Origin of the sequence: Fulvivirga sediminis (assembly GCF_016757215.1) — a bacterium.
In the GTDB taxonomy this organism is placed as follows: Bacteria; Bacteroidota; Bacteroidia; order Cytophagales; family Cyclobacteriaceae; genus Fulvivirga; species Fulvivirga sediminis.
On the sequence record NZ_JAESIY010000012.1, the window covers coordinates 1 to 115343 of the forward strand.

Sequence of the window (115343 nt, forward strand, 5' to 3'; positions counted from 1 at the left end):
GAACAGACAATTGCCCTGATAGGATTTTCACCTATTGGATTTGTACCACTTCGTGGCACACCAACGACCAGCTATGATGAGTGGGGATTAGATAACACTAACCTCTCGTCTCGCGCATAGCCACGCCTACGCGGCCCGGCCTTGATTTAAATTTAAAACTTGTGGCGGACTTTCCAAGTGCCGCCAAACTTTCCTGACCGATAAAAACCCATTCATTCATAGCGCATGTTGTGCATAGTGTTACTTTTTTAATAGGGGTACGACTGCTTTCAATATCTTTTCAAAACCGCCAATTGAAACCTCTTCCTCTTTGCTTTCAGACACACCGTCTGAATGATTATTGCCAAAATATTTTTCAACAAGTTTTTCTTTAATATTCTGTTTTTTATCCTCATCCAGGATTTCTATAAATGGATTTATTGAGGCAAGCTCTAATTCAGATCTTCTGTTAATCGTTTCAAGTTTTCTGTGTTTACTTGATTCTTTAGCTGCATATGTGGCAGGATAAGATAATGCTGCCGCAGCAATTAGTCGAATCAGGGATTTAGTCCAATCAAAACCACTACTACTAAGGTCAATAATAGTCCATACTAAAAGCCCCGAGAACACAGCCATAAAAAAAATAGCAACCCACCTCCAAAAATTTGCTGAATCTTTATGTTCATTAGCGATTATTTGGTAATTGCCCGTCACACCCACATTGCCTATAACATTGACGATACTTTTTGCTTCAGCTAATTTCGTTTCTAGTTTCTCAATTAGTTCAGTTGTGTCTGTATCAATCTCTTTTTTTATTGATTCAATCTCCTTTTTAAACGTCTGTTTGTCTGTGTCTATCTCAGTTCTAAATGTTTTTCTATCGGTTTCGTATTCTTGAGTTGCTTTTGTCTTAATATTTGTGAACTCCGTTTGAAAGTTTGAGTTCAAGTTTTGAATTTCTGATTCTTTTGCTTCAACTAGCTTAAAAAGCCTTTCAATTTCCTTGTCCTTACTTTCCAGATCAGTTTTAAACTCTTGGAGCGTATTCGAAAGTTCTTCATTCTCACTTTCAAGATGTTCATATTTATCAGAAACAGATTTCTGAAAATCTGCAATGACTTTTGAGAAATTAAAATCATTTTTTGAAAATGGTAAAGGAAAATTTCTCGTTTTATTTAAAGCCGAATTGAAATTGTTTGTCGCGTTGTTAAGATGCCCAACATTACTGTTGCCTAAAAATGCATTTATTTGTTGGAGACCTGCTTCAATTTCGCTACTCAGTGAGTTCATTTCAGCCTCTTGAACGAGAATAGGTATGGTTAACTTGATTCTATCACTTATATATTGATGTACAGACTCGAAAAAGGATAACTTGTCGAGTTCAATTTTCTCCTTAATCTCATCTTCGCTTAGCCTTTGCGATAACTGTTCGATTTTCTCAAACAGTTGATGACTTTTGAAATTTTCTGGTGTCATATTTTTGTTCTGGCATTATGCACAACATCCGTATAAGGGAGACAAACACCCCCTATCACAGTGATCATGAAATTAAGTTAAGGAAAAATATTATTTAACAAATGCCATTTTCCGAAAATCGATTTGATTACCTACAATTTATCTCTTCAGTATGCCTTAACTAGCCGAATAGTATACACTTAATATTCTTTTCAGGCAAGTGAAATATGGTCAGTACCAGCTATAAGAACCACCACAACCTAAGCAGTGGTAATCATATTAATGCTAACCACCTATTCCTCCTCAATATATTCAAAATTCCCTTTTTCAGGTGCCTCTAACATTTTCCTCTCACCCATTACATCTGTAGCCTTGGTATAAATAAAATGATAACACCAAATAAAGAACTCTTCAAATGTAATTTCTTCTTGATATCCCGTTTTCTCATATCTCTTTAATATAATCTGTGTTTTCCGTAATACATCTATATGCTTAGGCTTGATCGTAGAAAGAAAATAGTGATTTTTATAAAACATCACAGCTAGAGATGGAGCCATATTTTTGGAGGCATGATGAACTGAAATAAAAAAGATCTATATAAACGAAGTCTTCCTTAATAACAACAACCTTTGCTATGATTATTAACCAGCATAGCGATCAGCTTAAATTTATCAAACATAAAAAATTCACCTTTTTGTTGGCTATAAAAAAAATCTTCCTACATTTACATACCAAACGTTCGGTTTTATGAAAGACTCTAAAGAACAGATACTAAAAACCTCACTGCTTCTTTTTTTGCAAAAAGGCTTTAAAGAGGTCACGATGAAAGAAATTGTAAAAAACTCAGGCTTTTCAAAAGGCGCTTTTTATCATTATTTCAGCAGTAAAGAAGAGGTTTTTAAAGAAGTAATAGAAGTTTATTTCAGCAAAATGCTTCATTTGGATTATGAAACCCTACCCTCCGATTCATTAAAGTCTTTTTATGAAGCTAATTTGGATATTCAACATAAGCGTGACAGCATACTTCGGAGCTGGTATCAGGAAACTTTTGAGGGTGATTTTCCTAATAATCTATATTATATATTATTTGATGCCCTTCGACTGTTGCCGGAAATTAGAGAACAACAACATAGAAGAATTCATGAAGAATTGAAGGCTTGGGAAAAAGTAATTAAAAAAGCAATGGCTAACGAGGAAATTAAAACTACACTTTCTTCAGAAAATTTAGCTAAGCAATTTGTATACAGCAGTGACGGCATTGCAATGCATATGGTAATAAGCAGTAGTTCTGATGAACTTTTTAAAGAAGTTAAAAACATATGGGATAGCCTTTATCAAAGTTTAAAACCATAAAACTTTTGGTGTCATTAACATACCGGACGGTCGGTATTAGCTATCTACCAAACTAAAATTGCAAATATTAACATATTTTTTTAATCATAAACATACCGAACAGTCGGTTTTATAAATGAAGCAATATAAACAATTATTTCTCCTACTAGGGATACTTCTCAATACCTTTCTGCTGGCAAGCGCTCAGGAATCAAAGGAGTTATCTTTGAAAGAAGCGCTGAACTATGCTCTCAGCCATAAGGCAGAAGCCAAAAAAGCACAGTTAGATATTTCTAAAAGCGAATATCAAATTCAGGAAAAAAAGGCTGAGATATTGCCTACCGTCGCATTGGATGGCAACCTGATTAATAATCCGATTCTTCAGGAAACTGCCTTACCGGGTGAAATTCTTGGAGAACCCGGCACCGTAGTAATGGCACCGTTAGGACAAAAATGGAATGCCGATGGGGGAATTAATTTAACTCAGAAATTATTTGATCAATCGGTTTTTATCGGATTGAAAGCGGCAAAATCCAGCCGGGGGTTTTACCAGATCAATCAGCAACTTACCGAAGAAAATGTAATCGAAAAAGTAGCTTCACACTATTACCACACCCTCATTTTACAAGCCAACCTGACTGCGGTAGATACCACCTATCAAAATACCGTAAAGATTCAGCAAATCATTACAAGTCAATTTGAAAACGGACTGGCGAAAGGAATAGATGTCAAGCGTATTCAGGTAAAAGTAGCTAACCTTCAGGCGCAGCAACAAGAACTTCAGAATTCTATTCAAATCAGTAAAAACACACTCAAGTTTTTAACTGGCTTACCTATGGAGATGATGATTACTTTAACAGAAGAGTCCTCTCCCCTCCTACCTCAAATTGAAAAAGAAACTTTTGATGTCAGTTCACTCAACGCCTATCAATCGCTGACGAAAGAGAAAGAGTTACGCAACTATGCGGTACAGGAAAGCAAGGCGGCCAATTATCCTACGCTTGGTCTTAGTGCTCAATATCATTACCAGGGTTTAGGCGATACCTTTCCCATTGGAAAGGATGAAACCCAGCAGGTGTACTGGACGGATTATTCCAGCATTACCCTTAACCTGCATATCCCCATTTTTTCGGGATTGAAAACACGCACCAAGGTAAGACAGGCACAACTAGATGTGGAAGCCCTTCAACTGGACATAGAAGATAAAGAACTATCGCTTCGGGCCGATTTCGAAAACGCAAAAAATCAAATCAGAAGTAGTGAGATTACCATAGAAAATCAACAGCAAAATGTAGTGCTGGCAAAAGAAGTGGTCGAAGATATTCAGAATAACTACACGAACGGGCTCGCTCCGTTGACCGATGTCCTGGATGCGGAAACTTCCCTGATTGAAGCTCAAAATACTTATAACAAGGCGGTACTCGATTATCGCCTGGCGCAACTAGACTATTTAAAATCAAAAGGCGAATTACGAACCCTCTTAAAATAAGCAGAAAATGAAAAAAATAATATACAGCATACTCATTGGTGCCATAGTCCTTGGTGGGGCGATATACCTCCTTCTTTCCAACAAAGCACAAAACCAGCAGGAAACCGCTTTGATTACTCAAAAGAACGATGCCATTAGCGTTAAAGTCGATACGGTAAAACGCGTCAACCCACAACTCACCTACAGGAGTAACGGAACGTTTAAACCGGAACAGGAACTGATAGTCACCCCCGAAACTTCAGGCACTATTTTAAAAATTATGGTCAAAGAAGGCGACCAGGTGCGCAAAGGACAAACCCTCGCTTATCTCAAAAAAGATCAGGCCAAGGTATCCTATCAGAATGCCAATGCCAACTACCAGAATGCCTTAGAGAATTATGAACGTTACCAACGGGCATACAAGACAGGCGGAGTAACCCAAGAGCAATTAGAACAAATGCAATTGCAGTTGGACAACGCGAAATCAAGCTTAGAAAATGCCAATTTGGATATGGAGGATACCCGCATTAAGGCTTCGATAAACGGTGTAATCAATAAAAAATTCATAGAAACGGGAGCTGTTGTAAATACAGGTACTTCTCTTTTTGAAATTGTAGATATCACTACTTTAAAACTTCTAGTAAGCGTCCCGGAACTACAGGTTTCTAATATTCAGTCAGGGCAGCAAGCGCAGATTCAATTAAACGTTTACCCCGATACCACATTTACCGGCCGCGTATCTTTTGTGGCCGCAAAAGCAGATGGTTCCCTTAATTTTCCGGTAGAAATCACCTTACAAAACAGCCAAAATTATCCTTTAAAAGCCGGAATGTACGCCACGGCCATTTTTAATTTCTCTTCCGAAGAATTACAACCGATCAGCGCTATTTCCCGCAATGCCTTTACGGAAGGTTTGGGCGAAAGTGAGGTTTTTGTAGTAAAGGATAACAAAGTTCAATTACAAAAAGTACGAACAGGAAAAAACTTCAATAATCAGGTAGAAATTCTTGACGGTTTACGGCTTGGGGATGTGGTCGTGACCAGCGGACAGATCAATTTAGAAGATCAATCTGCTATACAAATTATTCAATAAAAAAGATATGAAATTAGCAGCAATACCTATCAAACGTCCCACAATTGTAGTGGTTCTTTTCACCATTCTTATTTTAGGCGGACTTTATAGCTACAGTAGGTTAGGCTATGAATTGTTACCAAAATTCAGCCTCAATTTAATTACTATTTCCACTCCATATCCCGGAGCTTCTTCCAGTGAAGTGGAAAATTCGGTGACCAAGAAAATCGAAGATGCTATTTCCTCGGTGGAAAATGTAAAAAAAATAGAATCGAAATCTTTTGAAGGGCTTTCCACCGTAAGTTTAACCCTGACTTCGGATGCCGATGAGAATGAATCTTTGAATGATGCGCAGCGTAAAATAAATGCGATTGAAAAAGACTTACCAGAAGATGTAGATCCGCCTTCGCTTAGTAAATTTTCGCTTAGCGATTTGCCCATTATCACAATTGGTGCTACTGCCAATATGGAAGAAACAGCATTCTACGATTTACTGGATAAAAAAATAAAACCGGTGCTTTCCAGCACCAAAGGCGTAGGCCAGGTCACTGTGATTGGTGGTTCTGAAAGGGAAATACAGGTGAATATTGATCCTGAAAAAGTAAAAGGTTTCAATCTGACCTTGCCCCAGGTGGTCAGCATTATTTTGAGCTCCAATATTGATTATCCTACCGGAAATTTAAAGACCCGACATAATCGAGTGCTCATCCGTTTATCGGGTAAGTATGAAAATGTGGAGGAGCTACGCAATTTGGTGGTGAGTTCCACCGATGGAATTCAGGTACGGGTACGCGACATCGCTGAAGTAAGGGATACCCAAAAAGAGGTAAATAAAATTGCCCGGGTAAATGGCAAAGATGCCATTATAATGCAGGTAATGAAGCAATCGGACGCCAATGCTGTAGAAGTGAGCGAAGCCATTCACCGCAGTTTACAAGAAATGGAGACGCAGTATGCCGGCAATCAGGTGAAATTGCCCGTTGTAGATGATAGCAGTGAATTTACCTTGCAAGCCTCCGATGCGGTAATGCACGATTTGATATTAGCGGTGGTATTGGTCGCCGTGGTAATGCTGTTTTTCCTGCATACCATACGTAATGCTTTTATTGTAATGGTTTCTATTCCCGCATCGCTTATCGCTACGTTTATCGGGATGTACCTCTTGGGATATACGCTCAACCTAATGAGTTTATTAGGCCTTTCGCTGGTGGTGGGTATTTTGGTAGATGATGCCATTGTAGTATTAGAAAACATTTACCGCCATATGGAAATGGGGAAAAACCGCGTGCAGGCCGCTTATGACGGGATGATAGAAATCGGGTTTACCGTTTCAGCAATTACGCTGGTTATTGTGGTGGTATTTCTCCCTATCGCGATGAGTACGGGGTTGGTTTCCGATTTAATTGCCCAATTTTGTGTTACTGTTATCCTGGCGACCTTATTTTCTTTGCTTTCTTCCTTCACCATTGTTCCCTGGCTTTCTTCCCGATTCGGCAAACTAGGAAAAATCACAGGTAAAAATTTCTTTGAAAGAATCATTTTAGGCTTTGAAAAAGGACTGGATAAATTCACCCATTTGGTAAGTGGTTTATTAAAATGGTCGCTGATTCACAAAGGAAAAACCACCCTGATTGTGATGGTATTATTTATAGGTTCGTGTTCGCTTTTGGTAACGGGCTTTATTGGTGGTGAATTTCTTCCTCCGGTAGATCGCGGACAGTTTGTGGTACAACTGGAACTCAACAAAGATGCTTCTTTGGAAACTACGAATCTGGCCACTCAAAAAGCGGAAAAAATACTGAGTCAACATCCTGAAGTTAACCGCTTAGTCACTACTGTGGGGCAAAGTAGTGACGGCACTGTCGGCACTCAGGAAACTCCTTTTAAATCTGAAATTACGGTAGCCTTAGTCGATAAAGCTGAGCGGAATGATAAAACCACCGTATTTGCCGCCCAAGTGAAACGGGAATTACAACAAGCCCTGGTTGGGGTGAAAATTAAAACCGCTACGGTAAGTATTGTAGGAGGCGCTGATGACGCCCCGATATCCTTGACCATTACTGCTCCCAATTATGCAGATGCCCTGGAATTTTCTAAAAAAGCCCTGGATTCTTTAGCCAAAGTTCCGGGAGCTACCCAAATAAAAAGCAGTGCAGAAAAAGGGAATCCTGAAGTGCAGGTTTCCATAGACCGGGACAAAATGGCGGCTTTAGGGATTGGATTGCAGGATGTGGGAATGGCTATGCAAACCGCTTTTAACGGCAACACCGATGGGAAATTCCGCGCCGGGGCTTATGAGTATGACATCAACATTAAATATAATGCAGGGCATCGGTTGTCTATTCAGGATGTGCGCGATATTTCTTTTGTGAATGCTGAAGGCAAACGGGTACAACTCTCCCAATTTTCGACTATTACTGAAGGTACCGGACCTAGTTTTCTGGAACGTCGGGACAAAAGTGCCGCAGTGACTATTTCTGCACAAGCGGCAGGAAGACCTTCCGGCGATATTGCTGCCGATTGGGAAGAAGCTTTTGCCAAGATTCCGCGAGACAATGGCGTCAGTTATATCTGGGGTGGCGATATGGAAAACCAGTCGGATAGCTTCGGAACTTTACTCATTGCATTATTAGCCGCTATTATACTGGTCTATCTTATTCTGGTGGTTCTATATGACAGTTATCTCTACCCATTGGTAGTGCTATTTTCCATTCCGCTTTCTTTTATTGGCGCACTTTGGGCCTTGGCACTGACCAACAATGCACTGAACATATTTACCATTTTGGGAATTATTATGCTTATTGGATTAGTGGCAAAAAATGCCATTCTTCTAGTCGATTTCACCAATCATCAGAAGGCAGAAGGGCAAGATACTTTTACGGCCCTGGTGAATGCCTATCACGCCCGCTTACGCCCTATTCTAATGACGACCATCGCAATGGTGATTGGGATGATCCCTATTGCACTGGCTAGTGGTGCTGGTGCAGAACTCAACAATGGATTGGCCTGGGTAATCATTGGCGGACTTATCAGTTCACTGCTGCTCACCCTCATTGTGGTACCGGTAGTTTATGCCGCTTTCGATAAGCTGGCTCTAAAATTAAAAGGAAAAAACCGCCAAACAGCAGCCATCAACAATTTAGTAACCTCAAAAAATTAAAGCGATGCCAACAGCACCAAAATGGGTAAACGATGCCTTTGAAACACTGGCTTCTTCTATGATGAGAACGGTAGAAGTAGTAGGCACAACCACTATTACCCCACAACTTAAAAAAATACGTTTTCAGGGAGATTTTAAAACACTCCGTTTTGAAATCGGATACTCTATTTCATTTCGTATAAATGCAAAAGATACAAGACACTATACGGTTTCTTATGGAAATTGTGAAGAAGGCATCTTAGAAGTAATAGCTCATATACACGGCAATGCCCCCGGCAGTAATTTTATGAAACAGCTTAAACCTGGAGATGTCGTTAAAATGGCCATTCCGTTCGGTCCAAAACAATATGATCCTGAAATAAAGAAGCAACTAATTTTTGGGGATGAAACCTCATTAAGCTTAATGTTAGCCTTTTTACCAGTATTACAGCAAAACAAACATCAATATCAATTTTACATCGAACTGAACGAAGAAAACATATCTGTTCCGAAGATCCTTGGGCTGGACAATTACACGGTGTTTTCAAAGCATGAGGTATTCCGAAACAAAGAAAAAATCAGGGAGTTACCCATATTCAAAAATGGTGATTGGAAAAATGCCAATATAGTACTTACAGGAAATATAAACTCCCTACAAAACTTCAGAAAAGTATTCAAAGAACATAACCACAAAGGAAAGCCCTTTGTGAAAGGTTTTTGGCTAGAAGGTAAAAAAGGGTTATAAAATGGAAAAGACAGAACAAAAAGGAGTGATTCTAATTCCGGATTTTAGTGGATTTACAGATTTTGTATTGAGTCACAGCTTACATGTAGGAGGTTATATCACCGAGCAACTATTAAACACTATTATTGACAACAATATAATGGCATTTGAAATCTCGGAAATAGAGGGAGATGCTGTCTTATTTTATAAGTACGGTAATCCATCAGATATCTCGAGCATCATACAACAGGCTATTAAGATGAAAGAGGCGTTTAGTAAATGTCTGGAAGACCTACATCAGCAATTAAAAACGAAGATCGCTCTTTCTTTAAAATTTATTGTGCACTATGGTACCTTTTCTGAATACGTGATAGGGAAATTTAAAAAACTATATGGAGCTACAGTGGTAGAATCTCATAGATTGTTGAAGTACCACTACGTGAAGAATCAATCTTATATACTTTTTTCAAAAGAGTATTTAAGAGCTGTAGAAAATGAAAGTAGCAAGATAATTCGATTCAATAGAAAAACAAGAATAGATAGTGGCGATGCTTGTGTTTATAACTCTCCTGTGGGCCTAATAAAATACATTTGAATATGAATTGGAAAAATAGTTTAGCAATAGCAAGTGGATTTTTTACAATTGTTTTCCTTTCCATTGCCTTCGCATTGCTAGAAAGTCAAATATATCCGGAATCCACTGAATTATTTGGCAGAACCGATCTGAACATTCACGAGTGGTATTTACTTCTTTTAAAATTAAGTGCTAACCTTTTTAGTTGTTTTTTAGGCGGGTTGGTCATCGCTTTTATAAGTAAGAACATCCAGAATATAATTTGGGGCTGTGCCTTTATCACCCTAATCATTATTTGGCTATGGTATAGTACAAAGAGTCCAACGCTATTTTGGATTCTTTCAATCATTGGAATTTTTCCCAATATGTATCTGGGGCACCGTTTGGGAGGAAAAAATTGAGACTCAAAAGTTTTCTAATATGGCTATTGGCATTTAAAACTTATAAATCAATTCTTCAAAAGTAAAATGTCTATATTCATTAGATAGCAGAATCAAAAAAGCCTTCAAAATCAATGACTTTGAAGGCTTTGCTATTTTGTGATCCCGCAGGGACTCGAACCCCGAACCTACTGCTTAGAAGGCAGTTGCTCTATCCAGTTGAGCTACGGAACCATTATCTTAAAAAGGGCGTTTTTAAAGCATCTAGGCTACTTTTAACCTTTTTGCCTGCCCCTATTGTTTAAGGTGGTGCAAATATAAAACTCAGAATTAAAAACACAAACTATCTCTCAATAATTTTTAATTTTATTTAACATTTTCTTATTTGATGATCCTAACAGTGATATCATGAGGGGCCGTCTCATCACCTCCAAAATATGGAAAAAGAAGATAATTAGACGATTCAGTGCAGTTTCCTCCCCTTTCCATTTCCACTTCATGTTTTCCATTTACAGTGAAAAAATATTTATCATTAGCAGCGGTGATTTTGTATTCATTCGTTTCATTCAATTCCACCGAGGTAATAAACTCATAGCTTCTCACACCACCCGCATAACAGTAAGCAAAAACTTGCAGTTCATCATCAAACCATCGCCACCCAAACCTGGCACTATTCTCATGATGGTGAGCTCCACAATCAGAGAATCCCATCAACTTATTGATATCTGCCTGATTGGCTTCGTCTACACTACTATATACTGCAGAACTGTCAAAGAGAGCAGTAAAACTCAATTCATTATCTTCAAATTTTTCAGGAATAGGGTTTGAACTATGGCTTCCTTCTTTTATCGTATGATATTCTCCTGAAACAATCTCTAAAGGGTTGTCAATCTGCACTTCGCAAGCCGTAAAAAAACACAGGCACAATACTCCACATAAAGCTATTTTCATCATTTCTATCTTAGGTATCTAAAATTTGTTTTTTTCAATCCAAAGCGTACTCCCAGATTAAAGGAATAAAGGTGGCCTGTTTTAGTTCCGATAAATGCTTTACCATCTACCGATGACATAAAACTCAAATCACCCGCTGCCTCGGCAAAAAAATGTATGAACTCCAGCTCTGATTGCAGCTGATATTCTACACCAAGGCCAAGAGATAAGCTCGTGCTCTGCATGCCCCCCAAGTAAGACTCAGGGCCTCTTTGTTGCCCTTTATCTCCCCTATCATCTTCATCAACATATGCACCATAAAATTTGTATCTCTGCCTTCTCACACCAGAGATTACATATGGAGCAATGCCTTGCGGCTTTATCCCAAACGCTCTTAAAAAATAAAGGTGATTTGTAATTCCAAATTCAAATAAGTCTATAGTTTTTTGACTAGAAGAATAATACCAGCCGGCCACGTTAAAACTTATTTGATCAAAATCATTACCAATAACCAATGAGCCCTTTCCACCTTCCTGCATGGTCTGGTAACTATGCAACTGGTCGATTTTACTATCAAAAGTGATACTTTTAACACCAAACGAAACTCCTATTCCACGGTATTTTAAAAATGACCTATCAGCAGGATTGAATTTCTTCTCCCAATAGATATCCTGCTGACCATAACCCTGAGAGCAACACAATAGGTTGAGCCCCATGAAAAAAATGATGCATAGAATAGGAAATCGAGTGTTTTTAGCCATAATTAGTAATAATATCTAGTACAAAGATGATCATCTGAGTGCCGCTTTCTTTAAGGGTTTGCCCTGATAAATGAAAATCAGAAATTCAACCAGAAGAACGACTAATTAAAGCCAATAGAGAGTATTTAGATGATAGAACGACAAGAATTTGAAATTCGTTTGGTAAGGTACTCTAATCTCCCTACCTCTTAGGGGAAAATATTTATAGTACAGTCACTTAGTACTAAAAAAAAGCTCTAAGTGTTGACACTTAGAGCTTTTGAATATTATTGATTTTAGATCAATCTATTCATCTTTAAGACTATTAACAGGATTAACCACTGCCGCTTTAAATGATTTATAACCTACAGTAATTACCGCAATAAAAAGGGTCACTAAAAAAGCACCAATAAAAAATAATGGACCTATTTCCACTCTGTAATTAAAATTTTCCAGCCAGGAATCCATCACATACCAAGCTACAGGAGCCGAGAGCAAAAAAGATATAGCTATCAGTTTGAAAAATGACCAGGAAAAGATACCCACAATATTAGCCACTGAAGCACCTAATACTTTACGAACACCAATCTCTTTGACCTTTTGGTTAATCATAAAAGAAGCTAAAGCAAACAGCCCTAAGCAACCTATAAATATGGCTACCCCTGAGAAGAAACTAAAGATCTTAGCCATTTTCTGCTCCTCTTCGTAGAAGCCTGCAATGTAATCATCAACAAATTTATAATTATAATCAAACTCAGGATATAGCTTTTGCCATATGGCTTTTACCTGCTCATTGGTGCTACTAAAACTAGAAAGGTTCACCTTAACCGTAAGCTGCCTGTAACTATTAATTGAACTCATAAATATGACGGGAGTAACTTTATCATGTAGGGACTGAGAATTAAAATCATCAATCACCCCCACAATAGGCACGTGTATACCATGCACTTTAATCATAGTTCCTAAAACCTCCTCCTCTTTACCTTTGTAACCTATATATTCGAGCAGATTTTTAGTGATTAACACTTCATTTAAGGTATCAGATGGGTGCACATTTCTACCCGATAAGAGATTGATTTTGTAAATATCAAGATAATCATCATCTCCATATTTAATAGATGAATAATAATCCTCGGCATTATCAGCTATATGAAAGTCACTTACTGACACTGAAGAAGAACTTGGATTAGTATAGACCAAGCTCGCTTGCTCTATGTTGGCTAATCTCTCCAACTCAGCCTTCAATACTTTTTTCTTATCAGGGTCTCTTTCAGGTATTCTGATATTTACCAGAGCTTCTGTAGTAAAGCCAAGATCCACGCTATTGAGCAAGTTCATTTGGCTAATGATGACTATGGTACCCACTATAAATACCTGAGAGATAAAAAACTGAAAAACTACCAGTCCTTGCCTTAAAGAAAAGGCTCCACTGTGTTTGGTGGTAATCAGATTTTTCAGCGCTAAAGCAGGCTTAAAATTAGAAAGTACCAAAGCAGGGTAAAAACCTGCCAACAAGGTGATAAGCAGCGAACCTGCCAGCACCTGAACTATAAACAAAGGCTCTCCCCATGGAATATCTAACGCTACCTGCATGAATGGATTTACGTACAATATCATAAGCTCAGAGAGACCAAGCCCTATCATCACCGCCATTAACACTACGGCCAGTGATTCGGCTAAAAACTGAAGTACCAATTGCATTCTGGTACCTCCCAGCACCTTTCTCACCCCTACTTCGCGCGACCTGCGAACGGCCACTGCTGTAGATAGGTTAACAAAATTAATACAAGCAGTTAGCAGTAGAAATATAGCAATAAAGACCATGACCAGTATCTCATTTTTATTGGTAGTAGAATATATATAGTTGCTATAATTATCATTAAAATGAAGGTCAGACATGGGCTGAAGGTCATAACGCTCGTCACCATTATCTTCACCGAAATTTTTGATGACAAACTCATCCAAGCGAGCACGATACCTATCCGGATTATCATTTTCAGCCAGTAAAATGTAGCACTGATCATCACTATCTACGCTACCCCATCCTCTCTCCAATACCTGTTTCTCAATAGTAGCATAAGATATAAAAATCTCAAAAGGCATATCACTATGAGGCGATGGATCAGCTATTATGCCAGTAATTTTTAACTGTGAATTCTTGTTATAAATAATGGTTTCACCCAAGGCATCTCCATCAGGAAAAAACTTTTTGGCTACCGCTTCTGAAAGGACGATTCTATTAGGTCCTTCTAGTGCAGATGCTATATCTCCCTGCTTCCAATCTACCGTAAATACATCCAAATAGCCCTGTTGCGTAAAAGCCAAACGCTCATCCCTCAGTTCAAAATAATTAGGCTTATCAGAATCAGGATTTATAGTAAACAGCTTAGTGCCGTATACATTTCTCACAAAAACCACTTTCTCAAATTCTGAGAAATCTTCTTTAATAGCATCGGGCAATGGCCCTGGTACTCCCGGAGTATAGTCCCGTTCTCCTCCTGCTCCATCAGAAGAGTTGACTAATCGGTAAATTCTATCTTTGTTAACCTGAAAATCATCAAACGTATTAGAATACTGAGCTAACATTAAGAGCACTACACTACAGGCAATACCCAGCGACAGCCCCAGCACATTCACCACAGTGTACAGCTTATTTCGCGAGAGATTGCGAAATGCGGTTTTAATATAATTTTTGATCATTGAAGTTGTTATTTGAGTTTTACGATTGTTGTTATTCGTTTTTCAAAATATCTATAGGGTTGTAAAAGGCCGCCTTTAGCGCATGAACTAAAATGGTAAGCTGAGTAATAATAAGACATACTGCCAGCGTTAGCACAAAATACCCCATACCCAGAGTAATTCTGCTTGTAAAATCACTTAACCAATTATTCAAAAAGTAGTACGATACTGGGGCTGCAAGAACAAATGCAAGCAACACCAGTAATATGAAATTTCCTGACAGTAAAAAGACTATCTGCTTTACCCCGGCTCCCAGCACTTTACGAATCCCTATTTCTTTCATCCTTGTGTTCACCATATAAGACATCATACCTAATAAGCCTATACTGCCTATGAATAAGGCCACCACTGCAAAGGCCGTAAAAGTGCTAGCCAATTGCTTTTCGCTTTTGTAAAAACTTTCGATTTTATTATCCAGAAATTGGTATGAGTAGACATAATCAGGAAACTGCTCTTGCCACAGTTCTTTTACTCCCGCCAAGGCGGCCTCCAGATTAGAATAATTCACCTTAACACTACCCTGATTAAATGACACCTTTTGCCTCCACATAGCCAATGGCTGCTGCTCATACTGCAACGGCATAGCACTAAAATCTTCCACCACTCCAATCACTGGACCTAGCGTGCCCCACACGCTCAATTCTCTACCCAAAATATCCCTTGGATCTTGAAAGCCTAGCTGTTCTGCCGTAAGGCGTGACACTATATAATTCCTTACTGAATCTGTCATATTGATATTTCTACCTGCTAAAAGCGTTATATCATAAATATCAAGATAGCTGTCATCTATAATTTTAACCTGCACCGCTAAATTCTCATCATTAAGATTAGCTACTCCTCCCCAGGTATTTTCTGAAGCTGCGCCCGTATTAGAGAAGGCCACCTGCTCAACTCCTGGTACCTCAGAAAGAGAAGCCTTAAAGCTTTCATATTTCATTTGCTCAGCATCTGGAATACTAAACTCTAGTATTGCTTCTGTATTAATGCCCATTGGAGTGTTTAAAAAATGATCTACCTGCCCAGATATTACTATGACTGCCATAATTAAAGCCTGAGAAATAAATAATTGTACTACAATTAATACCTTTCTAAAAGACAAACTGCCCGCCTTACTACTGAGGTTAGGTTTAAGTGCTAATACAGGGGAGTAACCTGATAGCACCATAGCAGGATAAGTGCCAGCTAAAAGTGTTACCAAAATCAGAAATAGCAACAGCACTGTAAAAACAGAGGGCGTATATACCAAAGAAGGAACTTCATAACCAATTAAAGCAGAAATATTAAAAAACAATAGCTCTACTACACCCAAAGAAATTAGCAAGGCCAAGCCAGTGATAGCCATGGTTTCAAATAGAAATTGAAAGAACAAAGCGCCGCGACTGCTGCCTAATACCTTACGAACACCCACCTCTCTCAACCTCTTAATAGCCATGGCGGTGTTTAAATTCACGAAATTAATACATGAAGCCAATAGTAACATGGCACCAATAATACTCAGCGTGTATATACTCTTATAAGTAATGGTTCTCCCAATAAAATTAAAATAGCTTTTATTAAAGTGAACATCGGCCAATGGCTGCAAGCCTAACTGGCTTTTCTTCGGATTGTCTTTATCATGATTGGAAATATAATCAGCAATTTTATCAGAAAATGCTGAGGCATCGACTCCTGGTTTCAGTTTGACATAAGCTTGCGTAGAACTGGAGGTACCGCCCCAATTGTCATCCCAAATCCTTATTTCTTTGCCGATCTCAAAAGACATGAGCATTTCAAAAGGTAAATCCGTATTTATCGGTGGGTTTTCAATAATCCCAGTGACTTTAAGATCAAAGTAGTTTTCTATGTTAACTACATTACCAATAGCCTCGGTATAACTTCCAAAATACTTATCTGCCAAATTACGAGACAGCACCACACAGTAATTGTCCTTTAAAGCGGTTTCCGGATCACCCAAAAGAAACTGATAATTGAAAATTTTAAAATAATCATTATTAACAAACGCCTGCTTGCTAGCTTCCTCCTTATACTTTACCTGCTGTCCGCCCTGCATAACGTTTATCACACCAGAAACCTGATTATTATCTACCATAGTAAACTCTTCCACCTCAGGAAAATCCTCTTCAAAAGTCAGCCTCAATGGAAAGGGAATACCAACTTCTTTACTTACCTCATCTCCCACTTTTTCTTCAGTAACTAACCGATAAATGCTATCCTTGTCAGCATGGTGGTTATCAAAGCTTAGGTTAAAATGCACAATCAGAAAAATAACTAATGAAGCACTAATACCTACAGCTAAGCCTAACACATTGATAATGCTATGGCTTTTATTCCGAAGCAAGCTTCTGATGGCAATGCGTATAATATTTTTAAACATGATTAGGTGGTTAATTAGGTGAAATGGTCTAGAATATTGATAAAAGTGTAAGCGCTAGATTTAATGAATTTTTCATTTAACAGGTATAATTAGAATGATAAATCACTCTTCTTTAAGGCTCTTGACAGGGTCTACCACGGCTGCTTTAATAGACTGGTAACTTACCGTAAGCCAGGCGATAGATATGGCACAAAATCCGGAGATAGCATATATTTCCCAGCCAATATCTATTCTGATCACAAACTGCTCTAACCACTTACTCATCAACCACCACACTACTGGTATAGAAATAAAAAGAGAGATTATAATAAGCTTAGAGAAGTTGCTATTGAGCAAAATCACTATTTGTGCTACGGAGGCACCCAATACTTTTCTAACTCCTATTTCCTTATTTCTCTGAGCTGCCATAAAAGAAGCCAACCCGAAAAGCCCTAAACAGGCTATCAATAATGCCAGAGTAGCAAAAACACTAAATAATGAGCCTAGCTTTTGATCGTTTTGGTACTGTTCCGCAAAGCTTTCATCTAAAAAGACATAATCAAGCGGAACCGATTCGGAAAGCAATTTCCAATTAGTCTCTAATGAAGCTATCACCTCCTGCAGCCTTTGTGGGTCATATTTTACGGCCAACAGCCTATTGTCATTGAACAGGTTGGCTTCCGTATGAAATATGGCTAAAGGCGGAATTTGAAATTTCACAGAAATCATATTAAAGTCAGACACCACTCCTATAACATGAAATTCCACAGACTCAAAGTACTCAACTTTCTGCCCAAGTACATTATCTAAGCTCCAGCCAAAAGCCTTCATAGCACGTTCATTAATGATTATGGCTGACTTATCCGAAGGGTTAGATTTTACAAAATTTCTCCCTGCCAGCAGTTGCATATCCAGCAAAGGCACATAATCTTCATCGCCTTTCACTGTAGCTAATGATATTTTTTTCTCTGACTGACCTTCTCTGTAGAAAAGATCCTCAAGGGCGTTTGAAGTATTCCCTCCCATAACACTGCCTAATGCTGCGGCATGAACTCCTGAAACCTTATTCATCTCTTGCTTAAAGGCATTCATTTGATCGTGCAGCTTATCTACCTCTTTCACTACTAACACATGATCTTTATTCATGCCCAAATCTGTAGTCTCACAGTATTTAAGTTGCTTATAAATCACGAAAGTACTTGCTACCAAAATAATGGCTATGCTAAACTGAAATACCACCAAAACATTTCTTAAACCGGCGCTTTTAGCTCCACTGGCTACGTTTCCCTTCAAAACCCTGGCAGGTTGAAAAGAGGTGAGATAAAATGCTGGATATAAGCCCGCTAATACGCCTAATAATAATGGCAATACCACCACTGCACCCAAAATGCGAGCATCAGACATAATACCGGTACTTAAATTTAGATCTAAGTAATCTACCATAGAAAATCTTAGCAACTCAGCAAAGCCCAGCCCTATGAGCGTAGCTATCGAACTCAGCATAACAGATTCCAATAGAAACTGACGTATAAGGTGCGGCCTGCCTGAACCCAAAACCTTCTTCACACCTATCTCTTTAGCTCTATTAGCAGCTCTGGCAGTGGTTAAATTAACAAAATTGATACCAGCCAACAGCATAATGAATATCGCTACTGTTCCAAATATATAGATGTAAGTCATGTCACTAACCTGCTCCAGATTACCTCCTACTGACGCATTAAGATGAATATCTTCTACTGGTTGCAATTCAAAATCCAGTTTACCTTTCTGGCTTTCAAAATCTGCCATAGATATCCCTAACCTTTTAAATGCATCTAAGGCATATTTGTGAGCCAGTCCATGCATGCCTTCTTCTACCTTTTCTACGCCATCTTTCAACCTGACGTAAGTGTACATTTGCGTCCAAATCCAGCTCCATTCAAAACGCTTCACATGAGGATTGGTGGGCATAGATAACAGTAAATCGAAGTGAATATGGGCATTAGTAGGCTGCTTTTCTGCTACCCCTGTTACCTCCACAGGTGTTTTGTCATCACCTAGCAATATGGTTTTACCTAAGGCAGAGTCATCTCCAAAAAATCTGCGTGCCGCTTCTTCTGAAAGCACCACGGCATTCATCTGACTCAAAGCTTTATCAGGGCTACCTTCCTGAAGTTTGAAACCAAAAAAATCGAAGAAATTAGAATCAACAGCCAATATGCTAGTTTCCCTGAAGGAATTATAGGCACCTCCATGCTCTATATTAACAATGGCAGCATTCGGTGTATTTATCCTTAGGGTGGCTTCTACTTCCGGGAACTCTGCCGACATAGCATCAGCCACTGGCGGCGGTGTACGGCTCATCCAGCCCCCCTCCGGGTCCCAGATATTAGTTTGATTTACGCGGTATATCTCACTTCCATTTACATGAAAATTATCATAACTTAACTCATGCAATAAGTAAACACTAATAAGCAGAGCCACTGCCACGCCTACGGATAACCCAAGTATATTCAGTCCAGCATAAAACTTATTCCTCAAGAAATTCCTAATCGCTATTTTGAAGTAATTTTTAATCATGCTATGTAAGTGAAGTTAATTTTAATTACTTATTACTTGCCAAAAGAAATGCCATCCCCTTTAATATGTAAATTGACCACATTTTGCCTGTAAGATGTATCAGATACATGACAACCGACTGTATTAAAATTGATACACTTTTAATCTTCTTTCAAGCTGTGAACAGGGTTGGTAAGTGCTACTTCTTGTATCCTCTGGATAGCTCGGATCGCAGACAAATTAATAAAGTTAACAGCGGTTAATATTAAGATAAAATGCTAATAGAAATGCCACATCAATTTTCTTGTTCTAAACAGTATTTACAGATAATTACTGCATCAAAAGCATGACAAATGAGTGCATTAGAAATAATAAAAGTTAATATAAAAAACAAAAGGCTACTTTTTCAAGTAGCCTTTTGTTTTTTATCACCAGATTCTATTAGTATAAGTCGATACTTAAATATTCATCTTCACCTGTTATTAATTGTTCATTTCCCGATATTTTAATATAATTCTCTTCGTTCTCATACCAATAAACTGAGAAATAAACACTTTCAGGCAAATCTATATTAGCTCTACCATTTTCATCTGTAGTAACTGTTATTCCTTGCTCTAGCTTTTCAGGAAAATCATAAATCAATTCATTGACTTCATTATTCTGATAAATCAATATTTTCTGATTAGGAACAGAAGCATTTTCATCACTATTAAGTGTGTAGAATTCCATATTCACGGTAAAATCTTCGGTATCCCAAACTAGATCTTTATTTTGATCAGCAATTACTTGAACTATTCTTTTGAATTCATACTTCAGCCGCTCTTCTTCTAAATAAGTCTCAGCTGAAACCCAGTAATCTCCTTCCTTTAGCTGCTCAAAATCGATGACACCTTTTTCATCAGTAATACCTTCTTTAATGATAAGATCATTTGCCTTCGAAATAACTTTAAAATAAATTCCAGACAAAGGAGTCCCCTTTTGCGTTAATGTTAAAGTCAGATTAGCACTATCTTTAATTGTAACTTTTACTTCATTATCGTCTTTACACCCAAACATAAAAACACTTACAAATAAAAGTATATATAATTTCCTCATTGATTAATTCAGTTAACTGTTATTTCATACTCAACTTCTCTCACATCTCCAGGTGAAACATTTTGTCTCCCTAGGTAATTATTACTTTCTCCATCTAAATAATAGATATAGAAGCTCTTAGCAGTTGGTAACTTTAAAGAAACGTGTCCCTCTCCGTCAGTAGTGTATTGCATGCCTCTATCCATAATATCTTCAAAGGGCATATCTGAATCAAACCCAAATGCATTCTGAACTATTAACAACTGAGCTCCATTTACCAGCTCATCAGTATCAGCGTTAATTATTGTAATTTCTAATGTCCCTAAATGAATATCACTTTCAATATTAATTTGTTTTTCAACTGCTTCTCCGGCCAATACCTGCACTCCAAGATAAGTTCCTGGAGTGTATAATAGACCATTATGATTAACATACCAATCAATTAAATACTCACCTGATCGAAGGGTTCCCAAATCAACATTACCCGCTTCATCAGGCTCTAAAACTTCCAATAAGCTTTCAGTTGATGCTGGTAAATGCAACATTAGCTGACCATCTGCAACCGGTGCACCTTCTCCATCGACTAACTTAACCAGTAAATTACCGCTGGAATTAAGAACTACATCATAGTCCTCATCGTCATTACAACCCCATACCAAAATGGCTAAGGTGAATAACATAAAAAATCTCTTCATCATATGTTTTTAAGTTATCTAGTAAAATTGATCGCAATTTTATATTTTTTTACATGAAGACAAAATAATTATTTTCATGTTTTATATAAATCTTTCAACTTACCTTTAAAAACATATGAATACTTATCAAAATACAAACAAGCTAAGAATTAGGATCTTATACTTTATCAATAATTGAATTTTCATCGATTACTTTATCAACATCACAACACTTATTAATAATTAAGTCACACCTTACTAATCATCCTTCAAAGAATCTACAGGGTTAGCCATAGCAGCTTTGATGGACTGAAATCCTACTGTTAGCACAGCTATCAAGCCATTAATTAAGATACCTACTAGAAAATATAGTGGGGATAATTCGATTTTATAGGCAAACGATGAAAGCCATCCGTCCATTGCCCACCAGGTAATGGGAGCTGCAATGAGGAAGGCTATCAATAACAAGATCATATATCCTTTGCCGAACAGTAAAAATATACTAGATACAGAAGCCCCTAGCACCTTTCTTACACCTACCTCTTTAGATTTTTGTGTTACTAAAAATGAAACTAAACCAATAAGGCCAAGACAACCTATGGCTATGGCGATACCGGCCAGTATTTTAAATAAGTTAAATATGGTTTGTTCTGAATCATAATTTTTACTGACCACCTCATCCAAAAACTCATAGTCATAAACATACTCTGGAAACACTGAGGCCCAACTTTTCTCGATATGAGCCATAGCACCAGCTAAATTACCAGCACCTACTCTCACACCTCCTTCAAAATAAAAAGGAGGAAACTGACACATAATTAAGGGCTCTATTCTTGCCTCTAATGAAGCCATATGAAAATCCTCAACCACTCCAACTATAGGAGCATCAATCCCATTTATTCCAAACTGTATATTCTCACCAATAGCATCATTAGGAGAGGAAAATCCTATCTTCCTAGTCATACTCTCATTTACAATTAACTCATACCCTTCTTCTCCTTTTTGAATATGAGTAAACCAGTTTCCTGCGGCCATCTCCAGGCCATAGGTAGTTTTATAATCTATATCTACCGCCTTTATCTGAGCATTCATATTTGACTCATCTCCCTCTGCCCGAAAGTTAGACCCTAAATTATTACTTGAGGTAGGGGCTCCCAAAGCAAAGGACACACTGTTCACCATATTACTTTTCAATAATTCATTTTTAAAAGTTTCTAGTCTTCCCTCATCTCTGGTGGGCAAAGAAAGTATGACAATCTCATCCTGTTTAAATCCCAGTGGCTTGCTATGAAAATAGTCCATTTGGCTGGCTATAACCAGAGTAGCAATTATCAGCACTTGAGAAACCACAAATTGAAAACCCACCAGCCCCTTTCTCAAAAACAGAGATGTAGTATTTACATCTGTAATTTTGGTTTTCAACGCTTTAGCCGGCTGGTATGACGCTAATATGATAGATGGGTAAAGTCCCGATAACAAGGTAACGGCAAGCACTAAAAGAATGTAGAAAACTATAAATTCAAACTGAGTTACCGCACTGATACTCAGTGATACACTCATATAATGATTAACGAAAGGCATCACCCTTTCTACAATACCCAATGATAACAAGGCACTGGTAAGGGTAATTAAAAAAGCCTCTGATAAGTACTGCAGGGCAAGCTGACTCTTACTAGCTCCAAGCACTTTTCTCATACCCACCTCTTTGGCTCTCTTTATAGCTAAAGCTGTGGACAGATTAATAAAATTAACACAAGCTATGACTAAGATAAAAACTCCGATGAACCCTAGCACCCAAACATAAGTACTATCCATAGTATAGGTGAAATTATCTTTGGCAAAAGTCTGGTTAAAGTGGATATCCTTCAAAGGCTGTAAATAATAAAGGGTCTCACTGTTCTCAGCAACTGGTTTATATTTATCCCTCACAGCTAATAGCCCATCATTAAAATACCGCTCTGATCCATTTTCCGGCAGCACTACATAATTATATATACCTCCATTGAAGTCCCAGCTAAAAATATCAAGTCCAACAAAATCTTCCGACAATGTGGGATATGATACCAACATTTTAAATTGAAGGTGAGAATTGACAGGCAAATCCTTCATAATGCCCACCACCTGCACATCTTCTTTTTGATTCAGTTTAAAAATTTTACCTAAAGCATTTTTACCATCAAAATGATCATTTGCCAAAGACTCCGTTAAAATAACCTCTCCCTTACTACGCAAAAGATGCTTTTTACTAGTGGCTATCAACTCATAATCAAACACATTAAAAAAAGCTGAGTCTGCAAAAGCTATATCAGCTTGTGTCCATTTATCTTCGTTAAATGACACTTGATAACTACTCGGCTGATAAATTTGGGTTACATGTTTGAGGTCAGGCAGGTCATTCATTAGAACCGCTGCCATAGGTGAAGGTACAGAGCCTTCATACTCCACTCCCGAAGCATTCTGTCCTTTCGTCACTACACGATAAATTCTATCTGCCTGTGTGTTAAAATCATCAAAACTCAACTCATTATTAATGAACAGAAATATAATGATACAAGTACTGATTCCTACGGTAAGTCCCAGAAGATTAATTATAGAAGAAACCCTGTTCTTCATTAAGTTTCTTACCGTTAGCTTAAAGTAATTTTTTATCATTTTCTGCTGGTTAATAGTTTTTAATCATTTCAACTTAAAAACAAGATGTTCAATGAGAATACCATTATTTTAAATGCCTGAAAATCATAATTTTACAAAAAAATGACACTTTAAGTGTATTGTAATCGTTACACTAAATTGTTTGTTTCTGATACACTTTAGTAAGTTTATCACACCAACTCCATATTATGAAGACACAAGGTAACATTTTAATAGTAGATGATGACATTGACATACTGGAAACTGCTCGCATGTTTCTAAAGCAGGAGTTTGCATCTGTTGACATAGAATCGCAACCTGAAAAGATTGCCGGCCATTTTGAAAGGAAAGATTATGATGTAGTACTGCTAGATATGAATTTCAAAAAAGGAATGAATGATGGTGAAGAGGGCTTTTATTGGCTCAATGAGATTTTGAAAATGGATCACGATGCCAGCGTAATCCTGATTACAGCCTATGGTGAGGTAGACCTTGCAGTAAAAGCCATGAAACAAGGTGCTACGGATTTTGTACTTAAACCATGGAAAAACCAGAAGCTGCTCGGCACTATCAATTCCGCTTTAAAACTCCGTGAATCTCGCAAGGAAGTAGAAAGACTAAAGGAATCTCAAAAAAGCAGCCCCCAGCAAGGAGGTTCATTTATAGATCTCATTGGAAATGCTGATGCTTTAAAAAGAGTAAAAGATCTTATCAGAAAAGTAGCGGTCACAGCGGCTGATGTTTTGATCCTCGGAGAGAATGGTACGGGAAAAGAAGTTGCAGCCAGAAACATTCACCACCTATCAGACCGTAAAGACGAAGTTTTTATACATGTAGATTTAGGAGCTATTAGTGAGACACTTTTTGAAAGCGAGCTTTTCGGGCATGTAAAAGGAGCCTTTACTGATGCCAAGCAAGACAAACCCGGAAGATTTGAAATAGCCCAAAAAGGAACTATATTTTTAGATGAAATAGGCAATTTATCTCTCCCTTTACAAGCAAAACTGCTTACCGTTCTCCAAAGTCGCAAAGTAAGAAGAGTAGGTTCTAATAAAGATATTGACTTGGATGTAAGGTTGATTTGCGCCACTAATATGCCTATTAATGACATGGTAGCCGAACAGACCTTCAGACAAGATTTACTCTATAGAATCAATACTGTAGAAATAAGGCTGCCTGCTCTACGTGAGCGAAAAGATGATATACCTCTACTTACAGAACATTTTCTTAAAATTTTTGCATATAAATACCACAAGAGGAATATCAAAATTGCAGATAGCACTTTGACTAAGTTACAAACTTACCCATGGCCTGGTAATATAAGAGAGCTACAACACGCTGTGGAGCGAGCTGTAATTTTAAGCGAGACAGATATCATAAATAGTGTAGAGCCTTTTATTTCTACACCCCACAGGTCTAGCTCTATTATGAATGAAGAAAAGACACTTGATGAAATGGAAAGAGACTTTATTTTGCAAACGCTAGAGCGGAACAATGGCAATGTAACCAAGACAGCTAAAGTGCTAGGCCTTAGCCGTACCGCCCTATATCGCAGAATGCATAAACATGGTATTTAAGGCATAAACTTAAGACATACCGGGGTAGGAATCTCTGACTCCACTCCTATATCTATAAGCTTTCCTGTTACATCATCAATTTCGTAAGTAATAACATTTCCCGTGTTTTGATTAGCTACTAATAAAAATTTACCAGCAGGATCTATAACGAAATTCCTAGGACCATCACCTTTAGTTGTTTGATGCCCTATAAGTGTAAGTTCACCAGTTTCAGAATTTACCCTAAACATGGCCAAATTATTAAACTTACCTCTATTACTCACATATAAAAATCTTCCATTAGGCGTTATATGAATATCTGCTGAGCCTGCGTCTACCATTGTGGTATCTTCTACAGCAGATAAAGTTTGAAAAGGTCTTAACTCGCCGTTATCTAAGATATCAAGAGTGGTTACCGTTCCTTTAAGTTCATTAACCACATAGGCCACTTTCTTAGATGGATGAAAAGCCAGATGCCTTGGACCTGATCCAGGTCGTAGCTCTGTATCTCTTCCTGTGGCCTCAAGTGTATCTTTACCTTCATCTAGCTTGTAAGGGATGATTTTATCAATCCCCAGATCCACTGCATAAACATAGCCACTCTTGGTAGGCCATACGCTATGTGCATGGGCAGACTGCTGTCTACTGGTTAAGCCTTTGCCGCTATGCTTCACAAACATTTTTTGAGACAAGGCCCCATTATCATCAATTCCTAGTAAAGTAATAACACCATCTGCATAGTTCGCCACCAAAGCATAGTTTCCTGAAGGATCTATGGAAATAAAGCAAGGAGCTCCTCCCTCTGATGGCACATGGTTGATTTCTCTTAATGTGCTGTCTGTAGTAAACTCATAGGCATAGACATCTCCTTGCGGCAAACTGTCGGTACCCATGGTTTCACTTACTGCATAAACATACTTGCCATTATTATGAATGGTAAGGTAGGAAGGATTTTTAATTCCTCTATTGATTGAGACCTGGCTTAGCTTACCAGTATTTTTATCCATAGTATATACATATATACCTTCTCCTTTTCCATCAACGTGGTCTTCTTTCTCTGTGTAAGTACCTACAAACAATAATCTTTTATCACTTTCTGGCATCATGGCAGTAGAATCTTCATTACTTGTTTCCTTAACACCTTTTGATCGCTCACACGATAGACTTACAACTCCTAACAAGGATAGTACAATAATTGATCTTAGCATTTTCTAAATTCATAGTTAAGATTGATGCTTAAATATAACCATTCCTATTAGAAATTCGCCCAATTCTATTAATTGAAAACATTATTATCTTTGAAAAGAGACACAAATAAGACATCTATGCAGTTCTTTTAAACGCTCAAATGAAATTTTATAAAAAATTCAGTTTCAAAGTAGTTATCAGGATTATTTTCATTTTAATAGTCATGACAGCCTTTGCTAGCATATTTGGAGATTCCAGGCTGTTTTTCAATCATATTATTTTGTCTCTGATCATGATGGCACAAGTGTGGGAGCTAATCCGCTTTATCAATTTAACCAACAGAGAGCTTTCCAAATTTCTACTCTCCATCAAACATAAAGATTTCACTGTCCACTTCAATAAAGCTACTGTTAGTGACTCTTTTAAAGAACTCAACCAAGCCTTTAATGAAATAATAGCAAGTTATAAGCAAAGTCAAATAGAAAATGAAGGCCAATTTCACTACCTCAAAATGGTGGTTAATCACATAAACGTAGGTATACTTTCTATAGAAAATGAATTGGACATTGTGTTAATGAACAAAACCGCGGAGAGCTTACTTCAAGCCCAAGGCATTAAAAACTGGAATATACTTAAAAGCAAGCATCCGTCTTTCGTACATGAGATCAACCAATTACAAAATAGTGGCCGAAAACTGGTAAGTATAGAAAGTGGCAGTAACAGAACGCTTTCTGTGGAAGTAAACTCCATGCAGTTACTTGGTAAGACCTATAAACTGATCACTTTTCAGGATATTAAAGATGAAATAGAACAAACAGAAATAGAAGCATGGCATAAGCTCATTCGTATTCTCACCCATGAAATTATGAACAGCGCCACTCCCATTTCTTCACTTACAGAAACTATGCAAGGCATGCTTAGTAAAAACGGGGACCAAATACCACTATCCGACTTAAATGAAGAAATTATTGATGATCTGCGCTTTTCGCTCAAGACGATACAAAAGAGAAGTGATGGAATGCTTGCCTTTATAGATGATTACAGAAAGCTAACCAAAGTTTCCAACCCAAGACTAGAAGAAGTGGATGTGAGTGAACTATTTCAACACATACACCTGCTTATGAAAAGGCAGATGGATGAGAATAACATTCATTTCAAAATGGCCTGTGATATACATACCATTAATCTGGACAGGCATTTGATAGAGCAAGTTTTAATCAACCTGATTACTAATAGCATACATGCACTAGAAAGGAAAGAAACCCCTGAAATCAGCCTTACAGCTCATTATATGGGAGAAAAAGCCTGCATAGCAGTGACTGATAATGGTAGCGGCATACCAAAAGTGGAGCTATCTCAAATATTCGTACCCTTTTATTCCACAAAAAAACAAGGATCAGGTATAGGATTAAGTCTCTCTAAGCAGATTATGCACCTGCATAAAGGCTATATCAAGGTAGACTCAGAAGATGGTAAGGGCACTACAATAAGCCTATACTTTAGAGGTTAGGTAAATAGCTGTTGGTCTATAGACTTGGTTACTGCAGACTGTACGTCGCCCGTGTGAGCAGTGCTTTTATTTTCAATAAGCATAATTTTACACTCTTGCTCAGCAGAAACACGATGATTCACACCTCTCTTTACTATAAACATATCACCAGCATTCATAGTAAAGCTGTCCTCTCCTTCCACCTCAAAAAGAAGATTTCCTTCAATGACGTAAAACATCTCATCTTCATTTTTATGATTATGCCATGGAATATCCTCACCCTTAATTTTAGCCAATTTCACGTACACATCATTTACCTCTCCCACTACTTTGGGAGAAAAGTAATCATGAATGCTATCAAATTTTTTCAGAAGATTAATCATAAAACAATAATAAATAATTCTATTGGCTTAAGGTATCTTAAACTTACATTTCTATAATACCTTATGAACTAGAAGTCTCCATCACCTCCATAATCATCACCATCTGTCTTAGGCGTGCTTTTCTGATTAAGCCTATAAGTAAAAGTAAGCAAAAACTGCCTTGATCTCCATTGAAATTCAGACTCCTGATAAAAGTTAGAACCAAAAGTCTCTCCCCTGTATTTACGAGAATTAAGCAAATCCCTCACATTAAGAGCAATAGTTCCTTTATTATCCAGCACCTCTTTACTTAAGCCTGTATCTATAGTATAAAAGGACTTTCTCTTACCCTGTGTACTTCTTTCCGGGGCTCTATAACGACCACTGAGCTGAAAATCAAACGCATCAAATAAGGTCATTTTAGAAGTAACTCTGGCAGACATGGTGTAAGCATCACTAGACAAGTCCTGTCCCTCATAATCTCCATCTGTAGCCTGGTGATAAAAGTTAGCATTACCATTGAGCTTCCACCAGTTTCCTACATCCTGAGATAAAGTAAACTCCACACCGTAAGAATTTCTCTCACTCAAGTTCTGAGGCTTAGAAAAAATAACTGTATCTCCGTTTACACGCTCTTGATAACTCACTCTATCTATAACATCTGTAGTATATCTATAATACACACTACTATATACAGAGCCTGACGGCCAGGTTTTCAAATATCCTAATTCATAAGCATCCGTATATTCAGGGTCAAGGTCAGTATTACCTGATCGAATGCTTCTTGGGTCTGTGTAACTAAAGAAAGGATTCAGACTCCAAAAGCTAGGCCTGTCTAATCTACGGCTATAGCTGGCTTGAATGGAATTTTCATTAGCTAACTCATAAGTAATATGTGCACTAGGAAAAAAGCCAATGTAATCCTTATCTGCACGTTCATCTGTAGTTACCAGCTGTGTGGTTATGTCAGTAAGTTCTGATCGTACTCCTAGCTGGTAAGAGAAATTATCTATTTTATTGCCATAGATAAAATATGCAGCATATATATTTTCATCGTATTTAAAATTGTTACTAAAGTCTGATAATTGCTCAAACTGCCCCTGCTCATTCTGCTCCTCTACCATATAGTTGTTATCAATACTTCTTATATTGGCTCGTAATCCTGCTTCCAGCTTACCCTTATCTGAGAATGGATATACGTAATCAGTCTGAAAAAGAATGTTTCGTTCAAACTCTTCGTTATATGATCTTTGAAAAAGATTGGGATTGAAATCCTCTCCTGAGTCCGCTAAAGCTCCTTGCCTCTGCTCTGAGTCTTCTACTTCATCACTCTCTCTGTATTGTAAATCAGCGGTAAGCTTATGTCCCTTATCATTAAACTCTCTGGTATAATTAAGGGCAAAATCCATGTTATCCTCATCCTCCTTCTCATTATCTGTACGCAATGAATCAGCCAAAAGCACCCTATTTCTGTCATAGTTCCTATAAATAAGATCTGTAGTATTATCTTCATCCGAAAAACGATACAAGGCAGAGGCGGTAATAACACTTTTGTCATCTAAGTAAAAATCTGCTCCTGTTCTAATATTATGAGAAAATCCTTCTCTGCTCCTATCACGATCGGTGGTTCTGTAAGTACTATAGCCATCATTAAAAAACTCTTGCCTATCAAAACCAGAACCGGGGCTGTTCCTGTAGTTAGTACCGTAATTAAAGAACATATTCACCCATTTTTTTCTATAATTCACATTGGCAGATACACCAAAGTCTGCAGGATAACCTCCATTCACCGTAAATGAACCATTTACCCCCTGATTTTCATCCTTTTTGAGAATAATATTGATAATACCCGCGTTACCTTCGGCTTGGTACCTGGCAGATGGATTGGTAACTACTTCTATCCGCTCTATCAAATTACCCTGTAACTGCCTTAAGGCATCTGTGCTACTAATTCCTACTAGTCCTGAAGGCTTGCCATTCACTAGAATTTTAACATTAGAACTACCTCTTAAACTCACATTACCTTCAATATCTACATTTACAGAAGGCACGTTATCCAATACATCTGCCGCGCTAGCTCCAATGTTACTTAAATCTTGACCTACATTAAACACCCGTTTATCGAGCTCCATCACCATCTGGCTCTTTTCACCTTTTACTACTACTTCCTTTAACGTTTCCGTATCAGGATTTAGGGTGATTGATCCTAATTGCACCTCCTTATTACCAGCACCCAGCTCCACATGAAAGTATTTTGGGCTATAGGATATAAACTCCGTTCTAACAATATATTTACCCTTCTTTTTAATAGAAACAGCAAAGTTACCCGTCCCATCAGTAACTCCTCCGGTAACAAGGCTACTATCAGTTCTTTGCAACACACTTACTGAAGCATATTCAAGTGGCTTACCACTGTCTCCATCTATAAGTTTACCTTTTATTTGAAAACCGGACTGGCCAAAGACAGGAATCAATGAAGCAAAAAGCAAAAAAACTGGTAGAAAAACTCTCATAGGCATAGATAATCTGAATGTATAGAATACAAATGTACAACAGGTAAACGATCCAAAAATATGAAAAACTAGAAGTTTTAAATTGTAGGCCTTTCCTTTTTTAAAAGGTTAATATATAGTGTAAACTATATGAAAGCTTAACAGTAAAACGGCCACCATGTTCATTTAATTTCTATTTAAATTATATATAAAGTCAGTTTAACTACTTTTAAAATAAAGAATCTCGATAATATATATTTATGCCATCATCAGCATTATTATCACCTAGAAATTAGAACTCCGCTAGAACTGCTTATTCAGTTTTCAACAGACACTCAGCTCATTTATTTTATTTGAAATCATTCTAAATAACTTGCCTGTAAGTTATAGTTAATTTAAGTTTGCTTCAATTTTAAATCAGTCTAAATTAACACAAACATAAAATGACTAAACTTTTACTGACACTTTGTGCCATGGCACTGGCTTCCGTGTCTGTTTTTGCTCAAACAGGAACCTTAAAAGGAACCATCAATACGTCAGACAATAAAGCGGCAGCTTATGTAAATGTCTATTTAAAAGGAACAAATAAGGGCACATCTACTGATAAGAATGGTAATTACACCTTAAGAAACCTCTCCCCAGGAGATTACGTGCTTGTAGCTTCTTATGTAGGCCTTAAGAAAAAGGAACTAGAAGTTTCCGTATCTCCCAATGAGATCACCCAGATTCCGGTTTTATTACTAGAGATAGATTCTGAAGAGCTCAATGAAGTGGTTATACAAGGTGATAGAGCTACTAATAAGTTTGCGGAGCCTGAAAGTGAGTTTGTGGCTAAAATGCCTTTAGAAAACATAGAAAATCCTCAGGTATACAATACTATCGACAGTCGTTTATTAAAAGAGCAGGTTATCACTAATTTCAATGACGCACTGAAAAATGCTCCTGGTATTACTCGCGTGTGGGAATCTACCGGTCGTGGTGGTGACGGTGCAGGGTATTACTCCATGAGAGGATTCACCGTACAGCCCACTATGATGAATGGCTTACCTGCGCTTACAAACGGAGCGCTGGACCCCGTTAATATGGAGAAAATTGAAGTGATAAAAGGACCCTCAGGAACACTATTTGGCAGCAGCTTAATATCGTATGGAGGACTTATAAACGTAGTGACTAAGAGGCCTTATGAAGAATTTGGAGGAGAGATCAACTATATTACCGGTAGCTACGGATTAAACCGAATTACCGCCGATATTAACACCCCTTTAAACGATGATAAAAGTGTTCTCTTGAGAGTAAACACGGCCTATCACACAGAAAACAGCTTTCAGGATGCTGGTTATAAAAAATCTTTTTACATAGCTCCTTCCCTCACCTACAAGGCTAACGATAAATTAACCTTCTTGATAAACGCTGAAATATTAAATGCGGAAGCAGCTAACGCTCCTATGATATTCTTAACAAGAAGTGAACCTTTAAGACTGCATTCCATAGATGACTTTAAAGCTTTGGGGTATAATAATGAAAGATCGTTCACAAGCAATGACCTTACTATGAAAACCCCTTCTTTCAGTTTACAAGGGCAGGCCATTTATAAAATCTCTGAAAAATGGACCTCTCAAACTGCAGTATCATCAAGCTCTGCTAAATCTCAGGGCTATTACTCTTACTTGATATCTTTAGATGCTACTGACACTACTAATGCCGATTTGATGACGTTGGGCTTAGGCGGAGAATTCTTTTCTAGAAAAATCAGTAGACAAAACTCTACTACCCTAGGCACCGACATTCAACAAAATTTTATAGGCGATTTTGAAATAGGGTCTCTAAGAAACAGGCTCGTAGCTGGTGTTGATTTTTTTCATAGAGAACTGATCAACAATAGTACAGGATATCTGCAAAATGGCACCATATATTTCGGTACTGAGAGTGTAGCGGAGGTAAATGAAACCCTTTATGGCATCACAAATCCTCGTTTTTACCGCACTAATTATGATGATGGCATCCTTTCTCAACCTGGCGCAAATGCTGCTTTAGCTGGCTCTGGTGTAAGTAATAGCCAAACACAACAGCAAGTACTGAGTGCATACGTTTCAGACGTACTTAATATTACGCCTAACTTAACTGCCATGGCTAGTTTAAGGGTAGATAGATTTATGGATAAAGATGATAGCGACAACGACCAGACTACATTATCTCCTAAATTTGGATTGGTTTATCAATTAATACCTAATCAACTATCTGTATTTGGTAACTATATGGATGGTTTTAAAAATACTACACCAAAGGTTCAAGGAGACCAGACTATTGAAAATTTTGATCCTGAACACGCCAATCAGTGGGAAGTGGGTGCAAAAATCAATATGTTTAATGAAAGACTTTCTGCTACCGTCAGCTACTATGACATTCAGGTTTCTGATATAATAAGAACAGATCCAGAGCGTGCTAACTTCAGTATTCAGGATGGCGAGTCTTACAGTGAAGGAATAGAAGTAAGCATCATAGCAAACCCTATTCAAGGCCTAAACATTGTAACAGGTTACAGCTATAACGAAGCAGAAACAAAAAACACTTCTCCTCAAACAGATGGAAGAAGATCTCCAGATGCAGGTCCAAAATCTTTATTTAACTTTTGGGCCAGCTACTCACTAAATCAAGGCTCTTTACAAGGTCTTGGGGCAGGTGTTGGAGCTAACTACGCCAGCGAATACGCAACCACCAATACGCTAGTAACAGGCAAGTTCACCCTACCATCTTATACTATTTTCAATGCTTCTCTATTTTATAATACAGATAAGTACAGGCTAGCATTAAAATTAGACAACCTAACTAATGAGGAATATTATACTGGTTGGACTACGATCAGCCCTCAAAAAACAAGAAGCTTAAGCGCTAGTTTTGCTTATAGGTTCTAAGCATTCAAAGTTATAGTGAATATAACAAAAGAGGCCGTATGCATAATACGGCCTCTTTTCATTTCTAGACGATTCGTCAGAGCATCACTATTCTCTTTCAGTGGAATCATTTACGGCGTACCCTTGAGCAGCTTTAAGCACTTTAAGCCTAACCTTAGTAGTACCGCTATCCATCATGTTGAGCCTTTTGGCTGCCGCTCTAGACAAATCTAATATTCTATTATTAACATAAGGCCCCCGGTCATTAACTTCTACAGTTACCACACTATCATTATCCAAATTTTTGACTTTTATTATAGTGCCCAAAGGCAAATGATTATGTGCTGCAGTAAGGCTATCATTGGAGTAAAAATCTCCACTGGCTGTTTTTTTTCCATGCAAACTGGCGGCATAATAGGAAGCCATCCCCTCCTGTTCATAAGGCTCTGGCCCAGAGGTTGACTTTTCCTTATCAGAACAAGCAAATAAGATAAAAATCAGACATAGTATTTTTTTCATCATTAGATATTTTGGCTCAAAATATTAAACAAATCTCAACTACAACCTCCTCTTATTCTCCACCGTTATTTTAGATCCTTCGGCCAGCATAACTGACTTGGGCTCCATTTTGCTAAGCACTCCAAACTCTTCTCCGTACAAGTCAGAAAAGTTCACGTCAATAGTATAATCTTGCACAGGATAGGCTTCCCAGCGAGGATGAGTTACTTCATATTCATAAGTGGCTTTTCCTTTGGCCTGAGTATACCCCCAATAATGCTCTGTGATAAACTCAGTTTCTGAGTTAGCAGGAATATGCTCAGGTTGTAAATTAGCTTTTACAGAAAAAACATTATTCTCCTTTCTATATTTCCAGGCATAAGTCACCTCCCTCTGATCTTGTAGCTCATGCCAATGATGGCTCATGGGTACAGTTTGATAATGCTCTTGATAAACAGTATTAGCTACAAAGGTAAGGGCTGGTTTTGGCACTAGCTCTTTTATAAAAACTACTCCCCGTCTCCACTCTCCCTTATATTTGGTTTTGACATAAAACCTAAGATTCACCTCCTCAAAATTAATATGAAAGGGTATCGGTACTCCCAGTAATTTGGTATTTAAGAACATAAAGCCCACCAAGCTTACATAACAGGTATTATTCCACAAATCGAGCTCAGTACCATGCGGGACATACTTTTCGAGAATTTTAGGATCTACTGCGTAATTCGCCAAAGCTAATTTCCTCCATTCGGCTTTTAAAAAACTCATAACTGATAATTTATTTCCACTTCCAATTTTGCTGATTGGAATAATCGGCATTGGCAAAATCAGAAATATACTTTAGTTTAGCTTCTAGTTGATCAATATCATTTACCCGTTCCTTTGGAATTATCAGAGCCTCACCACTTTTCACATTAATCAAAAAATGCTTTGGCAAATTCGTAATCTGATCAACGGTTCTATAGGCAAACTTAGACTGGGTATTGTCTTCGTCTTTGGAAATCAATTGATCCTCATAGAGTTCCAAGGTAATCGTTTTGCCAAATTGATCAGAAAATCTATCTCTTATGTACCTGCGGTAATGTCTCTTATAAAGCCATTTTAAGTACACAGGATAAAGAGCTAACACAATCACTCCTATAATGGCAAAATAGAGCGTAAGCCACATATTATCTTTTTGGTAAAAGAAAAATGAAAAGACAAACATAATACCTGTCATAAAAAACCACCTCCATTTTCTTCTATTAGCTCCTGATTTTGATTGAGAAGCCGTGTATAGCTGATGCGTAAGATAATCTTCTTCCTCTAAGCTAAACCTATACTTTTCCACTGACATGAATTAATAATTTGATTTTTAAATACTGTTTTACCAGTTAGTGATCGGCTAAATATACAGTTTAACTCTCAAAATTGCCCCTAAAGCACTTACAATTAACCTACTAAATAAGAAGTTCAATAAACTTCACATCTTCCTTCTTGTTATAAGCAAAGTAATACTATGACGCAGGAACCAACTCATGAATAATACTCAACACAATATACACCCTAACGTGCTTGCTACTATAGGAAACACGCCCATGATACATTTAATGAACCTCTGTCCTGAGTTCAATGTAAATATTTATGGAAAGATGGAGGCCTTCAACCCTGGAGGCAGCATTAAAGACCGCACAGCCACGAATATCCTTGTAGATGCTATTAATAAAGGAGAAATAAACAAGGATACTACTATTGTAGAATCCAGCTCTGGAAATATGGCCATTGGACTGGCGCAGACCTGCCTGATGTATGGATTAAAACTAGTAGTGGTTGTAGATCCACTTATTAATAAGCATACTTTAAAAATATTAAAGACGTATGGAGCTAAAATAGAACAAGTTACAGAGCAAGAAAATGGGAGTTATCTGAATGCTCGTTTAAAAAAGGTAGAAAACTTACTCAAGGTCGTAGAAAACAGCTTTTGGCCCAATCAATACGCAAATCATGCTAATCCGGAGGCTCACTATAACACCATGAGAGAGATAGCTGAAGCGCTAAATAATCAAGTAGACTACCTCTTTGCCGCTACCAGCACCTGCGGCACTATCATGGGATGTGCTGAGTATTTAAAAAAGCACAACTTAAAAACTAAAATAGTGGCTGTAGACGCTATGGGTAGCGTACTATTCGGACAAGCTCCAGGGAAAAGGCTTATTCCAGGTCATGGAGCAGGAAGACCTTCCATATTGATTGATAAAAGTTATATAGATGAGGTGGTACATATTACTGACCAAGAATGCATAGAAGGCTGCCATCAGTTATTACAGAGAGAAGCCATACTAGCAGGAGGCTCATCAGGAGCAGTAGTTTCTGCACTACAAAAACTAGTTCCGTCCCTACCCTCTAATGCTAACTGCGCAATTATTTTATGCGACAGAGGTGAAAGATATCTTGATACTATTTACTCAACAGAATGGGTCAATCAGAATTTCCCTGAATCAAATACATTATTAAAACAACAAACATTATCACATCAATGGGCCTAGAACTTATTAAGGAGACTCAAGATGTTGCTATTAAGCAATTAGACGAAACCGTTTATATGGCTATCATTGGAGGCGGCCCTAAAGGCATGTATGGACTTGAGCGTTTAATAGCTGAGCTTAATAGCGAAGCTACTTGTGCTCCAGTAGAAATACATATATACAACCGAACTCGACATTTTGGCTCTGGCGATGTATACCGTACAGATCAACCATTATTTTTAAAAATGAATGTTCCTAACAGCGCTATAGACATCTGGCTTAGAGAAGAACCAGAGTGCCCAGTGAAGGACACCTCCACTTTTACAGAATGGATAAATCAGAACCCTGACGTTACAGACAACCTTGCTCCCGATGACTATTCATCTAGAGCAATAGTAGGTCAATACTTGGAAGATGGACTCAAAAAAATACTCTCTCAGCTTCCTCCAAGGGTTATTGTGAAACTGATTCAAGGTAGTGTTTCAGACCTAAAGAAAGTGGATAAACATTATCTGATTAAAACAGAAAGTAATAACTCTGGAAACTGGCACCCACACCATTATTCTCATATACTTCTGGCCACTGGGCACCCCTCTAAATCCCTTACTCATGAAGAGCAAGAATGGGTTCATTTCAGCAAAACAGAACCTCGTACTGGATACATTCCATTTATCTACCCTGTACAACAGGCCTTGCAAAATATTGACCCTGGCTCCACCGTAGGTCTCAAAGGTATGGGATTAACTTTTGTTGATGCTGTTTTAGCTCTTACAGAAGGACGAGGAGGTCAGTTTATCACTCAAGGGGAAAAATTAACTTATATATCCTCAGGACAAGAACCCTCCAAGATATATCCTTTTTCAAGGACTGGAATACCCATGATAGCTCGCGGCCCTAAGATAGATGCTAATCATACGCTAAAGTTTTTCACTTCAGAAAACATAAAAGATAATAATAGGCATGATTTTGAAAAAGACCTGCTGCCTCTAATCAAGCTGGAAATGAAATATGCCTATTATAACGTTCTTTTCCAACAGCATCAGTTCGATTTTAATGACATTTCTCTTACGGATAAAAAGCTGGAACAAGCCATTCAAACTTTCCATGAGCTTCACCCTGAAATTGCCTTTTTTGATATAGATACTTACCTAAACCCTCTTGAGAAAACGGATATTAAATCTGGAAATGACTTTCATTCCTTCACTGTAAGCTACCTGAGAAAGGGTAACAGTGAAGCAGAGATAGGAACAGAAAAAAGTGCCTTTGCTGCAGTATCTCAAGTATGGAGTAAAGTCACGCCTACATTCATAGATATTTTCAAATTCGGAGGTTTAAGGCCGCATTCTCATGAGAACTTCATCAAAAACTACTCTGGTCTATTAAATAGAGTCACTTATGGCCCTCCTGTAGAAAATATGCAGAAAATGGTGGCATTAGCGGAACATGGATTACTTAGTTTTCGTATTGGTCCTTGTAGTAATATAGCCCTTAACAAGGAAAAAGCATCTTTTGAAATTGAATCAAAAATAAATAAAGAAATTACCAGGGTGGATTATTTAATAGATGCCCGAATTCCTAAGATAGACATTGACAAAGCTAATCATGGCCTTTATTATAATTTACTAAAAAGAGGCGAAATCAAGCTTTTTCAAAACGAATGTAAGGAAACCAATCAGATGTTTAAACCTGGTTGTATGACTATAGAGCCTTCTGGTTATATTGTAGATGCTCATAATAATGTAAACAAGGCTATAGCTGCTACAGGAGCGCCCACTGAAGGTGTCACTTATGACAACGATGCCTTATCTCCTCACCGCAATAATTTTGTGAGTAAATGGGCCCGAAATATAAAAAATGAATTAAAAACTACTGCTCATTGATTATGCAAACCGAAACCTCATTATTACCTCCTCTAACACCTAAAGTACACTCATGGATAAGTCAGTTTATCAGTGACCCTGAAAGAGTCAGAAGTGTAATAAAGCAATACGGATCACCGGTTAATCTACATTCTACAACTCCTTTTATTGAAAATTATGAAAACTATAAAAGGGTTCTTGATAAATACGAACTTAATCACCTGATCTGTTTTGCCAGAAAAGCCAATAAGAGCAAATCCTTTGTGAAAGCAGCCTCCGAGCATGGATTCGGTGTAGATACCGCCAGTTATAGGGAGCTACTACAGTGCCTGGATGAGGGCATGGATAAAGACAAGCTAATACTCACAGCGGCCATAAAAAACAAAGAACTGATAGAGCTGGCCATAAAAAACGAAGTGCTGATTATAATTGATAATCTCGATGAACTTGAGCTTACGAAAAAACTATCTACTGAACTGGGCGTAGTAGCTCAGATTGGACTTCGATTAGGTGGGTTTCATATTAATGGACATAAGCTTTATACCCGTTTCGGTGTAGATATTGAAGAAGCTAAAAACTTTATGCTGGATCATATTCAGCAAGCAAACCAGATCCAATTCAGAGGCTTTCATTTTCACCTCAATGGTTATAGTATAGATGAAAGAGCAAAAGCCATAGCAGAAACTATTGCCTTAATTGACGAGATGAGAAAATATGAAATCTCTACTGAATTTATTGACATTGGCGGTGGGCTTCTCATCAATTATCTAGAAGATAGGGAGGAATGGGATGAGTTTCAAGAAGAATTAAAAATGGCTGTTCAAGGTTTCAGAGAGCCTATAACCTTTCAAAATAATGGTTTAGGGTATTCGATAAACGATGGTGAACTCATCGGAAATTTGGCCACGTATCCTTATTACAATGAAACTCATAAAGAAGATTTTCTGGAAGCCATACTCTCCTACCCCACAGGAAAAGGTGAGATAGCCACCTTGCTTAAAGACCGCAACATCACCATAAGAATGGAGCCCGGCAGATCATTGCTTGACCAGTCAGGAGTAACGCTAGCCGAAGTAGTGTTTAGAAAATACGACAGCCAAGGCAATTTACTCATAGGTCTGCATATGAATAAAACACAGCTCTTTAGCTCTAGCGCTGACTTCTTACTAGACCCTATAGTACTTAATTATGAAAGTAACGAAGACAGTGAACCTACCAGTGGCTACTTTGTAGGTGCTTATTGCTTAGAGCAAGATGTTATTCTAAAACGAAAAATTAATCTTGCAAAAACACCTGCTATCGGAGATATAGTTTGCTTTCCTAATACAGCTGGCTATATGATGCATTTTTATGAAACAGAAGCGCATTTATTCAATCTTTCTACTAACCTATTTCTTAAAGAAAACGGTAAAGTAGAGCGAGATTAAACATTATGCTTTTTATTAAGATCTATGCCTTTGTAAAAGGCTAGATCTTTGTTTTTTAACAACTTAGTCCAGAAGATAATCTGCCCCGTATGGTGCGAGAAATGCTCTACTGCATGCACTATAATACCTACCCCACTGTAATGATATGCCTGAACGTGTTTCAGGTCTGTCATACCCTTATCGGAACATTTAGAAATCACAGTTACAGCCTTATTTACAGTCTCTTGCAATAAAGCTTTGAGCTGCTCCTTATCCTGCTTATCAGAGCTTTCAAATTCCAAATCACGCTGCCTATTATCTTCTGTTTGGCCAAGTGTAGTAATGATGTATTGCCTCAAATTACCGCACAAATGAAGCACCAGATGCCCCACACTGTTAGACGAATCATTAGGTTTACGCCATATTTCCTCATCGCTAAGCATATCTAAACATGTGATATTTTTATCTAAAAATCCTTTCAGACGGTGTATGGAGTGTTCTTTGAGCTCATTACTTATATTTTCTGATGTCATAACTTATATTTCAAATACTCTAATGAATTGAATTTAAAGACATTTATTGTGAAATAAAAAAGGCGACTCAATCTCTTAAGTCGCCTTTTGATATAATTTATTGTCCCGTCCTGAAATAGCGTTACACCAAAAGTAACGATATGAAAGAAAGACAAGAGAATCAGTATGTTAAGCGTACTCAAAAAGATTACAGCTACGCTTTTAAATTAGCAGTAGTTGAAGAAGTAGAAAGAGGCCAGATAGGAATAGGAGCGGCACAAAAAAAGTATGGCATTCAAGGAGATGCTACCATAAGGAATTGGATAAGAAAGTATGGAACCGTAGATTGGGATAATAAATCACACCAAATAATGGCTAAATCTCCTGAACAAAAGTTACTAGAGCTTGAGCAGAAAGTTCGCTTACTAGAAAAGCAAAAGACAGAACTAGAGAAGAAGGCGTCTATGGCTGACAAAAAAGCTATTTTCTTTGATATGATGATTGACATAGCCGAAGAAGAGTTCAAGATTCCAATCAGAAAAAAGTATTCACCCGAGCAGTCGAACGATTTAAAATCGAACAAAAAGAAAGCTTAACAAGCACCTGCAGATTGTTTGGGGTGAACCGACAGGTTTATTATAGAGCAAAGAAAACCGAAGCCCAAAGGCGAGATACAGCGACTCAAGTAATTGAAAAGGTTCAGAGAATTCGCTTGAGTATGTCAGAGCTAGGAACAAGAAAGCTCTACTCGAAGCTTTATTCACAGCTTCGAGAGCTAGGAGTTGGTAGAGATCGCTTGTTTGCCATATTAAAAGCAAATCGGATGTTAGTTGTTCCCAAGCGCAGTTATCAGATCACAACAAATTCACACCATCGGTTTAGAAAACATAAAAACCTAATTGAACACATTAGCTATGGACGACCAGAACAAGTCTGGGTATCAGACATCACATATATTGGAAATAGAGAAAATCCTATGTACCTGTCTTTAGTTACAGATGCATATTCAAAGAAGATCATGGGTTTTGATGTATCAAATAGTCTTCATTCGGCAGGAACGGGAAGGGCATTAAAAATGGCAATTAAAAGCCGGAAATATAAAAATGAGTCATTAATACATCACTCAGACAGAGGCTTACAATATTGTAGTGACCTATATCAAAACTTGCTGAAGAAAAACAAGATAAAATGTAGCATGACAGAAAAATATGACCCCTATCAGAACGCCATTGCTGAAAGGGTAAATGGAATACTCAAGCAAGAGTTCATTAAAGGTGTTCTAGTCAATGATGTCGAACTAATGTCAAAATTAATAGCTCAATGTATAGATATTTACAATCATATGAGACCTCACTATAGCTGTTTTATGAAAACCCCAGAGGAAATGCACAAGCAGAGAAAAATTAAAATAAGAACATATAAAAAGAAAAAATAGCACTGCTGAATTGGGCAGTGCTACTTAATTATTTATCCTTGTATAAACTGTAACGCTTATTTAGGACTAGTCATATATTATTCTTTTACCAGAACATGGCATATAAGAATGTAAGAATAATCAATATAATGAAAGCAGATATATTAAAAGCAGGCGACGTTTTAAACAAGTCTTTTTCTATTACTATACCTTTAGGATCTACCATTCCTTTACCTTCTGAGAAACTAACAATGGCCATTATAATCATAGTAACGATAAGTGTAATTCCCATTTGATGCATAAATGGCAGCACCACGAAAAGAGGTGAATCAACCCAGCCATTTGGTCCTACTTTGAAGTACAAGGCAACAGGAATAGAAGCTAATACACCAATGATAGCTGCATTATTTGTAGCCTTTCTCCAGAACAATCCTAAAAGGAATACTGCCAAAATACCCGGGCTAACTATTCCTGTATATTCTTGAATAAACTGGAATGCCTGCCCCAAGTTACCTAAAGCCGGAGCTATTAAAGCAGCAATAACTAACGACACCGCAGCCGTAATCCTACCTACATTTACAGTCTGCTTATCATTCGCCTTTTTGTTGATATAAGGCTTGTAGATATCCATAGTAAATATGGTAGCAGTAGAGTTAAGCATAGAAGCTAAAGAAGACACAATAGCAGCTGCAAGAGCAGCCAGCACCAAACCTTTTACTCCTGAAGGAACAAGGTTCTTAATCAACCAAGGGTAAGCGTTATCATTAGCAATACCACCATCAGCAGCCAGGAATCCTGGAGATACCGACTCAGGAGTAAGGTTACCGGAAGCATCAGCATTAAGCACATAAGCAACAATACCTGGTATAACCACTATCAAAGGAATGATAAGTTTCAAAAACCCTGCGAAAGCAATACCTTTTTGAGATTCTTTTAAGCTTTTTGCTGCCAAAGTTCTCTGAATGATATACTGGTTAAATCCCCAGTAGTAAAGGTTGGCTACCCAAAGACCTCCAACAAGCACCGCAATACCTGGTAAATCCCACCAGGCATCTTTTCCATTAGGGGTAATTACTTCGCCTTTTTCCAAAATCATTGAAAACTTAGCAGGCACTTCGTTATACATGTATTTCAACCCAGCAATTATACCTCCATCAGGCACTAACTGATCAATAGCAATGTAAGCAGTAATGAGTCCACCTATCACCAGCAGTACCACTTGCAATACATCTGTCCAGGCTACAGCAGACAGCCCTCCCCATAGGGAATAAGCAGCGGCAAATATTGCCAATCCTATGATGCTCATCATCATATAGCTGCCATCTCCTGTACCTATAATGGTGTCTAGCGCTTTTGCGCCCAGGTACAAAACAGAAGAAAGGTTTACGAAAATATACAAGGCCAACCAGAAAATAGCTAAAATGGTTTTCAGGTTGGTACTATACCTTTTTTCAATAAATTCAGGAATAGTATAAAGTCCCTTTTCTATGAAAATAGGTAAGAAGAACTTACCTACAATGAGTAGAGTAAGAGCTGCCATCCACTCATAAGAGGCTATGGCCAACCCCACGGCAAATCCGGAACCAGTCATACCAATAAACTGCTCAGCAGAAATGTTAGCAGCTATAAGTGAAGCTCCAATGGCCCACCAAGGCAATGACTTACTAGCGAGGAAATAGTCCTCTGCATTTTTTTGGTGTCCCTTTTTGTCGCGAGACACATACAAACCTATTCCGAGAATCAACGCGCAATAGGCCGTAAAAATCACGATGTCAATAGTATCAAAATTCATTGAGGCGAAATGCTTTTATTTAATTGTAAGGGTTTAATAATAATTTATAATTATCACTTATCAATGTATATTTTCACATTGAAGTGGCTAATTTGGCCCAAATAAGCAGCACTTCAAAGTAATAAACTAACTTTCTTACTAATCTTTTACAATCGGTAAATGGTTTGAAACAGAGTGCTATAACACAGCATAGCCTCAAAACTATTAATTCTCATAAATTTTGAATCCAAATGATTTTTGACATAAGTATTTCTGTCTAACGATAGCTTTTCTTTCAAAGCCATAAAATATTTTTGTAGTTATTAAAAAAACTGATTGATAAAGTAATCTAAATGACCATATAATCGTTTAAGATAGGAATAAAAGCGTGTACTCATGGAAAAGATCATACTCACTTACTATAATAAAAAAGAGGAATACTTAAATGTTATTACTCACTTCGTAGGCTTTTTACTAAGTATTGCTGCCTTAGCTCTACTGGTTACTTACTCCGCGCTAGAAGGTACCGTGTGGCATATCGTTAGTTTTTCCATCTATGGTAGCAGTATGGCGGTTTTGTACCTATCTTCTACCCTATATCACGCAGCCAAAAAGAAGACTTTAAGAAGAAAACTAAATGTACTGGACCATGCGGCCATTTATTTACTGATAGCGGGCACCTATACTCCTTTCTGTTTGATTGCGCTCAAAGGCCCGTTAGGTTGGACTATTTTAGGCATAACCTGGGGCATTGCACTAATAGGCATAATTTTGAAGTTTTTCTTTACAGGAAGATTCAATAAAGTATCTACCATTAGCTATGTTCTTCTCGGTTGGATTGCTGTATTCGCCACCAAACCTTTAATAGAGAATCTGCCTACACCAGGCTTAATATACTTGCTGCTTGGCGGACTGTGCTATACCGTTGGAGCCATATTTTATTCTATTGAAAGAATCCCTTACAATCACGCTATTTTCCATTTTTGGGTGTTAGGAGGGTCTGTAATGCACTTTATAGCTGTATTCTTCTACCTGTTGTAAATTACTCCAGCATAGGGTTATACATCATCACTGCATGATTTTCTGTGATGAGTTCATCGGTATGGAGATTTACTCAAAAAATAATCTCTACTTATCATCTATTACGCGGGTTTTAGGCAAGGAGTCATGCCAACCTATGGCTCCATTTCCTCCAAAAAAAGAGAATGAATCAAAAGGTATGCACCTGGCAAAGGATCTGCCTATAACCTGAAGTAAAGATGGACGGCCTCTCTCTAATGTCACTACCTTGGTCTTAGTCACAAATTTGCCCACTGTTTTGCCAAAGCTGGCTTCCATTATCACGTGATAAAACAAATAAAGCACTGCAGCTATTAAGTTTAGGTTATTCTCACTCATTTCAGGACCTACAGTAAAAAAAACCGAGGATCAGAGTTACTAGAATCATTAAAAAATAATATACTATTGAGTCTATGATAAGATTGGCAAACCTTTTTCCTGCACTGGCTAGATTAATTTTCACATAGTCTGCGCCTTTCGTTTGATCAACAAAATCTAATATTTCTTCCATCTTATTATACATTAATTAAAACCATATTATAATTAAGGATAATAAAATTTAAATTCAAAATATTATATAACTTTATTTATTTTTATTAATATTATTAATTGATTTTATATATTTAATATAATCAATATTTAATTTCTTTATTTTTTATTTGACTCTTGATTCTGTAAAAAAACAACTTCTTCATCGGTAAATAATCTGGATCTAATCATAAACCGTACACCCAATGGAATTTCCAAAGAAAAGCTTGAACCTCTGCCTGGCGTTACATCTAACGTTAGGTGGGTATGCTTCCAATACTCATATTGGTCTCTAGACATGTAAAAAGAACAGCCTTCTACCTCACCCAGCTTCACATCACTTTCGCCTATTTTAAATTCGCCATCTTCAAAACACATAGGAGATGATCCATCGCAGCAGCCTCCGCTCTGATGAAACATCAGATCTCCATACTGACCCTTTAACTCATTAATGACCTGAGCAGCCCCCTCTGTTACATCTACTCTACTTACTTTATTTAAACTCATATGATTAATTATTAAAATACCGGTAAAAAATAATCATCTAAAATATGATCCATTTCTTACCGGTATAGCATTAACAAAAAATTACGGGACTATAAGCATCCCGAAATCGACCTATCTACTAAAAGAAACCTAACTTATTCTTATCATAAGAAATAAGCATGTTCTTGGTATTTCTATAATGATCAAGCATCATTTTATGGTTCTCTCTACCAAAGCCAGACTTCTTATAACCTCCAAAAGGAGCGTGAGCAGGATAAGTATGGTAACAGTTTACCCACACCCTACCTGCCTTAATGGCTCTCGGCATCTGATATATTTCATGAGCATCTCTTGTCCATAGACCCGCACCTAAACCGTATAGCGTATCATTTGCTATGTTTAGGGCATCGTCCACATCTTTGAAAGTGGTTACCGAGGTTACAGGGCCAAATATCTCTTCCTGAAAAACCCTCATTTTATTATGCCCTTTAAAAATGGTTGGTTTTACATAGTATCCATTTTCTAAACCAGAGTTGAGGTTTGCAGCCTCTCCTCCGCATAATACTTCGGCTCCTTCCTTCTTACCTATATCCAGATAAGACAGTATTTTTTCGAACTGATCATTAGAAGCTTGTGCACCCATCATGGTATCTTCAGCCAAAGGATGTCCCATTTTTATGGCCTTAGTTCTCTCTACGACCTTCTCCATGAATCGATCATAGATAGACTCATGTACCAGCACCCTAGAAGGGCAAGTACATACCTCTCCTTGATTAAGCGCAAACATTACTGCTCCTTCCACACATTTATCAAAGAACTCATCATCGGCTTCCGCTATGCTAGGCATAAAAATATTAGGGGACTTACCTCCCAACTCCATAGTTACAGGAATCAGGTTTTCTGAGGCGTATTGCATGATTAGTCTACCTGTAGTAGTTTCACCTGTAAATGCCACCTTAGCGATACGAGGAGATGTAGCCAGGGGCTTACCAGCCTCCGGACCATAGCCAGTTACAATATTCAGCACGCCTGGTGGCACTACCTCTTGTATCAATTCCATGAGCACCATAATACTCGTAGGCGTTTGTTCAGCAGGCTTCACTACAGTACAACATCCTGCAGCCAGGGCTGGTGCTATCTTCCAAGTAGCCATTAGCAATGGAAAATTCCAGGGGATAATCTGCCCTACTACACCAAGAGGCTCTTGTAAGTTAATGCTTACCGTATTAGCATCATGTTCAGAAATGGAGCTTTCATCTGCTCTAATAGCTCCTGCGAAATAACGGAAATGGTCCACACAAAGGGGTAAATCAGCGGCAAGCGTCTCTCTTATAGCCTTACCGTTATCTACCGTTTCTACCCTAGCCAGATAATCTAAATTATCTTCTATGATATCAGCAATCTTGAGTAATACTCTGCTACGCTCAGCGGCGGCCGTGGTAGACCATTTTGGAAAGGCCTTATGTGCTGCGTTGATAGCCTTTTCTATATCTTCTTTATTTCCTCTAGCGGCCCTGGTAAAAGGCTTACCGTCTATAGGGCTAATATTATCAAAATATTCACCACTGCTGGGAGCTTCCCACTTGCCTCCTATAAAATGATCATAGTGAGGCTTAAAATCAGGCCTTTTTACGGCCTTTTCTTCTTTTGTTAATGTTTCCATAGTAGCGTCTTTTAGTTATACCAACTAATGTGCAAAAAACAGCCTCCAAAATCTTTGCAAATGATCTAAATCTATGTGCTTAGCGTATAAAAAACGAAATAACAATCAGAAAACGATTTAAAAATATATTCAGACAATAAATAAGCCTTTATAAATCGTTATCTTTATTTAAAAGAGATTTTATGGAAAAGTACACAATCAGTTCATCGCCCACCAGAAAAAAGAGCTCGCTAACCACTCTGATAGAAAATAAAAGTGCTTATACATTTGATCGTTGTGAACTTAATTTCTTTGAAACACACCAATATGCAGAAAATGTAAGCCTTGCCTTCGACAGTTTTGCACTTACGAGTATGCTCAAAGGCAAAAAAGTGATGACGCTGCCACACCAGCCGTCCTTTGATTACCTACCCGGTGAGTCTGTAATTTTGCCTCCTGGGGAGGTAATGAATATTAATTTCCCGGAAGCCCGCCTAGACAATCCCACTCAGTGCCTTGCGCTCACCATTTCTGATGAGATGATAAAAAAGACGTTAGACAAGCTCTGTGAATATTTTCCTAAAGCTGACACTTGGGGACAATGGCAAATTGATTACTCCTCCTTTCATCTTACTAACACTCAAGAACTGGCTGACACCATTAACAGAATAGTGAGCATTACTAAAAAAGAAAAAGGTAAAATCAAGGAAATGATGATAGAGCTCACACTGCAAGAGATGCTAGTAAGACTCATGCAAACACAGGCTCGAATGCTATTTGAATACTCTTATAAGCAACTATCATCATCTAACTCTCTGGCAGCTGCCATAGAATACATTAAACTGAATCTAAGAGACAAAATAAAATTAGATCAGGTAGCTAAAAAAGCATGTATGAGCAGAGCGAGTTTCTTTAAAAAATTCAAAGAGACCATGGGTGAAACTCCCAATCATTTTATTTTAAAAGAAAGAATAAAGCTTGCTAAAGCTGCTCTAAAAAACTCCAATAAAAACATAACAGAAGTTTGCTACGCTAGTGGCTTTGAAAACTTGTCACACTTCATACGCACATTTAAGCAGGAAGTGGGCAGCTCACCTAAGCATTGGCAAATGTCTACCCTATCTGCGAGCTCGTAAAACACAAAACCGAGCTATGAGACCCGGTATTTGTGTTTAATGCAAATCTTTTAATCATTTCTAATAACATCAGCAGGATTCTTTAATGCAGCATGTATAGTTTGTGTGCTAATAGTTATTAAAGAAACCAGCACTAACACAAAGCCTGAGAAAAAGAATACCTCCCATGGCATATCTATATGATAGGCAAACTCTTTTAGCCACCGATCCATCAGATACCATGACAATGGTATGGCTACAGCATAAGCCACTAGTATTAGTTTCATAAAGTCTGCAGAGAGCAAGCCTGCTATCTGCATTAAAGAGGCTCCTAAAACTTTCCTAATCCCTATCTCCTTCATTCTATGACTAATGGCAAGCGCTGAAAGTCCCAACAAGCCTAAACATCCTAGAAATACTGCTAGGGACGTGAAAAACAAAAACAACTCACCCAGCTTCCTGTCATTAGCGTACAGCGCATTGTATTCATCATCAAGAAAAGTAGGACTGTAAGGAAGGTCTGGCAATATTTCGGACCATTTATTACTTATTAAAGATAAGGCCTGTCCCATATCATCTCCGCTAACCCTCAGCATCATTTCATTATAACTGTCATTTAAAAACAATACTAAAGGACCTACTTTTTCATGCAAAGGAGTGAAATGAAAATCTCCCATAACTCCAATAATTACTGTGTTATCAGATTTAAAATCGATACGCTTGCCTATAGCCTCTTCAGGGCTCCAGCCTAAAGCACTGGCAGCTTCTTTATTAATAATTACTGGCATTTCCAGAGCACTTACAGAATCAGTAGAACTTAGAACCATTCTTTTTTGATCTTGCTCCGTAAAATCACGCCCCGCCAGCAGCTGAATTTTCAAGGTATTCAAATAATTATATTCCACAGGATTAGCAGCTGTCATTACGTCCCTACCATCATTAGTGGTAAAACCATCTCCCCAGTCAATTTTAGTAGGTGTTTCATACGCCATAGTAATGCTCTCTACTGAAGATAGCTGCTCAAAATTAGATTTAATAAGATCATATTTTTTCACCGCATCATTATTTATAGGCAATACAATCACATGCTCTCTGGAATAACCCAGGTCAGTATTTTGAATGAAATGTAACTGCTCATAAATAACCAATGCGCAGATAATCAATCCTGCAGATACGATGAACTGAAAAACCATCAGTCCATTTCTGAGCCTAATTCCTGCTGCAGAGCTCTTCACCGTTCCTTTTAAGGTTTTTGAAGGCACAAGCCGAGTGAGTACCACGGCCGGATACATTCCTGCCATAAGAGATATGATCAGCAAGACAGCTACTATGATGAAAAAAGGTTTTACGCTCAACAAAATTGATATAGAATAATTTCTCTCCAAGATCACATTAAAAAAGGGCTGTAAGGCAGTGGCTATGGCTATGGCGAGTACAGCGGCAATAAAAACGCAAATAATTGCCTCACTGATGTATTGCATTAAAAGTTGACTACGGCTAGCCCCCATCACCTTTCTCACTCCTACTTCTGTGCCTCTCTCTACTGCTCTAGCTGTAGACAAATTGATATAGTTAATACAGGCAATTAAAAGAATAAGTGCAGCTACCACACTAAAAAGATAAACATAGGTGATATTAAAGTTGGGCTCTAAACCGGATAATTTAGAATGCAAATGGACATCAGAAAATTGCTCCAGATTGAAAGTTAGATAGTTACCATCAGAAAAACCCAATGCTGTCCGTTGGCCATCCATATAGCCTGTGATCTTTTGTTGCAGGCCGTCAAAATCACTCTCATTCTTCAGTAATAAGTAGGTAATGTAATTGGCTGATGACCACAATTCATTTTTATAAGCATTTAAGGAAGAAAATGAACCTATAAAATCATACTTAATTTGCGAATTTTCCGGGGCTTCTTCCACTATACCTGTCACTTCATAATCCCTATTATCGACTTTGATAGACTGCCCTATAGGATTTTCATCTCCAAAATACTTCATCACCATGGCTGGGGTAAGCAACACCTTATTGGGAGCATTAAGGGCCTTTGCAGGATTTCCCTTTAGAAGATGAAAAGAAAACATATCAAACAAAGTAGAATCTGCATGTAAAAATGCTTCTTCTTTAAAAAGCTTATGCTGATACTTGACCGTTCTGGGGGAATTATCAAAACGGATGACTGACTCAACTTCAGGAAACTCACGATACAAAGTAGGTGCTACTATAGACCCTGTTACTGCATGGTAGCTGTGCTTTCCTGAATAGACATATTCCATAGTTACACGAGCCAACCTATCCTTTTTCTCATGAAACTGATCATACCCAGATTCTTGCCATACAAACAATATCAATAGTATACTAAAGGCAAAACCAATTGCCAAACCTGTTATATTAAGAAACGTAAAACGCTTATGGCGAAGAAAATAACGAACTGCTGAGATAAAATAATTTCGTATCATAGAGTTTAGTTTGGTTACCTTGTGCCCTTACAAAGCAGATGCCACCTCTCAAAACTGTACATTTAACACATTTTATCAAAGTAAATGAATCAAACGTGCCCTTTCTCGAACACCCAACCCTCCGATATCGGACGCTAACAACAAAAATCCCGCGACCATAATGGCCCGGGATCCTACTCTCCAGCAAAAAATCAGTCATCTAACTTAAACTACTATTCTTCTTCAACCATGGGTATCTTTTAATGTATCTATATACAAGCTCTACTTTTATCAAACTTCTCTTCTAAAATGATCATAAGCAATTATACATGTGGGTGTCATCTTTGCTTTGATCTTAAGTAAAACTAAAAATCAAATTAAATTTTTTCAATGAGAAATTGCACGTATTTTATCACTACGCATATATACTTAGTGATGAGAATAAACTCGTAATGGAATGCTACTGAATAGGAAAATAGTTTATGAAAACCCAAAAATGAGTATCGTCGATTATCGAATAAAGAATTTTGACGAAAATAAATAAAACGGAGTCCCATTTCAGAAAATCCATTTTTTTTTATATTACCGTACTTTATTATTGCTTTTCCGAGATTCTGAAACCAGATATTTGCGCTTTTGATTAGGTATTTCCATGGTAATCCATGACCCTACCTCTACTTGTGAGCCTATATTTAATTTGCCATCAAGGTTATCTAAAGCCTCTTTAACTATAAATAATCCCAAGCCTGAACCAGCAGATAGAGAAGACGCTTTATAAAATAAATTGCATACCTGATTAATGTGTTTATCTTCAATCCCCACACCATTATCAAATACTGTAATTACTACATTATCATTTTGCTCCATCACTGTTACCTCTACCGTAGACTGCGCTTTGGCAGGATCTCTAAATGCAATGGCATTTTTAATGAGCTGATCTAGTATAATTTCTATTTTTTCTTCGTCAGAATAGAAGTAAAAGCTTTCATCCACATCCACTTTCCATTGTATAGATTTGCTTTCAGGATCACGGGTATATTCACTAATTATATTCCATATAAGCCTTTGCATGTCTATCCTTTCGTAGTTAGACTCGTAGTAGTTTATTCTGGTGAGATAAGCAATATTTTTAATAACAGTATCAAGACCAAAGGCAGTTTGTTCTATAAGGTTAACATACTTTTCTACTGTATCATTTTGAACCTCTCCTTTAATTAGGTTAACCAAACCCATAATAGAGGTAAGTGGTGAACGCAAATCATGTGAAGTACTGTATAAAAACTGTTCTAACTGAAAGCTTACCCTCTTCAATTGTGTGTTTGTGGTTTTTAAGTACTTTTCATACTCCGTATATTGTGTAAGGTCTAGCACTACCCAGTTATAAATATATTCAGCATTTCTATTTCTATGCACGCTAATATTGGCCAAACCTCTAATAAGTCCTCCATTGTTTTTCCTAAGCCAGACTTGCTCCGTAATCATATTTGTCTCAGAAGAATTAAGTTCTTCCTTAATACGATGAAAATCTCCACTTAGAATTTCATTAATTCCTTTCTTTCGGGCTGCTAATAGAGATGGATAGTCTAGTGTCTTAGCAAATAGCCTATTAAAATATATGAGCTTTCCATCTTCGGTACACCGAAAGATTAGCTCAAAAGTACTACTAGCTATCAACTTAGAAAATGCTAATGACTCCTTTACCAGGCTAGATATAGGGTGATTTTCCGACACTTGGTCTACTTTTGCAATGAAGTATTTTATCCCTTCATTCCTAAAGCAGCGCAAGCTAAGATTTACATATTCACTTTTAGTAAATATGTTAAAACTATGGGAACGGTTATGCTCACAGGAATTCAGAAAACTGTATACCTCTTCTTCTTGATCGATTTGTCCTGGGTAATTTAGAATTTCATCCAAGCATCCAACCTCTCCAAAAATTTCCTCAAATAAATCATTGCTTTGAACTATTCTCTTTTCGCTATTTATAATAGCTACTCCCTGTTTACCCTTTAACAAATGATCAAACACCCCGCTAAGCGTGCTACTCTTAAAATCACTATTGGGTGAAAGTTCCATATAAGAAGGCTTTATTAATGTCATGTATAAAGGTAATCTCATAGCAAGCCATCTTCAATCGCAAATTAATTGTATATTAGTATACGTAATATAAATCAATAAACACTACGAGTAACTACTTACACAAGATCTAATTCTGCCGCTTTATTAATGAGCTCCACCACATTCTTCACTCCTAACTTTCTCATAATATTAGTTCTATGCGTTTCAACCGTTCTAATGCTGATGAATAGCTTTTCTGCAATAGCATTACTGGTTAATCCCTGAGAAATAAGGGTAAGAATTTGCAGCTCCCTTTTGGTTATATGGGGCTGTTCTATTGGCGTATGTTTATGCGATCGGTATTGCTTTAAACGACTAAGCACAATATCCTGAGCAAAATGACTGAAGTAGCTATTCCCCTGCAATACCAGCTCGATAGTATGCCTAAGTTCCATTCCACTTTCACTTTTTATAACATACCCTTTCACTCCGGCGTCCAAACATCTACCTATATACTCTTCATCATCGTGCATAGACAGGATTATGATCTTTGCTTGAGGATCGATTCTTAAAATTTCCTTTGTAGCTTCAATGCCATTAATATCAGGCATTGAAATATCCATAATCACAGCATCTGGCTTCACCTCTTTATAAAGCTCTACTACGTGCTTACCTCTTTTCACCTCCCCGGCTAGTATCACATTATTCATTTTTTTAAGAAGGGTTTTAATGCCTTCTCTGAACAGGTCATGATCATCTGCTACGAGAACTTTATATTTTTGCATATTAATTTATTTAGGGATTTCTGAGATCACCAAAGTGCCCAATCCCTTGTTAGATTCAATTATTAGAAAACCATTCATTATTTTAGTTCTTTCCTTCATGTTAGCAAGGCCATGATGAAAAGTTTTTGTTTTTAAATCTTCTTCTTCCATATTATTATTCTCAATTCCTCTACCATTGTCTTCTATAGACAACCTTATGATATTGTCATCTTCTATTAGAGAAACCGATATCTGTGTTGCACCCGAGTGCTTGAGCGCATTATTAATAGCCTCCTGAGCTATTCTATAAAGGTTAATTTTTTTGTTAGCTACTATTTCATTACTTACAGAAGAGTAAAAGGAAATTTTAGGATCATAGATAGTATTGAGTTGCTTTATCAAGGCATTAAGCGCCGTGGCAAGGTCAAAATCTCTGAGCTTAGCTGGCACTAAGTTCTCCGACATTCTGGTTGCCTCCTGAATGGTATCATCTATCAAATGAATCAGCTCATCATCAAATTGCTTTGCATTTAAATAAAGCTTCATCTTTATTAAATTAAGCATTTGTCCCAAGCCATCGTGCAGCTCTTTGGCTATACGGCTCCTTTCCCCTTCCTGCCCTTCTATCATGGCGGCCATTCTTCTCACCTCCATATTTTCTTCCAGCCTTGTTCTCGCTACTCTGTCTGATATATCTTTAAAAAAGACCACTATTCCGGCATAATTCTCATTAGAATCCTGCATTTCAGTGAGGCTGCTTTCTACCGGTATCTTCTTGCCGCACTTTGAATGAACAAACATTTCATTTTTCAGCAAATCAGCACCTGAGCCTAAGACGCATTGTAATGGATTTATGATTTCTTCATCTTCTGCTGTAAATGAAAAGTGAAGTACTTTATAAAAAAACGTACCTTTTACCTCCTTGAGCTTATACCCCATCATGCGCTCCGCACTGGGGTTCATGTATGATATTTTAAAATCTTTGTCTATGGTAACTAATCCATCATGAATAGATTTTACAGTTGAGAAATAAAGCTGCTCTTGCTCTCTTAGCGTTTCCTTGGTCTGTTTTAATTCTGTAAAGTCGATAGATACCCTTCCTACCATAGCTACCTGCCCTACAGAATTTTCTACCGGAAACTTTAAGGTAAGAAACGTTCTCACCTCTCCTCTTATAACCAGATTCTGCTCAAGAACTACTTTCTTATTGGTGGTTAAAATTTTATGCTCTATAGGGCTCAACTTTCTTGGCACCAAAGCCTCATTCTCTACATTTCCCTGCATAAAATCATTAAGAAATGCCTGATTATAGAACATAAACCTACCTTGAGCATCTTTTACAGAAACATGAAAAGGAACAGTATCTAGCACCGTTCTTAAAATAGCCTTAGCGTTTAGCATCTCTGCTATAACCATCTTCACGTTAGATACATCACTTTGAATAGACATGTACCCCACAAGGTTATTCTCCTCATCCTTCAAAGGAATAATATCTAACTCTACCCAATACTCCTTACCACTTTTAGTGTAATTAATAACATCTATCTTAAAACGGACTGCATCTTTTATATTTTTACTCATAAAAGATATAGTGTCTACATTGGTAAGTGGCCCTTGCAAAACATCACCAGGCTTGCGTCCCACCACTTCATCCAACGAATATTCAGTAACTTTTTCAAAAGTTTTATTTACCCATGTGATAAGGCCATCAGCATCTGTAAAAACAATAAAATTGGTAGTGTGATCTGCTATCAGCTTTACACGTTCCATTTCATCAGTAATATATAGGGTATCCACTACCATATGCTATTGATTATCAATTTTGTTAACATGGATATATATATAACTACCTAATAATCCCTAAGTAGATCTTATTATAAATTATAAAATAATATTAGCAAAATCCACACTAATCAAATATATATTAAATTATAGCTCTTTTATAAAAGTAATTATCATATTATGTTTATTTTATTTTAATTAACTTGTTAGTAAATCGGTTGATTACCCTAAGCCTATGAAATTTAAAACCGTATCTTTTTCCGGTTGGCTGGTATTAATACTCTGCAGCTTTGTATCACTAGGATGGTGGCTACAAATCACATTTTTTGTAAGCATAAAAGACAACCTTCCAGCCACTACGCTTACTACTACTTGCATGCTTGTGTCATTGGGTATAATACTTATAAGAAAGAATGGCGGTGTGGCTGATAAACTTTCACTTTTTCTAAGCTATACTACTATTATAGTAGCCATATGGATTCTGCTGGAATATAAAATACAGCTACCCAAGATCGAAAACATATTCACTACAAGTCATGATTTTAAAACTGAACTGAGTCAAAGACCTTCGCCGAGAACATTAATAACCGTAATCATAGCAGGGTTAGCCTTATTACTTACTTCTTATAAAAAAAATAAACAGTACTCTTATGCCCATATCCTATGTTTTATAGGAATTAGCATCCCCTGGGCAGCTATTTACGGACACCTATCCTTTTTTAGCCCTTTTTATACCAGCATGCCAAGCTTAGGGGTAGGGATGTCTCCTATTACCTCCATATGCATGATAATAATATTCATAGGTATTTTTAATGCAGACCCCAAAATTGGCCTCCCTGGTTTATTATTAGGCCCTACCCTAGGTGGTAAAATCATGCGCATTGTGCTTCCTGCGGTGTTATTGCTCCCACTCTTATTTAGCTGGTACATTGGTTATAGCTTCCTTCATTATGATAATGTTAATACTGAACTAAGGGTTATACTCAGTTTAGCGCTTCTCAGCTTGATTACCTCACTACTGGTGATATATACTGGTTACATCATTACACAAAAAGATGAAGAGAAAAACCAACTAGTAATTGCTCTTAAAGAATCAGAAGAGCGCTATAAACAGGTAGTAAATGAAATATCAGATTACTCCATCATCAGGTTGGACCTCGCGGGGAAAGTAGACCTATGGAATAAAGGAGCCACGCGCATAACAGGCTACGATGCTAATGACATTTTACAGAAGCCTTTTTCTCTCCTATATCCAAAGCACTATAATGGCAAACCTCGAGAGCTACTAAAATCTGCATTGGCTAATGGAAAAGTAACTGATGTTGGATGGAGAGTAAGAAAAGATGGCTCCAATTATTGGGTTAACACTGTCATATCTCCACTTTACGATACCGAACAAGCACCCATAGGTTTTGTAGAAGTAACTCAAGATCTCACAGAAAGAAAAAAGACCGAAGAAAAATTAATCGCTTCTGAAAAAAAATTTAAGAATCTGCTTCACAGCACTCCTGATGCTATGGTAATAGTAAACCAAAATGGGAAAATCACCTATTGCAATCACCTGGCTTCCAAAATGTTTGGTTATACTCAAGAGCAGTTTATAGGAGAACCAATAGAAATGCTTATCCCTGAAAGGTATCAAAAAATCCATATGCAACACCTCGCTGAATATTTAAAACACCCCAAAGCTCGGATGATGGATAATAACCTTACTTTATTGGGCATCACTAAGGAGCAAAAAGAGTTTCCGGTAGAAGTATCATTATCTCCTATCTATACAGAAGAAAACGAAATTCAAATAGCCGCTTCTATTCGTGATATTACTGAAAGAATTAAAAAAGAAAATGAAAGGCAGGAATATTTCAAAAACATGGAAATATCTCAGAAACTAGGAAAAATGGGATACTATGAAATTGATCTAGACTCTGAAAATGCCACTTTATCTGATAACTACATTAGCCTATTCGGATTGAACAGTAATCAATCATCTATAGCAGGAATGTCTGGGCATGTATATGCTGAAGATTACTTAGCTGTAAATAAAAAATTTCACGATTCCATTCTTCACCATCAATTCTTTCAGGCTGATTATAGAGTTAATAATGCACAATCGGGAGAGGTCCAATACGTTCGAAACAACTGCTATTTCACCTATGACAAGAACAGGCCTCTAAAAGCCATCGGTCTTAAGCAAGACATAACAGAGCAAAAGATAAACGAGCAAAGGATAAACAAACTCAATGCTGAGCTGATAAAAACCAATAAAGAACTAGAGGCTTTCAGCTATTCTGTATCTCATGATTTGCGTGCTCCTCTGAGGGCTATAACTGGTTTTAGCAACAAGCTACTAAAAAAACAAGGACACCAACTCAACACAGAAGGAAAGCGATTGCTCGATATCATTGTTAAAAATACAGTACAAATGGATAGGCTAATAGACGATATATTAGCCTTTTCCAGAATATCCAGAGAAAATTTATCTCTATCCAAAGTCAATTTAACCCAGCTATTTAAAATGGCTTATGACACACATAAGTCTTTAGAACCTGAAAACCGACAAATAAAATTCACTTTAAAACCTCTGCCAGATGATGTAGTTGGGGACTCGGTAATGCTGCAGCAAGCAATAACTAACTTGATGTCCAACGCTATTAAGTATAGTAGACCAAGACAAGAATCTTTGATTGAAGTAGGACATACCAATGTCAATAATGAACGCACATTCTATATAAAGGATAATGGAGTAGGCTTTGACATGAGACACAAAAACAAGCTATTCGGGGTTTTTCAAAGACTCCACAGTGAAAAAGATTTTGAAGGAACAGGCGTAGGCTTGGCAATTTGCCAGCTTATCATCCATAAGCATAGGGGAGAAATCTGGGGTGAAAGTGAACCTGACAAAGGAGCCATATTTTATTTTACCATAAAAACCAATCTAAAGTGATAGCGCAGGAATATATCGAAGTTATTTACATCGAAGATAATATGGCCGACGCTGAGCTGGCTATTGACTCTTTTCAAGAGCACCGGATGGCCAATAGAATCCACCTACTGGAAGATGGACAAGAAGCCCTGGATTTCTTTTTTGGTGAGCGTTTTAAAGAACTAAGCGCATTACCAAAACTTATAATACTAGACCTTAAACTGCCTAAAGTTGATGGATTAGAAGTGCTTACAGAGCTTAAAAAGTCAGTCCTTTTCAAGGATATACCAATAGTTATCCTCACCTCGTCTAACGAAGACTCAGACATACGCAAGGCATACGAACTGGGGGCTAACAGCTATATAGTAAAGCCTGTAAACTTCGCAAAATTCACAGAAACGATTAAGCAACTTGGCCTTTACTGGCTGCTCCTGAATAAACCAAAAAAAAGTTAAATACATGAAACTGAACGCATTTGAAAAATTTAAAAATATGAGGGTGTTGGTATTGGAAGATTCTCCCGAAGATGCTGAACTCATGCTTGATGAACTGGAAAAAACAGGTTTAATTATCGAGGCCATAGTTACTATGACCAGGGCAGACTTTAAACATAACCTAATTAATTTTAGTCCTGATATTATATTGGCCGACTATAGCCTGCCAGAAATAACGGGAATAGAAGCACTCAGTATCTCCTCTGAGGAATATCCTGACATACCATTCATATTTGTAACTGGCACTATTGGTGAAGAAATAGCTGCCGAAACCATCCTCAATGGAGCCTCCGGATTAGTATTAAAATCAAACTTACACAAACTACCTGATGTACTAATGGATGTCTTACATAAGAAAGGCAGGTGGTACAGCAAAAGACTGGAATGGGTAAGCAAGAGAATACATCTACGTATTGAAAAAAACATAGAGGCACTAAACAGAATAGAAGAGTTTATGCAAGCCCAAAATCCGCCTCAAGATATTTCAAATGACCTGAATACCGCACTTTCAGACCTACGTCAATTACGGGAGGATTTCATTAAAGAAGATGATAATTCATTAGGCTTAAATTAAAAAAACATGCCACACACAAGTAACGAAAGTAATCAGACTTCACATAAAACAGAAAATAACCACGGCCAGATAGAAACGAAAAAGAGCACTCTTAAAAAAAACGCCACGTTGAACATAGTATGTATAGGTGCTTCTGCGGGAGGTTTAGAGGCCATCAATGCTTTTTTTGACAAAGTACCTCATAACCCAGGGCTTAGCTTTGTATTGGTACAGCACCTCTCTCCCGATTACAAGTCTATGATGCCCGAATTATTGGCTAAACACACAAAAATAAAAATAGCCAAGGTTACTAATGATATGGCTGTGGAGAAAAACTGCATCTACACCCTACCACCTGATAATAATATCTTTATCAATAACGGCAGGCTTTATCTGGAAGCCCGAGGCAACCCTAAATCACTTAACCTGCCCATCAATAACTTTCTTAAATCTTTGGCAGAAGATCAAAAAGAAAGGGCTATAGGAGTCATTCTATCCGGTACAGGAAGTGATGGCACCCTGGGCATTGAGTCAGTAAAAGAAAATGGTGGTATGGTCATGGTCCAAGACCCCAACACTGCTGCCTTTGATAATATGCCCAAAAGCGCAATAGCTACTGGGTTAGTAGATTTCATCATGGAACCAAGCAGAATGCCAGATGCAATCATTAAATATGTAAAACATCCATATATACAAGAGCTAAAGTACCTAAGTGCTGATCATGAAAGTGAAAAGGGAGATATTCTTAATCAAATTCTCACCTTGCTCCATCAGAAAACCAGACTTGATTTCAGGCTTTATAAAAAAGCTACTGTCATCAGGCGTATTGAGCGCCGGATGAGCATAAGAAATATCCTCAGCAAAGAATTATATCTTAAATACCTAAATGATTATCCCGAAGAAATTGACTTACTGGGAAATGACATCCTGATTGGCGTTACAGGCTTTTTTAGAGACAACAAAGCCTTTGAAGAATTAGATAAAAATGTACTCTATAATTTAGTAAAAGATGTCAACGACAAAGACATAAGAATTTGGGTAGTAGGCTGCTCTACCGGGCAAGAGGTGTATTCTTTAGCCATGCTAATAAAAGAACAGTTTCATAAGCAACTCAAAACGCCCGCCATCAAGATCTTCGCTACTGACATAGACCAGAGAGCCATAGATAAAGCCAGTAAAGGAGTATACCCAGAAACTGTTATTGAAGAAATACCAAAAAACCTTCTTTTAAAATATTTCACCAAGGTAAATGATACCTACCATGTAAAAAAGGAGCTGAGACAAATGGTAATATTTGCACGTCATGATATATCTAAAGACCCTCCTTTTAACAATATTGATCTGGCATGCTGCAGAAATCTGCTCATATACATAGAGCCTCCATTGCAGGAGAAAATCCTCACCTATATTCACTTTTCGCTCAATGCCAATAGTTATCTATTTCTTGGCAGCAGCGAAACCCCCGGCATGTTGTCTAATGCCTTTGAAGAGGTAAGCAAGAAATACAAAATCTACAAAAACTGTATGACCACGCGTATTATTGACGTACATCGGCTTAATCCGTTTGAAAAAAGCAAAAAACCTAACTTAGAGCCTTCGAAAAGCCCTCTACCTCGAACCTTCAATGAAAGCAAGATAGTATCTAACTTTAAGGATGCGCTACTGGAAGATATGGTCCCTCCTACTGTTTTTATCAATGAAAATCTGGATGTAGTGCACGTAGCCGGAGAAATAGACCGCTATATAAAGTTACCTAAAAAGCAGCTTACCCTCAATGTTCTTAAAATGGTAGACGAACAAATTTATGTCAGCACAAGTAACGCCATTTCTAAGGTAAAATCACATAAGAAAAAATTCACCTCTCCTATTATAGAGTTCAATGTAGGTGATGAAAAAAGAGCTATTAAAATAATAGCCAAACCCTATGTTGAACCTAATAGCAAAAACAATTATATTATCATTTGCTTTCAAGAGCTATTAGAAGGAAATACCGCTCCACAGGTTTCCACTGGGAAGCACGCTAAAACAGACCTTTCCAAAGAAAAAGATGCTCATATTCGCCGGTTGGAAGAAGAGCTTAAAGAAACTAAAGAGTATTTACAATCAACCATAGAAGAGCTTGAAACCTCAAATGAAGAACTACAAGCTACCAATGAGGAGCTGATGGCTGCCAATGAGGAGCTGCAGAGTAGTAATGAAGAGTTGCAAAGTGTAAACGAAGAGCTTTATACTGTAAATAATGAGTTTGAAAACAAACTTATTGAAATGACCGAACTCAACGATGACTTGAAAAACTTCTTACAGAGCACACAAATTGCTACTCTGTTTCTAGATAATGACCTAAACATCAAGCGTTTTACTAACGCCATTACTGAGCTCGTGAAACTGAACAACAGTGACATAGGCAGATTTGTAGGAGACTTTAGTAATGATTTTGATGGCTTTAATCTGGTAGAAGCTGCTAATGACATACTCAATAACTTCACCGCCAAAGAGGAGGAAGTGGTAACCAAAAACGGTGAAGTGTACCTTATGCAAGCCATTCCATATGTTACTTCTAAAAAAGAGATCAAGGGAGTGGTATTTACTTTTGTAGATGTAAATGAGCTTAAAAAAATAGAAAATCAACTTACACATAAAGCTCAGGAGCTTGAAAGAAGTAATATAGAACTTGAGCAGTTTGCATACCTGGCATCTCATGACCTTAAGGCTCCTATTACTAACCTGGATTCTCTAATAAACATTTTAGAGGAAGAAGAGTGTGTTACCAAAAACGGCGTTGATGTTTTTATGAAACTAAAAAATGCAGTAGCCAGAATGAAAAAAACCATCTCTACCCTCAATGAAGTAATAGCCGTTAAGAAAAATCTCAACCTACCGAAAGAAGAAATAGTACTGGAAGATATGCTAAAAGAAGTTCTTCAGGATATAGAAGAAGATATTAAAGCCAATCATGCTCAAGTAAAGGTTAACACCAGCGCTTGTACAAAGGTGAATTTCCCTTCCGTCCATTTGCACAATATACTACAGAACCTACTTACAAATGCTATTAAATACAGTAAATCCGGCGTCAATCCAGCGATAGAAGTCAGCAGTAACACGGAAGATGGTTTTTGCTGTATTACGGTAAGTGATAATGGCCGTGGATTAGACCTTAATCACTATGGAAAAAAGCTATTTGGACTTTTTCAGCGCTTCCATTTAGATGTAGAAGGTAAAGGAATAGGACTCCACATTACAAAATCAATCATAGAAAAATATGGCGGTAGAATAGAAGCCACTAGCGAGGAGGGAAAAGGAACAGACTTTAAAATATATTTAAATAAAAAATAAACAAAACACTATTTACAATTATGGATTATAAAAATAAAATTACGTATTTAAAGGTATAGTATCTTTTAAAAAATATTGCTTTATTGTATTCAGATATAAGTATTGGTAAACAAGAGGGAGATTATGATGGACTATAACAATATATTAATTATTGACGACGACGATACCAGTAACTATGTGGCAAGTCAAGCCATTAAGGCGCATCTAAAAGATATAAAAATCACTTCTGTAGCCAATGGCATGGAAGCTATTGATTATCTTAAAAAAAACACCAATAAAATGCCTAAGTATGTATTACTGGACATTAATATGCCTCTCATGAATGGCTTTGAATTTCTTAGCTGGTATGATAGTAGCATATTTAAGGGAACAACCAAAATAATGATGTTCACCACCTCTATCAGAAAAAAGGAAAGAGACAGAGCTGGCAAATTTTCGGACGTAATTGCATATATCGAAAAGCCACTGTCCAGACATATTATTTCTGAGTACATGAATTTTGAAAACTTAGACTAATAACGTCTGGTAGCTACTAAACTAGGCATTATTCTATACGTCTTTAATACTACTACTTATACAAACTACACCATAAGTAGTATTAACCTTGTATTTGTTACAGTTTAAGAATAAGTAGCAATAGCCAAAATAAATGTGGGAGGAGAATGTAAAGATTAGTGATTACCAATGTATATCACCAAACTATTACAAACGATAAGGTATATGTTCCATCTGTACTACAACTAAGAAATACGAGTTGTATTGGGAATAAAGCGTAACAGCTACAACACTGTTATTTTTAAATATGATTAGTTATCATAATCTTATGTGGAGTTTATTCAATTTCTTTAAATGAGTATACTTTTCTCCTGAAGAACAGAAAAGGGAACATCACTCTTGATGATACCATGAAAGAGCAAAGCACTCAGCCACCTTCTTTATTCCTTTTGCGTCACTGATCATTACTTCAAACTAAACATTCCTTCGTTCCTATTTAAAATAAAGAAAGTGAACTGATTTGCTTTGCAATTCAAAACCAATTTAACAACTGTTGCACTCACACAACAAGATCAAACTAAAACATATCTTTACAACTAACGCGCTTTGAGAAGCCTATCCTTCAGCTCCACTAAGCATGGTGTAATGTTAAGGCTTCAGTGAGGGAAGCAAAAATAAGTAGCGTTAAAAAATGTTATTATTCCTAAAGAGATGTAAATAAACCAGTTATCGTAAAAGAATTGACTTAAAAATCGCAGTTTTGATCTAGCAGCTCCTGAGCTTCATCTAAGCCTAAATCAACCGCCTTTTTAAAATCTTTGCACGCGGCAAAACGATCATTTTGAAGCTTATAAAGCTTACCTCGTTCCATATAAACCATCGGGGCTTTGGCATAATATTCCAAACTAGAGGTAAGGCTACCAATAGCCTCTTGGTATTTATACAAGCCCGAGTAAGCAAAGGCCAGGTTAGAATAATAGCTCGGATTCATTTTATTGATTTCAATGGCCCTATTATAACAGTCAATGGCCTGGTTATAATCTTCCGTATAATAATAGCACAACCCCATGTTATTAATCAACTCATCATCCTCATCATTTAGCTTTTTGGCTATCTTAAACTCTTTTAAACTACGGTCATATTCACCTTTATAAAAAAATGAATTCGCAAAGTTTTTATGATATTGAAAATTCTGAGGATCGTCTTCAATGGCCCCTTCAAAATAAAGTGCTGCCGAATCATAATCATCCATTTGAAAATATGCTACGCCTAGCTTATTCTTTAAAGAACCATGATCTTTATACCCCAAGCTCATAGCCGCTTTATAATCTCTAACAGCCTCATAAGTTTCATTTTGCTGTAAGAATAAAACAGCCCTATCATGATAGTAATTAGGGTTATTGGGGTTATACTCAATTGCTTTATTTAAGTTAAACAAAGCGCTATCGCTCTGCCTTAGCGAAAACTGCGTATATGCCCTATTGTAGTAAGCCTGAGCATAGGTACTGTCTATCGCAAGGGCATATTTAAAATCATCATTAGCCTGATTATAATCCCTTAAAGCATATTTACACAGGCCTCGGTAGTTAAAATACTCCGCCTTGTGTGGGTTCAGCTCTATAGCTCGCTCTAAGTCTCCAATAGCTGGATAATACTTACCCAGATTATAGCGAGACACTCCTCGCTGATAGTACAGAAAGTCATCATAAGAATTAAGCGCTATGGCTTTTGTATATAGCTCAATTGCCCTTTCGTAATTACCTGATTGAAACTCCTGATTAGCTAAATTAGTAGGTGTTAACTCCTTCTCTCCATCTACAATCTTACCTTCATAATTCTTGGGAATAAAAAACAACTCATTTTCAATGTCAAGTCCTGTTTCCATGGTTTCTAAAACCAATATTCGGGCATCATCTCCTACCTTATAATCTACACTGTGCGTGCACATTACTACTCCTCCAACTTCTTTATATTCCTTAAAAACAGATAGTCCAAGGCCTATTTCTTCCCTCACAAGATAAAAGGAATCTGTATCAAAATAGAAAACCTGGACATCCTTCCCATCAGGACTAACCAGCTTTACCCTATGAGCATTTCTACCATCCAAATTAGCATATTTCAGTTCAGCTGCTGCATAGCCATTATCAATACTACTCAAAAAGCTATTTTGTGTTAATCCCTGCTGATTACTAGCATCTATCATCACTAACGAATCAATAGGATACTTCTCTATTTCCTTTTTATTGGGGTCAGAAGACCAGGCATATTCAGGGTTCTGAGCCTGTATTAGCTTTAAATTCTGGAAAGATATTTCCATATAAGTATAACCTCCAGGCTTAAAATAAGAGACCATAGGTAGCTCTACTTGCCCATAGCTAATGGTACCTGTATATTTTGTAGAAAGACTTGCGACAGTAGATTTCATAAAACTTCGCTGTTTTTCAACAATTTCATCTAAAAAAATGTGAGATTCTTTTCCTATAGAGGCTATTCCATATTTTTTACTATTCTCATCACACCTATGCTCAAATGAAGACAGCTGACCTGCATTAAGTGTGGTGGATTTCATGATTTTAAAAGAAGCCACTTCCTCATTTTCAAAATATGAAGTACCTACAATAGTGTCACTGGGTTGTATTTTGAACTTATACAAATTAGCAGATACCTTTAGATAACGACCCTGCACTAGCCTATCTTCTCTAATAATCAAATACTCCCCCTCTAATGAGCCCGAGAATTCCGTTTTAGTATTATAATAATCCGACCATAAAAATTCCCCCTTCACTTCACAACCTTTCGTTTCTGTTATACTCATTTTCATAAGTAAAGAAGGCCCTGAGTAATTACTAAACTCACCGTACCATTCACCTTCTAAATACTGTATCTTACACTTCTCCTTACTAGCATAAGCAGATGAAATATGGATGCACAAAACAAAAAAACTCAGGATGCTGATTCGCATTTTGAAAAGAAATTACTCTAACATCTATTATTTAATCTTAAATGAATTTCAAAAAAGAAGCTTTTGTAACCTTAAAGCAAAGCAAATTATCCTATCCCAAGTTTATTATAAAACTCCTCACACAAAAAATGAAAAAAACATCAAATCAATACGACCTCAATACATTCCATTACTAATAAAACATATAATTATTAAAACATACAGACAATACTTTCACAAATTCTGTTTCCTAAAAGTTACCACCCATATCATTTATGGATATATGATCGAAATAATTTTAAGTTAACAGATCTTATTACCAGAAGTCTCTTGCCTCGATATTTTGCAGACTAACTATAAGGTACTGTGTCAGTGTATTGAAAAAAGAGTTTAGAATACAAATAATATTTTTGTAACTTAATTATGTGTTTAACATATGATATCTGTGAATATGAAAGGTGATTTTTTATTTATTCTGTTGTTTGTCTTATTGTCGTCGGTGGCTTTTTCTCAGCAAATTAACACCAACTGGAACACTGATCTTGAAGAGGCTCTTTCCGCCTTTCATGATTGTGAAAATGAAAGCGAGGATTGTTACCAATATATAGGGAAGTCATTAGCTACCGTATATAAGGTGAATGATTTTTACAGCAAAGCGAATAGCACATACATGCCCGTAGCTGAAATTCATGAATATTTAAGTAATAATAATGCATGGAGTGAGCTAGGGCCTGCTTATAGCCAAGACGCTCTTCAGAAAGCGCAGCAAAAAGCTAATGATAAAAAAGCAGTGGTGGCCGTTTACATTAATAACGAAGGCCTTGGTCATGTAGCATTAATTCTTCCTGGAAGCCTTCAGCCTTCGGGCTCTTGGGGGTTACAAGTACCAAACGCTGCATCATTTTTCGCAAAAGATCCTTCGCGTTCTTTTATTAACAAGGGATTATCTTATGCTTTCGGAAAAAGCATTATTAAAGATGTGAAGTTATATACCAGAAACTATTGATGAAACAATAATAACTGAAACAAGCAAACTAGCTCCGTGAAATTTCATTTTACGGAGCTTTTTTCATGCCTTAACTACAAATTGTATTATTAAAATTTTAACTATAAATTCTAATAATAGTTAAAATGTAATTGAAGGCCTCGCTTTTATCTAATAATTGACTTTTTTAATGAAAATTTTAATTAACAATGAATAGTATTGCATTATTAAACATGATATTTTTGCCCTAAAAATTGAATTCGAATGAGATTGATGCAGCTCGCGCGCCAGCTGGGAACATCACAGCAGGAAATTGTAGATTTTCTTATCACACATAACATACAAATTGAACTTCATGGTAATTCTAAAATGCCAGAAGAATACCTGCCACTGATATATGAGCATTGGACTCCTGCTGCGGAAGAGAGTCTAACCCCTGCTGCAGAAAAAGAAGAAGAATTACTTGCGGAAACTGAAGCCAACAGTTATGAAGAAACTTTGCATGAAGCTTCTATTCCGGAAGACAACTCACATGAGACTGAAACTATTCAAGAGCCTGTTGTCACTCAGCACACTACTCCCACCCCACCTATAAACACTGTTGATGATCCTGAAACCGAAGCAGAAAAGCCTGGTGTAACCATAATCAGAGCCAAAAAAGTAAAACTAGAGGGTATTAAAGTTTTAGGAAAAATAGACTTGCCTGAGCCTAAACCAAAAAAAGAAGAAACCCCAAGCGAGAAAAAAGTAAATCAGGAAAGAGAAAGGTCTAACAGAAAACCGTATAAAGACTACAACAGAAAAGGGAAAAGGCGAAAACAACCCGAAAGTTACGAGCAAAAGCAAAAACGCCAGGAACGAGAAGAACTAAAAAAGAAAAGGGTTAAAGAAAAGAAGCTTAAAGAAAAGAAGAAAAAGTATTACGAAGAAAATATCAAAGTCAAACAAGCGCAATCTTCATCTAAAAAGAAAACAACCAAAACTGCAGAGCAGACTCACAAAAAAAAGAAAAGCGTGGAAAGACATCCTAATCCTCTAAAAAGATTTTGGGCTTGGCTGAACGGAAAGTATGATCAATAGTTGATAATATTCCTCATGCCTTGCACAAAACACCACATATGATCAATAAATAGCACTGGTATGTGCTTAATAAACGCATACTAATAATTTACATCATTTTTGTGAGCTATAAGTTATGTTAAACTAACCACCACTAACTTATGAAATCTCACACACTATTATTAAGCCTCCTACTTAACCTAGGATTAATTTCAACAGCATGGGCTCAAGCTACACCCATTGAAGAAACGCAAAACAACAGAATGAAGTCATCTATAAATGCCAAGTATAAAGGTGTTGATTATGACAATATCAAATGGAAATCCACCGCTGATGGCTACTATCAAGGAACGTTTGATTATGAAGGCAGAGACCTCACCACCCAGTTTGACAATAATGGGCAGTGGGTTCAAACCTCAGAAACTGTTACCATGGATAACATGCCCCCCGCATTAAAAAATAATCTATCTGATTATAAAACCTCGAGCATAAAAAGTGTCAATAAAATAGAAACCGCTGACAATTCCACCTACTACGATGTAGATGTAACAGGAAGAGAGCCAATGAGGTTTGACAAATCTGGAAATCCCATCAAAAATGATTAGAACACATTAAAGTGCAAGAGAAACGTTAAAAAAGCCTGGATTTACTTCGGGCTTTTTTTGTAATAACTGAATTTATTGATCGTTAGTAGGTCTAATTTATTTAGATTTTCCATATTGGCAGTATGAAAAAAATAATCATTGCAATTATTCTACTCTTAGTAGCAGGTTCTCTATTCTATTATCTTTATTGGTCTCCCGTTTATAGGCTGAAAGCAATGAATGTTATTCCTTCAAACGCAGCTTTCGTCATGGCTAGTGATCAGCCAGTAAATAGCTGGAATGACATTAGCAACAGCCAGGTGTGGTCTCACCTCAAAACTAACCCTGAATTCGCCTTGATTACTGATTATGCCAACTATATCGATTCATTAGTACAAGAAAATGACTGGCTGGATTATGTGGGCAATAAAGAACTTCTTATTGCGGCTCTTCCGGTTCAGAACACGTATGACTACGCCTATGTCATGGATCTCTCACGGGTATCTCGCCTAAAAAGTGTACAGTTTTACCTCCAACAAATATTAGATGATAACTACAAAGTAACTTATAGAAAATATAAAGGCACTGACGTTACTCAAATTTATGATCGCGATTACAAGCAAACTATTCATATCTGTTTTCTTGAAAACCTATTGGTAATGAGTTTGAATTCTAACCCTATTGAGCAAATTATCAACCAATATGTAGAGCCTCAATCGGAAGATATATATCTGAGTGAAGTGACTAACGAAGTAGGTTATGGCGGCATGATCAGGGTATATATTAATTACCGCAGCTTTATGAATTATTTAGGCCAATTTGCACTAGAAAATGCAGGCATGAATATGCTCAAGCAATCGCTCAGATACAGCGGATTCAAAGGCAATGTAGATAACAGCGGCATCCTATTCAAAGGCTATACTAATGTAAATGACACCGTAAATTCATACCTTAAAGCACTATACACTTCCGGCAATGGCTCTCATGAATTTCTGAAAATAGTACCAACAGCTTCTCCTTATTTTGTGTCACTAGGCTTTAAAGGTTTTCCTGAATTTGTAGAAAACCTTGAAGGTGCCCTAAACAGCAATCCTGAACAAAAAGAAAGTTACAATGACAATAAAGAGCTCACTGAAAAATTTCTAAAAATCGACCTTAACGAAACTTTTGTTAATTGGGTGGACAATGAGGTCGTGATGCTCCAAACTACACCTAGTAGTAAGGTCGGCTTTCAGGAGTATGCCATGCTAATAAAGACCAAAGACCCCGAAGAGGCCGACAAAGGACTGCGAACTATAAGAGAACAAATCAAAAAAAGAACCCCTATAAAAATAAAAAGCATTGATTATAGAGGGTCTGCCATCCGGTATATGGCCATGAAGGGCTTCTTCAAAGTATTTCTCGGCAAGTTGTTTGACAAATTTGACAAGCCTTATTACAGCATTGTTGATGATTGGGTAATTTTTTCTAACCATCCTCAAACGATTAAAAATATTATAGATGCCAAAGAGGAAGAAGAAACCCTGTACTATGATGATAATTTTATAAATCACTATGACCAGCTGAGCGAAAAAAGCTCTATCTACGCCTATGTAAATATGGTAGAGATCTTTAATGACCTGAAGCCTCTCATGGAAATTCAGGAATGGAAAAGCATGAAAAAAAATGAAGAATACATTAAATGTTTCTCTCGCTTAAGCCTGCAGCTGGCGCCTGAAGATGGCAATGTTTTTAAAACCGTATTTAACGCCAGCTTCACTGATCCTTCTTTACTCCTAGTAGACGGAAAAACAGCTGAGACTAGTCCAAGAAGATATCAGGCCGAAATTCAGAGAATACCTAAAGAAAAACTACCTTGGGCCAGCAGATACACTACAGAGCTTAAAGAAATAGATAAAATAGTGATCCCTAACCTTTCTGGAGATGAATATGTAGCTAAATATAATAACGGTAACCCAAAATATTTAATAAGCATTAAAAACGGATGGAAACATGGCCGCTTTGAGAGCTACTTTGAAAATGGGGAAGTAAAATTTAAAGGAAAGTACAGAGATGACAAAAAAGACGGAACCTGGCGTGTTTATGACGAAGAGGGAAATTTGATAGAAAAGCTTAAGTATAAAGAAGGCCAGCTGGATGAATAAATCCTGGCTGGCCTTAAATAAATAATTGACAAATAATGCTTTAATTAGGTCTTATCTCCTTTTCTGGAAATAGACTCTGCTTCTATAAAGATTCTCCTTATTTCCGGATGACTGGTTTTTATTTTCTTTTCCAGCTCATCTATACATGTTTCTATCTGCTCCGCAGACAGCTGCTTACTAAACTGTACATTTACTGCCAGCAATACTTCAGATGGACCAAAGTGCATGGTTAAAGGGTCTTCTATTCTCAGCACCCTTGGATTTTCTTCAAAAATATGTTTAATACTTTCTATAACCACCGCACTAGCACCCTCACCTACCAGAAGTCCTTTACTTTCCGACACTAAAAATATAGCTACTAACGTTAGTATTACACCTATTATTATTGATGCAATACCATCAAACATAGGATTTTGATATGTATGCCCTAAAAACACGCCAAAAAAAGCCACTATTATACCTAACAAAGCAGCAGAGTCTTCCAGAATAATTACAAAAATGGAAGGATCTTTACTATTCCTCAACCTGGTAAAGAAGCTGAATTTGGATTTCTTTTTAAGAAAATTCTTCATAGCTATTACCCAAGAGGTGCCTTCAAACAAAAAGGCCATACCCAGCACTGCATAATTCCAGGTTGGATCAGACTGCTCCGTGGGTTGCCCAAAGTGATGTATACCCTCATATAAAGACATTCCCCCTCCTATGGCAAACAATAATATTGCTACTATTAATGACCAAAAATATAATTCCTTGCCATAACCAAATGGGTGCTGCTTATCTGCGGGCTTTTTACTCTTGCTTAGGCCCAGTAATATTAAAAGTTGATTGCCAGTATCCACTACTGAGTGAATACCTTCAGAAATCATAGCCGAACTCCCAGTAAAAGCGGCTGCTATAAATTTTGTAATTGCAATTAATAAATTGGCAACCAATGCACCATAAATCGGTAACTTTGAGGATTCAGTGTTCATGTACTGTATTTGAGGTGAATTCTATTCTTCTAATATGTTTTAATTAACCTCAATTAACAGATTTCGTTTAAAAAAGGTAGAAAAACTAATAAAAATGGACTGCATTTCTAAGAAAAGATGTTACGACACCCCGGAGCAGGCTGAAGATGCATTACTCGGATCTCACATTCGGTACAACCATTCTAAAAACAGTGGCCCTATTAATTATTATAAATGTGAGCATTGTGGCTGCTATCACCTCACGTCTCAGGGTGAAACAAATAGCGCCCTTACATCAAAAAATAATAAAAGTAAGATAAAGCTCGCTCAGGAAGCTAGTTATTGGGAAGATAAATTCAGGAGATAAAAGTTAACTCAAGTTAATTAAGTGTACTGAAAGGCCCAATAGATCAATAAAAGCTGTAAGGGTAATCTAATAATCAGTAGCCATTTCGGAATGCGTTTAAACTTTTCAGACCTCAGCATATAGAAATGTACCGGCAGGAAAGCTATCAACATCAGCATAATGAGCCATGCTGATATGCTCTTCGTTTCTTCAAACAGCAACCCTGCTCCAAGCACTATTTCTGCCACGCCACTGATATAGACTAACAAAAGCTTTTTAGAAAAATATGGCGGAATAATACTCACATACATCTTAGGCTTAACAAAGTGAAAAACACCCGCAGCCATGTATACCATCGCCATTATATATATCCCTATCTGCATAATTTCCTTTTTTCAATTCTATTATTCTTAAGCCACTTACTTAATAAGTCAAACCATCATTTGTACTTAAGGTTTAGCCGTTTAGGAACATTTCATTGATTGACCCCGTTTTATTAACAAAGCAATTCAAAATTAAACCATTTTAATATGAATACTTTAGCATTTAAAAACGGAGATCAGATGCCGGCATTAGGTTTAGGTACGTGGAAATCTGAACCAGGCAAAGTAAAAATGGCGGTATATGAAGCTATTAAGGCAGGTTATAGACATATAGACTGCGCTCCAATTTATGGAAATGAACCAGAAGTAGGAGAAGGAATAAAGCAAGCAATAGAAGAAGGAATTATTTCAAGAAAAGAATTATGGATTACGTCCAAACTATGGAATGACAGCCATAAGCAAGAAGACGTCATTCCTTCTTTAAAAAAGAGCCTTCTTGACTTACAATTAACTTATTTAGACCTCTATCTAATTCATTGGCCCGTAGTTTTAAAAAAAGGCACGAAATATCCCAGTTCCGCTGATGATTTCCTGAGCACGAATAGTGTACCCTTAACAGAAACATGGCAAGGAATGGAAAAGGCTCAAAGAGAAGGCTTAGCTAATCATATTGGGGTTTCCAATTTTAATATTGATAAAATAAAAAATATTATTAACGATTGTAAAATAAACCCAGAGCTCAATCAGGTAGAAATGCATCCTTTTCTACCACAGCAGGAGCTCTGTGATTACTGCATGACTCATCGCATTAATGTAACAGCCTACTCTCCATTAGGATCAGGAGATAGACCAGACAAAATGAAACAAGACAATGAGCCAATACTTATGGACAATGAGGTAATCAACAGTATAGCTGCTAATCATAAGCATACTCCGGCTCAAATATTAATTGCCTGGGCCTTACATAGAGGAACGGCTGTAATACCTAAATCCACTAATAAAGAGCGAATAAGACAAAACTATGAGGCCTCATTCATCAAACTTACGCAAGCAGATATGAATGAAATTGATCAATTAGATTATGAATATCGATTTGTAACTGGAGAAGCCTGGGAGATGGAAGGCAATAGCTACGTAGCTAAAAAATTCTGGGACTAATTTATATTTATCTTGTTTGTTAATATAATTCAATAGATAGGTATATTTACACTACTAATATTGGCTATCTTATTTACTTTCACATATATTAGCAAACTTATGACTGATAGTACATTACCGAGCCTGCAAAACTGCGAAAAAGAACCTATTCACATTATAGGAAAAATACAAAATATAGGTTTTTTTCTTGTGTTGAAGCAGAAAGGGTGTAAAATTATACAAGCCAGTAAAAATGTAGATAAGTTTCTAAATATAAATTATAAAGACATCATTGGGAAGTCAATCTCTGACATTCATATAGATGGTCTACCCGAGGTGGTTAGCACTTTACACCTTTCTCAGCCTCATCCCAATACCCTTATACTGCCTAACCAAGAAAGTTTTAACCTTCTAATTCACTCTTGGGAAGATAATTACATCATGGAATTTGAGCCTCAAACCATGGATAGTACTGACTATGATATGCAGTATTTTCTTGGGGCTGCCATGAGTAAAATTCATAACAGCGCCAATGTACAGAGCCTTCTATATCAAACCGCTGAAGAAATAAAAAAAACCACCGGCTATGACAGAGTGATGATTTATAAATTTCACTCAGATTGGCATGGAGAAGTAGTATCAGAAGCTAAAGAGGATGACATGGAATCTTACCATGGTCTGCACTATCCAGCTTCAGATATCCCTGCACAGGCCAGAAAATTATTTAAGACTAACCCCGTTAGGTTTATACATGATGTAGAATCTGAACCTACCGAACTGTATCCGAGTATACCTGAAGGCGAGAATAAACCGACAGACCTATCGTTATCATCTTTAAGAAGCTCCTCCCCTATACATATTCAGTACCTTAAAAATATGGGAGTTGGAGCATCTCTAACCATCAGCTTACTTATCAATGACAAGTTATGGGGCATGATTGCTTGCCATCATAAATCCCCGAAATTCATTGATTTCAAGTTAAGACAGACCTGTCAGTTTATGGGGCAGTTGTTCTCATCTGCATTACAACTGCACCTGATGGATAAAGAGAACGAAGAGCTTGAAAAGAGTAGAGAGATTGGCTCATTGCTCGCCGGATGGACGCTTAGAGAATATAGTATTATTGATGGTCTTACCACACATAAGCATAAACTTCATGAGCTAATAGATTGCTCTGGGGCGGCTATTTTTGCTGAAAATAAGATATGCAGAATGGGCAATGCCCCTGCTGAAGAACATATTAAAGATCTTGTAGAATGGCTAAACGAAAACCAGAAGGAAGACATTTTAATTACCGATGAGCTTTCATATCGATACCCAAAAGCTTTAGAATACAAAGAATTAGCTGCCGGTCTCATCTCTGCCAGGTTATCATCCGGACTTGGGGAATACCTCTTGTGGTTCAAACCAGAGGCCTTACAAACCATTTATTGGGGTGGCAACCCTGATAAAGCGGTAAACCTTGAAGGAAATGGATCTTTTGCCTCCATTTCTCCAAGGCAGTCATTTGAAAAATGGGCTCAGGTAATGGAAAACAAGTCTGACCCTTGGACCAATGCCAACATAAGTGCAGTTGTAAAGCTCAGAGAAGATGTGCTTCAGGTAATTATTAAAAAAGCCAATGAAATAAGAAAACTGCATGATCAGCTGGAAGAAGCCTACAAAGAGCTTGATGCTTTCAGCTACACCGTATCTCATGACCTGAGAACACCACTCACTGCTGTAAAAGTTTACTCTGAAATTTTGCTTGAAGATAGAGGTGATCTTTTTGATGATTCCGCCAAGGACATGGTAGGAAAAATAATAAAAAATGCAGATCGTATGACAGATCTAATAAAAGCCGTACTTCATTACTCTAAAATAGGCAAAATAGAGACTACCTTTACCACTGTTAAAGTAGATGGCCTCATATCTCAGGTAATGGATGATTTAAAAACTTCGTACAAAGAACAGGTTATTGAATTTAAAGTGGGTTCATTACCTGACATTTATGGAGATGAAATCATGGTAGGCCAAGTATTTAGTAATTTATTATCTAATGCGGTGAAATACTCCAAAAAGAAGCCCAAGTCTATAGTAGAAATTAATGGAGAAGAAAAACCGGAAGAGGTGATTTACATCATTTCTGATAATGGGATTGGCATAGATATGCAACATATTGGTAAGGTTTTTCAAATATTCTCCCGACTTACAGATGAAGAAGGCTATGAGGGGCATGGTGTGGGAATGACCATAGTAAAAAGAATTATGGATAAACATCAAGGTAAAATATGGATAGAAAGCCTACCCAATGAAGGATCTACTTTTTATATATCGTTTCCTAAAAAATTAGCTTGATAAATAGTTTGTAAATAGAATGAATAAAGAGGAGGAGATACTAAGCATTGCAGTGTGTGATGATGACAGAGACACCTGCGATCTCATCAAACTAATAGGCGAACAGCAAGGGTATAATGTATACCCATGCCTGACCCCTTCTGAGTTTAAAAACAAAGCCACAGACCATGACATCCATGTTATATTTATGGATATCAACTGGGGATTGGCTGATGGTGTAAAAATGGCTAACGAACTAAAATCTGACTATAAGGTATATGCCTTATCAGGAGCTCATAATATTAGCCAGATAGCTACAGAGCATGAATGGGATGGCTTTATAGAAAAGCCATTTTCATTAAAATATCTTCGAGAACTACTTAATAATTTGTCAGAAAACCTATGATTGCTGAACTTCTGAAAAATGAAACTGCAGAGCTGCACAAGCTATCTGAGAAGAACAATTATTTCCGTGAAATATATAACTCAACTCTTACATTGCAGCAATATGAAACAATGCTTATTAGAAATTACTGGCTTAATTTGAATGTAGAGCAAGCGGCCCAAAACATTAGCGAAGTAGAGAGCCTCTCTACCTTAGAGCTAGCTAAAAGAAAAAAAGCCCATCTAATAGTAAAAGATTTGAATAATCTGGACAGCCCGTCTATTGACTTACCAGAAGAATCTTTTCCTGAGCTTAATAGTGCGGAAATTATGGGCGCTCTGTATGTAACCGAAGGGTCTACACTCGGAGGAAATATTATACTAAAAAACCTTATGAAAAATAAGGCTTTTGACGGCAAAAACATCTTCAACTTCCTTTCTTATTACGGTGAAAACACAAGCTCTTACTGGAAAGTTTTTTTAGAGACATTGATTCTATACCATTCAAAGAATAGGGATAAAGAAGATGATATTATTAATGGGGCAAAAAAGGCATTTGAGTACTTTATAACACTTTCGCACCAGCTTAACTAAGAATAGAAGAAATATAATCTTTTAAATTTTTCACTGAAAAAGGCTTTCGGATTACTCCGTCTGCCTTCACCTTCTCTGCTATCCTCTCTATTTCATCGTTGGCAGAAAACAGCACAACAGGTACGGATTGAGTGCTACCTTCTTTTCTCAAGAGGTTCACGGCCTGCTCTCCGCCTATATCTGGTATCCATAAATCCATTAGTATAAGATCAGGATTAAGCTCTGTTACCAGCTCTACAATGTTCATTACATGAGGTGATGTTTTCACATTATAGTCTTTGTTGAGAATAAAAGTACATAGTTCTAATATATCTTTATCATCATCACAGATCAAAACCGTTTTCTTCATGTATATAGCGCTTAATAATTAAACAATTGGTAATTCTATAAAAAATTCGCTTCCTTCACCCTCTTTACTTTTCACCCCAATAGTGCCCTCATGAGCTTCTATTATTTGTTTAGAAATATACAGCCCGATTCCCAAACCTGATGAAAAATCTTCCTTTTCCTGCACCCTGTAAAACCTTTCAAAAATCTTTGACTGGTACTGCGGTGGTATTCCATTGCCAAAATCCGTGACTTTAAAGCACACCTTACCTTCATTGACCGATGTGGCTATAAGTACCTTATTAGCATTGGATGAGTATTTAATGGCATTACTTATCAGGTTAACCATAACCTGCTCCAGCTTCTCTCCATTTCCTCTTACCTTTACATTTGTTTTATCACCTTTAAATATGACATCATGCTGATTTGAAAGTGGTGTAGAAATATCAGTAGCATTCACCACTACCTGATCAAAATCCACTTCAGATAGCTCAAAATGAAGCTTACCTGTCTGTATCCTAGTCACATCCAGAAGATCTCCTACTAAAGAACTTAGCCTCTTCATACCTACCAAAGCCTTTTCTGAATAAGTTCTTACAGTGCTTAGCTCTACTTCCTCATCAATAAGTAGCTCCTTTAAAAGCTCCATATATGCCTTGGCTGTAGTAAGAGGAGTTTTTAATTCATGACTAGCAATACCCATGAACTCATCTTTCTTCTGCTCTATAGTTTTTTGCTCATGAATATCAGTGGCTGTGCATATCCACACCCGTATACTTCCATCTCTTTTTAGTAATGGCGTGATCCTTACCAGGTGCCAATGGTAATTTTGGTTACTGTCATACAATCGATATTGAATAGTATATTCTATCTGTTTATCAATCGCCTCTTTCCAGGTTTTTTTAACTTTTTCTAAGTCTTCTGCATAAATACATTCATCCAAATCAACATTACTGTAATCCTCTCCTTTTACATCGAGATAAGTTTTTAGCGTATAATTCATATACGCAATGTGTCCTTTATGGTCTATAGTCCATATTTTTTGAGGCATGGACTCGGCCAGTGTTTTAAAGAACTTGGCACTATCTTCAGCTACCTTTCTATTCCTTACGGGCTCTGATACATCTACTCCATAAATAACTATATCAGGCCTAGAACTATCCTCTGAAGCCAGAGGTGCAAAAGAAAAATTAAAGTATCTGGATTTTTTATTATCTTTTTTAGCAGGATTAAGATTATATTCTACCTCCTTCATATGAAATGCCTTTCCTGTCTCCTGCACCTCATTAATAGCCCCCATGAATCCTAACTTCATAAACTCTGCGTTGGCATTGTTCATGGATCTACCTTCTAGCTTCTTATTAGAAAATAGGTTTTGATAACTAGGATTAACGTATTCAAATATTAGAGCATCTCCCGTAATTACTGCTATTAAATCAGGTGAAGCCATGGCTATTTGCTCCATCATCTGCTTTTGGCGAGTGAGTTTTTGAGAAGCCACTCTCAGATCTACATAAGCATTTTCCAGTTCCTCATTAGTGGCTTGTAGCTCTTCATTAGAGGTTTCCAACTCCTCATTAGAGGCCTGCAGCTCCTCATTAGAAGATTGTAGCTCTTCATTTAAAGCCTGCAGCTCCTCATTAGTAGTTTCAAGCTCTTGCACCAAAGTATTCATATGCTGCTTATTGCTAATCAGCTCATACTCAAGCTCCTGCATATGCTGAACGTTCATATGAGCATCTTCCAGTTCCTCACTGGTAGATGCGAAGAAAGGCTCCACAATATCAAAAGACTCAAATATTACCATGAAGTAAGGGTGACCGGGTTTTGAATATATCAAAGGTTTTACTATCAGCCTGGCCAAATGCTTCTGATCTCCAATGCTATACCTACGCACTTCACCCCTGGCTATTTTCATAGACTTAATAGCCTCGGTCACCAAAGCACGAGCAACTATTTGCAAATCTTCAGTAATCAGCCTTAACAGGTTCATATTAGCTAAACCTGGTCTGATCTTAAGAAATTCATTAGTATCGCCTGATATCTCAATGATATCCATATTTTCATCTATAATCACGTATGGACTTTCATAAGTGTTATAAACGGTCTCTTTCACCATTTCATGAATAGAAAGAGATTCATTTTTCAGATTCCTAGTAGCTGATATTTTCTTATCTACACTGAGAGGCTTAGTGCTGGGGAGTTTGAGTGGCTTTAAAGAGGTACGCTCTTTTCGTGAGAATATGCGATATTTGGCATTAACAGTACTGAAAATATTTTTATAATTTCCGACCGTCTCTGACTTACCTAAGAATAAAAGTCCATCGGGTAAGAGTGCATATTGAAATATTGGAAATATATGATTTTGAAGTCTTTGATTGAAATAAATAAACAGATTCCTACAGCTTACCAAATCTAATCTTAAAAATGGTGGGTTACTGGTAATATCGTGCTTTGTATATAATATTGATTGTTTAATATCTCTAACGAGCTCATAATTCTCACCTGATTTTTCAAAATATTTGTTAATTAGCTTCTCAGGTAAATTCTCCAGCTTTTCTTTTGAATATATCCCTGATCGAGCGTCCTTCAAGGCATTAGCATTAATATCTGTCGCAAAAATCTGCAATTTAATATCATAGCGATTAGTTTGTATGAGTATTTCATTAATCATTATAGCCAGGCTTACACTCTCCTCTCCTGTGGCACAGCCAGGCACCCATACTCTAAAACGTTCTCGCTTATCCTTAGTTTTTATTCGTTCTTCAATCTCCTGCTCTAGCATTTTAAATGCTTCGGCATCTCTAAAGAAGGAAGTTACACCTATCAATAAATACTTAAAAAACTCTTCTAGTTCGTCCTCATTATTCCTAATATAGTTAAGATATTTCTCTACACTCGAGAAGCCCTTATCATGAAGCCTTTTCTCCAGCCTTCTTACTATAGTAGACTCCTTATAATTACTAAAATCAGTTCCAATTTTAGCCTCAAGCAGATGGAGTATAGTGCTTATGTCATCGCTAGACTCAAAATCATCTTCTTGCTCTTCTTCCACCCCTTGTTTATTATAGTTCTTTACAAAAGGTTTATTTTTTATAAGGTTTAGCAGGTTACTACCTATTTCTGATGGCGGAAGCACCACATCGATCATACCGGTAGTCATAGCCGCCTGGGGCATTCCTGAATATTTGGAGCTTGCTAAATCCTGGCTTATGGTAAGTCCACCAGCCTTTTTTAAAGCCACTATTCCCTGGCTGCCGTCTTGGCCTGTACCAGACAAAATAATTCCAACAGCTTTTTTACCATAAGACTTAGCCATGGAGGTAAATAACTTGTCAATGCTCGGCCTCGGTCCATGAGCTGAAATATCAGTTATTTCCAAATGAGTATCCTTTATGATAGCATCACAGTTAGGCGGCGTAACGTATATATGATTGGGCTCTAATAGCACTCCATCTTCTATAGCTGTTGTATTTAGTACAGTCTTTCTGCTTATAATCTCTGTAAGCATACTCTTATACTCAGGGCTCAAATGCTGAGCAACTATAATAGCCACATTGTCCAACCGCTCCGGTAATGACTCCACTAATTCTTGCAAGGGTGCTAACCCTCCTGCAGACGCACCTATCGCTACCAGATACTCTACAGTATTATTCTTCTCCAATGATTATTCTCGTTATAAAGACCCCAAAACAAATAAGTTATTTTATAATTAATAACTTCAAACGATAAATTGTTTAACAAACAAATATGAATATTGTATTATAGTTAAAAAAATTTATGGCCTCTATTTGGATAAATGCTGAAAGGAAAATCGTAGACGTGGACGATTCGTGGGATATTTTGGCCAGTAAAAACCAAGCCGATGAACTCTTAAGCGATTCTATTAAGGGAAAATATATCACTAGTTTCATTAAGGGAGATCAGATAAGAATGTTTTTAGATGCTATGATAACACGCGTAAATATTACTGAAAAGCCATATGTACTGCATTATCGTTGCGATGGTCCTCATAAGGCTCAGTTTATGCGCATGATGGTATCTAAAGAAAACGATGACCGCTTTCTAATAGAGCATGACCTTATTAAGTCCGAGAAAATTGATCCAGAAATACTTTTTAAGGAAGATGCTACCTCCCCTCAAAAAAGATGCGCTGTGTGCGGTAAAGTTAATTTTAAAGACGGATGGTTCGATGCGCTTACCAATAGAAAAATATTTGGTACTACTCATGAGCTAAAAACACAATCTACGATATGCCCGGACTGTGAAGATAAAATCCCACACTAAAATAAACTTCATAGATTATTTTCCCTCTCACGTATACAATTATCCCCACCCTAAAACATAAAAGTTATTTAAAAGGCCTATAAGCCAGTGGCATGATATTTCCCTCTACTGATTTAGTTGTAAACTATCACCTAAATCAAATTATTATGTTACGATGGATTGTAATTTTTCTTATAGTGGCTTTAGTGGCTGCATTACTAGGTTTTGGCGGTATAGCTGCAGGAGCAGCGGCCATAGCTAAAATCATATTCTACATATTTCTAGTACTGCTAGTTATTTCGATAATCATGCATTTCGCCAGAAAAGTTTAAAAAAAATAGTATATTAAAATGAAGGCGGTTGATTACAACTGCCTTCCTATAACCTACTACTGATATGACTGAAAAGATTGATAACATACAAACTCTAATAAAGATCAATGTAGAAGCTAATGAAGGCTATAGAACAGCAGCAAGCTGTGTAAACGACGGGCTGCTAAGCACATTTTTAAACAATAATGCCATAAAAAGAAAAGAGTTTGCTGCAAAATTAATGGAGAAAGCAAAACTTAAAGAGGTCAAAAGCGGATTATCATCTGACTTACATAAAGTGTGGATGGAGATTAAAAGTGCTCCAAAAAAGTTCAATGGTAAAGCGGTTTTGGAGGAGTGTGAGAAAGGAGAAAAACATGCATTAAAAGAATATGACAAAGTACTTTCGGGCAAAGACTTCCCCAAAGACCTTGCGGATATTCTTGAAATTCAAAAAAGAGAAATAAAAAGCAACCTAGAAGAAATTAGTTCATTAAAAAAAGAGCAAAAAGAAGAAGATGCTAATAGAAACAGAGAAACACCTGTTCCTTAATTTTTTATATATACCTTAAATTTTAACATTCTATGGCAAATACTATGGGACCTGAAGAGATGTTAATAAATCAGATTGAATTATTAACTGCGGAAGAAGAAAAACTGGAAAGGCTTTACCAGACATATTCTAATAAGAAAAAGGTAAAAATGCACCTCGATGAAGTGAGAAGCAAAAAAAGTCGACTTTACAAACTATGTTCTATTATGGGAGTATCTAATTTTAAAATAGTAAATACTACCTTTGACTAAAATTTTGAAACAGGAGACTATAGAACCTCGTTAATCAAATAACTGTGGGTAAATTAATACCCTTTCTACATATTGTTGATTAAGTATTTCCACAGACATTAAGTATAAACCTGTTTTCCTCTATGATAAAAGAAGTTTATTGATTTGGCACAGAGTTTATATTATTATTATTAATCTTTCTTAACACAAAAGATTAACACTAATAGACCAACAACCACACGAATAAAAGCCCGGCTAACACCGGGCTTTTGTTTTATCAAAACATGAGGATTAAAGCCTTGTTTATATATTAAACTATACCTACTGAATAAATGAGCGAAAAAGAACAATTAGGCCTACTGGATATGCTGAAAGGCCTGGACCTAAAGAAGTTAAAGGAAATAAGTACTCACATAGATCTTAAAGAAATATTCACTTCCATTTCTAAAATGGACAAGGTGGAGATGTACAACCTGATGCGTGCTCTGAAGGCAGGCAACAAAGAGCAGAAGATTCCTGAAGTTAATTCTGATTTCTATGACCTGAACAGCCTGCTTACAGAAGAAGAGAAAGCGATACGCTTAAAAGTACGTAAATTCATGGAAGAGGAAGTAGAGCCTATCGCTAATGAATATTGGAAAAAGGGAGAGTTTCCTCATGAGCTGATTCCTAAGATGGCAGCGCTCAACATTTGCGGCCTCACTTTCGATGGAGTAGGCTCAAGCAATCAATCTTATTTACTGGAAGGCCTTATATCTATGGAAATGGCCCGAATAGACACTTCAATAAGTACTTTTTTTGGAGTGCAGGCCGGCTTAGCCATGGGGTCTATCTATTTTTGTGGGTCTCAAGAGCAAAAAGACTATTGGCTCCCTAAAATGCAAACTATGGAAACCATAGGAGCCTTCGGATTAACTGAACCATTAGTAGGCTCTGCCGTAGCTGGGGGGCTCACCACCACTGCTAAACGCGAAGGAGATACCTGGATACTAAATGGTCAAAAGAAATGGATAGGCAATGCTACCTTTTCAGACATCACTATTATATGGGCGCAAGATGTAGATGACAAGCAAGTAAAGGGCTTTATTGTAGAGAAAGAAACGCCGGGCTTTCATCCTGAAAAGATTGAAGACAAAATGGCTCTACGCACCGTTCAAAATGCAGTGATTACTCTTAAAAACTGTAAGGTTTCTGAGGCTAACAGATTGCAAAAAGCTAATTCTTTTAAAGACACCGCCAAAGTACTTAAAATGACCCGTGCCGGAGTAGCCTGGCAGGCCGTGGGCTGTGCCATAGGAGCCTATGAAAATGCCCTCAAATACGCTACTAATCGCGAGCAATTTGGTAAACCAATTGCCTCTTTCCAGCTAGTACAGGATCTACTGGTAAAAATGCTAAGTAACCTCACAAGTATGCAAACTTTGGTTTTCCGCCTTTCTCAGCTTCAAGATGCTGGAACCATGACAGATGAACAAGCCTCGCTCGCTAAGGTAACCTGTACAATGCATACAAGAGAGATTGTGAGTCAGGCACGTGAAATCATGGGGGGTAATGGCATCTTACTAGAATACAACGTAGCTCGTTTTGTGGCGGATGCTGAAGCGGTATACTCTTATGAAGGCACCAAACAGATTAATTCCCTTATAGTGGGCCGAGCCATTACTGGATTAAGTGCTTTTGTTTAATTCTTACTGATAGGTACATAGGCGCATTTTTTGGTTAAAAAAAAGGTTTTTTAGGCTCGATTTCCTTATATTTAATATATAATAATTTATGCAAACGATTGAAGGAAACGCTATACATCCTAGAGTCATTGGCTAGCTCTATTTTAATTTTTTCTTTTACACACTAACTAACTATGGAGTTAAACTATAATAAACTAGCCATGGTGGACAAAGGATGCATCAAAGAATTAGACGGAAACTTAAACTATGGCTGCTATATAAAAACAGGCAGACTGTTATCTCTGGTATTGCATACACTAAGAAACAGTTTTACCTATCACCAGTCGGCTCAGTTTATAGAACAATTATCTAACCCGTTAAAAATAATTTATATTCAAAATTGGAAGATATGTCCACCTGGCAAACCATTAAAAAAAATAGACCATATAACAGAGGTAGCCTTTCGGAGGAATCGCTACAAAGATTTATGGCATAATAAGATGGAAGCAAATGAGGCCATAACGGCTACATTAAAAGTACTATATAAGCATATTGATTTTACTTCTACGGACTTTTTAGAAGATAGTTTGAAAAAAGAAATCATGCAGTTATGTACTATTAAACAATAACTTAAATAGCTACTACCATGAATAATTCAAGATTAGCCTATTGTATCAGGCGATGTGGATCGCACTGGAAAGTAACAGAAAACCACAGCAGAGAAAGTATTTACTCTGCAGATGATTTTAACACGGCGCTCAATACCACCATTGGTATTGCCAAAACTAATCTACCCTCAGAGGTGTGGATTTTTTCAGAGCATGACGAGTTAGTTGAAAAAAGAATTTACCCTAACTTCTCTGATATTTATGTTTAAATAAATGATAATAGGTGCAGAGATTGATAAAGTAAGAACATTCCTTTATTTGCAAAGAAATGTTCTTACTGGTATTTTTTAAACAGTATCTAAACGGAAGCCTATAGTAGTTCCTTTATTGACACCTTCGCTGTCGATGTATATTTCACCCCAATGCCTTTGTATGATCTCTTTACTGATATATAAGCCTAAGCCAATACCGCCGGTATGGTTAGCTTCATCTACCTGATAGAAACGATCAAATATCTTATTCATTTTATTCTTATCTATTCCTATTCCCTGATCATGCACTTCTAACCAAACACTTTTATCATCAGTGTTAAGCGATACTTTTATCTCTTTATCAACTGGCGAAAATTTCACTGCATTAGATAAGAAATTCAATATTACCTGTTCCAGGCGCGGCTCGTCTCCTTTAATGAATTTATTGGTATCACCTTCCACTATTATAGTATGACTTGTAGTGGGCATAAAATTATCCACAGTATTCCTCACAAGAAGGTCGAAATTGAGTCTGTGAAAATCGATTCTCACTTTATCTGCTTCCAAACGGCTTACATCCAACAGATCAGAAATCAGCTGATTTAATTTAACTAAAGACCTGGAAGCCTTTTTTATATAATTCTTAACATCACCCTCAATATTGTCTTCTTCAAAGCGCTCTTCAATGAGCTGAACATACGCATTTACAGACGTGAGAGGAGTTTTTAACTCATGACTGGCCACATTAAGAAACTCGTCTTTTTTCTTTTCGACCATTTTCTGGTCGTTAATATCCACTGCTGCTCCTATAAAGCCAAGGAACTTGCCATTGGCATCAAAACGTGGTACTCCTTTATCAAGTACCCATCTATAACCATTCTCCTTCACGTTATAAAGACAGTACTCTACATTATATTCTTTTTTATTCTTAAGTGCTGTTCTTAAAGCAGAAGTATATGCCCCTCTATTTTCGTCTTTAATAAAATTTAACCAGCCCAGCCCCTTCAGCTCTTCATCTTCAGCTCCTGTAAATGAATTCCACTCTTTGTTAAAATAGTTGAATTTTTCATCTATATCATATAGCCAAATCAAAGCTGGGGTAAGATCAGCAATTATTTTGAAGCGCTCACTAAATTCCTGCAACCTATCACTCAAACGCTTAATCTTAGTAATGTCCTGAGTCAGATACATGATTTTATCCACCTCTCCGTTTTTCTGTAAAGGTATGGCCGTAAGGATGTATTCTAGATCATTATACTTAAAGGTAAGCTGTTGCTGGACTCCATGGTTAAATGTATCTCGGAAAACAGACCATATTTTTTGCTTAGTTCCCTCATCAGGATTATAAAACATGTGCTTTTTACCTACATAATCATCACTTTTCAAATTGGCCAGGTCCAGCCCCTGCCCTCCTACAAACTCCATCACAAAGTCCCTATTAAGTATTCCTATGGTACCATTTGGCAAATTATCTGTTACTGCACGGTATAAGATCTGATTGTGCTCCAGCTCGTCTTTTATGTGTATTAGTTGCCTTTCCTTATCTAAGAGATTATCATTAGAAATCCTAAGCTCACTATTAGCAGCAGAGAGTTCTTCATTGGCTGATTGTAACTCCTCGTTGGATGTTTCTAGTTCTTCGTTAGAAGACTTCAGTTCTTCATTGGCTGACTGCAACTCTTCATTCAGAGATTGTAACTCTTCATTAGAAGATTCCAGCTCTTCTGTAAGAGTTTGCAAATGCTCTCTTGCAGAAGCCAGCTCATGCTCCAATTCGTCAATTTTATTTATATTATAATCTTCAGGAGAAACATCCCTATCCATGTACTTATAGATACCTTGCAGGTTAATTTTTTCAAAAATCACCATAAAATAACCTGGTGCATTTTGCCCCGCTAATGGCAGTATTTTGATCCTCACATAGTGTATCTGATCAAACAGATGGAATTTAATAATGCTACTTGCCTCTGTAACTTTAGACTTTTTCACTTTGGTAAGCAGCGCATTAAGCTCAAGTACCATTTCCTTATTGACCATTTTCAGGAGATTAGCACTCATGGAACCTTCACTGACCTCCAGGTAAAGTCTTACGCTTCCTCTTATCTGTTTTATTTCGGCATGCTCATTAATGATTACCAATGGATTCTCATAATATTCGAACAAAGTCTCCTTGGCCACATTCATTAATGACAAATGGTTAGAGGGCTTATCTTTAGGCCTTTTCTTGCCACGAATATCTCCTCTAAACTTGCTAAACAATAAAGGATATAATGGATTACCCACTGCCCTTCTAAATATTTTATGCTTTACATCCTGCTTATCAAAAAGCTCCTGCATTACACTGACGCTTTCGGACTTACCCAAAAACAAAAGGCCATCATTTTTCAATGAATAATGAAAAATTTTAAGCGTTTCCTTTTGAAGATCATTATTAAAGTATATCAAGAGATTTCTACAAACTATACAATTGAGCTTCACAAAGGGAGGATCTATGGTAATATCATGCTTAGAAAATAGTACCATCTGTTTCAATATTTTCTTTACCTCATAGCCTTTTTCTGTTTTTTCGAAATACTTTTCTTTGATTTCGGCGGGCATATTCTCCAGGCTACTTGCATCATAAACGCCTTTACGGGCTTTTGCTAGAGCTTTCTCATCAAGGTCCGAAGCAAATATTTGGACCTTCCGTTTTTGTATCGCCTCTCCTAAAATCTCATGAAGCAAAATAGCTATGGTATAAGGCTCCTCACCAGTAGCACAACCCACTGACCATATTCTGAAGGCCTCATTAATAGGAACTTTCACCAGCTGATTCTTCAGCTCCGCATGTAGTGATTCAAAAGATTCTTCATCTCTAAAAAAATCAGTAACCCCGATCAGTACCGTCTGGAAAAGTTCTTCAAGCTCATCCGGAGTTTCTTTCAGATAATCATAATACTTGGCCAGGTTATCCATTTCTAAACTCTCCACCCTCTTGTCAAGCCTTCTCATAATGGTGGTAGACTTATATTTAGTAAAATCTGTGCCTGTCCGCTCTTCCAGCAGGGCAAATATATTCTCTAGTTTGTCACTATAATCGAGGTGTTCTGCAGCCAACCTTTGATTAGTCATAGATAATAAGATTTCGTCATACATATCTGCCGGAGCCACTATACTATCATACTCATTGGTGCTAATCACCGCTTGAGGCATATCGGGCTGCTGCGCAGTTTGTGGGTGTTGTACTATAATTGTTCCTCTGGCATCTCTAATGGCTTTTGCCCCTTTTGTCCCGTCGTCTCCAAAACCAGAAAGCACTACTCCTATGCTCCTATCTCCATATTCTTTAGCCATGGAAAAAAAGCACTTATCAATAGATGGTGCAACTCTTCTAGGGCTTTTTAATAAATCTAGACATATCTGGCCTTTTTCAACGAAAACATCACAATTATGTGGAGTAACATAAACCTTTCCTGCTCTGGGTACGGTACCATTTTCAACCTTAACCACTTCCCAGTGACTTTTCTTACTCAGCACTCCTGTGAGTTCACTGGGATAATCAGGGTTCAAATGCTGAATAACTAAAATGCAAAATTCCTTAACTCCCTCCTCTATTGGCAGATGCCCTAAAAAATTTGACAATGCATCTATACCTCCAGCAGACGCTCCTATTCCTACTATAAATAATTCCTTTTTATTGACTTTAGTCATAAATATTAGCTGCAATTTTAGGCAATACTATAACACATACCTTCCTATGTAGTTTAATTGAATAAATGATAGATTAAATATTTCTACACACTTTTCAATATTAGCTATTCCTTGAGACTTACTACTAACGAGATAAAATTATTTATTAAATAACGACATACGTAGCACTATTATTGAATAAGTCTTTGAATAGTAAAGAGATGAAAAAAAAATGAAAAAGAGAGTTTTAATTTGCGATAACGACCCTGATATTGTAGAACTTGTGAGTTTGATACTTAAAAGAAAGGGTTTTGATGTTTTTTCTTCAGATAATTGCAACAAAGTGAATCAGAAAATAGAGCAATATCACCCAGATCTTATCATAATGGATTTATGGATTCCTGATTTAGGTGGAGAAAAAGCCACAGAAATGTTGAAAAATTCCACCGATTATAAACACATTCCTGTCGTAATACTTTCCGCGAATAATGAAATTGCTAATATTGCCAAGCGCAGCGGTGCTGAAGATTACCTTGCTAAACCCTTTCATATAGAATCGCTGGTAAAGAAGGTAAATCGATATATTGCAGCTTAATCCTTTTTGTCGTTTTTATCCTTGTCTTTATCCTTTTTAGAGAATAGGTTAAGTAGCCAGCTGTCGTTGATGGTCTTCATTACTTCATCAAGATCATCTGTACCTTTTTTTACATTTATTATTGTTTGCTCAAGATCTTTCGCTACCGTGCTGTCATTAAGCAATTTATCAATAGCGCCTTTGCTGTTATTAAGCTTAGTCATAAAGTCTTTCAGCTCACGGCTGGCTTGCGCGATGCTTTCGCCAGCAAAGTAAACAGAATCTAGCGTATGATCAATTTGCTTGCCCCAAGTGCTATCAGAAAGTGCCCTAGCAATCAGGCCATCTCCGTGGTTTACTTGATAGGCCGCTTGTTCTACCTGCCGTGTAATTCCTGCGGCATGTCTTGAACTTTTTTCTAAAGAAGCTACCATTGATGTTACTCGATGTGCCATAGTTGTATCTGATACTACCTTTCCTAGTAAGCCCTCTGCATTCTTTATCTGGTTACTAATAGCGAGCAAATTAGCTGTTAAATCTTGTGCATTATCTGAGGTTTGTTTAAAGGAAGCTACCACATCATCCAGGCTCACGGGTTCCTTACTTCTTAGCTTATCATCTTTAGCTATACTTTTTGCTTGAGCTGTACCTGCTGATATGCTTACTATTTTATTGCCCATAAGTCCATCAGAAACTATAGAGGCAAAGGCATCATTTTTAATAAACTGAGCAGATTCTTTATTGATAAGCAGTACTGCCCTTACAGTAGAGTCACTTACAATTTCTATGTCCTTTACGGTGCCGACTTTTATTCCTGAAAAGCGTACATTATTCCCAGGCTGCAGGCCACTAACGTTTTTAAAAGTAGCGGAAACGCGTACTTTATCACCAAAAAGCTGTTGCTGGCTGCCCAGAAAATAAACTACCCCTATAAAAAAAGCTATGCCTATAACTATAAATATGCCTAGCTTAACATCCTTTTTTATGTTCTTTTCCATTTTTTTGGGTTCAAATCATTCGAAAAAATTCTTCAACCAAGGGTCATCTTTGCTACTGAGATCATCATAAGATCCTTCAAAGGCAAAAACGCCATCTTTAATTACTTTCATTCTGTTAGCCGTAATTTCTGCACACTTCATATCATGAGTGATAATAACTGATGACATCTTGTATTTATCCTGCATCTCTAATATGAGATGACTAATCTCCTTTGAAGTAGCCGGATCTAAACCCGTAGTAGGCTCATCATACAGCATTATTTGAGGCTGTAATATAAGGGTTCTGGCCAGCGCTATTCGCTTATTCATACCTCCAGAGAGCTCAGCTGGCATCTTTTTTCTGGTATCTTCCAGCCCCACATTCTCCAGTGCTTCTTCTATCCTTTTTTCTATTTCATCATTGTCTGGCTTATTAGGCAGCCTCTCTAAAGGGAAACGCATATTCTCTTCTACCGTCATGGCATCGTATAACGCCCCTCCCTGAAAAAGAAAACCAACCTTTCTTCGGTATTCATTAAGCTCATCATCCTTATGCAGTGATCTAATATCAGTACCCAGCACCTCAATATCACCGTCATCTGGCTCTATTAGCTTTACAATACACTTAATAAGTACTGATTTACCAACACCACTTTTGCCCAGAACCACCAAGTTTTCACCTTTTTCAAGGTCAAAGTCTATCCCTTTAAGTATTTCATTACCGTCAAAACCCTTTTTTAAACCCGTTACTGATATTGCTTTTTCTTCCATATCAAATAAACAATTGAGTAAGCTGCACGGCCATCAGGTCTATCACAAAAATGAACATAGATGATATTACCACCGCCCTGTTAGCGGCATTTCCCACTCCTGTGGTGCCTTTTGAGGCATTTACACCTTCATAGCATCCTATTATACCTATGGCAAAACCAAAGAAAAATGTTTTAGCCACGGCAGGCACAATATCACTGAAAACCAGCGCTCCTAAAGACTGATGGTAAAAAAGCTGCACGCTCACATCGCCTTCAAGATTAACGCCTACATAAGATCCTATTAAAGAAACGGCATCGGCATAAAACACCAGCACGGGCACCATAAGTGATGTGGCAATTACCCTGGAAACCACCAAATAATTAAATGAATTAGCTCCTGACACCGTCATGGCATCTATCTGCTCTGTAACTTTCATTGAGCCTAGCTCTGCGCCTATTCCTGAGCCTACCTTACCCGCACAGACCAGCGCGGTGAGCACCGGACCTATTTCTCTGATAATAGAAATGGAAACCATGGCGGGTAGCCAGCTTTCTGCCCCAAACTGTTCCAGAGTGGGTTTTGTTTGAAGAGTCATTACCATACCGATTATAAACCCTGTGGTAGTGACTAAAAATAAAGATTGGTATCCTAACTTATAGGATTGATTAATAATTTCTCTTATTTCTAGAGGACCCCTAAAAATTTGCCGGAAAAAGAGCGCCGAATAGCGCCCGATTCCGGCAATATTAATGAGGAATTTCTGTAAAGAATCAGGTAATGATTCTGTTATTTTCATTTTTAGTAATTAGTCGGCATTAATTACACCACAACCGATCCTTGCTCCGGCAGCACCTGAAGGCTGAGAAGTGAAATCATCTGCGCCTGCATGTATGATCACAGCCTTTCCTACTACGTTAGAATCTATTTCTCCGCCTATGGTCCAGTCTTCAGCTACAATGGATAAAGAACCTTTTCCATCTTCTCCTACTGTCATGTTTCCAATATCACCTTTATGGAATGTTTCAGAACCTCTTTTTCCGTGATCTACTCCTGTAGGGTTCCAGTGGCCTCCGGCAGATTTACCATCCGCAGCACTACAATCACCTTTTTCGTGAATATGCACTGCATGCTCTCCAGGCTCCGCATTTTCTACGTTTATTTCAAATGCAATACCATCAGGAGTTTCCGTGAAAGTAGCTGTTCCTGTTATTTCACTGTCAGACTTAGCTTCAATCATTGCTGTAGCTGCTTTCATCTCTACATCTTCAGTAACCGTTTCTGTCATGCCCGTGTCTTCCTTTTCCTCCATGGAATCCATATTGCCACTGTCTTTGTCTTTACTTCCTGGGCTACAAGCTATTACTGAAACTGCTATACCTGTAGCTAAAAAAAAGCTTCTTAATTTTCTCATAGTAATTCTCTTTTAGTTGGTTATTTTTTTACTGATTACTCAAGTAGCTCCCTTCTTATTTTTCTGCTACTGAGTAATACCTAAGAAATGCGCTCACCCCTGCTATTGTTATAGTATAGCTCCATTTTTTTGATTTATCAGCACCAATAAGAGCAGTTAGTAACTAAAGCATTTTCTATTCTCAATAAAAACAGACTACTTTGCGTTTTCAGCTAAAGACTTTTGAAAAGACTCATTTACATATCAGTAATTATTTTCATGCTGCTTATAGCATGCAACAGCACCAAGTATACCACGGTGAAGCATGTAAAGCCAGTGAACAGAAATCGGTTTTTTGATAGAAAAGGTGATAAAAAGAAAAAGAGAGTAAAATATGTAAAAGTAAAAATCCTAAAAAAGTCACCTACCGTAAAACCTAAAAAGCCTAAACCTCCCAAAAAGAAAAAGCAGAAAAACACAGAAGAATTAGCACCATCAGATTCTACAAAACTTGAGTCTATACCCAATGAACCAGACAGCACAGGAATACATTAATGAAGGAGTAATGCACTCCAAGAAAAATGACTTTGCTACAGCCATTGAAAAATACAGCCATGCTTTAAGCATTGATCCTGCAAACGCTGAGGCCTTATATAACCGAGCCAAATGCTATGTAAAACTGCAGCAGGTTGAAAAGGCCCTTCAAGACTTTGATACGCTTATAGATAACCATAAGGAAGTTGCTTTTTATTATAGCGAACGTGCGGTGGTAAGGCACTTAAATAAGCAAAACGACAAAGCCATGGAGGATCTGGATAGAGCTGTAGAACTTGAGCCAGATAAGCCTTTCCGGTACTCTAGCCGTGCATTCATAAAAGAAAAAATGGGCAACTTAAAAGGGGCTTTAGAAGATTATGAAAAAACCATAAGTCTAGACCCTGAAGATGCTATTGCGTTTAACAATAAGGGCCTGGTAGAAGAGCAACTCGGCTATATGGAGCAATCAAAGAAGAGTTTTCACAAGGCCGATTCACTAGATCCTAAAAAAACATCCGAAAAGCAAACTTCAATACCCGAGCCACGCCAAGAACCTGCTTCAAAAGTAAATATTGAGCAAAAGCAAAAAACTACTTCTATTGAAGTTATAAAAGGAGAAGAACCAAAGTTGACGGTAAAAGGCTATCTTCATCAGGTTAAAAAATTAATTAGTGACAAAGAAGAACGAAAACAGTTTAAACAGTTTATTAAAAATACATTAACAGGAAAAAAAGATTAATTCAACCCCCTAAGAACAGTATCAATATTCTTTCTAAAAAACATCTTTAAAGGCTTTATCTGCGCCATATGTGATCGTACTATAGAGCCATAAAGTATGGATACAAACAAATTAGCCAACTCGGTAGTATCACTCATGGCGGTTATTTCTTTATGAAAGATAGCTTCCAATACAAACTTCTCCATCATCTGAGGTATTGATAAAATCTCTATCTTACTCAGGCTTTCTTCATTAGGATAAAGCAATTGACGCTCTACAGCCCGCAAAGGAAACGGTGATGGAGGTCGGTTCAGGCCCATATAATAGCTGATCAAACTTAAGATTAAGCCTGGGTTCCTGTCTATAGTATCTGCCATCTGATCAAAAAGAAAATAAACAGCTTCTAGCCCCTCTTTAGGTGAATGATGTAAGTCTACAGCTCTTTCAAGACACCATATTCTTAAGTAGTATAGTAACACATCGTCCTTCTGAGGGAAATACTTAAAAAATGTCACCTTAGATACACCCGCTTTTTCACAGATGTCATCAACATACAATTCGGCAAATGAGCCTTTGCCTACAAGCTGCTTAGAAGCTATTAAAATATCTAATTTTATTTTGGCGGATTTACGCTCTCTTAGACCTACTCCCATAAAAATTTAATTGCAGAACAATATAAACGTTATTCTTCACAAATCGCATCTAATTCTATAAATTTCACTATTAAAGTCCGATATTAGAAGAATTTCTATCCTAAATGATATGCATTCTAGAATTTACGGCTTTCTCCTTATAATAATTGCCATAAGCTGTAACCCTCCTGAAGCTTCAGAGTCGTTACAAGTACAAGGAACCATAGCCGACAGTGCCATGGTGGTATCAGCACATCCGCTGGCTACGGAAGTTGGTTTAAAGATCTTACATAAAGGAGGTAACGCTGTAGATGCCGCCATTGCTGTACAATTTGCTTTAGCAGTAGTATACCCTGTCGCAGGAAATATTGGCGGTGGTGGCTTTATGATTTACCGAGATAAAGATGGAAATACTGATGCTCTGGATTTTAGAGAAGCTGCTCCTTTAGCGGCACATAGAGATATGTATCTGGATAAAAACGGAGACGTAATAGAAAACTTAAGTACACTAGGGCACCTGGCAGCAGGCATACCGGGCACAGTAGATGGTATGGTGGAAGCCCACAAAAAATATGGCTCCATGCCTTGGGAAGAACTAGTACAACCAGCTATTGACCTGGCAAGCAAAGGTTTTACACTCACTAAAAATGAAGCAGAAGGCCTGAATGAAAATTACACTGACTTCTTGGCCTATAATACCACGGCTGATCAGGAGTGGATTACTGATCAATGGAAGGAAGGAGATTCGATACAATGGCCAGACCTGGCTAAGACCCTTACCTTGATTCGGGATAACCAAAGAGAGGGATTTTATGCAGGAGAAACAGCCCAACTGTTAATAGCAGAAATGCATAGAGGTAAAGGCATTATTACTTTTGAAGACCTGGAAAATTACCATGCCTCATGGAGAACACCAGTAATAGGCCAATACAAGAAATATAAAGTAATTTCTATGCCTCCTCCCTCCAGTGGCGGCATAGCTCTGATGCAACTACTGTATATGATGGAAGATTACCCTTTAAAAGAATGGGGGTTTCATAGCCCTAAATCGATCCATTATATGGCTGAAGCCAAAAAAAGAGTGTATGCCGACCGTGCTACACACCTCGGTGATCCGAATTTTCATCTGGTTCCACAAAAGGAATTACTGAATAAAAAGTATCTAAAAACCAGAATGAAATCTGTGAACGATAACAAAAGCACTCCTAGTGACTCTATTAGCTCCGGTTTATTTACTCCTTATGAAAGTGAGGAAACTACTCATTATTCTATAGTAGACGCACAAGGCAATGCCGTTTCCATAACTACTACTCTCAACGGAAGCTATGGCTCAAAAGTAAGAGTGGCCGGTGCTGGTTTCTTTTTAAATAATGAAATGGATGACTTTAGCATTAAACCTGGCACCCCTAATATGTACGGTCTGGTAGGTGGAGAAGCTAACGCGATAGCACCTTTCAAACGCATGCTTAGCTCCATGACACCTACTATTTTAGAGAAAGATAATGAACTGTTTATGGTAGTAGGTACTCCCGGAGGAAGCACCATTATCACATCTGTTTTTCAGGCTATCATCAATGTTACAGAGCATGACATGAGCATGCAGGGTGCTGTAAATGCTGGTCGCTTTCATGATCAATGGAGACCTGACTTGCTATTTATTGAAAGAAATGCTGTAGATAAAAATGCCATTGAAAACTTGAATTAATGGGTTACAGTGTAGATGAAAGGAACTCCATAGGCAGAGTTGATGCGATTTTGGTATTACCCAACGGGAAACTGGAAGGTGCCGCAGACCCTCGTGGAGATGATGAAGCTATGGGGTATTAATACCTATAATTAGGCTGTTATTGCTAGGCGGTTTAAGTGATAATTCTAAATTTGCCTTTTAATTTTTTTATATAGTTTAATTTTTTTATTATGGATCAAATCATAGACAGGCCTACCGAAAACACTCCTAACGGGAAGATTTATAAAGATAGCGGAATCACCCTGGGTACTTTTCTAGGAGGACCTTTGGTAGCAGGCTATTTAATGGCAGAAAACTTCAAGAAATTAGGAAAAGAGCACTTAGTGAGCCAAACATGGATTTTCACTATAATATTTTCTGCTGGGCTAATTGCCATTCTACTTTTAATTCCTGATGATATTAACGTTCCTAATATGATATTCCCGATAATGGAAGTACTATTAGTGCGCTATTTATTTAACCTCCATCAAAAAGAAGACGCTGAAACTTATGTAGAATCTGGTGGTGAATACTATGGCTGGGGAAGAGTGGTAATTATATCTATAATAGGATTTGCCCTTACCATAGCCGCTATTTTCTTTACTGTTTTATTCTTTTAATTAAATCCTAGGTACTCCTACCTGCTGGATCATAAACAAAAAATGACACAAAAAAGAGGCTTGCCACTACGGAAGTGGCAAGCCTTTTTTATTGCATTTAAGCAAAAGGATATTCATTATGCCTTAATTAGAAATAATATTATTTTGGCGTTTCTTAAAACAACAAACACAGGGCTTTGAGGCTAACACTTTACTCTTAGCTAAAATATCTATTAAACTCCCAGATCTGGGAATTAAAAAAAACAGAATATAAGGTTTAATAAAGCGACATATTTAAAACTTAATGAACAATAAATCAATTAAGTGTATTACTTGAAATTACCCTACATCATCAATAGCAACCACAGATTTAAATATAAGTTTATATTCATATCATTCAATTACAAATAAATTAGCATTCATTTGTTTTATTTAATTAAAACATTCTTCATAAATTAAATGGTTACTTTCAATCGTAAACTGTATTTAACTTTTGAAAAACATAATTTATTTTAACATGAAACAATTTTTATTAACCATGGCGCTGATAGCATTTTTGGTATCAGCTCAAGCTCAAACTTTTTCACCTGCCTTTCATGGCTTTTCTAAGAAAAAAACAACTTATATTACTAAAAAGGATGGCACTGAGTTGACTGGAAGATTAAAGAGTCTTTCGTGGAAAAAAGGGCTCATTAAAGAAATCAAGTTTGAAGATATAGAAGCCGGAAAAAAGGTAAAAATCAAACCTGAAGATATAGATCACATGTATGTTCCACCAAGTGCCATGGCTAAATTGGCTCAGAAAATGGATGCTGCAACTGATTTAACTAAAATCAGAGATAATGAGCTTTCATCTGAACATTTAGAAGATGGTTATCTGTATATGGAGTCTTCAAAAGTACAGATTAAGAAGAAAAAAGTGATGGATTGCATGCTTCAAGTTGTTAACCCTACTTTTAGTGGAAAAATAAAAGTGTATAATGATCCTTTCGCTAAAGAAAGTGCTGCAATAGGAGTTGGAGGGATGACACTTGCTGGTGGTCTTGACAAATCTTACTATATCAAGAAAGAAGGAGAAACTATTGCAAAAAAGATAAGAAAGAAAGATTATAAAAAGGACATGGCGGAGCTTTTCCCTGAGTGCCCTGAATTACTTTCAAAATATGCAGCAAACCCAGACTGGTCAGAGTTTGAAAAATTCATATACGACTATTCTACTATGTGTAAATAATTTTCTAATAACAAAAAAATGCTTGCCACTACGGAGGTGGGAAGCATTTTTTTGCATTGCTGATATGTCAATTGAAATCAGTTTTTCGTAATTGTGAACTCCACTCTTCGGTTCAGCTTCCTGGTCATGGGATCATCATTATCAGCAATAGGTTTGCTACCTCCATACCCTTTACCAGAAATTCGTTTTGAGGCAATTCCATGGTCTACCAAATACTCCTTCACGGCCTCTACCCTTGCCTTAGATAGTTTTACATTATACTTTGGTATACCTCTATTATCTGTATGCCCTTCAAGCCGGATTTTCATGTCTGGGTTTTGTCTCATTAAATCTACTACCAGATCTAGCTCTTGAAAAGAACTTTCAAGAATAGTTGGTTTAGACTGTTCAAAAAGCACATTTTTAAGGTTTACCTTGGTTCCTACAGAAATGGGTTGCAGGTCATAATTGATTTCAACAAGCTTCATTTCTCCGGTATTCACTTCTAAGTTTTCTCTCTGGCTTATATAACCAGGGGCATCTACCCTCACCTGGTATTTACCGGAAGCTGGTATATTTACAGAGTAATAACCATTTTCAGCGGCAGTAGTCACCTCTTTTTTAAACTCTAGTTCCTTACCTGAGATAGTAACAATAGCGTTAATGGATTGGCTGTTTACTTTATTAAGCACCTTACCATACATAGTCACCTCATTAGCTGTCGCCTCCGGTACTTCAGTTACTTCCGTTATCTGAACTACAGGCTCTTGCTCCATTTGAGGTTGTGCCATCATTATAGAATCTATAGGCTTTTCTGTGTAAAAACGAATATCGCTGTAGCCGTCACTATTGATGGTAGAAGCATATAAAGCGAAATCATCATACGGTCTATAGCCTGTTTCTCTACCCTTAGTATTCAGGGCCTGCAAGGCTTGTGGCCTTGACCAGTTTTGCCAGGTATTATCTAACCGTTCAGAAACAAAAATATCACTACTTCCTTTTCCCCCATGTCCGTTAGACGCAAAATAGAGTGTTTTATTATCCTCTGAAATATAAGGTGTAAACTCCTGAAATTTGGTATTAATAACGTCACCCAAGTTTTTAGGATCAGCCCAGCTACCATCTGGCTTACGCAGACATACATAGATATCTTCAGCACCTCTGGTACCATAAGATTCTAGAGACAATACTAATACCTGTCCATCTTTAGAAAGGTACCCCCCCGGGTTATCTGAAAGATTCTTAAAATAAGGAATTTGGACGTCTTGCGGGGCAGACCACCCCTTTCTAGTCTTCTTAGCCTTAGATATACCTTGGGTTCTTACTAGTCCATTTTCTTCCTTATAATGATTATGTAAAATGATAGTTTCGCCATTATCTTCAAAGCCAATCACACCATTCCAGTTACGATTATTAAGCTCCTTCACATTCTGAGGCTCAGACCACTGATGATCATCAGTAAGGGCACTTACCCAGATATCTCCTTCGTCTCTTATCCCTCCTATATTAGAAGGGTGATTTCTTCTGGTAAAGTAAAGTTTTTGTCCATCTGGAGACAGAACGGGGTTTATCTCATCATATTGAGAATTTACCGCAGCCAATATATTTTTATCCTGGCTTTGCCCCAGTCCTAACGTAGATATCACTGACATTAAGAACAGGACACAAAAATTTTTAATCATATTTTATAGCACTTAATTTAAAAATGACAAGGATTGTATAACACTAGGAGAATTTCAGCACAAAAAGAGGCTTACTCATAGAGTATGACAAGGTGCTGGTAAGACTTTTATGAAACATATCTCCGAGAAACCCTCTAGATTTTCTGAACACCATAAGCAAATCGCTGTTTTCTTCCTCCATATATTCTTCAATTCCTAATCCTATCTCATCTTTAAACTCTTTATTCACGAAGTTTATTTTCTGGTATTGGATGAAGCTCCTCAGATCACTGACGAACTCCTTATATTCTCTATCATTGTTCTTTACATTGATATGTAATACACTTATACGCGCATCAAACATAGTAGCAAATGAAATCACTTCTTGTATGGCCTTTTTATCTTCAGCCATAAAATCAGAGGCATATACTATTTTTCTAAAGCCTTCAAACGAGGCTTCTATAGGAATACATAAGGTGGGTATTTTAGCCTTTTCAATAACTTCTTCGGTATTACTTCCCCAAAACATGTCATTAGACCTGCTAATGCCAGTGGTACCCATAACACACAAGTTATATCCATTCTTAAACTCTTTTAGCAGATTATCCATCAAATCTCCCAACTCCAACTTATATTCACAGCTTACGCCATCTTTCTTATAATCTTCATTCATTCGCTTGACTATGCCTTCTAACTTCACATCAGCCATATTTAAGCGCTCCTTGAAAGTCTTACTTACAGACTTTTCATCTAGTAATTTATTAAAGTCAGATTCTGTAAACACATGAATAAGTGTAAGGTGCGAGTGAAACTTTCTAGCTATTTCAACCGCATATTCCAGTGCATTCAACGAGGTGTCTGAGAAATCAACGGGGCAGATTATTTTGTTCATTACGACAAATATAGTACATCAATTATTTATTTAAAATTGTATTTATTATCTCCTGAGCTTACCCAAGAGTTATTTTTAATGGAAAATCTCCATGGCAAAAGCGCATCTTCTTCCGCATACCTTACACCTATTCTAGCACTTCTTTCTATGGTATCATCCTTTACTATTAAGCCCTTTTCCAGCCATACTGTATCCTGTGTCAGATCCTGCTTATCGTGCTCCATATCAATCCCTAAAGCTTGTGTCAGTTTACCTGGGCCTGAAGTCAGTTGTCTATCCTTAGTAGCTAACCCTCTACGCTCCATCATAATATCTAGACCTTCTACCGGTTCGATAGCCCTAACAAGTACTGCTTCTGCTACTCCACTTTTATTTGTAACTACATTAAATAGCTTGTGAATACCATAGCATAAATATACATAGCTTATACCCCCTTCCATAAAGAGTGTTTCAGTTCTTTTCGTTTTTCTTCTATTAAAAGCATGACAAGCCCGTTCCACTTCAGAATAAGCCTCCGTCTCTACTATAATACCTGCTGAATATTCATTATTAACCTGAGTACACAATTTCTTACCTATTAAGCTTCTTGCTACCTCAGTAACTACATCATGAGTGAAAAAGGATTTCTTCAGTTTCATATCTAAACATTAACAAAAAAATGCGTATTTCGTTACTCAGAATAATCAACTAATATAACAGGCTGCATTCTGTTAAAAGATGTACCTGTTTGTAATTAAATTTAACAACATTACAAAAATGAAAAACTTATTATTATCAGCCTTTGTGCTTTTGAGCGCTATATCTGCTTATGCACAGATCCGTATACCTCAACCCAGCCCTACTGCTACACTTACACAAAATGTAGGTCTCACAGAAGTTGAAATTGTATACTCAAGACCGGGCGTTAAAGATCGTAAAATATTTGGCGACCTTATTCCTTATGGTGAAGTTTGGAGAACAGGCGCCAATGCTTCTACTAAAGTAACATTTAAAGAAGAAGTAAAACTAGGTGGCGAAGCTGTTCCTGCAGGCACTTACGCTCTTTATACCATACCTGGAGCTAAAGAGTGGACTGTTATTGTACATAAAAACACAACCTTATGGGGAGCAGGAAACTACAATAAAGAAGAGGATCTTGTAAGATTCACCGTTCCTGCGGCTACCACAAAAGACTTCACAGAAACCTTCACTATTGATTTTAGTGATTTTACATCTACTTCTGCACACTTAAATATTAAGTGGGAAAATACTCTGGTAGCTATTCCTTTAGAAGTTGAGGTAGAGAGTAAAGTAATGGCACAGATAAAAGAAGAGATTCTAGAGGCTGAGGGAGAAGTAAACCCAGAGCTATATGCAGGTGCAGCATCTTATTACCTTGAAAGTGGTAAAGATTTAAAACAAGCACTTATATGGGTGGATGAGGCTATAAAAGCTAACCCAAGCGCTTTTTGGCTTATACACAGAAAAGCTAAAATTTTAGCGAAACAAGGAAAGAAAAAAGAGGCTATAGCTACTGCTAAAGAATCTATGAAAATGGCCAAAGAAAGCCCTCAGGGAGATTTTGGTTATGTTAAGAACAACGAAAACCTTATTGCTGAAATTAACAAAAGCAAATAAGAATTCACCTATAAACACTAAGGCCGCTTCAATAAATTGAAACGGCCTTATTTTTTTAGTAAATAAATTGTTTAAACTTTTAGTACTTGGTCTACCACTTCAACGGTTTTCTCTTTACTTAAGTAACCAGAGAACAACCTATGCAGTCCTTCCTCATTCTGAAAAAGCAAAGTAGGAAAACCTGACGCTAACGGCGCTGCCTTTTGAAATTCTGAACTAGTGGTTTCAACATTTGACTCTGAGAGCCATTCCTCATTAAACTTATCCACATCCATACCCTGTTCTTTAACAATAGGATGATATGTCTCTACTGCATCTAACCTCTGACCCTCTGCAAACATGACTTTTTGCACAGCCTTAGCAAAAGCAAATGTTTTTTCAGGATAGTTGCTTTTCACCCAAACAATGGCTGCAGCAGGCTCTAAACTACTAAAGGTATAACTAGGATCTGCCGTGAGTTTATAAAACTGCTCAGACACATATGCTCCTGTAGTTGACTCCATTCTGGGGGAATGGGTTTTTATAAAATTTTCCAGCTGTGGCCCTCCTGTAGGGGCATTGCTTCCGAGCCACATGCCTCCTACCATAAGCTCAAAATCAATCTGTCCTTCATATTGCTTTTGCACCTCTGTGATGCCATCACCATTACCATAGCACCAGCCACAATAAGGATCCATAATATAAATTATCTTCTTCATCTTAAATTCATCTCCAATTATGTGACTTTTTGTACGTGTATACAAAAATTGAGTTGCATTGTATATTCTTTAACTCATTTGTTTTACATAGCTTCAGCGGATAGAAATGAGATTTTTCATTTTCCGCTTTCACCGCTAATATTATAGATTTAAAGCAATTCAGCACTCAAAACACCTCAAAATAAGCGGGCTATTTAGCAAAGAGCTGGTCTATATCTTGAAAAGCTTTAAACTCTAATGCATTACCAGAAGGATCTTTAAAAAACATGGTGGCCTGCTCTCCAGGCTCTCCCTTAAAGCGAACATAAGGTTCGATAACAAACTGAATATCAGACTCCTTCAGTCTCTTAGCTAATTCCTGCCAATCTTCCATAGAAAGCACTACACCAAAGTGAGGCACAGGTACCGAATGACCATCTACAGGGTTATGATTGTCTTCAGCTGTTACATCAGCTATATGCAAAACCAATTGATGTCCATAAAAATCGAGATCAACCCAACGATCAGAAGAGCGTCCCTCCTTACAATTTAAAGTAGTATTATAAAATTTTCTAGTTTCATTTAGCTCCTTTACAGGAATAGCCAAATGAAAGGGTTGTATTTTTTTCATTTCATGCTATTTAATGACTATAAAACCGCATTATACGTAATTATATACAACAAAAAAACCGCGGCTCTTTCAAGCCCCGGTTTCATTCACACAATTAAATCCTACTATTTTTAATTTACTATTAACCTTCCTGTAGTCATTAATACTCCGTATTGATCATGTAGCTGGTATACATAAATTCCTGAGGTTAAATGAAGTGGCTTCAAATCCACTTTATATTCTTCGATATTTTTTACTTCAGCTTGTTTTATTCCGAGACCATTATATAGCGTAAGATCATACGGGTACGTCATATCACCAGCAAAGCCTATTATGCCCTCCGATATGAACAATGGATTTGGAAATACATCTATGATGCGTTGAGCCGGATTATGATATACTGTATGCACAATATTAGTGGCTATGGCGCCATCATAATCAAAATAAATATTAGCCTGATTAAATATAGAATCTCCATGCACCAGATTATCTGATGGCTTTATTTTAAACTTGATGAATCCATGGCTGCCTTCTTCATCTGAAGTGCTGTCAGGCAAATTAATATGATCGAAACTCCATTTTATAGTTCTACCTTCTATACGTAGGTCACTAATATTATGGCTTACTCCTATCATTTCAAAAGTGCTAAGGTCTAAGTGTGAACTTATTTGATCAGCAACCCTCACAAAAGTAGCAGGATAATTTCCCACATTTTGAAAACGAATCAGGTAAGTAAGATCTCTATCCAACCTATTTATTTTTGACTCTGAAACCCATATATCATTCGGATCAATTGACCCCATTACCTCACTGATATCATTAATGGTATTGGTTAGTAAATCACAATCTCCATTAGATGCTTCTATATTAAAAGTAGTTGTTAACAACTCTCCTACTACGGAAGACAGATTCGTTTTGGTAACTACTTCAAATGTTCCTTCTTCAAACGCCCCCACATTACCTATGTTCCAATTATATTCCTGACCATTATTACCACTCCACATAACATCACTATTAACTACTTCTACGTTCTCAGGGAAATTTATGGCTATTTGAACATTTTCAGCCAAAGTAGTTCCTGTGTTCTTGTAGGTTATTATAAAAGTATTTTCGAAGCCACGGTGCAAAACAGAGGTTCCTGCATTAATCACTAAATTGGGCAGCGTACAAGAAGACGTTAAACCAAAATTATTGTCGCATTGATTTTGACCCGCTGTAGCAATGTTAACATTATAACCAGCGCTATTACAAGCCGACCATCCATTATCTAAATTTGTTGATATTTGATAGGTTCCTGTTGCCAAAAAGGTTTGATATTGACCTCCATTGTTAGTAGTTAATTGATACGTTTTTTCAGATGAAGTAATAATTATTTTTTGATTTGGAATCCCTTTTTCATCTACGTCTTGAACACAATTACCATTAGAATCATGGTATACCACCCCACACACTGTACTTCCAGCCTCTTCTACTATTTCATGGCAAGTACCTGAAGGTATCCCGGTCAAATGCTGCACTATACCTGAAGGCCACTCTACTATTACCTCTTCTGCCTGAATAGCGTCTCCCAAACCAAAATACGCTTTCATAGAATTCTGTGAACCTACACCTCCACCAGACTGTGAAGTTATTTCCCTCACCTGCCATATAGTCTGTCCATATATATTAGCTCTTACCTTTACCTTGGCTCCTATACCGGTACGGTTAGAGGCTGTTCCTTTTAACGTGAAGCAAATAGACTGATTACACCGTCCACGGCTATTGACGTAAAGCTGATTAGGCTCTCCTGAATGATTGGCTACAAAAATATCCTGATCACCATCGTTGTCGTAATCAGCTACGGCCGTTCCAAACGACTTTTGAGTAAGAACGGTAAGATCATTTTCCACCTTTTGAAAGGAGCCATCCCCATTATTGATATATAAATAATTTCCCTCTCCAGCATCATTAGTCACATATAGATCCAAGTCTCCGTCGTTATCAAGATCCGTCCAGGCGCTACCATGGGTATTACCTCTATCGGTCACGATCGCTCCTGTAGTCACTTTCATAAAAGTACCATCTCCCTGGTTATTGTATAATGAATTCACTTTCGTGCCCGCGTTAGCCACAAAAAGATCCATATCTCCATCATTATCATAATCTCCCCAGCTGGCACCAACCGAACCTAAAGCCTCTGATACAATTACATCTCCTTCCACTTGAGTGAAATTTCCATTGCCTTCATTTTTGAACAGAAAATTTGGCTGATCCCTATTAGGAATAAACACATCTAGGTCTCCATCATTATCATAGTCTGACCAAGTGGCTCCTATCGAACTGGAAACAGCTTTTACTACATTAGCATTGGTAATTTTAGTAAAGGTACCATCACCATTATTATGATAAAGCCTATTAAAATTGGTTTGAATAATATCCACTACAAATAAATCGAGATAGCCGTCATTATCGTAATCTACCCAGCTCGCACCATGATCATATCCTTCATCAGCAGCAATATCACCAGAAGTAACTCTGTTAAAACCTCCATTTCCTTGATTATTATATAGTAAACCAGGGCTACCAGCATTAGTAGCTATAAAAAGATCAAGGTCTCCATCATTATCATAATCCCCCCAGGTAGAAGCTGTAGCCGATACCATATCATCAGCAATTACATTTTCTATTTTGGAAAAAGTACCATCACCATTATTATGGTACAAATTACTGGTCTTACCCTTCTCATATTCTGGAACAAAGAGGTCTTCCCAACCGTCATTATCATAATCTCCCCAACTAGCGCTCCAGCTACTAGTAGTACCAGTAGATAAACCGGAATTGGTATCTCTCTCAAATTTAATACTGGGGTCTACTGCTAAGTTAATTTGAGGCAAATCTTCGCCACATGCTGCTTGCCCATTTACACTTACCTGCACATACTCTCCTACTTTAAATAAATTCTTGAGGGATAAGTTAAACCTTAGCCTCATAGTATTATTATTAAGATCTAAAACACCTGGCAATCCGTTATTCCCTATTTCCGAATCAATTTCAGCAATATTATAAGAATATAGATTGTTTTGTAATGAAGGATCAGCAACTCCCCTATATGCAGCACTAAGATTATATTGTAGCTCACTAGTAGCCACCGTATAGGTAATACTTTCTGAAGAAGGCAGCACAAAATTCACCCTAAGACTATCTACTATAGCTAGTTGTACACTTTTCACTTCTACTTCCACTCCCAAGTCATTAGAGCATTCATCGCCTACAAAAGCATCCTGTATTCGCACCTGAAACTGCGCTGGCTTAGGCTCTACAGATAATTTGGTTTTTACATAAGCACAAGTAAAGCTCTCAAAATCAGCCGGATAACCAGAGCACTCATACCCCGCATACACATCAAACCCTTCTAAGTTGCAAGCTGAATAAGTAGCTGTAATATAATAAGTTTTAGTGCTTCCTAGTGCTATTGCTCCTAACTGATATATATCTCCTACCAGCGGCATAGCATTATTATTTTGAGCATCAGTAACAGCCACTACCTGAATATTCCCTGAGCTAGATTTCATATGCAGCCAGGCATTATTGGCTGAAGAGCTATTTGATATATTCTCCACGTTAACTGTCCAGGTAACTGTTTTACCTAAACCATCTTCCTTAGGATTCAACGGTGTGAGTCTTAGAGATGCCGGAGCATATTGCACTTTATCATACTGATTAAGCACCCATTCAGATGTAGAGCCACCTTCTAACCTACTAGCCCGATCAAATGTATAAGCCCAAGGCATTTCTTTATATACGCCAGCCTGAACATCACAGGTAGGTGCTATTTCTATGGCCAATCTACCTCTAAAACCATCATCACTTAAATTTAAACTACCTCCTTGATCTTCATAATACTGTGAAAGATCAAAGTATAATTCACGACCTACAGAGTCATCTGGCGTTATACCATAAACACTTTGAACTATACTGGTATTTGTAGCCTTGGTTATCCACTGTGCAAGATTGATATTCAGAACTTTATAGCCCTCCGGTATAGTCACTTTAGCTTCTTTTATCTTGGCCCAATTTCTATACTCGTAAGGAAATAAATTACCTCCTTGATAATTTGAACAACAATCACCTATGCTTAAATAGTAAAATTGATTGATGTACTTACTGCAACTCGTAATAGAGGTAAAACTTCCTTTACTTACGGTAAAGTAGTAGCCCATAAAAGTGATGTTCTCATCATAAAAACCGCATTGAAATTTATCTGCTGAGTTATTAGGGCTAGACACCTCACTCACATAAAATTCATTATTGACGGTAACTTCCTGAATCATACCTCCCAGGTTGGTATCTAAAGTGTAAAAAACAGTAAGTTCCACAGAATCAGAATCTCCCCATTGAAAATTAATCAAATCATTATTTCCATTGGCTATTAGTGTGGGAATGCTAAAATCCATATCGAATACACCCACATCTGCAGAGCTATACTTTTGTACATCTACACCCGATGCATTGTAATAGGAACTAGTGCTTGCATCATAAATTTTAACACTACTTGATATTGGAGTTAAATAAGCACCTAGCGGTATAGTAGATTTAGCATAACCATAAGTCCAGGCTGGGTGCTGAGGTGAGGTTTTTATAGTACCATAAAATACCGCTTTTATAGTATCATTAGTCATCACCCTATTAGATTTAATTTTTGACATATCTAAGCTTCCGGAAACATCAGGAAAACCATCAGCATTATTATCCGGCAAGCCATAGCTAGATCTTTGTATCGTAAAATTATGAAAAGCCATACCTTCAGTACATTCTGCAGGACAGATTAGTGTAGTACTTACCGTTTGATCACAAGCCATCGCTACTTTGCAAATATCACCGCAATTAGCATCAGCAATAAAATACACTGACATAGAAATATCCTTACTACCATTACCCGATAGATTACAATCTGCTTTGAGCTTTAGATTAATTTCTGTCTTATTGAGCTCAAAACCTGAAGGTAAAGGATATTGAGCCACAAGATCTCCACTACCGGCATCATAAGTAACGGTAGTAGGGTTCCATAGATACGGGGTACTAGCCCACTCTAAATCTCCCTCCAAATCTTCATAAACCAGACCATTGGGTAGCTTAAAATGAACTTCATAATATGCAGTATCTGCAATTGGATAGGTATTTTTATGACCCGATACCAAAAATGTAAATGTCTTCTTTTGGCCACCCGAAATATGTGCAGGTGTTTCTGTAAAAAAACTCATAGAAGCCTCCACTGGATCCTGGCCCGTAATGGTATTGGTATACGTTTCATCACAATTATCCGTATATCTCACCGTGCTTTTCCATCCTCCCAGCTTAGCTTTGAAACATGAGTTTATACAGCAGTGCTCGGTATTCCACATTAAGTATATACTTTCTCCATCTGGTATATTAGGCAAACTCAGCGTAACTTTTCCTACTGAACCAGCACCAAGACAGCTATAATTGCCTCCGGTGCTTGTAGGTTCTGAAGCCACCGGAGAAATTGAGATCGGAGTACCAGAAATGCCCACTTTATACTGAATACTATTAACATCTATTTTGGAGAAAATATTAGGATCATAACCATTGCCGCTAGAATTAAAAATGTCTACTTCTACATTACTAGCTACTCCTGAACTGGCATTAGCCACCTGTAAAACCTGAGCACTAGGCTGTGAACTATAGCAGGTATTAAATTCTGCGGTAGCTGTTTGCTTTAATACAGGTGAACTATAATCCAGATATACGTTTCCATAAGTGGTAGTTTGCTGGCAGCTCACTCCTTCTCTCATCCAATATGCAGATATATTAGATGTAAATGTCTGATCTGCACAGGCCTCTCCATAAATGGTTTGCACTATGTTAATAGTTTCGTTACTATCAAAAAAACCATTTCCGTTACCTATAGATTGAAAATCAACAGAAGAAAGCTGAATTAGTGAATCTCCAATTAGGGTTCCTAAATTTATGGCCGTAATATCCATGTCCATAGGATGTAGATCTTTAATGTAAATATTATCAGTACTGCCATAGCCTGCATTAACTATAGTAATAGTCCTCTGAAATGACTCCCCATTAGGCAACGTCTTATTCTTAGGAGTAATACCAGTTATAGCAAGAGAGGGGTATAATATATTATAGGCCTCTGAAATATGTGTAGCCTCCAACGTGGAAGAATTTACAATGACCGAATTTCTGAAGACATTACCTGCCAGTTGGTAATCAACAGCCGTGCAAGTTCCTTTATATTGTATCGTTAGGGCGTACGACTGTCCATTAGGTAAATCCACTGCGGTGAAAACAGGATTCTCCAAATTGGAAATATCGCTTTCCGTAATTTGGAAACCGTTCTGATATGTAACACTACCTGCAAGATATTCTATCCCTTGCGGAAGAGACACCTGAATAGAGACACTTTGAAGCACTTCCCCTGAAAGATTCTCAATACTAATTTGGTAAGAATTACCCTCAGGACCGATATTTAGCTCTTCTTGAGGAGATGAAGTGATGTTGATTTGGCCAAACCCGTGATATCCTGTTATAAGTAAAAGACCCGATAAGGTATAAGTAAAAATTCGCCACATACCGTCTTACATTTATGATTCTCAGGTAAATCATAAAAAACAGCACCACCAAATTAAACTACTGATTATCAATTAATTAAAAATAAAGGAAATAGTGATTATTCGTATGTAATGGAAACAATTACAAATTTTGGAAAATTCGGACTCACCCCATCTGCTATAATAGAACGACTACATCATAATTGGACATCAAATCCTGTTATTCGGCCTTAGCAAAATTCAATGCATAGTGAATAAGATGTGAAAGAACTACCACTAGAGCACAACCTATAACATTATACCATAAATAACTGATTGACAAAACATTAAAACATATTATTACAACTATTTGAGATATGATGGCCGCATAAAACACGGCATTGCCTTTTATATATTTAATGAAAAAGGCGATTAAGAACATACCTAAGATTACACCATAAAATATAGAACCTAAAATATTAACCGCTTCTATCAAATTCTCTACCAGGCTGGCAAATAAGGCGAAGCAGACTGCCAATATACCCCAAAATGCCGTTAATAATTTGGAAGCTATGAGGTAGTGTTTATCAGAAGCTTCCTTTTTAATAACCCGTTTATAAAAGTCCACCGAGGCAGTAGATCCCAAAGCATTTAACTCTCCTGAAGAAGATGACATGGCCGCCGAGAATATTACTGCCAAAAGTAAACCAACCACACCTTCTGGCAGATAATTGGTGATAAACGTAAGGAAAACATAATCAGAGTCTTTTGTCTCTATATTTTCATCATAATCTTTTAAGAGACCTTTTACCTCTTGTCGGATTTTCTGTTCTGATTGCTTAGATTCATTTACCTGATCAGTGTAGGTAGCTATTTGCTGCTCATCGTTTTTATTAAGAGCATCAACCAGATTAACAATATTTGTCTTTTTCTCTTCAAAATTAGCGGAATACTGTTCCTCTAAAGCCTGAATATCGGCTCTGTATTCACTAGCTCTCAACTGCTCCATTTCCACTGCTTTAAAGAATACAGGAGGCTCTTCAAACTGATAGAATACGAAAACCATTACCCCCACCAGTAAGATAAAGAACTGCATAGGCACTTTAAAAAGCGCATTAAATATTAACCCAAGCCTACTTTCTGCTACTGACTTAGCACCCACATATCTCTGCACCTGAGACTGATCCGCTCCAAAGTATGACAAGGCCAAGAAAAAACCACCTGTAAGTCCCGTCCAGATAGTATATCTCTTTTCTGGATCGAATGAAAAATCAACCACATCTAGCTTTTCCATTTTACCAGCTACGTGCAGAGCATTAAAAAAAGAAACATTATCAGGCAAATAGCTTACTATTATAAAAAAGGCCGTAAACATACCCAGCATGATAACCGCCATCTGATATTTCTGGGTGATACTCACTGCTTTAGTGCCGCCGCTCACGGTATATAAAACCACCAAAATTCCTGTAAAGAGAATAGTATAGGTAAGATCCCAATGCAGCATGGTAGAAAGAATGATAGCCGGGGCGTAAATAGTGATGCCCGCTGCAAGTCCTCGCTGTATGAGAAACAGAAACGCTCCTAGCAACCGGGTTTTCAGGTCAAAGCGTTGTTCTAAAAATTCATAGGCAGTGTAAACATTGAGCTTATAATAGATCGGCACAAAGATGGCGGCTACTATAATAATGGCTATAGGCAGGCCAAAGTAATTTTGCACGAAAGCCATTCCTGATTCGTAAGCCTGGCCTGGTGTAGACAAAAAAGTAATAGCACTGGCTTGAGTAGCCATTACCGATAGGCCAATAGTGCCCCACTTTAATGAGTTATCTCCTTTAAGATATTGACTTATATTTTTACTACCTCTGCTCTTCCATAGGCCATAAACAACAATTAACGAGAGCGTTCCCAGCAGTACAATCCAATCTAAAACACTCATGAAAAATACCTTGTAAATAGATGAAAAATGAGAATAAGTAAGGCCAAATTAATGACCACCAGGAAGTACCAACCCTTCCATGATTTAAACAATGGTATTTTCTCAGGACTTTTCGGCTGATTATTCTCCATAAGTAGTTAGTTGGACTTATCTACCTTATTATCAGAAGGTTTATCAGACCCTAGCGAGACTAAATTAACAAACAGCCTATAGGCGCCCGGCACACCAGCAGGTAGCTCTCTAAACCACGAGTAGCCTGTATATATATAATGACCTTTCCCATATGGCGCTATTAACAGACCTCCATTTTTAGGGCTTTTCTTTTCTTCTTTATCGTTACTAGAAAGAATGGCCTCGTAATGACTATCCCAACTATTAGGAAAATAAAGGCCTCTCTCCTGCACCCACCCGTCAAAGTCTTTACTACTTATTTTATTAGGATAGTTCATAACCTGATGATCAGGCTTCAATATTCTTACTTCTGCATCTTCTTCGGTCACTCTATCTCTGGAAAGCTCTAATGGATAAGGAGCAAAATGATCAGTTTGTAAATGATAACTGTTATTGTATTGAACAATTAAAGTTCCTCCATTTTTAGCATACTCAAGCAGATCATTCATATAGTAAGAAATTCTTTCATTGGTGTTTAAAGCTCTTACTCCCAAAATCACCGCATCCATTTTTTTAAGATTAGCGGGAGTGATGTCGCTTTCATTCAATTCCCAAACTTCATAACCTATTTCTCTAAGTGCAGCAGGTATAGCATCTCCAGCACCTTGGATATAACCAACCATTTGTCCTCTCTTCTTAATGTCTAACTTCACCACTTTAGCGGTCGCAGGCATCATAAGCATCTGATTAGGAATATGGTCATAGTCAATATTAGTAAGACTGTTGCTATAGGCTTTACCTTCTATCTCTACCACAGCCTGAACATCTCCAGTACTTTGCTCTGCCGGAGGCAAAAGCTCAAACTTGTAATGCGCTTCTCCCCATTTTTTGGCTATAGACAAATCATAACTTTCAGGATTAACTTTCCAGCCTTTTGGTACGTTTAACTTTAACTTTCCGCTAAGCTTATCTTCAACTGATTTTACGTCTACTATTACTGTTTTAGGCTCATCACCAGAAAAGATATATACTCCTTCGTTTAGATTCATAAAAACAGGAGGAGTTACAGCAAACGGTCTGTAGAGCTCACCTCCTACAGGATCGTTCCACTTGTATACCACAGGTACTGTATAGTTGATTTTCTCACCTTCTATATTAAGGGTAACCATAACTTGTAACGCAGGATCATTTTCAGGCTTTCCTCTCAACTTTTGCTCTTCTACTTTGTACATACCCAAAGTACCTTCCTCTCTGAGCCAGTAAGGTTGAGAATAACTAGCTTCGTTAGGTATGGTATAAACATGAGAAAAAGAAAAATCTTTATTCTCCACGAGCTTGGCATTTACTATGGTATCATTTTGAGCTGCATAATAAATTTGTTCCAAAGTGATATCGATTGGAGAGCGATTGATTACTTCCAAGGAGAGTTTCACTTCTTTACCTGGTGTTACCGCATAGTCATCAGCCACAGCTTCAATATATAAACCTGTAACCGCTTTAATGAGATAATCTACTTCCTTTAATTTTAGTTGCTTCCAGTAAGGATCGTTTAACTTGCTTATAGCTTTCCTTGCTTTGATTAAATCAGATAAAATTTCTGAAGGACGGGCTGGATTGTATTTTTCAATGGCCCCAGATATTATTTCGCCTATTTTTTCTCCTCCTTTGACCCTTTTCCACGAGGTATCTATTCCTTCAAATATATCTTCTTTGGCTTCATCACCCATTATATATTCTAAAAACTCCTTAGACTCACCTCTGCTACCACTAGAGCCAAAGCCCTGACTTTTATGCTGGCTCCTGCTTATAGCCGCTATTTCGGTATATGATTTACCTAACAAAGGGCTATACTTTCCTACGTCAATGGTTAGTACACCTTCTTCTTCACCCGTCATATTGGGATTCCACCATCTGCCCGTGTTAGTATAAAGCCTTTTGGTTTGCCATGTATCTACATATTTAAGCTGATCAGGATATTTAGATTTATCAGCGGCTGCTTTAAATGCCTTTTCGGCGATTATTGCTGAAGTAGTATGATGACCATGCCCCGCCCTTTCATCAGGTGGGAACCTGGTAATGACTACATCAGGCCTGAAGTTTCTAAAAACCCAAACGGCATCAGAAAGCACCTGATCTTCATCCCATATTTCTAAAGTCTCTGTAGCTGTTTTAGAATAACCAAAGTCATTAGCTCTGGAGAAAAATTGCTTTCCTCCATCAATTCTTCGGGCAGCTAAAAGTTCCTGTGTTCTAATTACGCCTAGCCCCTCTCGTATTTCAGGGCCTATGAGGTTTTGACCACCATCTCCACGGGTGAGTGCCAGGTAGCCAGTATTGGCAAAAGTTTCATTTGAAAGATAGGCAATGAGTCTGGTATTTTCATCATCAGGGTGGGCAGCCATATAGAGCACATTACCAAGAAAATTCAGTTTCTTTAACTTAAGTAATACTTGGGCAGCATCAGGCTTATCTGGCTTCTGAGCATAGGCAGTAGTTATAAAAAATAAAGTAAAGGCTAATAGTATTGATCTCTTCATGGTTATGAAAAAGCTTTTTTGTGGCTTACGATTGCAAAGATTAAAGGTTTGGGAAAGATATCAAGTAATTGGGAAGAAATTACAGGAATGGCAACAATAAAAAAAGCCCGGCAAAAGCCGGGCTCTTAGGTTTAGTTTAAGTTGATTACTGGTTAGATACTGCTAACCTTCTATAAAATACCTGATCGCCAACTTGAATACGATACAGATACAAACCTTCTCTCAGACCTTTTCTGTCATGCATTACATCATGATCTCCGGCCATCTGCTTTTCATTTATAATAGTACGAATCATTCTACCATCGGTAGTAAGAATTTGTACATTTACATCACTAGCTTCATCAAGAGAATAACGAAGTGTAGAGGTAGCATACATAGGATTAGGATAACTGGTCAAGCCAATTTCATTTCCACTGAAAGCACCTTCTACGCCTGTAACTCTACCTACTTTAGTAAGGAAAGTAGTTGAAACTGCTCCTCCTTTACCATCTTGGGCGTCTACCGTTATTTCAGACTCTCCTGAGTTATGCTTCACTAAAATAAGCATATCTTCAGCCAAGACTACAGTTACTACATCTTCATCACTTG

Annotated in this window: 91 protein-coding genes and 1 tRNA gene (1 of these 92 running past the window's edge); 46 read left to right on the forward strand and 46 right to left on the reverse strand. The window is 37.3% G+C overall.

The window, feature by feature from the left end:
• Positions 1 to 240: 240 nt before the first annotated feature.
• On the reverse strand, positions 241 to 1455 hold the full coding sequence (locus JL102_RS19220) for a hypothetical protein (protein ID WP_202246088.1): 1215 nt from the start codon (positions 1453 to 1455) through the stop codon (positions 241 to 243).
• A gap of 272 nt (positions 1456 to 1727) precedes the next feature.
• A complete protein-coding gene (locus JL102_RS19225) occupies positions 1728 to 1991 on the reverse strand; it encodes a hypothetical protein (protein WP_202246089.1) in 264 nt (87 codons plus the stop codon).
• Between the two features lie 190 nt (positions 1992 to 2181).
• Between JL102_RS19225 and JL102_RS19230 the strand changes: the two genes are divergently transcribed.
• From JL102_RS19230 to JL102_RS19260, 7 genes are all read left to right on the forward strand, one after another.
• The gene (locus JL102_RS19230; protein ID WP_202246090.1) at positions 2182 to 2787 is read left to right on the forward strand and encodes a TetR/AcrR family transcriptional regulator; all 606 of its coding nucleotides are present in this window, start codon (positions 2182 to 2184) and stop codon (positions 2785 to 2787) included.
• Positions 2788 to 2902: 115 nt separating this feature from the next.
• Positions 2903 to 4255 (forward strand): TolC family protein, encoded by a 1353-nt coding sequence (locus JL102_RS19235; RefSeq protein ID WP_202246091.1) that lies wholly within the window; start codon positions 2903 to 2905, stop codon positions 4253 to 4255.
• A 7-nt stretch (positions 4256 to 4262) separates the two neighbouring features.
• Positions 4263 to 5327 carry an efflux RND transporter periplasmic adaptor subunit gene (locus JL102_RS19240; protein WP_202246092.1) on the forward strand — a complete coding sequence of 355 codons (1065 nt, stop codon included), beginning with the start codon at positions 4263 to 4265 and terminating at the stop codon, positions 5325 to 5327.
• Positions 5328 to 5334: 7 nt separating this feature from the next.
• Positions 5335 to 8466: an efflux RND transporter permease subunit gene (locus tag JL102_RS19245; protein WP_202246093.1), complete on the forward strand. Its 3132-nt coding sequence runs from the start codon at positions 5335 to 5337 to the stop codon at positions 8464 to 8466.
• Between the two features lie 4 nt (positions 8467 to 8470).
• A complete protein-coding gene (locus tag JL102_RS19250) occupies positions 8471 to 9190 on the forward strand; it encodes an FAD-binding oxidoreductase (RefSeq protein ID WP_202246094.1) in 720 nt (239 codons plus the stop codon).
• Position 9191: 1 nt separating this feature from the next.
• Positions 9192 to 9764 carry a DUF2652 domain-containing protein gene (locus tag JL102_RS19255; protein WP_202246095.1) on the forward strand — a complete coding sequence of 191 codons (573 nt, stop codon included), beginning with the start codon at positions 9192 to 9194 and terminating at the stop codon, positions 9762 to 9764.
• 2 nt (positions 9765 to 9766) lie between these two features.
• On the forward strand, positions 9767 to 10144 hold the full coding sequence (locus JL102_RS19260; protein ID WP_202246096.1) for a hypothetical protein: 378 nt from the start codon (positions 9767 to 9769) through the stop codon (positions 10142 to 10144).
• 139 nt (positions 10145 to 10283) lie between these two features.
• Here the strand turns inward: JL102_RS19260 and JL102_RS19265 are convergent.
• The 9 genes from JL102_RS19265 to JL102_RS19305 all read right to left on the reverse strand — a co-directional run bounded on the left by JL102_RS19265 (position 10284) and on the right by JL102_RS19305 (position 23823).
• Positions 10284 to 10357: transfer RNA gene (locus tag JL102_RS19265), tRNA-Arg, on the reverse strand.
• Positions 10358 to 10504: 147 nt separating this feature from the next.
• Positions 10505 to 11077 carry a hypothetical protein gene (locus JL102_RS19270; RefSeq protein WP_202246097.1) on the reverse strand — a complete coding sequence of 191 codons (573 nt, stop codon included), beginning with the start codon at positions 11075 to 11077 and terminating at the stop codon, positions 10505 to 10507.
• A gap of 2 nt (positions 11078 to 11079) precedes the next feature.
• Positions 11080 to 11814 carry a hypothetical protein gene (locus JL102_RS19275; protein ID WP_202246098.1) on the reverse strand — a complete coding sequence of 245 codons (735 nt, stop codon included), beginning with the start codon at positions 11812 to 11814 and terminating at the stop codon, positions 11080 to 11082.
• Positions 11815 to 12099: 285 nt separating this feature from the next.
• Positions 12100 to 14493, reverse strand: coding sequence for an ABC transporter permease (locus JL102_RS19280; RefSeq protein WP_202246099.1), 2394 nt, complete (start codon positions 14491 to 14493; stop codon positions 12100 to 12102).
• A 31-nt stretch (positions 14494 to 14524) separates the two neighbouring features.
• Positions 14525 to 16906 (reverse strand): ABC transporter permease, encoded by a 2382-nt coding sequence (locus tag JL102_RS19285; protein ID WP_202246100.1) that lies wholly within the window; start codon positions 16904 to 16906, stop codon positions 14525 to 14527.
• A gap of 102 nt (positions 16907 to 17008) precedes the next feature.
• Positions 17009 to 19444 (reverse strand): ABC transporter permease, encoded by a 2436-nt coding sequence (locus tag JL102_RS19290; protein WP_202246101.1) that lies wholly within the window; start codon positions 19442 to 19444, stop codon positions 17009 to 17011.
• A 420-nt stretch (positions 19445 to 19864) separates the two neighbouring features.
• Positions 19865 to 20518 carry a SpaA isopeptide-forming pilin-related protein gene (locus JL102_RS19295; RefSeq protein WP_202246102.1) on the reverse strand — a complete coding sequence of 218 codons (654 nt, stop codon included), beginning with the start codon at positions 20516 to 20518 and terminating at the stop codon, positions 19865 to 19867.
• An 8-nt stretch (positions 20519 to 20526) separates the two neighbouring features.
• Positions 20527 to 21195, reverse strand: coding sequence for a hypothetical protein (locus JL102_RS19300; protein WP_202246103.1), 669 nt, complete (start codon positions 21193 to 21195; stop codon positions 20527 to 20529).
• A gap of 234 nt (positions 21196 to 21429) precedes the next feature.
• Positions 21430 to 23823, reverse strand: coding sequence for an ABC transporter permease (locus tag JL102_RS19305; protein WP_202246104.1), 2394 nt, complete (start codon positions 23821 to 23823; stop codon positions 21430 to 21432).
• Between the two features lie 188 nt (positions 23824 to 24011).
• On the opposite strand from JL102_RS19305, the gene JL102_RS19310 reads away from it, so the two are divergent.
• Positions 24012 to 25379 carry a sigma-54-dependent transcriptional regulator gene (locus JL102_RS19310; protein WP_202246105.1) on the forward strand — a complete coding sequence of 456 codons (1368 nt, stop codon included), beginning with the start codon at positions 24012 to 24014 and terminating at the stop codon, positions 25377 to 25379.
• Here JL102_RS19310 and JL102_RS19315 read toward each other — a convergent pair.
• Positions 25376 to 26566 carry a lactonase family protein gene (locus JL102_RS19315; protein WP_202246106.1) on the reverse strand — a complete coding sequence of 397 codons (1191 nt, stop codon included), beginning with the start codon at positions 26564 to 26566 and terminating at the stop codon, positions 25376 to 25378. The two genes, JL102_RS19310 and JL102_RS19315, sit on opposite strands and share 4 nt — an antisense overlap.
• Before the next feature lie 140 nt (positions 26567 to 26706).
• On the opposite strand from JL102_RS19315, the gene JL102_RS19320 reads away from it, so the two are divergent.
• Positions 26707 to 28056, forward strand: a complete 1350-nt coding sequence (locus JL102_RS19320; RefSeq protein ID WP_202246107.1) for a sensor histidine kinase — start codon at positions 26707 to 26709, stop codon at positions 28054 to 28056.
• Here the strand turns inward: JL102_RS19320 and JL102_RS19325 are convergent.
• Together JL102_RS19325 and JL102_RS19330 are read right to left on the reverse strand one after the other, a co-directional pair.
• Positions 28053 to 28418 carry a cupin domain-containing protein gene (locus JL102_RS19325; RefSeq protein WP_202246108.1) on the reverse strand — a complete coding sequence of 122 codons (366 nt, stop codon included), beginning with the start codon at positions 28416 to 28418 and terminating at the stop codon, positions 28053 to 28055. The two genes, JL102_RS19320 and JL102_RS19325, sit on opposite strands and share 4 nt — an antisense overlap.
• Positions 28419 to 28486: 68 nt before the next feature.
• Positions 28487 to 30910 (reverse strand): outer membrane beta-barrel family protein, encoded by a 2424-nt coding sequence (locus JL102_RS19330; protein WP_202246109.1) that lies wholly within the window; start codon positions 30908 to 30910, stop codon positions 28487 to 28489.
• A 422-nt stretch (positions 30911 to 31332) separates the two neighbouring features.
• Here JL102_RS19330 and JL102_RS19335 point away from each other — a divergent pair, with 422 nt between their 5' ends.
• A complete protein-coding gene (locus JL102_RS19335; protein ID WP_202246110.1) occupies positions 31333 to 33801 on the forward strand; it encodes a TonB-dependent receptor in 2469 nt (822 codons plus the stop codon).
• 87 nt (positions 33802 to 33888) lie between these two features.
• On the opposite strand, the gene JL102_RS19340 is transcribed toward JL102_RS19335, so the two are convergent.
• From JL102_RS19340 to JL102_RS19350, 3 genes are read right to left on the reverse strand one after another with little or no spacing between them, the layout of a single operon-like run.
• On the reverse strand, positions 33889 to 34299 hold the full coding sequence (locus tag JL102_RS19340) for a septal ring lytic transglycosylase RlpA family protein (protein WP_202246111.1): 411 nt from the start codon (positions 34297 to 34299) through the stop codon (positions 33889 to 33891).
• 39 nt (positions 34300 to 34338) lie between these two features.
• A complete protein-coding gene (locus tag JL102_RS19345) occupies positions 34339 to 35046 on the reverse strand; it encodes a YqjF family protein (RefSeq protein WP_202246112.1) in 708 nt (235 codons plus the stop codon).
• A 10-nt stretch (positions 35047 to 35056) separates the two neighbouring features.
• Positions 35057 to 35614, reverse strand: a complete 558-nt coding sequence (locus JL102_RS19350) for a YcxB family protein (RefSeq protein WP_202246113.1) — start codon at positions 35612 to 35614, stop codon at positions 35057 to 35059.
• Positions 35615 to 35795: 181 nt separating this feature from the next.
• Here JL102_RS19350 and sbnA point away from each other — a divergent pair, with 181 nt between their 5' ends.
• From sbnA to JL102_RS19365, 3 genes are read left to right on the forward strand one after another with little or no spacing between them, the layout of a single operon-like run.
• Complete coding sequence (gene sbnA, locus JL102_RS19355; protein ID WP_202246114.1) at positions 35796 to 36803, forward strand: 2,3-diaminopropionate biosynthesis protein SbnA; 1008 nt, start codon at positions 35796 to 35798, stop codon at positions 36801 to 36803.
• Positions 36794 to 38662 (forward strand): FAD/NAD(P)-binding protein, encoded by a 1869-nt coding sequence (locus tag JL102_RS19360; RefSeq protein WP_202246115.1) that lies wholly within the window; start codon positions 36794 to 36796, stop codon positions 38660 to 38662. Before sbnA ends, JL102_RS19360 begins: the two co-directional genes overlap by 10 nt.
• 2 nt (positions 38663 to 38664) lie before the next feature.
• Positions 38665 to 40068, forward strand: a complete 1404-nt coding sequence (locus tag JL102_RS19365) for an alanine racemase (protein WP_202246116.1) — start codon at positions 38665 to 38667, stop codon at positions 40066 to 40068.
• On the opposite strand, the gene JL102_RS19370 is transcribed toward JL102_RS19365, so the two are convergent.
• The gene (locus JL102_RS19370) at positions 40065 to 40580 is read right to left on the reverse strand and encodes a DinB family protein (protein ID WP_202246117.1); all 516 of its coding nucleotides are present in this window, start codon (positions 40578 to 40580) and stop codon (positions 40065 to 40067) included. The genes JL102_RS19365 and JL102_RS19370 overlap by 4 nt on opposite strands.
• Positions 40581 to 40720: 140 nt before the next feature.
• On the opposite strand from JL102_RS19370, the gene JL102_RS19375 reads away from it, so the two are divergent.
• Positions 40721 to 41155: a transposase gene (locus tag JL102_RS19375; protein ID WP_202246118.1), complete on the forward strand. Its 435-nt coding sequence runs from the start codon at positions 40721 to 40723 to the stop codon at positions 41153 to 41155.
• A 14-nt stretch (positions 41156 to 41169) separates the two neighbouring features.
• Entirely contained in the window at positions 41170 to 41994 is an 825-nt protein-coding gene (locus JL102_RS19380; protein ID WP_237390676.1) for an IS3 family transposase, read from the forward strand.
• Positions 41995 to 42079: 85 nt separating this feature from the next.
• Here JL102_RS19380 and JL102_RS19385 read toward each other — a convergent pair whose 3' ends face one another.
• Positions 42080 to 43765 carry a sodium/sugar symporter gene (locus JL102_RS19385; protein ID WP_202246119.1) on the reverse strand — a complete coding sequence of 562 codons (1686 nt, stop codon included), beginning with the start codon at positions 43763 to 43765 and terminating at the stop codon, positions 42080 to 42082.
• A gap of 375 nt (positions 43766 to 44140) precedes the next feature.
• Between JL102_RS19385 and trhA the strand changes: the two genes are divergently transcribed.
• Positions 44141 to 44785, forward strand: a complete 645-nt coding sequence (gene trhA / locus JL102_RS19390) for a PAQR family membrane homeostasis protein TrhA (RefSeq protein WP_237390677.1) — start codon at positions 44141 to 44143, stop codon at positions 44783 to 44785.
• Between the two features lie 87 nt (positions 44786 to 44872).
• Here trhA and JL102_RS19395 read toward each other — a convergent pair whose 3' ends face one another.
• The 3 genes from JL102_RS19395 to JL102_RS19405 form a co-directional block, all read right to left on the reverse strand.
• Positions 44873 to 45142, reverse strand: a complete 270-nt coding sequence (locus JL102_RS19395; protein ID WP_202246120.1) for an RDD family protein — start codon at positions 45140 to 45142, stop codon at positions 44873 to 44875.
• Between the two features lie 309 nt (positions 45143 to 45451).
• Positions 45452 to 45838, reverse strand: a complete 387-nt coding sequence (locus tag JL102_RS19400) for a DUF779 domain-containing protein (RefSeq protein ID WP_202246121.1) — start codon at positions 45836 to 45838, stop codon at positions 45452 to 45454.
• 118 nt (positions 45839 to 45956) lie between these two features.
• Positions 45957 to 47480, reverse strand: a complete 1524-nt coding sequence (locus JL102_RS19405; protein ID WP_202246122.1) for an aldehyde dehydrogenase family protein — start codon at positions 47478 to 47480, stop codon at positions 45957 to 45959.
• Positions 47481 to 47662: 182 nt separating this feature from the next.
• On the opposite strand from JL102_RS19405, the gene JL102_RS19410 reads away from it, so the two are divergent.
• Entirely contained in the window at positions 47663 to 48595 is a 933-nt protein-coding gene (locus tag JL102_RS19410) for an AraC family transcriptional regulator (protein ID WP_202246123.1), read from the forward strand.
• Positions 48596 to 48645: 50 nt separating this feature from the next.
• Here JL102_RS19410 and JL102_RS19415 read toward each other — a convergent pair whose 3' ends face one another.
• The 4 genes from JL102_RS19415 to JL102_RS19430 form a co-directional block, all read right to left on the reverse strand.
• Complete coding sequence (locus JL102_RS19415; protein ID WP_202246124.1) at positions 48646 to 51033, reverse strand: ABC transporter permease; 2388 nt, start codon at positions 51031 to 51033, stop codon at positions 48646 to 48648.
• A 561-nt stretch (positions 51034 to 51594) separates the two neighbouring features.
• Positions 51595 to 53088: a PAS domain-containing sensor histidine kinase gene (locus JL102_RS19420; protein WP_202246125.1), complete on the reverse strand. Its 1494-nt coding sequence runs from the start codon at positions 53086 to 53088 to the stop codon at positions 51595 to 51597.
• A 119-nt stretch (positions 53089 to 53207) separates the two neighbouring features.
• On the reverse strand, positions 53208 to 53855 hold the full coding sequence (locus JL102_RS19425; RefSeq protein WP_202246126.1) for a response regulator: 648 nt from the start codon (positions 53853 to 53855) through the stop codon (positions 53208 to 53210).
• Between the two features lie 6 nt (positions 53856 to 53861).
• Positions 53862 to 55637: a PAS domain-containing sensor histidine kinase gene (locus tag JL102_RS19430; protein WP_202246127.1), complete on the reverse strand. Its 1776-nt coding sequence runs from the start codon at positions 55635 to 55637 to the stop codon at positions 53862 to 53864.
• A 214-nt stretch (positions 55638 to 55851) separates the two neighbouring features.
• Here JL102_RS19430 and JL102_RS19435 point away from each other — a divergent pair, with 214 nt between their 5' ends.
• The 5 genes from JL102_RS19435 to JL102_RS19455 all read left to right on the forward strand — a co-directional run bounded on the left by JL102_RS19435 (position 55852) and on the right by JL102_RS19455 (position 63435).
• The gene (locus tag JL102_RS19435; RefSeq protein WP_202246128.1) at positions 55852 to 58560 is read left to right on the forward strand and encodes a PAS domain-containing sensor histidine kinase; all 2709 of its coding nucleotides are present in this window, start codon (positions 55852 to 55854) and stop codon (positions 58558 to 58560) included.
• On the forward strand, positions 58557 to 58994 hold the full coding sequence (locus tag JL102_RS19440) for a response regulator (RefSeq protein ID WP_317191652.1): 438 nt from the start codon (positions 58557 to 58559) through the stop codon (positions 58992 to 58994). Before JL102_RS19435 ends, JL102_RS19440 begins: the two co-directional genes overlap by 4 nt.
• A 4-nt stretch (positions 58995 to 58998) precedes the next feature.
• Complete coding sequence (locus JL102_RS19445) at positions 58999 to 59607, forward strand: response regulator (protein ID WP_202246129.1); 609 nt, start codon at positions 58999 to 59001, stop codon at positions 59605 to 59607.
• Between the two features lie 6 nt (positions 59608 to 59613).
• Positions 59614 to 62919, forward strand: a complete 3306-nt coding sequence (locus tag JL102_RS19450; protein WP_202246130.1) for a CheR family methyltransferase — start codon at positions 59614 to 59616, stop codon at positions 62917 to 62919.
• A 123-nt stretch (positions 62920 to 63042) separates the two neighbouring features.
• A complete protein-coding gene (locus JL102_RS19455; RefSeq protein WP_202246131.1) occupies positions 63043 to 63435 on the forward strand; it encodes a response regulator in 393 nt (130 codons plus the stop codon).
• Positions 63436 to 64159: 724 nt separating this feature from the next.
• Here the strand turns inward: JL102_RS19455 and JL102_RS19460 are convergent.
• Entirely contained in the window at positions 64160 to 66376 is a 2217-nt protein-coding gene (locus JL102_RS19460; protein WP_202246132.1) for a tetratricopeptide repeat protein, read from the reverse strand.
• Between the two features lie 430 nt (positions 66377 to 66806).
• Here JL102_RS19460 and JL102_RS19465 point away from each other — a divergent pair, with 430 nt between their 5' ends.
• From JL102_RS19465 to JL102_RS19480, 4 genes are all read left to right on the forward strand, one after another.
• Positions 66807 to 67361, forward strand: a complete 555-nt coding sequence (locus JL102_RS19465; RefSeq protein ID WP_202246133.1) for a hypothetical protein — start codon at positions 66807 to 66809, stop codon at positions 67359 to 67361.
• Positions 67362 to 67604: 243 nt separating this feature from the next.
• Complete coding sequence (locus JL102_RS19470) at positions 67605 to 68420, forward strand: hypothetical protein (protein ID WP_202246134.1); 816 nt, start codon at positions 67605 to 67607, stop codon at positions 68418 to 68420.
• A gap of 140 nt (positions 68421 to 68560) precedes the next feature.
• On the forward strand, positions 68561 to 69004 hold the full coding sequence (locus tag JL102_RS19475; RefSeq protein WP_202246135.1) for a PepSY-like domain-containing protein: 444 nt from the start codon (positions 68561 to 68563) through the stop codon (positions 69002 to 69004).
• A gap of 122 nt (positions 69005 to 69126) precedes the next feature.
• Complete coding sequence (locus JL102_RS19480) at positions 69127 to 71127, forward strand: DUF3352 domain-containing protein (RefSeq protein ID WP_202246136.1); 2001 nt, start codon at positions 69127 to 69129, stop codon at positions 71125 to 71127.
• Positions 71128 to 71171: 44 nt separating this feature from the next.
• Here the strand turns inward: JL102_RS19480 and JL102_RS19485 are convergent, their stop codons facing one another.
• The gene (locus tag JL102_RS19485) at positions 71172 to 72098 is read right to left on the reverse strand and encodes a cation diffusion facilitator family transporter (RefSeq protein ID WP_202246137.1); all 927 of its coding nucleotides are present in this window, start codon (positions 72096 to 72098) and stop codon (positions 71172 to 71174) included.
• 94 nt (positions 72099 to 72192) lie between these two features.
• Here JL102_RS19485 and JL102_RS19490 point away from each other — a divergent pair, with 94 nt between their 5' ends.
• On the forward strand, positions 72193 to 72444 hold the full coding sequence (locus JL102_RS19490) for a hypothetical protein (protein WP_202246138.1): 252 nt from the start codon (positions 72193 to 72195) through the stop codon (positions 72442 to 72444).
• Positions 72445 to 72461: 17 nt separating this feature from the next.
• Here the strand turns inward: JL102_RS19490 and JL102_RS19495 are convergent, their stop codons facing one another.
• Positions 72462 to 72806 (reverse strand): DoxX family protein, encoded by a 345-nt coding sequence (locus JL102_RS19495; protein WP_237390678.1) that lies wholly within the window; start codon positions 72804 to 72806, stop codon positions 72462 to 72464.
• Positions 72807 to 72953: 147 nt separating this feature from the next.
• Here JL102_RS19495 and JL102_RS19500 point away from each other — a divergent pair, with 147 nt between their 5' ends.
• The 4 genes from JL102_RS19500 to JL102_RS19515 all read left to right on the forward strand — a co-directional run bounded on the left by JL102_RS19500 (position 72954) and on the right by JL102_RS19515 (position 77177).
• Positions 72954 to 73904 (forward strand): aldo/keto reductase, encoded by a 951-nt coding sequence (locus tag JL102_RS19500; protein ID WP_202246139.1) that lies wholly within the window; start codon positions 72954 to 72956, stop codon positions 73902 to 73904.
• Positions 73905 to 74003: 99 nt separating this feature from the next.
• Complete coding sequence (locus JL102_RS19505; RefSeq protein WP_202246140.1) at positions 74004 to 76220, forward strand: ATP-binding protein; 2217 nt, start codon at positions 74004 to 74006, stop codon at positions 76218 to 76220.
• 19 nt (positions 76221 to 76239) lie between these two features.
• Positions 76240 to 76605: a response regulator gene (locus JL102_RS19510; protein ID WP_202246141.1), complete on the forward strand. Its 366-nt coding sequence runs from the start codon at positions 76240 to 76242 to the stop codon at positions 76603 to 76605.
• A complete protein-coding gene (locus JL102_RS19515; protein WP_202246142.1) occupies positions 76602 to 77177 on the forward strand; it encodes a biliverdin-producing heme oxygenase in 576 nt (191 codons plus the stop codon). Before JL102_RS19510 ends, JL102_RS19515 begins: the two co-directional genes overlap by 4 nt.
• Here JL102_RS19515 and JL102_RS19520 read toward each other — a convergent pair.
• Entirely contained in the window at positions 77170 to 77526 is a 357-nt protein-coding gene (locus JL102_RS19520; RefSeq protein ID WP_202246143.1) for a response regulator, read from the reverse strand. The two genes, JL102_RS19515 and JL102_RS19520, sit on opposite strands and share 8 nt — an antisense overlap.
• Before the next feature lie 18 nt (positions 77527 to 77544).
• Complete coding sequence (locus JL102_RS19525) at positions 77545 to 81168, reverse strand: chemotaxis protein CheB (protein WP_202246144.1); 3624 nt, start codon at positions 81166 to 81168, stop codon at positions 77545 to 77547.
• 116 nt (positions 81169 to 81284) lie between these two features.
• Between JL102_RS19525 and JL102_RS19530 the strand changes: the two genes are divergently transcribed.
• From JL102_RS19530 to JL102_RS19560, 7 genes are all read left to right on the forward strand, one after another.
• Positions 81285 to 81791 (forward strand): hypothetical protein, encoded by a 507-nt coding sequence (locus JL102_RS19530; protein ID WP_202246145.1) that lies wholly within the window; start codon positions 81285 to 81287, stop codon positions 81789 to 81791.
• 146 nt (positions 81792 to 81937) lie between these two features.
• On the forward strand, positions 81938 to 82102 hold the full coding sequence (locus JL102_RS19535; protein WP_202246146.1) for a DUF1328 family protein: 165 nt from the start codon (positions 81938 to 81940) through the stop codon (positions 82100 to 82102).
• 64 nt (positions 82103 to 82166) lie between these two features.
• A complete protein-coding gene (locus tag JL102_RS19540; RefSeq protein WP_202246147.1) occupies positions 82167 to 82634 on the forward strand; it encodes a PA2169 family four-helix-bundle protein in 468 nt (155 codons plus the stop codon).
• Positions 82635 to 82666: 32 nt separating this feature from the next.
• Positions 82667 to 82885 (forward strand): hypothetical protein, encoded by a 219-nt coding sequence (locus tag JL102_RS19545; RefSeq protein ID WP_202246148.1) that lies wholly within the window; start codon positions 82667 to 82669, stop codon positions 82883 to 82885.
• A 311-nt stretch (positions 82886 to 83196) separates the two neighbouring features.
• A complete protein-coding gene (locus JL102_RS19550; RefSeq protein ID WP_202246149.1) occupies positions 83197 to 84549 on the forward strand; it encodes an acyl-CoA dehydrogenase family protein in 1353 nt (450 codons plus the stop codon).
• A 173-nt stretch (positions 84550 to 84722) separates the two neighbouring features.
• Positions 84723 to 85157, forward strand: a complete 435-nt coding sequence (locus JL102_RS19555) for a DUF2267 domain-containing protein (RefSeq protein WP_202246150.1) — start codon at positions 84723 to 84725, stop codon at positions 85155 to 85157.
• 17 nt (positions 85158 to 85174) lie between these two features.
• The gene (locus tag JL102_RS19560; RefSeq protein WP_202246151.1) at positions 85175 to 85405 is read left to right on the forward strand and encodes a hypothetical protein; all 231 of its coding nucleotides are present in this window, start codon (positions 85175 to 85177) and stop codon (positions 85403 to 85405) included.
• A 78-nt stretch (positions 85406 to 85483) separates the two neighbouring features.
• Here the strand turns inward: JL102_RS19560 and JL102_RS19565 are convergent, their stop codons facing one another.
• Positions 85484 to 89077 carry a CheR family methyltransferase gene (locus JL102_RS19565; RefSeq protein WP_202246152.1) on the reverse strand — a complete coding sequence of 1198 codons (3594 nt, stop codon included), beginning with the start codon at positions 89075 to 89077 and terminating at the stop codon, positions 85484 to 85486.
• A gap of 211 nt (positions 89078 to 89288) precedes the next feature.
• On the opposite strand from JL102_RS19565, the gene JL102_RS19570 reads away from it, so the two are divergent.
• Positions 89289 to 89651, forward strand: coding sequence for a response regulator (locus tag JL102_RS19570; RefSeq protein WP_202246153.1), 363 nt, complete (start codon positions 89289 to 89291; stop codon positions 89649 to 89651).
• Here the strand turns inward: JL102_RS19570 and JL102_RS19575 are convergent.
• From JL102_RS19575 to JL102_RS19590, 4 genes are read right to left on the reverse strand one after another with little or no spacing between them, the layout of a single operon-like run.
• Positions 89648 to 90628, reverse strand: a complete 981-nt coding sequence (locus tag JL102_RS19575) for an MlaD family protein (protein WP_202246154.1) — start codon at positions 90626 to 90628, stop codon at positions 89648 to 89650. The two genes, JL102_RS19570 and JL102_RS19575, sit on opposite strands and share 4 nt — an antisense overlap.
• Before the next feature lie 15 nt (positions 90629 to 90643).
• Positions 90644 to 91378 carry an ABC transporter ATP-binding protein gene (locus JL102_RS19580; RefSeq protein ID WP_202246155.1) on the reverse strand — a complete coding sequence of 245 codons (735 nt, stop codon included), beginning with the start codon at positions 91376 to 91378 and terminating at the stop codon, positions 90644 to 90646.
• Between the two features lies 1 nt (position 91379).
• A complete protein-coding gene (locus JL102_RS19585) occupies positions 91380 to 92156 on the reverse strand; it encodes an MlaE family ABC transporter permease (protein ID WP_202246156.1) in 777 nt (258 codons plus the stop codon).
• Between the two features lie 9 nt (positions 92157 to 92165).
• Positions 92166 to 92771, reverse strand: a complete 606-nt coding sequence (locus JL102_RS19590) for a superoxide dismutase family protein (protein WP_202246157.1) — start codon at positions 92769 to 92771, stop codon at positions 92166 to 92168.
• Between the two features lie 222 nt (positions 92772 to 92993).
• Between JL102_RS19590 and JL102_RS19595 the strand changes: the two genes are divergently transcribed.
• Both JL102_RS19595 and JL102_RS19600 read left to right on the forward strand, forming a co-directional pair.
• Complete coding sequence (locus tag JL102_RS19595) at positions 92994 to 93305, forward strand: hypothetical protein (RefSeq protein WP_202246158.1); 312 nt, start codon at positions 92994 to 92996, stop codon at positions 93303 to 93305.
• Positions 93277 to 94026, forward strand: a complete 750-nt coding sequence (locus JL102_RS19600; protein WP_202246159.1) for a tetratricopeptide repeat protein — start codon at positions 93277 to 93279, stop codon at positions 94024 to 94026. Before JL102_RS19595 ends, JL102_RS19600 begins: the two co-directional genes overlap by 29 nt.
• On the opposite strand, the gene JL102_RS19605 is transcribed toward JL102_RS19600, so the two are convergent.
• On the reverse strand, positions 94023 to 94658 hold the full coding sequence (locus JL102_RS19605; protein WP_202246160.1) for a TetR/AcrR family transcriptional regulator: 636 nt from the start codon (positions 94656 to 94658) through the stop codon (positions 94023 to 94025). The genes JL102_RS19600 and JL102_RS19605 overlap by 4 nt on opposite strands.
• A gap of 109 nt (positions 94659 to 94767) precedes the next feature.
• Between JL102_RS19605 and ggt the strand changes: the two genes are divergently transcribed.
• The 4 genes from ggt (at position 94768) to JL102_RS19620 (ending at position 98193) form a co-directional block, all read left to right on the forward strand.
• Positions 94768 to 96342 carry a gamma-glutamyltransferase gene (gene ggt / locus JL102_RS19610; protein WP_317191653.1) on the forward strand — a complete coding sequence of 525 codons (1575 nt, stop codon included), beginning with the start codon at positions 94768 to 94770 and terminating at the stop codon, positions 96340 to 96342.
• A complete protein-coding gene (locus tag JL102_RS24040; RefSeq protein WP_317191654.1) occupies positions 96342 to 96464 on the forward strand; it encodes a hypothetical protein in 123 nt (40 codons plus the stop codon). Before ggt ends, JL102_RS24040 begins: the two co-directional genes overlap by 1 nt.
• A gap of 90 nt (positions 96465 to 96554) precedes the next feature.
• The gene (locus JL102_RS19615) at positions 96555 to 96983 is read left to right on the forward strand and encodes a hypothetical protein (RefSeq protein WP_202246161.1); all 429 of its coding nucleotides are present in this window, start codon (positions 96555 to 96557) and stop codon (positions 96981 to 96983) included.
• Between the two features lie 496 nt (positions 96984 to 97479).
• Complete coding sequence (locus tag JL102_RS19620; protein WP_202246162.1) at positions 97480 to 98193, forward strand: hypothetical protein; 714 nt, start codon at positions 97480 to 97482, stop codon at positions 98191 to 98193.
• A 77-nt stretch (positions 98194 to 98270) separates the two neighbouring features.
• Here JL102_RS19620 and JL102_RS19625 read toward each other — a convergent pair whose 3' ends face one another.
• From JL102_RS19625 to JL102_RS19635, 3 genes are read right to left on the reverse strand one after another with little or no spacing between them, the layout of a single operon-like run.
• A complete protein-coding gene (locus JL102_RS19625) occupies positions 98271 to 99854 on the reverse strand; it encodes an OmpA family protein (RefSeq protein ID WP_202246163.1) in 1584 nt (527 codons plus the stop codon).
• Between the two features lie 43 nt (positions 99855 to 99897).
• The gene (locus JL102_RS19630; protein WP_202246164.1) at positions 99898 to 100725 is read right to left on the reverse strand and encodes a universal stress protein; all 828 of its coding nucleotides are present in this window, start codon (positions 100723 to 100725) and stop codon (positions 99898 to 99900) included.
• A 26-nt stretch (positions 100726 to 100751) separates the two neighbouring features.
• On the reverse strand, positions 100752 to 101363 hold the full coding sequence (locus JL102_RS19635) for a DNA-3-methyladenine glycosylase (protein ID WP_202246165.1): 612 nt from the start codon (positions 101361 to 101363) through the stop codon (positions 100752 to 100754).
• 118 nt (positions 101364 to 101481) lie between these two features.
• Here JL102_RS19635 and JL102_RS19640 point away from each other — a divergent pair, with 118 nt between their 5' ends.
• The gene (locus JL102_RS19640) at positions 101482 to 102342 is read left to right on the forward strand and encodes a DUF2911 domain-containing protein (RefSeq protein WP_202246166.1); all 861 of its coding nucleotides are present in this window, start codon (positions 101482 to 101484) and stop codon (positions 102340 to 102342) included.
• A 71-nt stretch (positions 102343 to 102413) separates the two neighbouring features.
• On the opposite strand, the gene JL102_RS19645 is transcribed toward JL102_RS19640, so the two are convergent.
• From JL102_RS19645 to JL102_RS19670, 6 genes are all read right to left on the reverse strand, one after another.
• Positions 102414 to 103040 (reverse strand): DsbA family protein, encoded by a 627-nt coding sequence (locus JL102_RS19645; RefSeq protein WP_202246167.1) that lies wholly within the window; start codon positions 103038 to 103040, stop codon positions 102414 to 102416.
• 190 nt (positions 103041 to 103230) lie between these two features.
• Positions 103231 to 103650, reverse strand: a complete 420-nt coding sequence (locus JL102_RS19650; RefSeq protein WP_202246168.1) for a VOC family protein — start codon at positions 103648 to 103650, stop codon at positions 103231 to 103233.
• A gap of 110 nt (positions 103651 to 103760) precedes the next feature.
• Entirely contained in the window at positions 103761 to 110213 is a 6453-nt protein-coding gene (locus JL102_RS19655; protein WP_202246169.1) for an FG-GAP-like repeat-containing protein, read from the reverse strand.
• 199 nt (positions 110214 to 110412) lie between these two features.
• The gene (locus JL102_RS19660; RefSeq protein WP_202246170.1) at positions 110413 to 112107 is read right to left on the reverse strand and encodes a sodium:solute symporter; all 1695 of its coding nucleotides are present in this window, start codon (positions 112105 to 112107) and stop codon (positions 110413 to 110415) included.
• 137 nt (positions 112108 to 112244) lie between these two features.
• Positions 112245 to 114755: a PIG-L family deacetylase gene (locus JL102_RS19665; protein WP_202246171.1), complete on the reverse strand. Its 2511-nt coding sequence runs from the start codon at positions 114753 to 114755 to the stop codon at positions 112245 to 112247.
• A gap of 145 nt (positions 114756 to 114900) precedes the next feature.
• Positions 114901 to 115343: the 3' end of an Ig-like domain-containing protein gene (locus JL102_RS19670; protein ID WP_202246172.1), read on the reverse strand. Its footprint extends 7402 nt past the window's final position; the window shows 443 of its 7845 coding nt (coding positions 7403–7845); the start codon falls outside the window, past its right edge; its stop codon occupies positions 114901 to 114903.

Excerpts from the sequence above, each read along its gene's own strand:
- JL102_RS19345 (WP_202246112.1), bottom strand. The coding sequence starts at position 35,046 with ATGAGTTTTTTAAAAGCCGAATGGAGGAAATTAGCTTTGGCGAATTAC.
- JL102_RS19410 (WP_202246123.1), top strand. The coding sequence starts at position 47,663 with ATGGAAAAGTACACAATCAGTTCATCGCCCACCAGAAAAAAGAGCTCG.
- JL102_RS19485 (WP_202246137.1), bottom strand. The coding sequence starts at position 72,098 with ATGAACACTGAATCCTCAAAGTTACCGATTTATGGTGCATTGGTTGCC.
- JL102_RS24040 (WP_317191654.1), top strand. The coding sequence starts at position 96,342 with ATGGGTTACAGTGTAGATGAAAGGAACTCCATAGGCAGAGTTGATGCG.
- JL102_RS19330 (WP_202246109.1), bottom strand. The coding sequence starts at position 30,910 with ATGAGAGTTTTTCTACCAGTTTTTTTGCTTTTTGCTTCATTGATTCCT.
- JL102_RS19650 (WP_202246168.1), bottom strand. The coding sequence starts at position 103,650 with ATGAAAAAAATACAACCCTTTCATTTGGCTATTCCTGTAAAGGAGCTA.
- JL102_RS19615 (WP_202246161.1), top strand. The coding sequence starts at position 96,555 with ATGGATCAAATCATAGACAGGCCTACCGAAAACACTCCTAACGGGAAG.
- JL102_RS19665 (WP_202246171.1), bottom strand. The coding sequence starts at position 114,755 with ATGAAGAGATCAATACTATTAGCCTTTACTTTATTTTTTATAACTACT.
- JL102_RS19575 (WP_202246154.1), bottom strand. The coding sequence starts at position 90,628 with ATGGAAAAGAACATAAAAAAGGATGTTAAGCTAGGCATATTTATAGTT.
- JL102_RS19435 (WP_202246128.1), top strand. The coding sequence starts at position 55,852 with ATGAAATTTAAAACCGTATCTTTTTCCGGTTGGCTGGTATTAATACTC.
- JL102_RS19285 (WP_202246100.1), bottom strand. The coding sequence starts at position 16,906 with ATGTTTAAAAATATTATACGCATTGCCATCAGAAGCTTGCTTCGGAAT.
- JL102_RS19290 (WP_202246101.1), bottom strand. The coding sequence starts at position 19,444 with ATGATTAAAAATTACTTCAAAATAGCGATTAGGAATTTCTTGAGGAAT.
- JL102_RS19600 (WP_202246159.1), top strand. The coding sequence starts at position 93,277 with ATGAACCAGACAGCACAGGAATACATTAATGAAGGAGTAATGCACTCC.
- JL102_RS19335 (WP_202246110.1), top strand. The coding sequence starts at position 31,333 with ATGACTAAACTTTTACTGACACTTTGTGCCATGGCACTGGCTTCCGTG.
- JL102_RS19495 (WP_237390678.1), bottom strand. The coding sequence starts at position 72,806 with ATGCAGATAGGGATATATATAATGGCGATGGTATACATGGCTGCGGGT.
- JL102_RS19270 (WP_202246097.1), bottom strand. The coding sequence starts at position 11,077 with ATGATGAAAATAGCTTTATGTGGAGTATTGTGCCTGTGTTTTTTTACG.
- JL102_RS19660 (WP_202246170.1), bottom strand. The coding sequence starts at position 112,107 with ATGAGTGTTTTAGATTGGATTGTACTGCTGGGAACGCTCTCGTTAATT.
- JL102_RS19530 (WP_202246145.1), top strand. The coding sequence starts at position 81,285 with ATGGCCTCTATTTGGATAAATGCTGAAAGGAAAATCGTAGACGTGGAC.
- JL102_RS19570 (WP_202246153.1), top strand. The coding sequence starts at position 89,289 with ATGAAAAAGAGAGTTTTAATTTGCGATAACGACCCTGATATTGTAGAA.
- JL102_RS19455 (WP_202246131.1), top strand. The coding sequence starts at position 63,043 with ATGATGGACTATAACAATATATTAATTATTGACGACGACGATACCAGT.
- JL102_RS19415 (WP_202246124.1), bottom strand. The coding sequence starts at position 51,033 with ATGATACGAAATTATTTTATCTCAGCAGTTCGTTATTTTCTTCGCCAT.
- JL102_RS19645 (WP_202246167.1), bottom strand. The coding sequence starts at position 103,040 with ATGAAGAAGATAATTTATATTATGGATCCTTATTGTGGCTGGTGCTAT.
- JL102_RS19590 (WP_202246157.1), bottom strand. The coding sequence starts at position 92,771 with ATGAGAAAATTAAGAAGCTTTTTTTTAGCTACAGGTATAGCAGTTTCA.
- JL102_RS19500 (WP_202246139.1), top strand. The coding sequence starts at position 72,954 with ATGAATACTTTAGCATTTAAAAACGGAGATCAGATGCCGGCATTAGGT.
- JL102_RS19580 (WP_202246155.1), bottom strand. The coding sequence starts at position 91,378 with ATGGAAGAAAAAGCAATATCAGTAACGGGTTTAAAAAAGGGTTTTGAC.
- JL102_RS19605 (WP_202246160.1), bottom strand. The coding sequence starts at position 94,658 with ATGGGAGTAGGTCTAAGAGAGCGTAAATCCGCCAAAATAAAATTAGAT.
- JL102_RS19340 (WP_202246111.1), bottom strand. The coding sequence starts at position 34,299 with ATGAAAAAAATACTATGTCTGATTTTTATCTTATTTGCTTGTTCTGAT.
- JL102_RS19375 (WP_202246118.1), top strand. The coding sequence starts at position 40,721 with ATGAAAGAAAGACAAGAGAATCAGTATGTTAAGCGTACTCAAAAAGAT.
- JL102_RS19320 (WP_202246107.1), top strand. The coding sequence starts at position 26,707 with ATGAAATTTTATAAAAAATTCAGTTTCAAAGTAGTTATCAGGATTATT.
- JL102_RS19540 (WP_202246147.1), top strand. The coding sequence starts at position 82,167 with ATGACTGAAAAGATTGATAACATACAAACTCTAATAAAGATCAATGTA.
- trhA (WP_237390677.1), top strand. The coding sequence starts at position 44,141 with ATGGAAAAGATCATACTCACTTACTATAATAAAAAAGAGGAATACTTA.
- JL102_RS19640 (WP_202246166.1), top strand. The coding sequence starts at position 101,482 with ATGAAAAACTTATTATTATCAGCCTTTGTGCTTTTGAGCGCTATATCT.
- JL102_RS19535 (WP_202246146.1), top strand. The coding sequence starts at position 81,938 with ATGTTACGATGGATTGTAATTTTTCTTATAGTGGCTTTAGTGGCTGCA.
- JL102_RS19225 (WP_202246089.1), bottom strand. The coding sequence starts at position 1,991 with ATGGCTCCATCTCTAGCTGTGATGTTTTATAAAAATCACTATTTTCTT.
- JL102_RS19400 (WP_202246121.1), bottom strand. The coding sequence starts at position 45,838 with ATGAGTTTAAATAAAGTAAGTAGAGTAGATGTAACAGAGGGGGCTGCT.
- JL102_RS19520 (WP_202246143.1), bottom strand. The coding sequence starts at position 77,526 with ATGAAGAAAACGGTTTTGATCTGTGATGATGATAAAGATATATTAGAA.
- JL102_RS19300 (WP_202246103.1), bottom strand. The coding sequence starts at position 21,195 with ATGATGAAGAGATTTTTTATGTTATTCACCTTAGCCATTTTGGTATGG.
- JL102_RS19365 (WP_202246116.1), top strand. The coding sequence starts at position 38,665 with ATGCAAACCGAAACCTCATTATTACCTCCTCTAACACCTAAAGTACAC.
- JL102_RS19625 (WP_202246163.1), bottom strand. The coding sequence starts at position 99,854 with ATGATTAAAAATTTTTGTGTCCTGTTCTTAATGTCAGTGATATCTACG.
- JL102_RS19235 (WP_202246091.1), top strand. The coding sequence starts at position 2,903 with ATGAAGCAATATAAACAATTATTTCTCCTACTAGGGATACTTCTCAAT.
- JL102_RS19360 (WP_202246115.1), top strand. The coding sequence starts at position 36,794 with ATGGGCCTAGAACTTATTAAGGAGACTCAAGATGTTGCTATTAAGCAA.
- JL102_RS19565 (WP_202246152.1), bottom strand. The coding sequence starts at position 89,077 with ATGACTAAAGTCAATAAAAAGGAATTATTTATAGTAGGAATAGGAGCG.
- JL102_RS19250 (WP_202246094.1), top strand. The coding sequence starts at position 8,471 with ATGCCAACAGCACCAAAATGGGTAAACGATGCCTTTGAAACACTGGCT.
- JL102_RS19220 (WP_202246088.1), bottom strand. The coding sequence starts at position 1,455 with ATGACACCAGAAAATTTCAAAAGTCATCAACTGTTTGAGAAAATCGAA.
- JL102_RS19230 (WP_202246090.1), top strand. The coding sequence starts at position 2,182 with ATGAAAGACTCTAAAGAACAGATACTAAAAACCTCACTGCTTCTTTTT.
- JL102_RS19545 (WP_202246148.1), top strand. The coding sequence starts at position 82,667 with ATGGCAAATACTATGGGACCTGAAGAGATGTTAATAAATCAGATTGAA.
- JL102_RS19310 (WP_202246105.1), top strand. The coding sequence starts at position 24,012 with ATGAAGACACAAGGTAACATTTTAATAGTAGATGATGACATTGACATA.
- ggt (WP_317191653.1), top strand. The coding sequence starts at position 94,768 with ATGCATTCTAGAATTTACGGCTTTCTCCTTATAATAATTGCCATAAGC.
- JL102_RS19260 (WP_202246096.1), top strand. The coding sequence starts at position 9,767 with ATGAATTGGAAAAATAGTTTAGCAATAGCAAGTGGATTTTTTACAATT.
- JL102_RS19450 (WP_202246130.1), top strand. The coding sequence starts at position 59,614 with ATGCCACACACAAGTAACGAAAGTAATCAGACTTCACATAAAACAGAA.
- JL102_RS19655 (WP_202246169.1), bottom strand. The coding sequence starts at position 110,213 with ATGTGGCGAATTTTTACTTATACCTTATCGGGTCTTTTACTTATAACA.
- JL102_RS19480 (WP_202246136.1), top strand. The coding sequence starts at position 69,127 with ATGAAAAAAATAATCATTGCAATTATTCTACTCTTAGTAGCAGGTTCT.
- JL102_RS19635 (WP_202246165.1), bottom strand. The coding sequence starts at position 101,363 with ATGAAACTGAAGAAATCCTTTTTCACTCATGATGTAGTTACTGAGGTA.
- JL102_RS19560 (WP_202246151.1), top strand. The coding sequence starts at position 85,175 with ATGAATAATTCAAGATTAGCCTATTGTATCAGGCGATGTGGATCGCAC.
- JL102_RS19255 (WP_202246095.1), top strand. The coding sequence starts at position 9,192 with ATGGAAAAGACAGAACAAAAAGGAGTGATTCTAATTCCGGATTTTAGT.
- JL102_RS19245 (WP_202246093.1), top strand. The coding sequence starts at position 5,335 with ATGAAATTAGCAGCAATACCTATCAAACGTCCCACAATTGTAGTGGTT.
- JL102_RS19465 (WP_202246133.1), top strand. The coding sequence starts at position 66,807 with ATGAAAGGTGATTTTTTATTTATTCTGTTGTTTGTCTTATTGTCGTCG.
- JL102_RS19405 (WP_202246122.1), bottom strand. The coding sequence starts at position 47,480 with ATGGAAACATTAACAAAAGAAGAAAAGGCCGTAAAAAGGCCTGATTTT.
- JL102_RS19585 (WP_202246156.1), bottom strand. The coding sequence starts at position 92,156 with ATGAAAATAACAGAATCATTACCTGATTCTTTACAGAAATTCCTCATT.
- JL102_RS19620 (WP_202246162.1), top strand. The coding sequence starts at position 97,480 with ATGAAACAATTTTTATTAACCATGGCGCTGATAGCATTTTTGGTATCA.
- JL102_RS19550 (WP_202246149.1), top strand. The coding sequence starts at position 83,197 with ATGAGCGAAAAAGAACAATTAGGCCTACTGGATATGCTGAAAGGCCTG.
- JL102_RS19430 (WP_202246127.1), bottom strand. The coding sequence starts at position 55,637 with ATGGTAGTGGATACCCTATATATTACTGATGAAATGGAACGTGTAAAG.
- JL102_RS19445 (WP_202246129.1), top strand. The coding sequence starts at position 58,999 with ATGAAACTGAACGCATTTGAAAAATTTAAAAATATGAGGGTGTTGGTA.
- JL102_RS19490 (WP_202246138.1), top strand. The coding sequence starts at position 72,193 with ATGGACTGCATTTCTAAGAAAAGATGTTACGACACCCCGGAGCAGGCT.
- JL102_RS19505 (WP_202246140.1), top strand. The coding sequence starts at position 74,004 with ATGACTGATAGTACATTACCGAGCCTGCAAAACTGCGAAAAAGAACCT.
- JL102_RS19315 (WP_202246106.1), bottom strand. The coding sequence starts at position 26,566 with ATGCTAAGATCAATTATTGTACTATCCTTGTTAGGAGTTGTAAGTCTA.
- JL102_RS19395 (WP_202246120.1), bottom strand. The coding sequence starts at position 45,142 with ATGAGTGAGAATAACCTAAACTTAATAGCTGCAGTGCTTTATTTGTTT.
- sbnA (WP_202246114.1), top strand. The coding sequence starts at position 35,796 with ATGAATAATACTCAACACAATATACACCCTAACGTGCTTGCTACTATA.
- JL102_RS19460 (WP_202246132.1), bottom strand. The coding sequence starts at position 66,376 with ATGCGAATCAGCATCCTGAGTTTTTTTGTTTTGTGCATCCATATTTCA.
- JL102_RS19555 (WP_202246150.1), top strand. The coding sequence starts at position 84,723 with ATGGAGTTAAACTATAATAAACTAGCCATGGTGGACAAAGGATGCATC.
- JL102_RS19515 (WP_202246142.1), top strand. The coding sequence starts at position 76,602 with ATGATTGCTGAACTTCTGAAAAATGAAACTGCAGAGCTGCACAAGCTA.
- JL102_RS19630 (WP_202246164.1), bottom strand. The coding sequence starts at position 100,725 with ATGAACAAAATAATCTGCCCCGTTGATTTCTCAGACACCTCGTTGAAT.
- JL102_RS19370 (WP_202246117.1), bottom strand. The coding sequence starts at position 40,580 with ATGACATCAGAAAATATAAGTAATGAGCTCAAAGAACACTCCATACAC.
- JL102_RS19470 (WP_202246134.1), top strand. The coding sequence starts at position 67,605 with ATGAGATTGATGCAGCTCGCGCGCCAGCTGGGAACATCACAGCAGGAA.
- JL102_RS19240 (WP_202246092.1), top strand. The coding sequence starts at position 4,263 with ATGAAAAAAATAATATACAGCATACTCATTGGTGCCATAGTCCTTGGT.
- JL102_RS19475 (WP_202246135.1), top strand. The coding sequence starts at position 68,561 with ATGAAATCTCACACACTATTATTAAGCCTCCTACTTAACCTAGGATTA.
- JL102_RS19305 (WP_202246104.1), bottom strand. The coding sequence starts at position 23,823 with ATGATAAAAAATTACTTTAAGCTAACGGTAAGAAACTTAATGAAGAAC.
- JL102_RS19280 (WP_202246099.1), bottom strand. The coding sequence starts at position 14,493 with ATGATCAAAAATTATATTAAAACCGCATTTCGCAATCTCTCGCGAAAT.
- JL102_RS19385 (WP_202246119.1), bottom strand. The coding sequence starts at position 43,765 with ATGAATTTTGATACTATTGACATCGTGATTTTTACGGCCTATTGCGCG.
- JL102_RS19350 (WP_202246113.1), bottom strand. The coding sequence starts at position 35,614 with ATGTCAGTGGAAAAGTATAGGTTTAGCTTAGAGGAAGAAGATTATCTT.
- JL102_RS19275 (WP_202246098.1), bottom strand. The coding sequence starts at position 11,814 with ATGGCTAAAAACACTCGATTTCCTATTCTATGCATCATTTTTTTCATG.
- JL102_RS19420 (WP_202246125.1), bottom strand. The coding sequence starts at position 53,088 with ATGGAACTTTCACCCAATAGTGATTTTAAGAGTAGCACGCTTAGCGGG.
- JL102_RS19425 (WP_202246126.1), bottom strand. The coding sequence starts at position 53,855 with ATGCAAAAATATAAAGTTCTCGTAGCAGATGATCATGACCTGTTCAGA.
- JL102_RS19295 (WP_202246102.1), bottom strand. The coding sequence starts at position 20,518 with ATGAGGAAATTATATATACTTTTATTTGTAAGTGTTTTTATGTTTGGG.
- JL102_RS19325 (WP_202246108.1), bottom strand. The coding sequence starts at position 28,418 with ATGATTAATCTTCTGAAAAAATTTGATAGCATTCATGATTACTTTTCT.
- JL102_RS19510 (WP_202246141.1), top strand. The coding sequence starts at position 76,240 with ATGAATAAAGAGGAGGAGATACTAAGCATTGCAGTGTGTGATGATGAC.